Annotated in this window: 95 protein-coding genes (2 of these 95 running past the window's edge); 52 read left to right on the plus strand and 43 right to left on the minus strand. The window is 42.0% G+C overall.

Features of this window, described 5'->3' with window-relative positions; all coding sequences use genetic code 11:
• A protein-coding gene (locus ACP26M_RS10845) for a hypothetical protein (protein ID WP_426588736.1) crosses the window boundary here: on the minus strand, positions 1–73 show its start. It extends 320 nt beyond the left edge of the window; 73 of the gene's 393 nt are visible here — the first part of the coding sequence; its start codon is at positions 71–73; the stop codon falls past the left edge of the window.
• Positions 74–161: 88 nt separating this feature from the next.
• Positions 162–1,793 (minus strand): carboxylesterase/lipase family protein, encoded by a 1,632-nt coding sequence (locus tag ACP26M_RS10850; RefSeq protein ID WP_426588738.1) that lies wholly within the window; start codon positions 1,791–1,793, stop codon positions 162–164.
• Positions 1,794–1,936: 143 nt separating this feature from the next.
• On the opposite strand from ACP26M_RS10850, the gene ACP26M_RS10855 reads away from it, so the two are divergent.
• The 14 genes from ACP26M_RS10855 (at position 1,937) to ACP26M_RS10920 (ending at position 14,992) form a co-directional block, all read left to right on the plus strand.
• Positions 1,937–2,686 carry an NUDIX hydrolase gene (locus tag ACP26M_RS10855; RefSeq protein WP_426588740.1) on the plus strand — a complete coding sequence of 250 codons (750 nt, stop codon included), beginning with the start codon at positions 1,937–1,939 and terminating at the stop codon, positions 2,684–2,686.
• Between the two features lie 168 nt (positions 2,687–2,854).
• A complete protein-coding gene (locus ACP26M_RS10860; RefSeq protein ID WP_426588742.1) occupies positions 2,855–3,289 on the plus strand; it encodes a VOC family protein in 435 nt (144 codons plus the stop codon).
• Positions 3,290–3,393: 104 nt separating this feature from the next.
• Positions 3,394–3,615 carry a hypothetical protein gene (locus ACP26M_RS10865; protein ID WP_426588744.1) on the plus strand — a complete coding sequence of 74 codons (222 nt, stop codon included), beginning with the start codon at positions 3,394–3,396 and terminating at the stop codon, positions 3,613–3,615.
• 64 nt (positions 3,616–3,679) lie between these two features.
• The gene (locus ACP26M_RS10870; RefSeq protein WP_426588746.1) at positions 3,680–4,063 is read left to right on the plus strand and encodes a VOC family protein; all 384 of its coding nucleotides are present in this window, start codon (positions 3,680–3,682) and stop codon (positions 4,061–4,063) included.
• Positions 4,064–4,490: 427 nt separating this feature from the next.
• Positions 4,491–4,877, plus strand: a complete 387-nt coding sequence (locus tag ACP26M_RS10875) for a response regulator (protein WP_090525064.1) — start codon at positions 4,491–4,493, stop codon at positions 4,875–4,877.
• Positions 4,858–5,946, plus strand: a complete 1,089-nt coding sequence (locus ACP26M_RS10880) for a sugar transferase (RefSeq protein WP_426588748.1) — start codon at positions 4,858–4,860, stop codon at positions 5,944–5,946. Before ACP26M_RS10875 ends, ACP26M_RS10880 begins: the two co-directional genes overlap by 20 nt.
• Positions 5,947–5,950: 4 nt before the next feature.
• A complete protein-coding gene (locus ACP26M_RS10885) occupies positions 5,951–6,634 on the plus strand; it encodes a TolC family protein (protein WP_426588750.1) in 684 nt (227 codons plus the stop codon).
• Positions 6,635–6,637: 3 nt separating this feature from the next.
• Complete coding sequence (locus ACP26M_RS10890; protein ID WP_426588752.1) at positions 6,638–8,803, plus strand: exopolysaccharide transport family protein; 2,166 nt, start codon at positions 6,638–6,640, stop codon at positions 8,801–8,803.
• Positions 8,804–8,850: 47 nt separating this feature from the next.
• Positions 8,851–8,988 (plus strand): hypothetical protein, encoded by a 138-nt coding sequence (locus ACP26M_RS10895; RefSeq protein WP_175489921.1) that lies wholly within the window; start codon positions 8,851–8,853, stop codon positions 8,986–8,988.
• A 24-nt stretch (positions 8,989–9,012) separates the two neighbouring features.
• Positions 9,013–10,521 carry an O-antigen ligase family protein gene (locus tag ACP26M_RS10900; protein WP_426588755.1) on the plus strand — a complete coding sequence of 503 codons (1,509 nt, stop codon included), beginning with the start codon at positions 9,013–9,015 and terminating at the stop codon, positions 10,519–10,521.
• A gap of 4 nt (positions 10,522–10,525) precedes the next feature.
• On the plus strand, positions 10,526–11,140 hold the full coding sequence (locus tag ACP26M_RS10905; RefSeq protein ID WP_426588757.1) for an acyltransferase: 615 nt from the start codon (positions 10,526–10,528) through the stop codon (positions 11,138–11,140).
• 10 nt (positions 11,141–11,150) lie between these two features.
• Positions 11,151–12,488 (plus strand): lipopolysaccharide biosynthesis protein, encoded by a 1,338-nt coding sequence (locus ACP26M_RS10910; RefSeq protein ID WP_426588759.1) that lies wholly within the window; start codon positions 11,151–11,153, stop codon positions 12,486–12,488.
• Positions 12,489–12,501: 13 nt separating this feature from the next.
• Positions 12,502–13,719, plus strand: coding sequence for a glycosyltransferase family protein (locus ACP26M_RS10915; protein ID WP_426588761.1), 1,218 nt, complete (start codon positions 12,502–12,504; stop codon positions 13,717–13,719).
• A 58-nt stretch (positions 13,720–13,777) separates the two neighbouring features.
• Entirely contained in the window at positions 13,778–14,992 is a 1,215-nt protein-coding gene (locus ACP26M_RS10920; protein ID WP_426588763.1) for a glycosyltransferase, read from the plus strand.
• Positions 14,993–15,131: 139 nt separating this feature from the next.
• Here ACP26M_RS10920 and ACP26M_RS10925 read toward each other — a convergent pair whose 3' ends face one another.
• From ACP26M_RS10925 to ACP26M_RS10940, 4 genes are read right to left on the minus strand one after another with little or no spacing between them, the layout of a single operon-like run.
• The gene (locus tag ACP26M_RS10925) at positions 15,132–15,683 is read right to left on the minus strand and encodes a hypothetical protein (protein ID WP_426588765.1); all 552 of its coding nucleotides are present in this window, start codon (positions 15,681–15,683) and stop codon (positions 15,132–15,134) included.
• A gap of 14 nt (positions 15,684–15,697) precedes the next feature.
• Positions 15,698–16,033 (minus strand): STAS domain-containing protein, encoded by a 336-nt coding sequence (locus ACP26M_RS10930; protein ID WP_091167740.1) that lies wholly within the window; start codon positions 16,031–16,033, stop codon positions 15,698–15,700.
• Positions 16,008–17,174 carry a PP2C family protein-serine/threonine phosphatase gene (locus ACP26M_RS10935; RefSeq protein ID WP_426588767.1) on the minus strand — a complete coding sequence of 389 codons (1,167 nt, stop codon included), beginning with the start codon at positions 17,172–17,174 and terminating at the stop codon, positions 16,008–16,010. The genes ACP26M_RS10930 and ACP26M_RS10935 overlap by 26 nt, the downstream gene beginning before the upstream one ends.
• 10 nt (positions 17,175–17,184) lie before the next feature.
• The gene (locus tag ACP26M_RS10940) at positions 17,185–17,685 is read right to left on the minus strand and encodes a hypothetical protein (protein WP_426588769.1); all 501 of its coding nucleotides are present in this window, start codon (positions 17,683–17,685) and stop codon (positions 17,185–17,187) included.
• A gap of 77 nt (positions 17,686–17,762) precedes the next feature.
• Here ACP26M_RS10940 and ACP26M_RS10945 point away from each other — a divergent pair, with 77 nt between their 5' ends.
• Together ACP26M_RS10945 and ACP26M_RS10950 are read left to right on the plus strand one after the other, a co-directional pair.
• On the plus strand, positions 17,763–18,686 hold the full coding sequence (locus ACP26M_RS10945; protein WP_426588771.1) for a glycosyltransferase family 2 protein: 924 nt from the start codon (positions 17,763–17,765) through the stop codon (positions 18,684–18,686).
• Entirely contained in the window at positions 18,683–19,858 is a 1,176-nt protein-coding gene (locus ACP26M_RS10950) for a glycosyltransferase family 2 protein (RefSeq protein ID WP_426588773.1), read from the plus strand. Before ACP26M_RS10945 ends, ACP26M_RS10950 begins: the two co-directional genes overlap by 4 nt.
• 116 nt (positions 19,859–19,974) lie before the next feature.
• On the opposite strand, the gene ACP26M_RS10955 is transcribed toward ACP26M_RS10950, so the two are convergent.
• On the minus strand, positions 19,975–20,700 hold the full coding sequence (locus ACP26M_RS10955; RefSeq protein WP_426588775.1) for a glycosyltransferase family 2 protein: 726 nt from the start codon (positions 20,698–20,700) through the stop codon (positions 19,975–19,977).
• Between the two features lie 184 nt (positions 20,701–20,884).
• Between ACP26M_RS10955 and pbpC the strand changes: the two genes are divergently transcribed.
• From pbpC to ACP26M_RS11000, 9 genes are all read left to right on the plus strand, one after another.
• Complete coding sequence (pbpC, locus tag ACP26M_RS10960; protein WP_426588777.1) at positions 20,885–23,173, plus strand: penicillin-binding protein 1C; 2,289 nt, start codon at positions 20,885–20,887, stop codon at positions 23,171–23,173.
• Positions 23,174–23,271: 98 nt separating this feature from the next.
• Positions 23,272–23,979: a 3'-5' exonuclease gene (locus tag ACP26M_RS10965; RefSeq protein WP_426588779.1), complete on the plus strand. Its 708-nt coding sequence runs from the start codon at positions 23,272–23,274 to the stop codon at positions 23,977–23,979.
• 2 nt (positions 23,980–23,981) lie between these two features.
• Positions 23,982–25,679: an ABC transporter ATP-binding protein gene (locus ACP26M_RS10970; protein WP_426588781.1), complete on the plus strand. Its 1,698-nt coding sequence runs from the start codon at positions 23,982–23,984 to the stop codon at positions 25,677–25,679.
• A 78-nt stretch (positions 25,680–25,757) separates the two neighbouring features.
• Positions 25,758–27,896, plus strand: a complete 2,139-nt coding sequence (rnr, locus tag ACP26M_RS10975) for a ribonuclease R (protein ID WP_426588783.1) — start codon at positions 25,758–25,760, stop codon at positions 27,894–27,896.
• Between the two features lie 183 nt (positions 27,897–28,079).
• Positions 28,080–29,054 (plus strand): polyprenyl synthetase family protein, encoded by a 975-nt coding sequence (locus ACP26M_RS10980; RefSeq protein ID WP_426588785.1) that lies wholly within the window; start codon positions 28,080–28,082, stop codon positions 29,052–29,054.
• A 13-nt stretch (positions 29,055–29,067) separates the two neighbouring features.
• The gene (locus ACP26M_RS10985; protein WP_426588787.1) at positions 29,068–29,457 is read left to right on the plus strand and encodes an energy transducer TonB; all 390 of its coding nucleotides are present in this window, start codon (positions 29,068–29,070) and stop codon (positions 29,455–29,457) included.
• Positions 29,458–29,492: 35 nt separating this feature from the next.
• Positions 29,493–29,885, plus strand: a complete 393-nt coding sequence (locus ACP26M_RS10990; protein ID WP_426588789.1) for an energy transducer TonB — start codon at positions 29,493–29,495, stop codon at positions 29,883–29,885.
• A 4-nt stretch (positions 29,886–29,889) separates the two neighbouring features.
• Positions 29,890–31,485, plus strand: a complete 1,596-nt coding sequence (locus tag ACP26M_RS10995) for a M1 family metallopeptidase (protein WP_426588791.1) — start codon at positions 29,890–29,892, stop codon at positions 31,483–31,485.
• A 21-nt stretch (positions 31,486–31,506) separates the two neighbouring features.
• Positions 31,507–31,935: an energy transducer TonB gene (locus tag ACP26M_RS11000; protein ID WP_426588793.1), complete on the plus strand. Its 429-nt coding sequence runs from the start codon at positions 31,507–31,509 to the stop codon at positions 31,933–31,935.
• 76 nt (positions 31,936–32,011) lie between these two features.
• Here the strand turns inward: ACP26M_RS11000 and rpmA are convergent, their stop codons facing one another.
• The 4 genes from rpmA to ACP26M_RS11020 form a co-directional block, all read right to left on the minus strand.
• Positions 32,012–32,434: a 50S ribosomal protein L27 gene (gene rpmA / locus ACP26M_RS11005; RefSeq protein ID WP_110583361.1), complete on the minus strand. Its 423-nt coding sequence runs from the start codon at positions 32,432–32,434 to the stop codon at positions 32,012–32,014.
• 49 nt (positions 32,435–32,483) lie between these two features.
• Positions 32,484–32,792 carry a 50S ribosomal protein L21 gene (gene rplU / locus ACP26M_RS11010; RefSeq protein WP_090467954.1) on the minus strand — a complete coding sequence of 103 codons (309 nt, stop codon included), beginning with the start codon at positions 32,790–32,792 and terminating at the stop codon, positions 32,484–32,486.
• A 75-nt stretch (positions 32,793–32,867) separates the two neighbouring features.
• Positions 32,868–33,374, minus strand: coding sequence for a hypothetical protein (locus tag ACP26M_RS11015; RefSeq protein ID WP_176624186.1), 507 nt, complete (start codon positions 33,372–33,374; stop codon positions 32,868–32,870).
• 426 nt (positions 33,375–33,800) lie between these two features.
• On the minus strand, positions 33,801–35,192 hold the full coding sequence (locus tag ACP26M_RS11020; RefSeq protein WP_426588797.1) for a dicarboxylate/amino acid:cation symporter: 1,392 nt from the start codon (positions 35,190–35,192) through the stop codon (positions 33,801–33,803).
• A 249-nt stretch (positions 35,193–35,441) separates the two neighbouring features.
• On the opposite strand from ACP26M_RS11020, the gene ACP26M_RS11025 reads away from it, so the two are divergent.
• From ACP26M_RS11025 to ACP26M_RS11040, 4 genes are read left to right on the plus strand one after another with little or no spacing between them, the layout of a single operon-like run.
• Positions 35,442–35,987, plus strand: a complete 546-nt coding sequence (locus tag ACP26M_RS11025) for a hypothetical protein (protein WP_426588799.1) — start codon at positions 35,442–35,444, stop codon at positions 35,985–35,987.
• A gap of 41 nt (positions 35,988–36,028) precedes the next feature.
• The gene (locus tag ACP26M_RS11030) at positions 36,029–36,526 is read left to right on the plus strand and encodes an RNA polymerase sigma factor (protein WP_090525007.1); all 498 of its coding nucleotides are present in this window, start codon (positions 36,029–36,031) and stop codon (positions 36,524–36,526) included.
• Complete coding sequence (locus tag ACP26M_RS11035) at positions 36,513–37,103, plus strand: hypothetical protein (protein ID WP_090525003.1); 591 nt, start codon at positions 36,513–36,515, stop codon at positions 37,101–37,103. The genes ACP26M_RS11030 and ACP26M_RS11035 overlap by 14 nt, the downstream gene beginning before the upstream one ends.
• Before the next feature lie 26 nt (positions 37,104–37,129).
• Complete coding sequence (locus ACP26M_RS11040; RefSeq protein WP_426588802.1) at positions 37,130–37,678, plus strand: GNAT family N-acetyltransferase; 549 nt, start codon at positions 37,130–37,132, stop codon at positions 37,676–37,678.
• A gap of 60 nt (positions 37,679–37,738) precedes the next feature.
• On the opposite strand, the gene ACP26M_RS11045 is transcribed toward ACP26M_RS11040, so the two are convergent.
• From ACP26M_RS11045 to ACP26M_RS11070, 6 genes are all read right to left on the minus strand, one after another.
• Positions 37,739–40,096: a GAF domain-containing protein gene (locus ACP26M_RS11045; RefSeq protein ID WP_426588804.1), complete on the minus strand. Its 2,358-nt coding sequence runs from the start codon at positions 40,094–40,096 to the stop codon at positions 37,739–37,741.
• 25 nt (positions 40,097–40,121) lie between these two features.
• Positions 40,122–43,727: a BamA/TamA family outer membrane protein gene (locus ACP26M_RS11050; RefSeq protein WP_426588806.1), complete on the minus strand. Its 3,606-nt coding sequence runs from the start codon at positions 43,725–43,727 to the stop codon at positions 40,122–40,124.
• A 51-nt stretch (positions 43,728–43,778) separates the two neighbouring features.
• Positions 43,779–44,675, minus strand: coding sequence for an SdiA-regulated domain-containing protein (locus tag ACP26M_RS11055; RefSeq protein WP_426588808.1), 897 nt, complete (start codon positions 44,673–44,675; stop codon positions 43,779–43,781).
• Complete coding sequence (gene ppk1 / locus ACP26M_RS11060; RefSeq protein ID WP_426588810.1) at positions 44,662–46,707, minus strand: polyphosphate kinase 1; 2,046 nt, start codon at positions 46,705–46,707, stop codon at positions 44,662–44,664. The genes ACP26M_RS11055 and ppk1 overlap by 14 nt, the downstream gene beginning before the upstream one ends.
• A 36-nt stretch (positions 46,708–46,743) precedes the next feature.
• On the minus strand, positions 46,744–47,985 hold the full coding sequence (locus ACP26M_RS11065; protein ID WP_426588812.1) for a Pycsar system effector family protein: 1,242 nt from the start codon (positions 47,983–47,985) through the stop codon (positions 46,744–46,746).
• 485 nt (positions 47,986–48,470) lie between these two features.
• On the minus strand, positions 48,471–51,494 hold the full coding sequence (locus ACP26M_RS11070) for a protein O-mannosyl-transferase family (RefSeq protein WP_426588814.1): 3,024 nt from the start codon (positions 51,492–51,494) through the stop codon (positions 48,471–48,473).
• 359 nt (positions 51,495–51,853) lie between these two features.
• Between ACP26M_RS11070 and ACP26M_RS11075 the strand changes: the two genes are divergently transcribed.
• Positions 51,854–53,482 carry a gliding motility protein RemB gene (locus ACP26M_RS11075; protein WP_426588816.1) on the plus strand — a complete coding sequence of 543 codons (1,629 nt, stop codon included), beginning with the start codon at positions 51,854–51,856 and terminating at the stop codon, positions 53,480–53,482.
• A gap of 64 nt (positions 53,483–53,546) precedes the next feature.
• Here ACP26M_RS11075 and ACP26M_RS11080 read toward each other — a convergent pair whose 3' ends face one another.
• A complete protein-coding gene (locus ACP26M_RS11080) occupies positions 53,547–53,690 on the minus strand; it encodes a hypothetical protein (RefSeq protein ID WP_426588818.1) in 144 nt (47 codons plus the stop codon).
• 101 nt (positions 53,691–53,791) lie between these two features.
• Here ACP26M_RS11080 and ACP26M_RS11085 point away from each other — a divergent pair, with 101 nt between their 5' ends.
• Positions 53,792–54,847 (plus strand): winged helix DNA-binding domain-containing protein, encoded by a 1,056-nt coding sequence (locus tag ACP26M_RS11085; protein WP_426588820.1) that lies wholly within the window; start codon positions 53,792–53,794, stop codon positions 54,845–54,847.
• 45 nt (positions 54,848–54,892) lie between these two features.
• On the plus strand, positions 54,893–55,663 hold the full coding sequence (locus tag ACP26M_RS11090; protein WP_426588822.1) for a DNA-formamidopyrimidine glycosylase family protein: 771 nt from the start codon (positions 54,893–54,895) through the stop codon (positions 55,661–55,663).
• A 105-nt stretch (positions 55,664–55,768) separates the two neighbouring features.
• Here the strand turns inward: ACP26M_RS11090 and ACP26M_RS11095 are convergent, their stop codons facing one another.
• From ACP26M_RS11095 to ACP26M_RS11105, 3 genes are all read right to left on the minus strand, one after another.
• Complete coding sequence (locus ACP26M_RS11095) at positions 55,769–56,350, minus strand: hypothetical protein (RefSeq protein WP_426588824.1); 582 nt, start codon at positions 56,348–56,350, stop codon at positions 55,769–55,771.
• 127 nt (positions 56,351–56,477) lie between these two features.
• Positions 56,478–58,019: an MFS transporter gene (locus ACP26M_RS11100; RefSeq protein ID WP_426588826.1), complete on the minus strand. Its 1,542-nt coding sequence runs from the start codon at positions 58,017–58,019 to the stop codon at positions 56,478–56,480.
• A gap of 104 nt (positions 58,020–58,123) precedes the next feature.
• Positions 58,124–58,816, minus strand: coding sequence for a hypothetical protein (locus ACP26M_RS11105; RefSeq protein ID WP_426588828.1), 693 nt, complete (start codon positions 58,814–58,816; stop codon positions 58,124–58,126).
• A gap of 182 nt (positions 58,817–58,998) precedes the next feature.
• Between ACP26M_RS11105 and ACP26M_RS11110 the strand changes: the two genes are divergently transcribed.
• On the plus strand, positions 58,999–60,231 hold the full coding sequence (locus ACP26M_RS11110; protein ID WP_188831736.1) for an alpha/beta hydrolase-fold protein: 1,233 nt from the start codon (positions 58,999–59,001) through the stop codon (positions 60,229–60,231).
• A gap of 15 nt (positions 60,232–60,246) precedes the next feature.
• On the opposite strand, the gene ACP26M_RS11115 is transcribed toward ACP26M_RS11110, so the two are convergent.
• Both ACP26M_RS11115 and ACP26M_RS11120 read right to left on the minus strand, forming a co-directional pair.
• Positions 60,247–60,618, minus strand: coding sequence for a DUF779 domain-containing protein (locus ACP26M_RS11115; protein ID WP_176624147.1), 372 nt, complete (start codon positions 60,616–60,618; stop codon positions 60,247–60,249).
• Positions 60,619–60,732: 114 nt separating this feature from the next.
• Positions 60,733–62,235, minus strand: coding sequence for an aldehyde dehydrogenase family protein (locus ACP26M_RS11120; protein WP_426588831.1), 1,503 nt, complete (start codon positions 62,233–62,235; stop codon positions 60,733–60,735).
• A gap of 154 nt (positions 62,236–62,389) precedes the next feature.
• On the opposite strand from ACP26M_RS11120, the gene ACP26M_RS11125 reads away from it, so the two are divergent.
• On the plus strand, positions 62,390–63,322 hold the full coding sequence (locus ACP26M_RS11125; protein ID WP_426588833.1) for an AraC family transcriptional regulator: 933 nt from the start codon (positions 62,390–62,392) through the stop codon (positions 63,320–63,322).
• 105 nt (positions 63,323–63,427) lie between these two features.
• Here the strand turns inward: ACP26M_RS11125 and ACP26M_RS11130 are convergent, their stop codons facing one another.
• Entirely contained in the window at positions 63,428–64,072 is a 645-nt protein-coding gene (locus tag ACP26M_RS11130) for a redoxin domain-containing protein (RefSeq protein WP_426588835.1), read from the minus strand.
• Positions 64,073–64,586: 514 nt separating this feature from the next.
• Between ACP26M_RS11130 and ACP26M_RS11135 the strand changes: the two genes are divergently transcribed.
• From ACP26M_RS11135 to ACP26M_RS11155, 5 genes are all read left to right on the plus strand, one after another.
• Positions 64,587–66,242 carry a L,D-transpeptidase family protein gene (locus ACP26M_RS11135; protein ID WP_426588837.1) on the plus strand — a complete coding sequence of 552 codons (1,656 nt, stop codon included), beginning with the start codon at positions 64,587–64,589 and terminating at the stop codon, positions 66,240–66,242.
• Positions 66,243–66,707: 465 nt separating this feature from the next.
• Positions 66,708–69,881 carry a SusC/RagA family TonB-linked outer membrane protein gene (locus tag ACP26M_RS11140; protein ID WP_426588839.1) on the plus strand — a complete coding sequence of 1,058 codons (3,174 nt, stop codon included), beginning with the start codon at positions 66,708–66,710 and terminating at the stop codon, positions 69,879–69,881.
• A gap of 5 nt (positions 69,882–69,886) precedes the next feature.
• The gene (locus ACP26M_RS11145; RefSeq protein WP_426588841.1) at positions 69,887–71,512 is read left to right on the plus strand and encodes a SusD/RagB family nutrient-binding outer membrane lipoprotein; all 1,626 of its coding nucleotides are present in this window, start codon (positions 69,887–69,889) and stop codon (positions 71,510–71,512) included.
• Between the two features lie 248 nt (positions 71,513–71,760).
• On the plus strand, positions 71,761–74,988 hold the full coding sequence (locus ACP26M_RS11150) for a VCBS repeat-containing protein (protein WP_426588843.1): 3,228 nt from the start codon (positions 71,761–71,763) through the stop codon (positions 74,986–74,988).
• Positions 74,989–75,040: 52 nt separating this feature from the next.
• Positions 75,041–76,378 carry a vanadium-dependent haloperoxidase gene (locus ACP26M_RS11155; protein ID WP_426588845.1) on the plus strand — a complete coding sequence of 446 codons (1,338 nt, stop codon included), beginning with the start codon at positions 75,041–75,043 and terminating at the stop codon, positions 76,376–76,378.
• A gap of 26 nt (positions 76,379–76,404) precedes the next feature.
• Here the strand turns inward: ACP26M_RS11155 and ACP26M_RS11160 are convergent, their stop codons facing one another.
• A complete protein-coding gene (locus tag ACP26M_RS11160) occupies positions 76,405–78,387 on the minus strand; it encodes a phosphatidylinositol-specific phospholipase C domain-containing protein (protein WP_426588847.1) in 1,983 nt (660 codons plus the stop codon).
• Positions 78,388–78,499: 112 nt separating this feature from the next.
• On the opposite strand from ACP26M_RS11160, the gene ACP26M_RS11165 reads away from it, so the two are divergent.
• Positions 78,500–79,942: a hypothetical protein gene (locus ACP26M_RS11165; RefSeq protein WP_426588849.1), complete on the plus strand. Its 1,443-nt coding sequence runs from the start codon at positions 78,500–78,502 to the stop codon at positions 79,940–79,942.
• A gap of 4 nt (positions 79,943–79,946) precedes the next feature.
• Here ACP26M_RS11165 and ACP26M_RS11170 read toward each other — a convergent pair whose 3' ends face one another.
• From ACP26M_RS11170 to ACP26M_RS11185, 4 genes are all read right to left on the minus strand, one after another.
• Positions 79,947–80,531 (minus strand): TMEM175 family protein, encoded by a 585-nt coding sequence (locus ACP26M_RS11170; protein ID WP_426588851.1) that lies wholly within the window; start codon positions 80,529–80,531, stop codon positions 79,947–79,949.
• 15 nt (positions 80,532–80,546) lie between these two features.
• Entirely contained in the window at positions 80,547–81,755 is a 1,209-nt protein-coding gene (locus tag ACP26M_RS11175; RefSeq protein WP_426588853.1) for a glycoside hydrolase family 88 protein, read from the minus strand.
• A 219-nt stretch (positions 81,756–81,974) separates the two neighbouring features.
• Positions 81,975–82,622: a hypothetical protein gene (locus ACP26M_RS11180; RefSeq protein ID WP_426588855.1), complete on the minus strand. Its 648-nt coding sequence runs from the start codon at positions 82,620–82,622 to the stop codon at positions 81,975–81,977.
• Between the two features lie 19 nt (positions 82,623–82,641).
• Positions 82,642–83,292, minus strand: a complete 651-nt coding sequence (locus ACP26M_RS11185) for a hypothetical protein (protein ID WP_426588857.1) — start codon at positions 83,290–83,292, stop codon at positions 82,642–82,644.
• Positions 83,293–83,426: 134 nt separating this feature from the next.
• Here ACP26M_RS11185 and ACP26M_RS11190 point away from each other — a divergent pair, with 134 nt between their 5' ends.
• Positions 83,427–84,707 carry a hypothetical protein gene (locus ACP26M_RS11190; protein ID WP_426588859.1) on the plus strand — a complete coding sequence of 427 codons (1,281 nt, stop codon included), beginning with the start codon at positions 83,427–83,429 and terminating at the stop codon, positions 84,705–84,707.
• 57 nt (positions 84,708–84,764) lie between these two features.
• Here the strand turns inward: ACP26M_RS11190 and ACP26M_RS11195 are convergent, their stop codons facing one another.
• The 6 genes from ACP26M_RS11195 to ACP26M_RS11220 all read right to left on the minus strand — a co-directional run bounded on the left by ACP26M_RS11195 (position 84,765) and on the right by ACP26M_RS11220 (position 91,707).
• Entirely contained in the window at positions 84,765–85,430 is a 666-nt protein-coding gene (locus ACP26M_RS11195) for an FISUMP domain-containing protein (protein WP_426588861.1), read from the minus strand.
• Between the two features lie 53 nt (positions 85,431–85,483).
• A complete protein-coding gene (locus ACP26M_RS11200) occupies positions 85,484–85,930 on the minus strand; it encodes a hypothetical protein (RefSeq protein WP_426588863.1) in 447 nt (148 codons plus the stop codon).
• Between the two features lie 9 nt (positions 85,931–85,939).
• Positions 85,940–88,150: a PQQ-binding-like beta-propeller repeat protein gene (locus ACP26M_RS11205; protein WP_426588865.1), complete on the minus strand. Its 2,211-nt coding sequence runs from the start codon at positions 88,148–88,150 to the stop codon at positions 85,940–85,942.
• Between the two features lie 208 nt (positions 88,151–88,358).
• Entirely contained in the window at positions 88,359–89,669 is a 1,311-nt protein-coding gene (locus ACP26M_RS11210) for a hypothetical protein (protein ID WP_426588867.1), read from the minus strand.
• Between the two features lie 98 nt (positions 89,670–89,767).
• A complete protein-coding gene (locus ACP26M_RS11215) occupies positions 89,768–91,063 on the minus strand; it encodes a hypothetical protein (protein WP_426588869.1) in 1,296 nt (431 codons plus the stop codon).
• A complete protein-coding gene (locus ACP26M_RS11220; protein WP_426588871.1) occupies positions 91,060–91,707 on the minus strand; it encodes an RNA polymerase sigma factor in 648 nt (215 codons plus the stop codon). Before ACP26M_RS11220 ends, ACP26M_RS11215 begins: the two co-directional genes overlap by 4 nt.
• Positions 91,708–92,289: 582 nt before the next feature.
• Between ACP26M_RS11220 and ACP26M_RS11225 the strand changes: the two genes are divergently transcribed.
• Complete coding sequence (locus ACP26M_RS11225; RefSeq protein ID WP_426588873.1) at positions 92,290–93,093, plus strand: glycosyltransferase family 2 protein; 804 nt, start codon at positions 92,290–92,292, stop codon at positions 93,091–93,093.
• A gap of 93 nt (positions 93,094–93,186) precedes the next feature.
• Here ACP26M_RS11225 and ACP26M_RS11230 read toward each other — a convergent pair whose 3' ends face one another.
• On the minus strand, positions 93,187–94,392 hold the full coding sequence (locus ACP26M_RS11230) for a glycosyltransferase family 4 protein (RefSeq protein WP_426588875.1): 1,206 nt from the start codon (positions 94,390–94,392) through the stop codon (positions 93,187–93,189).
• Positions 94,389–95,801 carry an oligosaccharide flippase family protein gene (locus tag ACP26M_RS11235; RefSeq protein ID WP_426588877.1) on the minus strand — a complete coding sequence of 471 codons (1,413 nt, stop codon included), beginning with the start codon at positions 95,799–95,801 and terminating at the stop codon, positions 94,389–94,391. Before ACP26M_RS11235 ends, ACP26M_RS11230 begins: the two co-directional genes overlap by 4 nt.
• A 203-nt stretch (positions 95,802–96,004) precedes the next feature.
• On the opposite strand from ACP26M_RS11235, the gene ACP26M_RS11240 reads away from it, so the two are divergent.
• From ACP26M_RS11240 to ACP26M_RS11265, 6 genes are all read left to right on the plus strand, one after another.
• Positions 96,005–97,693: a hypothetical protein gene (locus tag ACP26M_RS11240; protein ID WP_426588879.1), complete on the plus strand. Its 1,689-nt coding sequence runs from the start codon at positions 96,005–96,007 to the stop codon at positions 97,691–97,693.
• Complete coding sequence (locus ACP26M_RS11245) at positions 97,686–98,705, plus strand: glycosyltransferase (protein WP_426588881.1); 1,020 nt, start codon at positions 97,686–97,688, stop codon at positions 98,703–98,705. Before ACP26M_RS11240 ends, ACP26M_RS11245 begins: the two co-directional genes overlap by 8 nt.
• Positions 98,695–99,897 (plus strand): glycosyltransferase family 4 protein, encoded by a 1,203-nt coding sequence (locus tag ACP26M_RS11250; protein WP_426588883.1) that lies wholly within the window; start codon positions 98,695–98,697, stop codon positions 99,895–99,897. The genes ACP26M_RS11245 and ACP26M_RS11250 overlap by 11 nt, the downstream gene beginning before the upstream one ends.
• Entirely contained in the window at positions 99,836–100,960 is a 1,125-nt protein-coding gene (locus ACP26M_RS11255; protein ID WP_426588885.1) for a DUF1972 domain-containing protein, read from the plus strand. Before ACP26M_RS11250 ends, ACP26M_RS11255 begins: the two co-directional genes overlap by 62 nt.
• A complete protein-coding gene (locus ACP26M_RS11260; protein ID WP_426588887.1) occupies positions 100,938–102,203 on the plus strand; it encodes an O-antigen ligase family protein in 1,266 nt (421 codons plus the stop codon). Before ACP26M_RS11255 ends, ACP26M_RS11260 begins: the two co-directional genes overlap by 23 nt.
• 61 nt (positions 102,204–102,264) lie before the next feature.
• Positions 102,265–103,227: a hypothetical protein gene (locus tag ACP26M_RS11265; RefSeq protein WP_426588889.1), complete on the plus strand. Its 963-nt coding sequence runs from the start codon at positions 102,265–102,267 to the stop codon at positions 103,225–103,227.
• A 113-nt stretch (positions 103,228–103,340) separates the two neighbouring features.
• Here the strand turns inward: ACP26M_RS11265 and ACP26M_RS11270 are convergent, their stop codons facing one another.
• The 4 genes from ACP26M_RS11270 to ACP26M_RS11285 form a co-directional block, all read right to left on the minus strand.
• Positions 103,341–104,162, minus strand: a complete 822-nt coding sequence (locus tag ACP26M_RS11270; RefSeq protein ID WP_426588891.1) for a class I SAM-dependent methyltransferase — start codon at positions 104,160–104,162, stop codon at positions 103,341–103,343.
• Complete coding sequence (locus ACP26M_RS11275; RefSeq protein ID WP_426588893.1) at positions 104,159–105,622, minus strand: B12-binding domain-containing radical SAM protein; 1,464 nt, start codon at positions 105,620–105,622, stop codon at positions 104,159–104,161. The genes ACP26M_RS11270 and ACP26M_RS11275 overlap by 4 nt, the downstream gene beginning before the upstream one ends.
• Positions 105,623–105,715: 93 nt before the next feature.
• Positions 105,716–106,768 (minus strand): SPASM domain-containing protein, encoded by a 1,053-nt coding sequence (locus ACP26M_RS11280; RefSeq protein ID WP_426588895.1) that lies wholly within the window; start codon positions 106,766–106,768, stop codon positions 105,716–105,718.
• 3 nt (positions 106,769–106,771) lie between these two features.
• Positions 106,772–108,274, minus strand: a complete 1,503-nt coding sequence (locus ACP26M_RS11285) for a B12-binding domain-containing radical SAM protein (RefSeq protein ID WP_426588897.1) — start codon at positions 108,272–108,274, stop codon at positions 106,772–106,774.
• A gap of 312 nt (positions 108,275–108,586) precedes the next feature.
• Between ACP26M_RS11285 and ACP26M_RS11290 the strand changes: the two genes are divergently transcribed.
• The 3 genes from ACP26M_RS11290 (at position 108,587) to ACP26M_RS11300 (ending at position 111,729) form a co-directional block, all read left to right on the plus strand.
• Positions 108,587–109,339, plus strand: coding sequence for a class I SAM-dependent methyltransferase (locus tag ACP26M_RS11290; protein ID WP_426588899.1), 753 nt, complete (start codon positions 108,587–108,589; stop codon positions 109,337–109,339).
• Complete coding sequence (locus tag ACP26M_RS11295; RefSeq protein WP_426588901.1) at positions 109,326–110,483, plus strand: amidohydrolase family protein; 1,158 nt, start codon at positions 109,326–109,328, stop codon at positions 110,481–110,483. Before ACP26M_RS11290 ends, ACP26M_RS11295 begins: the two co-directional genes overlap by 14 nt.
• Before the next feature lie 145 nt (positions 110,484–110,628).
• A complete protein-coding gene (locus tag ACP26M_RS11300; protein ID WP_426588903.1) occupies positions 110,629–111,729 on the plus strand; it encodes a glycosyltransferase family 4 protein in 1,101 nt (366 codons plus the stop codon).
• Between the two features lie 33 nt (positions 111,730–111,762).
• Here ACP26M_RS11300 and ACP26M_RS11305 read toward each other — a convergent pair whose 3' ends face one another.
• Positions 111,763–112,821 (minus strand): glycosyltransferase, encoded by a 1,059-nt coding sequence (locus tag ACP26M_RS11305; RefSeq protein ID WP_426588905.1) that lies wholly within the window; start codon positions 112,819–112,821, stop codon positions 111,763–111,765.
• Positions 112,814–114,403 (minus strand): ATP-binding cassette domain-containing protein, encoded by a 1,590-nt coding sequence (locus tag ACP26M_RS11310; protein ID WP_426588907.1) that lies wholly within the window; start codon positions 114,401–114,403, stop codon positions 112,814–112,816. The genes ACP26M_RS11305 and ACP26M_RS11310 overlap by 8 nt, the downstream gene beginning before the upstream one ends.
• Before the next feature lie 297 nt (positions 114,404–114,700).
• On the opposite strand from ACP26M_RS11310, the gene ACP26M_RS11315 reads away from it, so the two are divergent.
• Positions 114,701–115,343, plus strand: the start of a protein-coding gene (locus ACP26M_RS11315; RefSeq protein WP_426588909.1) for a sensor histidine kinase. It continues 749 nt past the right edge of the window; only the first 643 of its 1,392 coding nucleotides appear in the window; it begins with the start codon at positions 114,701–114,703; the stop codon falls past the right edge of the window.

Here is a 115,343-nt window from a genome sequence, read left to right on the forward strand (position 1 = left end):
TAAAAAAGCCAAGCATTATAATGGCTGTTAACAACCATTTGGATAACACGCTTTTTACCGGGCTAAATTTCATTATATAAATGTAATGATATTGATCTACAAAAAAGGCCCATGCGCAAATTCACAGGAGCCAGCCCATTTGTCTGAAAAAATCTTATTTCTTATTTCATGTAATCTTTATCCAAAAACAGGTAACGCGCACGGTTAACCTCCGGCATTTCCTCGCTTTTAACATCGATATTCATGAACTTAACATTATTGTTATCCTTAATTGCCGACCATTTTGGCAAGCCTGCACCGTTAGGGTTGGCTGTTTTTATGAAGTTGGCAAAGTAGTTTTCCATGGTTTCAGATACTTTAAAGTCATCGGGTGTCCAGGCGTAGGTTTTATTCCCGGCCAGGTTTCCCATGGCATATTCAATTTCTGAAGCATGTGCAGCACCCACCGGCGGTGGCATTTTCGGGGCGGGTTTTGCGGCGTCGCCCTTAACCACACCACCGGCAAGCCCCGGGGTGGCATTCCCCATAGAAGCTACCATGGCCGGGCGCACCCGTGAAAACAGGTACCGGTAAACCGGCTTCCCTCCTGTTTGTACCTGCAGGTCGGCCCATTTCCAGGTGCTGTATACAATGAACCTGTCGCTTGATAGGTCCGTTGCAACTTTGATCACTTCCCCGTCATTGGCAGCCGGGTATAGTTTCAATGCTTCCTCTGCCCTGTCGCCATATAATTGTTTCAGCGTTTTGGTATAATTTTCAAGCGTTGGCGCATCGCCGCGCATCATGAACTGGAATGGCACTTCGGCCGAGTTCCAGCCCACTAACAAAGGAACTTTAGCCTGTTCGCCCGCCATAAAGATCTCAGGCAACGATTTTGGCAACAGGTAATTATCAATAGTGGCCGACATTGGCGGCGTACCGGGTTTAAAAGCATCGTTCAGCAATTGTTCGGCGGGTATGGCCCTCAAATCAGCCAGGGTGTTGGCTTTCTCGTTAGCGGCAAACTTAACGCCGTTTTGTTCGGCATCAGCCAATGGTATAGGGAACAGTGTTGGCTTGATCCCCGCGCCACTCTCGCCGATAGCACCTGCAATCAGGTCTTTTGATAAAGGTGAAGCCATTTGCACCGATACCGAGATAGCCCCCGCCGATTCACCCGCAATGGTAACCCGTTTGGGATCTCCGCCAAAAGCAGCTATATTTTTTTGTACCCAAAGCAAGGCCAGGTGCTGATCAAGGTACCCGTAGTTACCCGACGAATGGTTAGGTGATTCTTTAGTTAATTCGGGATGCGAAAAAAAGCCAAATACACCAAGTCTGTAATTAACAGTTAAAGCAACAATGCCTTTTTTTGCCATGCTTTCACCATCATAGCGCGACTCAGAACCATCACCGGCCATCAAACCCCCGCCGTAAAAATAAACCAGTACAGGCAGTTTCTCTTTGGCTGATTTCGCTGGTGTCCATACGTTAAGGTATAAACAATCTTCGCTCATACCTGACGAACGAAAACCCATATCACCAAAAATGGGCTTCTGCATGGGGTTATGGCAAAAATGATCGGCCTTTAATGTACCCTCCCAGTTTTTGGCGGGCTGAGGCTCCTTCCAGCGCAAATCGCCCACGGGCGGCTGCGCAAACGGAATACCTTTAAAACTTAATACGTTTGATGCTTCGCGAGTGCCCTCAAGCGCACCGTTCTCAACGGTGGTTTTGTTTGCCGATAGCTGCGCCATTACCTTTACCGAGGCAACTTGTGCAAGCAACAGCATTACTAAAATTGGTTTCTTCATTACTGGTATTTGGTTAGTCTGGTTTAATTGATGGATATTTTTGAGGTCCGACCCTTATTGTATCAATTTGTTACAATAATAAATTATTTTTCGATGGCTGTCAATTTTTTTTATTTACTTGTGCCTTTGTTTTATTACGATACATGAATAAAGAGTTTCACCAACTGGAAAATAACATCGCGGGCGACGGTTTTCTACCAGGCCTTGCTATAGATACAGTTATTTTTGGTTTTCATGACAACCAATTAAAAGTATTGCTGCTGGCTTATAAAAATACCGGGCTATATGCGCTTCCCGGCGGCTTTATTCATGATAATGAGGATGTGAACGAAGCGGCGCGGCGGGTACTTCAAAGCCGAACGGCTTTAACCAACATATACCTGGAACAGTTTTATGTTTTTGGCAATTACAGCCGGTATGAGCCCGGGCCGCTTAAAGCCATCATGCAGGCCCGTGGCTATAGCCCGCCGGCTGATCACTGGTTATTAAAGCGTTTTATTTCGGTAGGATACTATGCGCTGGTTGATTTTACCAGGGCAATCCCAACACCCGATGAAATATCTGATAGCTGCGACTGGTACAGTCTGAATGAACTGCCTGTGCTGATGCAGGACCATCAGCAAATTATTAATAAAGCACTGAAAACCCTGCAGAACGAGCTTGACCAAAAGCTGATAGGTTTTAACCTCATGACCGAGGAATTTACCATGGGCGACCTGCAATCGCTCTACGAAACTATTCTTAACAAAAAACTGATCCGCGCTGCTTTTCAGCGTAAAATGCTGGGGCTGGGTATTTTGGAGCGAGTGGCAAAAAAATGGACCGGTGGCGCGCATAAGGCGCCATACCTATATAGGTTTGTTTCGAACAGGCTGCCGGCGGATAATAGTTAAAACCGTCAATACTCTATTTATTGATCTATTTGTGTGTGTGTTTGTGAGGAAACAATGTCGCAATTAACCCCTTAACATGTCTTGATAGCCCCCTCCTATGTTAAGGTACAAGACTTAATTTTACTTTCATAAAATCACACAATTATAAATCTATAAAAACATCACATCATGTTAGCTATCAATCCTTATTTAAATTTTAACGGTAATACCGAAGAAGCTTTTAATCACTACAAGTCAGTATTCGGCGGTGAGTTTGCAATGATTATGCGCTTTAAAGATTCGCCTGCGGCTGCCAATACGCCCGAAAAGGATCAGGATAAGCTTATGCATATTGCACTCCCCCTTGCAAATGGCAGCATGCTGATGGGCACAGATGCAATTGGCGAAGGAGGCATGCCATTCGTAACCATGGGTAATAACTTTTCGCTTACCATCAGTGCCGAATCAAGAGAGGAAGCAGACAAATTGTATAGTGGTTTAGCCGAAGGCGGTAATGCTGTTTCGCCTATGCATGATGAGTTCTGGGGCGATTATTTTGGCTGGCTTACCGACAGGTTTGGCATAAACTGGATGATCACACACAATCCTAACGCCACCAAATAATTTATTGATTTTTCAGGGGAGCGGATGAACCAATCACCGTTCCCTAAAAATCAAACATTTCTATTGTTCAATCAAAGGTTTTAGGCACAAACCAAAACAGGCTTATGATAGTAGAAGTTTTTAAAACCAATGTAAATAAACGCCGCCAGGCTAATATGCTTTTAAATGCCATCCACACCACGTTTGGCAACCATAAAGCCAATTTCGATCTTGATGATTGTGACCGGATTTTGCGGGTACAGTGCGACAGCGGTACATTATGCGCCTATTCGCTCATTAATTTTTTAAAGGAATTAGGTTGCCGTGCCGAGGTTTTGGAAGACTAAACTCACTTTTACAAAACAAATTATTAAAAAGCAAGGTAGTATCAGTAACATAAAGCCAATTATCATGTTAAAAGACAGCAAAGCATTCAGCGGATTTTCGGTAGATGATACAGCTAAAGCCAGGGCGTTTTATGCTGATGTACTTGGTTTAGATGTAAGTAATGTACCCGAAATGCAAGGTTTACTTAACCTTAATATTACAGGCAGTACCCCAATATTAATATACACTAAGCCCAACCATACCCCGGCTACCTTCACCATTTTGAATTTCCCGGTTGATGATGTGGAAAAAACAATTGACGAACTCAGCGCGCGCGGCGTTAAATTTGAGATTTATAACCAGGAGAATTTTAAGACAAACGAAAAAGGCCTTTTTCTTGACGGCGGCCCCAAAATAGCCTGGTTTAAAGACCCTGCCGGAAATTTTTTATCCGTAATAGAAAAGTAGCGCTATAAATACCTATACCCGGTATAAAATTAAATCCCATTTTGGGGAATTACAGCTACCCGCCGTGGGAATAAATTCCTCGACGGTTGTTAACTTTCCGTTAATATCGCAATTTTTCACAACCATTTTATATATTAACCGTATAAAAGCCTACTAAGCCTTTGATTTCGGCTGTTTTTTTATTTGAGGAATGTTTTTTGCATACCATTACAATGAAAAACAAAACGTGTTAATTGTCAGGCTATTTATTTTATACTTAGCTGTTAGTTAAAAACGGCTAATAAACCATTTCCTTTTCATTAATAACATTTATTAAATTTATATTTTTTTTGACATATCAGCATTTACAATAAATAATAATAACATACAACAAACTGATTAATAAAATACTTGCTTCTCTTTTATAAACAACCCCAATTAATTAAGTATGAAAAGAACGCTACTTATAGTTGATGACGACTTGAGTATCCTAAAACTGCTCAACTTCATTCTATCAAAAGAATATGATATTGTAGTTAAAAATAACGGCATCGAAGCTTTTAGCTGGCTCGAAGATGGCAACATGCCCGAATTGATTATATCCGACCTCCAGATGCCTTATTTTGACGGCCAATCTTTTATTAAGAACGTAAAGATCAGTGGCTTTTATCGTGAAATTCCTGTTATATTGCTATCGGCCGCCCATGATCTTGATGCCCAGGTAAGTAACATGCCCTTTAAGGTTGATGCCTACATTCACAAGCCGTTTAACCCAACTGCATTAAAAACAGCCATTAATCAAGTTTTACAAGTTTATGAATCACCAAACATCTGATTGGAACGAAAGTTCAGGTTCTAATATCAGGGTAGCCTACGCCGGCACCGAGTTTAAGGAAATAATTTCTGCTGGGCTAAATGAAGGCTTTAAAATTGCGTACAACAACTCTATTGACCAACTGAATGATTATTTAGGCGAGCAATCTATTTTATCCGTTCCTGATATTATTTTGGTTGAAGTTGATGCTGAAGGTAAATGGATTAAAATGGTTGAAGAAGTTAAGCAAAGCTTTCTTCTCAATGGTTTAATTATTGTGCTCCTTTCATCACAAAATGATAAAACTTTAAGGCAAAAAGCCATTAAATTAAAGGTGCATGACTTTTATGGCGAACCGTTTGCCATAAGTGACCTGCGCGAAAGGCTTAACTTTTTAGTACGCTTTAAACTGATAAAGCCAAAATTGCTTGAGCTTTCAAAAGTAGTTGATACGACTTATAAAATGCCGGCAGGTAAGCGCCTCATCGACCTGGTAATTTCGGGCGGTATGATGTTTGTATTATCCCCTATTATGCTAATAGTTGCTATTTTGATTAAGCTGGACTCAAAAGGTCCTGTATTTTACAAAAGCAAACGCGTAGGTACAGGTTATAAAGTATTTGATTTTTATAAGTTCAGGTCGATGCGTACAGATGCAGACCAACTGCTGGCCAAGTTATCTGCCGAAAATAATCAATATGCCGCCGAAGGCGGTGACAATAAAGTTGCCTTTGTTAAAATCAAGAATGATCCACGTATTACTAAGCTGGGTAATTTCTTACGCAATTCAAGTCTTGATGAATTACCGCAATTATTCAATATACTACGGGGCGATATGTCGGTAGTTGGTAACAGGCCGTTGCCTTTATATGAGGCCGAGATGCTTACCTCTAACGAGTGGTCGATGCGTTTTCTTGGCCCTGCCGGTTTAACGGGCTTATGGCAGATCAGCAAGCGCGGTAAGGAAGACATGTCTGAACGTGAAAGGAAAAAATTAGATAATTTTTATGCCCAGAAATATTCTATTTGGTTAGATTTAAAAATTATTGCCGGTACAGTACCCGCATTATTCCAAAAAGAAAAAGTATAACTATATGCCCCTGAAACTGACGCTCATTTATATTTTTATAATTACTCTTTTATTTACCACCCGCGTACATGCGCAGCAAACTTCATTTATAAGTGACATTAACTATCCTTTTCTTGAAAAACTGGTAGCAACTGCAAAAAAAAATTACCCTGAAGTAAAATCCCGTCAAAGTCAGGTAAATGCAGCCAAAGCCGTTTATAACTCAGCTGTGTTTTCATGGCTCGATGGTTTAACTGCATCTTACATTTATAGTCCGCAAACATCTATCAACATTTCGCAGCCAACCATATTTAAAGGTTATCAAATAAGCCTGTCGCTAAACATAGGACACCTGTTTTCGAGGCCGGGAGTTATCAGGCAAACGAAAGAAATTTACAAAGCAGCAGAGTTTCAACAGGCCGAGTATATGTTAAGCCTTGAAGCTCAGGTTAAACGCTATTACTTTGCTTATCTGGCAGCACAGGCCGAACTAAGGCTGCGGGCAAATGCCGTAATTGATGCCGAAAGTGCTGTTAAGCAATTAAAATACGCATTTCAAAAAGGCGAAACAACTTTTCAGATCTATAATGAACAGCTTACCACCTTATACAGCCAAAACGCCTTTAAAGTACAAGCTGAATTATCGACATTTACAGCCAAAACCAATCTTGAAGAATTATTGGGTACTAAATTAGAAGACGTTAAGTAAAAGATGGAGATAGGCAATTTTTTCAATCTGCTAAAGAAATACAGAACTGTACTGATAATAATACCGCTTGTAGCAGTAATCACTTCTTTTTTCCTGGTAAAAAACTTACCTGATAATTACCAGTCGCATGCGGAAATAGCCACCGGCATAGTTGACGCCTCCAGCCATCTTCTTGATCAGGATCCGACAACGAACGTACAAGAGCAACAGGTTTATCGCGAATTCAGTAACCTCATGGCGATCATGAAGCTAAAGAAACTTATTGACCAGGTTTCTTATTCGCTCATGATCCATGACCTGAGCGATCCTTATCCCTTTCGTAAACAAAGTAAGGAATTACTTGAATTGCGGCCTTATGAAAAGGATAACGTATTAGCGATTTTTAAAAAGAAATTTGCCACCCTTCAACCGTTATCTGTTTATGATAAAACCGAGAACTCACTTATTGGTTTGCTCAGGTCAATGAAATACGATGAGCGTAACATCGTAAAAGACCTGCTAATTTACCGTGAAGAAAGCAGTGATTTTATTTCTGTAAGTTTTAATTCAGAAAACCCTCAGCTTTCGGCGTTTGTAGTGAATACATTATGCAAACAGTTTATCGACTATTATACCCAAAGCGTAAAGCAAAATGAATCAAATGCAGTAAATTTTTTATCAAATCTGTTAGATACCAAACGTAAGGCGCTGAGTGAAAAAACCAGCGAATTACAGCAATATAAAATTCAAAACGGTGTATTGAACCTGGATGAGCAGTCCAAAGCGATTTTTAGCCAGATCATGACTTACAATGACAGAAAATTGCAGGCCGAAAAGGATGTAATATCCAATCAGGGCGCCATTGATGCTATCGTCCGAAAGTTCTCACCCGATGAAAGGAAATATGTTGAGTCGATAACCAACAAATACAACCAGGCTATCATTTCCACTCAGGACCAATTGCATATACTCGAAGATCAGTATGTACGCAGCGGGTTTAATAATAAATATAAAGAATCTCTTGATTCGTTACAGAAACAGCTCTCAAATCAGGTAAATTTAACATCTGATAAATACATTACCAATCCGCTTGTGGCCAAAGAGGATCAGGTTAAACAAAAGCTTGGTCTTGAGATTTCCCGCGATCTGGCTAAATACAGCGTTAAATCAATAAATGACGAGCTCACAAACCTTAATGCTAAATTCTCCCGCCTGGTTCCGTTTGATGCGAAAGTAAAAACCCTTTATTTTGATATTGATATTGCAGGTAAAGAATACCTTGATGTATTGAACAAATACAATGAAACTAACCTGCGTTCAAGCATTTCAATAAAACTGGTCCAGATTGAGATGGCCCAGCCGGACGTGGCCCAACCTTCAAAAAAAATGCTGCTTATTATATTAAGCGGCATGGGCAGTTTATTTGCCTGTCTCTTCTGGCTGTTCGTATTATTTTACATTGATGATACCATTAAAAGCCCTACCGAACTGGTTAATAAAACCCAGCTACCGTTATTAGGCTATCTGAATAAGATCAGCGGTGAGAATCTCGATCTGCGCAAGCTGTGGGATGTGGAGCACCGTGAAAAAATGAAAACCTTTAAAGAGCTGTTGCGCTCTATACGGTTTGAGATTGACCAGGAATTAAAAGGTGAAAAAATTTTAGCCATAACAAGCATTGAGCCTGGCGAAGGTAAAACACTGCTGGCGATAAGCTTGGCGTACTCTTACTCCATGATTAACAAAAGAGTGTTGTTAATTGATGGCAACTTCAATAACGCCACGATAAGTAATACCGCTCAGCCGCAGGTATACCTTGAAGATTATTTTAAAAACAGCCAATTTGGCCAACCCGAGCTCAGCAGTTCAAACACTACCGTTTTAGGCAACCGCGGAGGTGATGTAACCCTGCTTGAAATTGGCAGCGAAGGCTTTGTTAAGAGCAAATTTGACGAGCTGCGGACTAAATACGATATTGTGATTATTGATACTGCCCCACTTACCGCGCTTAATAAATCCAAAGAATGGTTATTGTTTGCAAACAAAACAATAGCTGTATTTGAAGCCAACAGGAAAATAAACAATATTCAGAAACAGCACATAACCTATTTAAAAGGGTTCGAAAACAAGTTTGCCGGCTGGGTACTCAATAAAACCGAATACAATCAGAACAAAGAAAAACGCTCCTAATTGAACGAAGCGCGCAACACCGGTTCATATACTTAACGTTACTTAAAATGAGAATTGACCCTCCCAAACCTAAAAAGGATCCGTTTGGAGATTTAAGTCCGCTTCAAAAAAAAACACGCAAAGCGGCTATAGTATTTGCGTTTATCAGTGTATTTGTATGGGCTGTGAAGATCTTGTTCCTGTAAATTTATAAAAAGAGTTACTACTTCATGCGCAATGAACCAACAGGTAATACTGAAATTAAACAAAACTTTTGGAAAGCGCTTCTGATTCAAAAGTTTTCGCATCCGTTTGCCCTGTTTTTTCTGCTGATTATCTCACTTGTGATAAGTTTTTTAACCTATAAGCTTGGATTTATAGGCGTAGGTGCTGTTTTAGCGATAACTATAGGTTTACCCATTGTATTTGCCATTACCGTTTATCCTGAATTCGGAATTTGCGCGCTGATCATAGGTGCATTTTTCATCAGTTACATTGCTGAATTATTACCAAGCGGAGTACCCATCGGTACATTGATGGATGTAACCACCTATCTGCTTATCCTTGGTTTTTTTATAAAACAGCGCACCGAACAAAACTGGACCTATTTTAAAAATCCTATCAGCTACATGATATTGGTATGGCTGGCTTACAATATGTTTGAGTTTGTAAACCCTGCAGCCGCATCGCGGCTTGCCTGGATTTATACCGTTCGGACTGTGGGTTTCATTATGCTGATGTACTTTGTTTTTGTTTACCAGATCCGCACGGTAAAGTTTATAAAAACGCTTTTAAAGCTTTGGTTATTGCTGGATATACTGGCGGGAATTTCTGCTTTTCAACAAGAAAATATAGGTTTTTTTTCATTCGAGCGCCGATACCTGTATTCTGACCCTACCCGTGTAAGCTTGTTGTTCATCAACGGTCATATGCGTAAATTTGCCATCTTCTCTGACCCTGTTACATTTTCATACAACATGGTTATAGGCGCATTGCTCTGTGTTGTGCTTATCATGGGCAAATTACCTGTCAAACGCAAAATATTACTGGGCTTTATCGCCGCTTTCTTCTTATATGTTATGCTCTATTCCGGTACAAGAGCTGCCTATGTATTGGTACCGGGAGCGCTTTCCATGCTGGCCGTTTTAAACTTCAACAAACGGGTTTTATTTTTCACCCTTGTGGCAGGAGGCATGCTCGGCATTTTGATAGTAATGCCGACCTCCAACCCATTGATCAAGCGGTTTCAAACAGCTTTTAACCCATCCGATGACGCATCTTACAACGTCCGTGCTGAAAATCAAAGGAGGATCAAGCCTTATATCCTTTCCCACCCTATTGGTGGCGGCTTAGGTTCTGTAGGCGTTTGGGGCCGTAAGTTCTCACCAAATTCCATGTTAGCCAAATTCCCGCCCGACAGTGGTTATGTGCGCGTAGCTGTTGAAATGGGCTGGCTCGGGCTCATCTTATTTTGTACACTGTTTTTTGTGGTGCTTAAAACGGGGATAAACTTTTACTTCAGTATCAAAAACCCTGAACTTAAAAACTACTGCCTGGCTATGTTGCTGATCTTGTTCGCATTCAATATTGGTAACTTTCCGCAGCAGGCTATCGTTCAATACCCATCAAACATCCTGTTCTACCTGGCCATATCCATCCTTGTAGTATGCAAGCGCCTTGACAACCAGGAGCAGGAGCGATTAAAAAAAAATAGTACAGGGACAATACTAATTAATTAAGCAGATGTCATTTGTATCCTCCATAAAAGCAAATCCCAAATTAAAAAAATTAGTCCACTGGATGCTTATTCCGCCCGGACAGTCGAGGCCAAGGCTTTGGGTTAGGCTGATACTTAACCGCTTTTTCCATCACCGGGGTAAAAACAGTGTAGTAAGATTTAATGCACGGATGGACCTTTTTCCGTTTAACAAGTTTTCCCTTGGCGCAAAAAGTATTGTGGAAGACTTCGCTGTGATCAATAACGGCGTTGGCGATGTATTTATCGGCGAAGGATCAGGCGTTGGCATCAGTACGGTAATAATTGGCCCGGTTAAAATAGGCAATTTCAGCATGACAGCGCAGCATGTTGTAATATCCGGCCTTAATCATGGCTATCAGGACGTAAGTATACCGCCACGCCATCAAAAAGTAACCACCCAACAAATTACTATTGATGATAATGTTTGGATAGGTGCTAATTGTGTGGTAACCGCCGGTGTAACTATAGGTAAACATTCGGTTATTGGGGCTGGCAGTGTGGTTACAAGGGATATCCCGCCTTATTCGGTAGCAGTTGGCAATCCCGCCAAAGTAATAAAACAATATAATTTTACAACACAATTGTGGGAGAAAGCGTAAAACATGATACATGAGTTTATTTAAAAAATTAATAAACAAACACACGCTTTCACTGGCAACCAACGCCGTATTACCGGTTTTGGGAATGGTAATATTATCACTGCTGGCCCGCCGCTTAAGTAAACCCGCCTTTGGCAACTATGTGTTTTTCCAGATTGTATTTACACTGGCCGATACCTTTCGTACGGGTTTTCTGCAAACATCGGTCATAAAATTTTATTCGGGCTCTACACCCGAAAAAATGAAAAACATATCAGGCTCTGCCTGGTACCTGGGTTTTATGGTCACCTGCGCATTTGCCGTCGTAAATCTCCTGATCTATCTTATTTACACAAATCCGGATGCTGATATAGGTGTTACGCTTAAATGGTTTAGCTTCATTTATTTCTGCACACTCCCCTCGGCAGTGAGCCTTTGGACCCTCCAGGCCGAAGAGCGCTTTGATAAAATGTTCACCTTGCAATTAATGAACCAGGGAGGTTTTCTGGCGCTGGTGGTTGCCGTTGCCGTTGCAGGCAAATCAAACTTTGAAACAACTATATATTGTTACTTTACAGCTAACCTGTTAAGCAGCGTTATTTGCATTATTACAGGCTGGGCTAAGGTAAAAACCATAGCATACAAAAACTGGGCTACAATAAAACAAATGGCCCATTTTGGTAAATACAGTGTAGGCACATCTATAAGTTCGTACCTGCTCAGGAGCTCCGATACGTTTATCGTAAAGCCTATGTTCAGCCCCGATCTGTTGGCTGTTTACTACATTCCGCAACGACTTATGGAGATTTTTGAAATCCCGCTAAGGGCTTTCATTTCTACCGCATTGCCGGTAATGTCGGCAGCTGTACAGCGCGGCGATCAAAAATATGTCACCTACATCATGAAAAAATATGCGGGCATGCTTACCATAGCGCTTACCCCTATCGCTGTTATCTGTTTCGTTGCTGCTGACCTTATTATTGGACTCCTCTTCGGTGCAAAATACCAGCATTCTGATGCAGGCAATATCTTCAGGATTTTTATGTGTTATGTAATGCTGTTGCCTATCGACAGGTTTTTCGGGATCACCCTTGACATCATTAACAAACCACATCTTAACATGATCAAAGTGTTCCTGATGCTAACAGTTAACGTAATAGGCGATTTTACGGGGATTCTCATATTCCACAACCTGTATGCGGTAGCAGTTGCTTCTATCTTTACCTTTGCTACCGGCGCTATATTTGGGTACTGGGCATTAAAAAAACATCTTCAGTTTAAAATATCCGACATCTTTGTCTTAGGCTACATCGAACTAAAAGAGCTTATAGGTGTTGTGATGGGCAAAATAAGTAAAACGACTAACTGAATAATTAAGTTATATGGAGCTAAAAAATCGGCATATCGTAATATTTTCGCAAATGCAGTTTGATAGCCGCCTCGAATCAACAAACTATACTATGGCCAAACATTTGGCCAAAGATAACTACGTGTATTATGTTGACAGGCCGTACACCTGGAAAGATTATATCCAGTTTAAAAATACGCCGGGCTATAAGGCCCGCAAGCCGCACTTCTTTTCTCCCAAAAATAGTTTTATCCAAACAGAAATCCCTAATTTAAAGATCATCATTACGCCTCCGGTCCCGTCGATTAATTCGTTACCCGAAGGAGCTGTCTATCGGCTGGCCGTGAAGGTGAACGAACGAATTGTAGCGGCGAGGCTCAATGAAATTATTAAGAGCCTTAACATAAAGGACTACATCTTTATCAACTCCTATGCGTTTTACTACCCAACCATGCACCGGTTGTTGAAATTGAAACCATTATTGAAAGTTTATCATTGCGTTGATCCCCTTATTGAGGAATACCAGATCCGTCATGGGCTCATATCCGAAGATATATTGGTGAAAGATATGGACCTGGTGATCAGCACCAGTAAAGAGTTGCGCAATGCAAAAGCAAAACTTAACCCTAACTCGTACTTCGTACCAAATGCAGCCGACATCGGCCATAGTCAAAAAGCGCTGGATCCGGCGTTGCCTGTGGCAGATATCCTTTTTGATATCCCTAAACCGATAATCGGTTATTTCGGCAATATTGAACGACGTATTGATTATAATTTATTAACACAGCTACTCGAACAAAACCCCGATAAAAACTTTGTATTTGTAGGGCCGGTTGGTAAAGATTATGAGAATAATCCTGCTTTTAACGCGCCTAATATTTTCAAAAAAGGAGCAGTACCCTATGAGCAGTTGCCTGCTGTGCTTAAGGGATTTGATGTTGCTATTATCCCCTTCAAAAAAGATGATGTAAGCAGTTCCATTTTCCCGCTTAAGTTATTTGAATACCTGGGATCGGGCCGGCCGGTAGTGATCACTGATTTTAACGAAGATTTAGAAGAGTTTACCGGCGACAGCGTATATATCTGCAAAAATGTTGATGAATTTTCTGCTGCCCTTAATTTATCGTTAAACGACACTCCTTTTTTACAACAAAAAAGATTAAAAATAGCCGCACAAAATACATGGGAGCACCGTATAACAGAGATCAAAAGTTTGCTGGCAACAAATTTGAACAATAAACGGAAAAGTTAATTTTTAATAATACAAACCTGCTGCTAATTAATACAAACAGGGTTTAGCAATAAAACACATGGAAATCATTAAATTCATAGCATCCCTAATCGCCATTTTGCTGTTTATATACCTTGGTGTATATAGCCTGTACCTGTTTGTATTTTCGGTACTCGGAAAATTAATCCCTATCAAACCGCCTGCTACAGCCACCGCACTCAGTAAATTCATAGTTTATATCTGCGCTTATAAAGAAGATGAAATTATTTTAAACTCGGCGGCGGCGGCACTAACTATCGATTACCCTAAAGAAATGTTCACGGTTTGTGTGATAGCCGACTCCATGAAGCCTGAGACTATTGTTAAATTAAAGCAGATGCCTTTGCAGGTAGTAGAGGTGGTTTTTGAAACCAGCACCAAATCAAAGGCGCTGAACAAAGCCATTGAAAATACAGCAGCCGGTTTTGATGCCGCGGTTGTTTTTGACATTGATAACATTGCCGCGCCCGATTACCTATACCAGATCAACAACTATTTACAAGCAGGTCACCGGGTGGTGCAGGGCCATAGGGTAGCAAAAAACTCAAACACACAGGTAGCAATACTTGATGCTGTGAGCGAAGAAGTTAACAATCATATTTTCAGAAAATCGCAGCAGTTGTTTAATTTTTCGGCAGCCATTATAGGTTCGGGGATGGCCTTGGAGTACAGCCTGTTTGTAAATGTAATGTCGCGTATTGATGCCGTGGGCGGGTTTGACAAGGAAATGGGCTTATTATTGACCCGTGATAAGATCTATGTTGCTTATGCAGAAAAAGCGTATATCTACGATGAAAAAGTGAGTAACCCCGCAGTGTTTGAAAAGCAGCGTAAGCGCTGGCTTTCAGCTCAGTTTAACTTGCTTAAAAAGTATGGAGCTACCGCGCCGGCCCAATTTTTCCGCGGCAATTTTGATTACGTGAATGAGATTTATCAGATGGCCATTCTGCCGCGCGTATTAATGCTTGGCCTGATGCCTTTTATGCTATTGATCTCTTTTTTTACTCCGGGCATAGGCCCGCATTGGCATTTGTGGCTTGGGGCAACAGTGGCTTGTTACCTTGGTATCTTAGTTGCCATACCAACATCGTTTTATAATAGAAAACTTTTAGAAGCCATGCTTAAACTGCCGCTTATATTTTTTACCATGTTTTTACTGCTGTTTAAGTTAAAAGGAGCAAACAAAAAGTTTATTCATACACCGCACGATAATGCTCCTGCAGAACCGGTAAACGAAGAGACAGCTGTGAAATAGCGAAAACGAGTGTGATAATTAATTGCCCAATAATATAATTACTTTGCCGAAAGTCGTTCTCCCGGTCGCTGTAGTTCGCCACCCATGTAAAATTTTTCTTACCCCATCAAGAAACACTTCAGAAATTACGCAGAAATGCCTAACGCTGTTTAAGTTCAATTATCGAGGTAAAAGTATTTACGCCTGTATCAGGTTTATGTTTGTAGTTAAACGCATCGCTGGCACGTGCAATGATCATCAGGCCATAATGTTCATTTAATCCCATAATGGTTTCCTTGTTAATATACCTTACATCAAGGTCTTCGGTAAAAAACTCTAATTGGTTACTGTTTTTCACCCGCCCTTTTAATGTACCGAAGTCATCGCCATAAATAGCAATTTCATTTTGGGCAAATTTGCTGTGCGTTAACGGCCATGTTAACAATGCCTGCCTGGTATTAATTTGCAGCGGCCTTCCCTTATCCTGTTTACTTATATATAATTTGTTGTTTTTTAGATCGATCCCGATCCTGGTAACATCATCTCCCATGTGCTTGAGCGAATTGGTAAGCAGTTCAATCAGGATGGTTTTTATCCTGAAGCCGGCATCGTCATCAACTATATCTTTTGCTATGTTTTGGATATAGTTAATGATCTGGACGGTTAAAGGATAAATACCTTCGGTTTCATTGTTAAAAACAAATTTTTTCAAGGTAGTAAATTCGTTTATGCCCCAGTTAAAGCCTCCTGTGTATTTGTATAGATCCTGAACACCTTATCAAGCCGCACCAATTGAAACAAGGACCTGATGTCATTATTTAAGCCAACTACGGCAATGTCTCCCCCGCTGTTCATGGCCAGTTTAAGAGCCGATACCAATGCGCCTAAAAAAGAACTGTCAACATATATTACCTGTTCAAAGTTTACAATAACATACTTATTTCCTTTATTGATCAGGCTCATCAGTTCCGACTTAAATTGTTCAGCATTTCCCAAATTCGCCTCTTTAAGCAGGATATCCGCAATTAATGCATTATTAAGCAGATGTGTTTGTAATATCATTTAGCTGTTTTTTTTGAATAAATATTAAACTGCAGTCATCAATTTGTTCTCTCGCTTTTTCGTTCAAAAAGCCATCGTGTTTTAAGGTTGCAAATGAATTGGTTTTACCAAGATATTTTTCAATCTCATCAATAAAACTGTTCAGATCGGTTTTCTTTCCTGCCGGTGTCTCTTTATCTATCAATCCATCTGTTATCATGATCAACTGATCACCAGGCAGCATGGTAAATAAATGTTCATCAAAGCCGCCCTCTTTACTAATCCCCAGCAACAAGCCTGATGAGCTAATCCTGTTAAGTTTATTTTCCCTGGAGCTAAAATACAACAGCGGCAAGTCGCCTGCGCCGGTATAACTTAGCGTTTCATTCTCCGGATCGATTCTGACAAGTGAAAGTGTCGACAACACGTCGCTCACAATCGGGTCATGATAAATTACAGAGTTTATTTTTTGCATGATACTTTTGGTTGATATGTCCCCTTCCGAAACACATATCCTTACAGCGGCCCTTATATAGCTCAGATAGCCGAATGAAAAAAACCATGCTCCCCATTTTTTGCCCATCACATCGCCCAGGATAATAAAAGTATACCTGTTATTTATAGTTAACACATCAATAAAATCTCCGCCCGGGTAATTCTCAAACGATTTATGCCAGAAATCTATTTCAAAGCCATTAATACGGGGTATTTCCTGCGGAACGGAATACAAATTTAAGGCTATTGCGGCGCTGCTCAGCTCCCTGATCGTGTGTTCGTGGCGTTCGCGGATGCTGTTCAAAAAATTATTGATCTTTGAGATAATGACCACAATGGGTGTATCCTTATCAATGTAGTCAATAGCATCAAGACTGATCCCCGCTATCATGTGAGCGTGATCGGTAACTGATGTTAAAAACATAAAGGGGATATTTTTATACTCAGGTATAGTCATTAAATGCTGCCTGAATGCAAAACCATCTGTACCGGGCATTTGATAATCAGACAAAATCAAATCGGGGATCTCATTTTCAAGCGCCGTCATAGCTTCCTCTACATTACCTGCCTTGCGGCTAATAAAACCCTCTTTTTCCAAAGCCTGCCCTATAACCATCAAAATCAGCGGGCTATCATCAACCAGGAGTATTTTTGGACGTTTCGGCATATTAGTGAGTTCAGGCGTTAATTTTTCGGAGTAGGGCATTTATAAACAAATATACACCCGATAATACTATTAACACCGATATAACATCCATTAAAGTTATACCGTCGTCTTTTGAAAAATAAAAAATGGTAAACATTTCAAAATATGGCGGTGCAGGCATGATGATCATGGCTAAACCAAGTATGATCATGGTAACCGCAATTGCTACCAAAACCATACGTTTTATTCTTTCATGCAGCAAGTATTTCTTCGATTCTCGGCTATCAACCTGATGTTGGGTAAGTAAAAATTCCAGGTTTGTTACCATATCGAGCCGGCTTTGCTCCTGGTCTAACCCACTAAAAGCATCAAATTTTTGCGGGTTAGAATTACTTTCGACGGCATTATTTATTTTTTGCTGTATGGCTTTAACAAGTTCTTTATCAATATTCCCCTTTTTCAGCAATTGTATAAGCTCATCTGCTTTTATGGTAAGCAGTGACTCATCATTATTGGGTTGGTTATTATTCAAAGGAATATAGTGATATAATTGGTTAACTTTTACTCATATTAGCCGTAAAAAGCAATATTGATAATAACCCCTTTTAGATGAAAAAAGTTTCTGTTGTTACTGTAAGTTTTAATCAGCCATCCGTTACCGAGGAAATGTTATTATCAATTAAAAATACAAGTACTTATAGTAATATAGAAATAATTGTTGTTGATAATGCAAGTAAAGTAGATCCGGTTCCCGGTTGGAGAATAAAATATCCCGAAATAATATTCATCCGCTCGGATGTTAACCTTGGTTTTGCCGGTGGAAATAACCTCGGGCTTACGGTAGCAACCGGTGATTATATTTTTATGGTGAACAATGATACCGAGTTTACCGCCGGTTTAGTTGAAAAACTGGTTGAGGTAATGGATAGTAACACCGCTGTAGGAATGCTGTCGCCCAAGATCAAGTATTTCAGTGATAAACAATTAATCCAATATGCGGGCTACACGCCTATGAACTATTACACCTGTCGAAATAGCGTGATAGGCTTAAAGCAAAAGGACGAAGGTCAGTTTGATCATATCACCGCGCCTACAGCCTACTGCCACGGAGCAGCCATGATGATCAGGAAAAAAGCTATTGAAAAGGCGGGCATGATGAGCGAAAACTTTTTCTTATACTATGAAGAGGTTGACTGGTGCGAGCACATCATAAGAGCAGGTTTTAAAGCCTGGGTTTGTACCGATGCGCTCATTTACCACAAAGAGTCTGTATCAGTAGGCAAAAAAAGCAAACTCAAGGAATACTTCATGAACCGGAACCGGATCCTTTTTATCCGCCGGAATGCCCCGCCGCTTAAAAAAGTATTATTTTATTTTTATTTTCTGCTGATTGTGGTACCCCGTAACCTGGTTAATTACGTCAAAGAAAAACAATACGACTTTATTCCGATGCTTTTTAAAGCAGTATGGTGGAATTTTACCCACTCAAAAAACAGCAGCAATTTAGGATACCCTATTAACACCATAGCATGAAAATAATTTTAGCCATAAGCCTTTTTATTGTTTTTTACACTTTTGCAGGATATGGAATTTTTCTGTACCTAATCATCAGGATCAAAAGGGCTTTTAAAGGCCGGAGAACTCTTCCTTCAGAAAACCTGGATGAACTTCCTACTTGCACTTTGGTGATAGCCGCTTACAACGAAGAATATTTTATTGAGCAAAAGATCAGCAACAGCCTCCTGCTTAACTATCCCGAAGGAAAACTAAAACTGCTTTTTGTGACCGACGGGTCATCAGACAAAACACCTGATATCATTGCCCGGTACCCGCAAATACAATTGTTGCACCAGCCACAGCGCGCCGGCAAAATAGCCGCGGTACACCGTGCCATGGAATATGTTGACACCGATGCTGTAGTATTTACCGATGCCAATACTTTTTTAAATAAAGACGCATTGATCAAGATCTGCAGGCATTACAGCGATGCAACAGTTGGCGCCGTTGCGGGCGAAAAACGGGTACATATTGACGAGAACGCAGATGCCAGCGCGGCTGGTGAAGGGTTCTACTGGAAATATGAATCGGCCCTGAAAAAATGGGATTCGGAGCTATATTCGGTTGTTGGCGCGGCAGGCGAACTGTTTAGTGTGCGCCGCTCGCTATATCAGCCTGTTGAAGCGGATACTGTGCTTGACGATTTTATGATCTCGATGCTGATAGCTGCTAAAGGCTACCGCATTGTTTATGAACCTGAAGCATATGCTACTGAAACGGCGTCGGAAAATGTGTCGGAAGAGTTAAAACGAAAAGTGAGGATAGCTGCCGGTGGGATGCAATCTATTTTAAGGCTAAAAAAATTATTCAATCCTTTCCCCTATCCAATTTTATCGTTTCAGTATATCAGTCACCGGGTTTTAAGATGGACCATTACACCGTTCCTGCTTATATTATCGTTTATTTTAAACGTTGTGCTGGCGTTTAAACCTGGAGAAACAGCGATGCAAGGGCTGTTATTAGCGCAGGTATTGTTTTATTTGCTGGCTTTGCTCGGGCTGATAATGGAAAAGCGGCAGCTCCGTATAAAAATTCTTTTCATTCCTTATTATTTTTGTGTTATGAACTATGCTGTACTGGCCGGCATTATCCGCTATTTCAGTACTAAACAAAGCGCAGTTTGGGAAAAAGTACAACGGAAGCAGTAAAATATTGATTATAAAGCTTTAACGTCAACATTTTTTAACATCTCAGAAGCTGTTCTTGCTGATAATTTCAGTGAAGAATAAATCCGGTTTATGAAAGCTACTACTATAGGAAACTCTTACTTTGATTTAAACAAACCATATTTAAGGATACAGTAAATAGCCCTAACCCCATCCTTCCATCCTATCTTTTTGCCTTCCTCATAAGTACGGCCATAATAAGAAATGCCTACCTCATAGATCCTGATGCGGTGTACCCTCGAGATTTTTTGGGTAACCTCGGGCTCAAAGCCAAAGCGCTTTTCAGTAAGCTTTATGGATTGAATAACTTTGGTATTGAACAATTTATAGCATGTTTCCATATCAGTAAGATTAAGATTTGAAAACATGTTTGAAGCAAAGGTAAGCCACCTGTTGCCAATAGTATGCCAAAAAAAGAGGATGCGGTGAGGGTTGCTCCCCATAAACCGTGAACCATAAACCACATCCGCAAAGCCCGCTACCACGGGCTTTAACAGGTCGTTGTATTCAGCCGGATCATATTCAAGGTCGGCGTCCTGGATGATCAGGTAATCGCCTGTAGCTTTTGCGATACCTGTATGTAAAGCTGCTCCCTTACCTTTGTTTACTTCGTGCTTAAAGTATTGAATGTTAACTTCGGGGTTGGCAAGTTTATATTTATAAATGGCTGCTTCAGTATCATCCTTTGAGCAATCATTTACAATGATCACTTCTTTTTCAATATTGTTGATGAGGTTTACCTCTTTAATTTTATCCAAAATTAAATGTATGGTATTACCTTCGTTGTAAGCCGGAATAATAATTGATAATTTTTGTATCGTCATTTATTGTATTATTGCCTGGTAGATTTTTGCCACAATTATAGTTGTATAAACCTGAACTGGCTTAATATTTTTATATTTAGTAATGCAATTTGTGCTAAAACGAGCTAAAAGTTATTTAAAAAAGCCTAAAGTTATAGTCTCGCTTTTCTTTTTGTTTGTTTTAACCCTGATATTTTGGTTTTGTTTGCCCAATCCTTTATTTAATAGTCCCACCTCTTACGTAATTGACGATGATCAGGGCCAGTTACTCGGTGCTTCCATAGCAAATGATGGCCAATGGCGCTTTCCTTATAATCCCACAGTACCCGAAAAATTCAAACAGTGCATTATCACTTTTGAGGATAAACGGTTTGAGCACCACCCCGGCTTTGATATTGTTGCTTTTAGCCGGGCCATCAAGCAAAACCTGAGCTCAAAAAAGGTAAGCAGCGGCGGCAGTACCCTTACCATGCAGGTAATCAGGCTGGCTACCCGGCATAAACGCAACATCTGGAATAAACTGAAAGAGATTTTCATGGCCATGCGCCTCGAGGTAACATGCAGTAAAAGTAAAATCTTAGCTTTATATACCAGCAATGCCCCTTTCGGCACCAATGTTATTGGCCTGGATGCTGCCTCCTGGCGATATTTTGGCCGCAGCCCGGATAAACTTTCCTGGGGCGAAATGGCGGCTATGGCTGTTTTGCCTAACTCGCCATCCCTGGTACATCCCGGCAGGAACAGGTCCATACTGCTCCGCAAACGGAATTCATTGTTGGATAAATTGCATAAGGCTGGTATCATTGATAGTACTACTGCAGCCCTCGCCCGGTTAGAGCCTGTGCCCGACAGACCGATGGCCCTTCCTCAGCTTGCTCCGCACCTGCTGCAACGTTTTAAAGCCGATCATCAGGCTAAGCCCGACGGAGATACCCGCATTACAAGCAGCGTCAAATCGTCGCTTCAGCAACAGGTAAACGATATCCTGGAGCAGCACCATAGTTTATTAAAGGCTAACGATATCAACAATATTGCCGCCATCGTACTTGATGTTGAAACAGGTGCAACACTTGCCTATGCCGGTAACATATCCCATCGGGAGGACCCGCAAATGGAGAGCGATGTCGATGTAATAGATGCTCCGCGAAGCCCCGGAAGCACACTGAAACCACTACTTTACGCGGCAATGTTGCACGACGGGTTGATATTACCCAATAGCCTGATGCCTGACGTACCTACCATGATCGCGGGTTATCATCCCGAAAACTTTGATTTGGGTTATGACGGCGCCGTACCTGCATCGCGGGCCTTATCCCGTTCGCTGAATGTACCGGCTGTCAAAATGCTGCAGCAATACAAATACGAACGCTTTTATGCTTTTTTGCATAAAGCAGGCATCACCACTTTAACCAAACCTGCCGATCATTATGGGCTGTCGTTAATATTGGGCGGGGGTGAAAACACGCTTTGGGAATTAAGCGGCGCTTATGCCGATATGGCGCGTGTGCTCAATCATTACAACAAAAACGGTGGCAAGTATAACCCTGCAGATTTTCATAATCCTGTTTATGAAAAGAAGCCCGCAGCCAAAACTGAACTTGACAAGTCCGGACTGTTGGATGCAGCATCTATTTATTACACCTTCCAGGCCATGGAGGAAGTGATGCGGCCGGGCGAGGAAATGCTATGGCAGCAATTCAGCTCGAGCCAACGCGTGGCCTGGAAAACCGGTACAAGTTTTGGCTCTCGCGACGGCTGGGCTATTGGCGTTACACCAAAATACGTAGTTGGTGTTTGGGTTGGCAATACCGATGGCGAGGGCCGACCGGGCTTAACAGGGATCAATACCGCCGCACCTGCCCTGTTTGAGATTTTCAGGCTGTTGCCCGTATCGCGTGATTGGTTTGAAATGCCGGTGGGAGAAATGGTGAAAATAAATGTGTGCAGGCAAAGCGGTTACCGTGCCGGACAATATTGCCAGGATGTAGATGAGCAATATGTACCCAAAAGCGGCCTGAAAGCCCCTGTTTGTCCTTACCATCAATTGGTGCATTTATCTGCCGATGCAAAATGGCAGGTAAACGGCAATTGTGAGCCGCCGTACAACATCCTCAATAAAAGTTGGTTTGTGTTGCCGCCATCTATGGAATATTATTACAAAGCCAGGAACTATCAATATCATGTGCTCCCGCCTTTCCGCCCGGATTGCGCCCAGGCAGAAAATGGAAATACAATGGAAATCATTTATCCTAAAAATGGCGCTAAAATATATGTGCCCCTTGAAGCAGACGGCACCCGCGGTCGCATGATTTGCAACGCAGCACACCGCCAGCCAGGTATGAAAGTCTTTTGGCACCTGGATGATCAATATGTTGGCGAGACCAAAGATTTTCACCAGGTGGCTTTAAACCCACCTCCGGGCAAACATATTCTTACGTTGGTTGATGGCAACGGCAATACTATCAGCATAGCGTTTGAAGTATTGAAGAAATAAAAAACACAACTTATCGATTTTAATTTTTCTGTAAACTAAATGTCCGCAGCAATCATCTACTAACTTTATCATTATATTGGCTCTATATTTTTAACCGGATGCTTGAACAGTACGATCTGCATAATTTATTGGTAATTGACATCGAAACTGTGCCGCAGTACAGCACCCACGAACAACTGCCCGAAAATCTACAGGTTTTATGGGAACTAAAAACCCGGCATCAACGCAAAGATGAACCTGCCGACATTCATTATGAGCGCGCCGGCATTTGGGCCGAGTTTGGTAAAATAGTTTGCATTTCGGCAGGGATCTTTACTGCCGGGAAAAACCTTGGCTTGAGGGTAAAATCTTTTGCATCACATGATGAAAAAGAGCTGCTTAGCAAGTTCTGCAACCTGTTGTTCAGTCAGCCGCCCAACCTTATTTTATGCGCTCATAATGGCAAGGAATTTGACTTCCCGTACCTCTGCCGCCGTTTACTGGTGAATGGCATGCCATTTCCGCCGCAACTGCAAATAGCTGGTAAGAAACCCTGGGAGATTGTTCATTTAGATACCATGGAATTATGGAAGTTTGGTGATCACAAACACTACACTTCCTTAAACCTGCTTACCACAATTTTTGATATCCCAACCCCTAAAGATGACATCGACGGCAGCGATGTTGGCCGCGTATACTGGCAGGAAAACCAGTTGGAGCGGATTTGCGCTTATTGCCAAAAGGATGTGATAGCTACGGCACAACTATTAAGACGTTACCGCGGCGAAGATCTGATAGCAGACGAATTTATAACCATAGTAGGCTAATAATGCTTAAAGTCAGTGATCTGTCGGTTAGTTTTAAGAATGGTAAAGACCAGTTCACAGCCGTAAAGGGAATTTCTTTTACACTTAACAAAGGCGAAACAATTGGCATTGTTGGCGAATCCGGCTCGGGCAAATCTGTTACCTCCCTTGCCCTGATGCGTTTGCTCAATGAAGATCAGGCCGTAATAGACGGCTCTGTGCTTTTAAATGGCGTATGCCTGTGTAAATTATCGGAAGATGAAATGCGGCATGTGCGCGGCAACCAGGTAGCCATGATTTTCCAGGAGCCCATGACCTCGCTTAACCCGGTACTTACCTGTGGTTTTCAACTTACGGAAGCTATCAGGTTGCATTTAGGATCAAGTAAAGCCGAGGCTAAACAAAAAACCATTGAGCTGTTTAAAGAAGTACAATTACCGCGGCCCGAAGCCATATTCAACAGCTATCCTCACCAGATTTCGGGCGGACAAAAACAACGGGTAATGATAGCGATGGCTTTGGCCTGCAACCCGGAGATTTTGATTGCCGATGAGCCCACCACCGCACTTGACGTTACCGTGCAAAAAACCATCATTGAACTGCTGCACAAGCTGAAAGCCGAACGGCACATGAGCCTGATCTTTATATCGCATGATTTGGGCGTGATCAAAGAAATTGCCGACCGGGTTTTGGTGATGTACAAAGGCGAGATTATAGAGGAAGCCGCGGTAAAAGATCTATTCGCAAATCCCCGGCACCCTTACACTAAAGGATTGCTGGCCTGCCGCCCTTCCCCGCAGCAGCATTTGAAAAAGCTCCCTGTTGTGGCCGATTTTCTGGATGGGGCCAGGCCCGCAGTAACTATAGAAAGCATCAGGGAATTATATCATTACCCGGACACTGAAATCGCCGACAGAAAGCGTAAACTATATGAACAGCAGCCTTTGTTAAAGGCAGATAAATTAAACACCTGGTTTCCAACTGATACAGGATTTTTCAAACGGAAAGATCATGTTGTAAAAGCAGTGAACAATGTAAGCTTTGATGTATATCCAGGCGAAACCTTAGGCCTCGTCGGCGAATCAGGCTGTGGAAAAACCACTTTGGGGCGAAGCATTTTAAGGTTGATAGAACCAACATCGGGCAAGGTTTCTTTTGACGGCACTGATCTTCGCGGGCTTAAAAAGGATGAGTTGAGACAGATCAGAAAAGATATCCAGATCATTTTTCAGGATCCATACTCATCATTAAATCCTAAGCTTACCGTTGGGCAATCACTTATGGAGCCATTGCAGGTACATCAGTTTTACGGCAATGATACAACCCGCAAACGAAAAGTGCTGGAACTGCTTGAACGGGTTAACATGCTGCCCGCGCACTTTGACCGTTATCCGCATGAGTTTTCGGGTGGGCAAAGGCAGCGGATTGTTATTGCCCGGGCTTTGGCGCTCCAGCCTAAATTTATCATTTGCGATGAATCAGTTTCGGCGCTTGATGTATCGGTTCAGGCCCAGGTATTAAACCTCATCCGCGAACTTCAGGACGAACTTAAATTGACCTATATCTTTATTTCGCATGATTTGGCCGTGATTAAACATATCTCCGACCGGATGATGGTGATGAACAAAGGCGAGATAGTGGAAACCGGCTATCCCGACGATATTTATTATCGCCCAAAAGAAGAATACACCAAAAGGCTGATCGCTTCAATACCGGGTTGATTAAAACTGCTTTATCCATCACTATTGCGTCAAGATGGGGTACCCAAAATTCTGTATCTTTGATGCAAATACTATTCTATGTCTAAACGCAAGAAAAACAACTCTTCTATACACCAGGTGCTTACTCAAATGGTACTTGATATATTTGAACAAAACGGCAATACGCCACTCAACTATAAACAGGTTTCTGCCAAATTAAACGTCCGTGACCCCGAATCGCGCGAGATCATCTACGACATCTTAAAAGACGAGGTTAAAAGATCGGTATTAAAAGAGATCTCTCCAGGTAAATTTCAACTACTTGAACTTAAAACCTTTATTGAAGGCGTGGTTGACCTTACCAATGATGGTTCTGCCTTTATAGTTACTGATGATGAATTTGAAAGTGACATTTTCATCGCTCCGCGTAAGCTTCGCACCGCCCTTAACGGCGACCGGGTAAAAGTTTACGTATATGCCAAAAGCAAGGGCAAACATAAAGAGGGTGAGGTTATTGAAATCCTGCAACGTGCCAAGATGGAGTTTACGGGTATCGTAAAACTCTCAGAACGCTACGCGTTTTTCATTCCTGATGACCGCAAGATGATGCATGATATTTTTATTCCCATCTCTGAGCTTAACGGGGCTAAAAATGGCATCAAGGCAGTAGCCGAAATTACCGACTGGCCAACGGAAGCTAAAAACCCTGTCGGCAGGATCAAACATATCTTAGGTGCGCAGGGCGAAAACGATACCGAAATGAACGCCATCCTGGCCGAATATGGTTTTCCGCTATCATTTCCTGCCGAGGTTGAGCATGATGCTGAAGAAATTCCGGCTGTGATCACGCCCGAAGAAATTGCCAAACGCCGTGATTTCCGCAACATCACCACCTTTACCATCGACCCATTTGATGCCAAAGACTTTGATGATGCCCTATCCTACCGTGTACTGGAAAACGGAAATTACGAAGTAGGTGTTCACATTGCCGACGTATCACACTACATCATTCCCGATTCGGCTTTAGACAAAGAAGCTTTGGACAGGGCCACATCAGTTTACCTTGTGGACAGGGTGATCCCAATGCTCCCGGAAAGATTATCAAACGGGCTTTGCTCTCTTCGTCCTAAAGAAGAAAAACTCTGCTTTTCGGCAGTGTTTGAGATGGATGAGAACGCCAATATCATTGCCGAATGGTATGGCAAAACCATCATTTACTCCGACAGGCGTTTTACCTACGAAGAGGTGCAGGAAGTAATAGAAACCGGCGAAGGCGATTTTAAGGAAGAAATATTCAGGCTCAACGCACTTGCTTATAAGCTTCGCGACCGTAAATTTAAAAACGGCGCTATCAGCTTTGAAACTACCGAGGTTAAATTTAAGCTGGATGAAACAGGCAAACCCATCGGTGTTTACGTAAAAGAGCGTAAAGACGCCCACAAGCTAATCGAAGATTTCATGCTGCTTGCTAACCGCAAAGTAGCCGAACGTGTAAGCAAAATGGGCAAGGGCAAGCACAAATACACTTTTGTTTATCGCGTGCATGATTCGCCCAAGCCCGATGCGCTGGCCAATTTTGCCCAATTTGCAGCCAGGTTTGGTTATAAAATCAATACTAAATCTGACAAGGAAACAGCAAAATCCCTCAATTACCTGATGGAGGATGTAGAGGGCAAAAAAGAGCAGAACGTGTTAACCCATCTGGCTATCCGCTCAATGGCCAAAGCTATTTATACTACTAAAAGCAGCAGTCATTACGGTTTGGCTTTTGATCATTATACGCATTTTACCTCACCAATTCGCCGTTATCCGGATGTAATGGTACACAGGCTCCTGTTCCATTACTTAAACGGCGGTCAATCTGCCAATGCCGAGTTCTATGAAAAACTATGCTCGCACAGTTCTTTAATGGAGAAAAAAGCAGCAGATGCCGAGCGTTCTTCAGTAAAATACAAACAGGCTGAATACCTTCGCGACCAGGTTGGTAATACCTTCATGGGCATCATATCGGGTGTTACCGAATGGGGCATGTATGTAGAGATCATCGAAAATAAATGCGAAGGAATGATCCGCCTGCGTGATATCTCGGACGATTTTTATACTTTGGACGAAAAAAACTATGCCATCATCGGTCAGCGTAAAAAGAAAATTTACCAACTGGGCGATGAAGTAAAGATTAAGGTAAAACAGGTTGATCTGACCAAAAAACAGATAGACTTTATATTGGTACAGGATTAGTGATTGGTGAAATGGTTGATTGAGTGAGTAGTTTTTTAGGTTAAAACCATACACAACTCGCCTGATCAATTCAATAAATCAGTTGCTTTTAAATTGGTTGACAAGGTTGGCTGAGGGTATTGTCGATTTACAAAATACGATGACCACTCAGCTAATCAACCCAATCAACCGCTCACTTTAAAAATGAAACAACTTACAGAGTTACAGTTACTAATAAATGATGCAGTAGGCAAACTAAGCTACCCGGCTTACCCCGCCGATCTGTATGAACCGATAAGCTATATTTTATCTATTGGCGGCAAACGAATGCGCCCCGCCCTGCTCCTGCTGGCTTGCGACCTTTTTGGTGGCGATGTTGTCAAGGCTATTGAGCCTGCATTGGCTATAGAGGTATTCCATAATTTCACGCTGATGCATGATGATATTATGGACAAAGCCCCTTTGCGCCGCGGCAAAGCAACCGTACATGAAAAATGGAACGCCAACGTTGCTATTCTTTCGGGCGATGCCATGATGGTGGAAGCCAACCGCCTGATGATGAAGGTTGATGACAGCATTTTACGTAAGGTACTTGATGTTTTTAACAATACTGCGACCGGCGTGTGCGAAGGCCAGCAAATTGATATGAGCTTTGAACAGCGTAACGACGTAAGTATCGATGAATACATCAACATGATCCGCCTTAAAACGGCGGTGCTGTTAGGGGGCACATTAAAGATCGGTTCTATCATTGGCGGTGCCGCTCTAACCGACGCTGATTTGATTGATTCCTTCGGGGTTAACCTTGGTATTGCCTTCCAGTTGCAGGATGATATTCTGGATGTTTACGGCGATCCGGAAAAGTTTGGCAAGCAGGTTGGCGGCGATATCATCTCCAATAAAAAAACCTTTTTGCTGATAAGGGCCCTTGAACTGACAAAAGGCAGCCTGGCACAAACGCTAAACCAATGGCTAAGTGCAGCTGAATTTGACACTGCAGAAAAGGTTAAAGCTATAACCAACATTTATAACGAACTTGATATCAGGCAGCATGCTGAAGAAGCAATGCAAACGTATGCCGATAAAGCTTTTGCAGCTCTTGATGCTATTAATTTGCCCGAAGATCATAAACAATATCTGCGAGATTTTGCAGATGGCTTGCTGGTGAGGGAGAATTGAGTTATATTTAAGGGTGAAGAAATTTTCAACCATCCTTATCATCGTTATTTGCTCAATAAGTGCGAAAGCTCAAAAACTTACGCCACCGCATTTTCGTGGTGGTGAAAAAGCATTTCATGAATTTTTAAACAAAAATTTGAAATGGCCAAACGATGTAAGCGGCGGAGAAGGCATTGTTACCATAAGCTTTTTTGTTGAAAGCGATGGCCGTTTAACCGATGTAAAAGTTGTTAAAGGCATGAGTGATCCATTTAACAAAGAGGCAATACGGGTAATTAAGTTGTCAGAAAAATGGATCCCGGCTACGCGCGATGGTCATTTTATTAAATCAAAATATTCCGTCCCGATACAGTTTTTCACCATGCAGGCAGTGCAGGTTTTGGATAGCACAAAAGTTAATTGATCAATATCATGAATTTCATTAAAGAGCAAAACTAAATGAAGAGAATTCTACTTGCAACTATTTTCGCTATGATGTCTTTAGTCGTTAGCGCGCAAACAGATACCACAAAAAAGATCGACACTACCTTTCACAGTGTTGAGAAAATACCCGAGTTTCCGGGTGGCCCTGAAAAACTTTTCAGGTTCATCGCTAAAAATTTAAAATATCCGACAGGCGAGACTGTTGAAGGAAGAGTAAATATTTCGTTTGTAATAGAAAAAGATGGAAGCCTCACCGATTTTAAAGTGGTTAAAAGTTTATCTGAAGCTACTGACGCCGAAGCTATCCGTGTTATGAGCATATCTCCCAAATGGCAACCAGGCTTACAAAATGGCCATCCTGTAAGGGTTCGATATTCTATTCCAATCTCATTCAGTAGCAGCAATTAATATGATGACAAAAAAGTTTTTTTTCGTTTTGATATTCCTTGCATTCGCATGTAACTCGTATGCCCAAACCCTCACCTCAGGCGGCAAACTCAAACCAGAGCAAGCTATCATGGATGTGCGGCATTACACCATTTCTCTAACTGTTGACCCGGCTCAAAAAAATATTAATGGCTTTACTACCATTGATGTAATCATGGCAAAGCCCACCAAAGTTTTATTGTTTGACCTGTTAGATTCATTAAGCATCAGCAAGGTTTTGGTAAATGGTAAACAGGAACCTTTTGAATATAAAAACAATCTCATTACTATTAATACCGGCAAAGAATTGCCCGCAGGTAAAGCAAGCGTAAAAGTGATTTATGGTGGCAAACCGCATGTTGCCCGTCGCCCACCATGGGATGACGGTTTTATCTGGACACGCGACTCAACCGGGCACCAGTGGATGGCTATCACGGCCGAAGGTACAGGCGGCAAATTGTATTTCCCTTGTAAGGATCATCCCTCTGACGAACCCAATGAGGGTGTAGATATGTTTATCACCGTTCCTAAAGACCTGATGGTTGCCGGGCCGGGACTATTAAAAGGAGTAAGCAAGCAAAAAGGAACAGCAACTTTCCATTGGCAAACCAAATACACTATCAACAATTACAGCATCTTATTTAACGCCGGTGATTATACGGTGGTAGCTCGTCCATATACTACTGTAGATGGGCATAATGTGCCAATCCAGTTTTATGTATTAAAAGAGCATGCCTCTAAGGCCGAGCACCATCTTGATATCTTTGTAAAAACAATTAAGGAGCAGGAGAAATATTTTGGTGAATATCCCTGGGTAAAAGAAAAGATAGGCATAGTCGAAACACCTCACCTGGGCATGGAACATCAAACCATGAATGCTTACGGCGCCAAATTCAAATACGCCAAAGTGGGCGGCGAAGATTACGACGGCCTGATGCACCACGAGTTCGGCCACGAATGGTGGGGAAACAAAGTTACCGCCAAAGACTGGGCCGATTACTGGATCCATGAAGGCATCTGTACCTATGGCGATGCACTTTATGTTAGGGAATTTGAAGGTGAGAAAGCTTACATCAAATTCTTCCAAAACTCGGCACTCTCATTCGGCAATAAAATCCCTATTGTTATCGGGAAAGATATTGATGAAGAATCAGCTTATAATGGTGATATTTATGGAAAAGGTGCATTCTTTATGCATACGCTCAGGTATATTATGGGCGATAGTACCTTCTTCCCCACCCTTAAAGGTTTTGTTACCGACCCCCGCTACACCTATAGCAATTTAGCAAGCACTGATGATGTGATCCAATATTTCAGCAAAGCTGCCGGTCAGGATCTCAAGCCGCTGTTTGATTTGTACATCTATTCCATCAATAAACTGGAAGTACACGTAAAAGCCCAGCGGGGCGATAAATACCAGGTTCAGTTGTTAAATATAGATATGCCTTTACCTGTTGATATTACTACTGATGGTGTTACCAAACGGTATACACTTGATAAAAAAGGCATCACCGTAACCAGCAAAACTATGCCGGTTATCGATCCTGATACTTACTATTTAAAGAAACTGATTGTCGAATAAATAAAGTACTACTATCTTAAGATGAAACATGTCCTACTTATCGCATTTCTATTTGTAATGTTATTACCCGCCGTTAAAGCGCAGACAACGAAGATAGACACCTCAGTTTATACCGAGGTTGAGCAACTTCCGGAATTTCCTGGTGGTGTTGAAAAACTTAAAGAGTATATATCGAATACTATAAAAAAATCCCCACTTAAAGACCTGCATTCAGGATTGGTCATTATTACCTTCATTATAGAAAATAATGGCAGTATTACCAATACCCATGTAACCAAAGGGTTAACTTCTGAAACTGATTCGCTTGCCATCGACATAATAAAAAGAGGCCCTAAATGGAAACCGGCTCAGCAAAGGAGCAAAACAGTACGTTGCCTATACTCTGTACCTGTATTGTTTGGAAAAGGTAACGATATACCAGCTGTTGTAAAAAAGATAAAAGAGCGATAATCGGAAATATCTGCAAAACAAAAAATCCCGATCAAAACTGACCGGGATTTTTTATATCCTAATATTTGTTAACTGATTACTCAGCTACAGTTTCTTCAGCAGCATCAGCAGCTTCTTCTTTTTTAGCTTTTGGTGCAGCAGCTTTCTTTGCTTTTGGAGCTTCTTCAGCAGCAGGAGCTTCAACAGCTACAGCTTCTTTTTTTGCTTTTGGTGCAGGTGCAGCTACTTCTTCAACTTCAGCAGCTTCAAATGGAACTACTGATACGTATGAACGATTATCAGCTTTCTTTTTGAAAACTACGATACCTTCAGCCAGTGCAAATAAAGTATGATCTTTACCAAGACCAACGTTTAAGCCTGGGTTGTGTTTAGTACCACGCTGACGTACGATGATGTTACCTGCGATTGCTGGCTGACCACCGAAAATTTTGATACCTAAACGCTTGCTATGTGACTCACGACCGTTTCTGGAACTACCGGCCCCTTTTTTATGTGCCATTTCTTATATCTTTTATGGAATTGCAGAACAACTCCGGTTCAACCTTTAATTATAATGTAATACCGGTGATCTCAATCTTGGTAAATTGCTGACGGTGACCGTTTTTCTTTTTGTAACCTTTTCTTCTTTTCTTTTTGAAGATAATTACTTTATCACCTTTTAAATGTGACACGATCTTAGCCGATACTTTAGCGCCTTTCAAATCAGAACCTAATTTGAATTTACCTTCGTTTTCTGCTAACAATACACTGTCAAATTCAATACTAGCGCCTTCATCGCCTTGTAACCTGTGTACAAAGATCTGCTGGTCTTTGGCAACTTTAAATTGCTGTCCTGCTATACTTACTATTGCGTACATGTTTGTTAAATATTGTTTTAAATTTCGAGGTGCAAATATAGGGATTGATTATTTAATAAACAACATCCCGATATTTTATTTTTTACCACGATTCTCTACATCAGTTAGTTTTTTTTGAATCTCGGCTATCAACCTTTGATTAGCGTCAATCAGTTTAGGATTGCCAAAATAATCGGTATCAAAGATCACACGCTTGGTTTTTTCCTTGTATTTGAACTCAATGATGTACCGAACGGCTTTGCCATCAGCAACTTTCGACGTATCACCCGTTTCCTTCGACGGAAAATCCCAGAAACCCAGGTCGGCCGCTTTACGGTGCAGGTATAGAAGGTCATCTTTAGTCAAGCGTAAATGCTCTTTCACCAGCGAATCGCGTTTGTCGAGATATTGAAACATGCCTGTATGTGAATCGTATTTATTTACAAGGCTGTCCTTATGGCCATATTGGAAACTGATCGATTCAAAATCAACAAAACGGTATGGTGCATTCTTGATCATCATACCATAATAATAAACGCAGTACAGTATAAACGGTACCACAACGGTCATGATCAGGAATACTTTTTTTAAACGGGGAGACATATGTAATTAATTAGTGAATTATTGAGTTTTTAGTTATTGGATTAATTTCTTCAAGCCGTCATGGCGAGATACGAAGCAATCGCGAACTTTACAGAGCGGCTATGCTTTCCAGAGATCATTAATAGCTATGACTGATTTTACAGGCATTAATGAGTTCCCTTTTTGTTGACTGTCTTCGTTCTTTAGAATGGCTGACTTCTAAGCTATCGATTATTATTTTTCTATTTGTTTATAAACTTGGGCGTTGCCTGCGGCCCGGGCGTTCCGTTACAAGTCCTCGCCTTTCCTGCCCGCAATTCCAGCCCGCGCTGTGGGCTTTTCACTACAATCCCTAACGCGACCATACGCACCTGCTCTAAAATATATTTTCCCATCATCACTGTTTTTTGGGATTTGCCCTATAGTTCTTCGCAATGACGGCATACTTTATTCTCTTATTATTTGAGTACCTACCTCTTCTCCTTCCCACTTGCTCACAACGGCTGTTGCCATTGCATTGCCTAATACGTTTGTGGCCGAACGTCCCATATCCAACAACGGATCGATACCTATTAGCAAAAACAAGCCGGCTTCGGGGATATTAAACATAGCCAACGTACCCGCTATAACCACCAATGAAGCCCTTGGCACACCAGCCACTCCTTTACTGGTAAGCATCAGCACCAATAACATAGACAACTGGTGCCCGAATGACAGATGAATATCATATGATTGTGCCAAAAACAACGACGCGAAGGTCATATACATCATAGAGCCATCCAAATTAAATGAATAACCCAATGGCAATACAAAGCTTACTATTTTATTACTGCAGCCAAACCTCTCCAATTCTTCCAATACTTTTGGATAAGCGGCCTCACTTGTCGAGGTACTGAATGCTATCAGCATAGCGTCCTTAATACTGTTAAGCAGCCTGAACACAGGCTTTCTTAATACAATGTATCCAGCCAATATAATTACCGACCATAACACAATCAACGAAAAATAAAACTCGCTGATAAAAATACCATAGGTTGAAAGTACGCTTAGGCCCTGCTTGGCCACTACTGCAGTTATGGCACCAAATACGGCTAAAGGAGCCATTTTCATTACATAACCGGTGATCTTCATAATCACATGGGCAAAGGCATCCATTGCCTTGATCACTATTTTGCCCTGCTCGCCTATAGCAGCTGTAGCTACGCCAAAAAATAAGGAGAACACCACAATCTGCAGAATCTCGTTATTGGCCATCGCCTCAATAAAACTCTTAGGAAAAACGTGACCAACAAATTCGGTTAACGACAGTGCCGTTTTTTTGATACCGGTACTTAAATGACTATCCGGAAGCGGCAGGTGCATGGTTTTGCCTGGTTCAAACAGGTTAACCAATAGCATCCCTAATAATAGGGATACCAGCGTAGCGCTAATAAACCAAAGCATGGTTTTACCGCCAATCCTGCCAACGGCTTTGATATCCCCTACCTTGGCAACGCCTACCACCAACGTGGTAAACACCAATGGGGCTACAATCATTTTTATAAGATTGAGGAAGATCTTACTCAGGATATTATAAAGTTCAAGTTTATCTTCCCGTGCATCGGTAGCCTGGCCTTGCAGTTTAACCTGGGCAATTCTTTGTAACTTAAGATCTTTGTAGGCTGCAACCGTAGTATCGGGTAATGCTTCAATATTTTTATCAATAGCTTTAATTGCAGTCCCGGCGGTACTGAGCTGTTTATTCAAATCGGCAAAAACATAGGTGTTATAAATATAACCGGCTACCACACCCAATACCAGTGCGATAAAAATGAAGAGCGTCAGTCTGCTTTTTTTCATTTAATTTAATAAGCCTGCAAAACTACAAAATTTACGCGCTGTTTAAACAGGTGTGGGAATATTCTATTTTACGATCACGTTAAAAGAGAAAATTAAATGATTACGCCGTAGAAACGGGTTTAACTTCTACAGCAATTTTCTCGAATTAAAACGAATTACACGAATTTAAATACTCCTTCATTCGTATAATTCCATCTAATTGTGTCCGGCATAAGGCAATTCGTAAAAAATAATTAAACAATTAGTATTTTGCCTGCTTATTACAACATGACTACCACAGCCTACGGATTACAGCATATAAAAAAAGAAATTCAGCACCTGCCTAATGAGCAGCTGGCCGAATTAATGCTGCGCCTGGCACGGTACAAAAAAGAAAACAAGGAGCTGTTGGCCTACCTGCTTTTTGAAGCCCATGATGAAGCCGCTTTTATTGAAAAAGTAAAAGCCGAAGCCGGGTTCATGTTCAGTCAGCTATCATCGCTGAGTTACAACGCGGCCAAGGGCATGCGCAAAATATTAAGGTTATTGAGCAAGTACACCAAGTTTATGGCATCAAAAGGTGCTGAGATCGAATTACTGATCAATTTTTGCGAAAATTACCTTGAATATGCCGACCGGCGCACCTCATACAAGCCTTTAAGGCTGATATTAATTAGGCAGGTTGAAAAGATCCGCGGGTTAATTAATAAACTCCATGAAGACTTACAGTTTGACTACCAGGATAGTTACAATAAATTAATAAACGATGCCGAAAGCAAGTTGGGCTGGTTTAAAAAGAATGATCATTTGTTGTAACATATAAAGTTTAACATCGTCTAAATATAAAATTAACTGAAGTGGCCAACAAAGAAGCAGCATTCAAGCAGATATATGAAGCTAATTCTAAAAAGATATTCCATCTGTGCTATGGTTATACCGGCGATGACGATGCCGCCAACGACCTGTTACAGGAAACCTTTTTAAAGGTTTGGCAAAATTTAGAGAAATTCCGTAACCAGGCCATGATATCAACCTGGATTTACCGCATTGCTGTAAATACCTGTTTAACCTATTTGCGCTCGGAAAAACGCCAGGCCAAAGACGAACTAACCCCACAATTAGCGGAAACAAAACGAGAAGAACTATCGGATAAAAACGAGCAGGTAGCTTTGCTCTATAAATGTATTTCAAAACTGGAAGAATCAGAAAGGATTATTATAACTATGGTACTTGATGAGGTGCCATACCCCGAAATTGCTGAAATTTCGGGCATATCAGAAGGGAACCTGAGGGTGAAAATTTATCGTATAAAACAAAAATTAACGGAGTTATATAACCAGTATGAAAGACTTTGATCATTTGATGTCGGTTTGGCAGGGACAGCCAAAACCAGATCAGCTTTCGGTGGATGAGGTGCTGAAGCAGGTAAAGAAGGGAATAAGGAGTATAACCCAAAAGTTATACTGGAGTATTGTGGCCATGGTTGTAACCGTTGCGTTCGCTTTTGTCGTCACTTTTTTCCTGGCATTTAAATCTGCAGTTACTACTATCGGGATCCTCATCGTACTGGTAACCATGTTGATGTATCTTTCGTTAATGGTACGTCATTATCACATTTTGAGTAAGCGCGATGCAACCCTCAATCCTGCCGAATATCTTGACAGCCTCAAAGCATATCAAAAAAACCGGAGCAAAGTTATAGGCTGGTTTTATTATACCTATATATTGTTGCTAAGCGCCGGTTTAGCCATGTATTTTATCGAGGTACTTGAACATTCATCACTCACCTTTAAAATAGTCACCTATACATCAATCGGGATCTGGTTTTTGTTCACCACGTTTTACCTTAAACCCCGAATGTTTAAAAATGAGGAAGAAAAATTAAATCTCATGATTGACAGGTTAGTAAGGTTGAAAGAGCAATTTGATTGAAAAGGTAGTTTGTTTAGATTTGCTTCATGACTACCGGAACTATAACGATTCAAAAACTGGCATTGACCGATGCCGATGTATTGCTGGCTTTAAGCAAAAAAACCTTTTTCGATTTTTTTGGCCATTTAAATAAACCGGAAGATATTGAGGCTTATGCATCTGTTGCTTTTACGCCGCAAAAAATACAAGCAGAACTCAGCAACCCAAACTCACACTTTTACTTTGCAATATCTAACGGCGAGATAACCGGTTATCTCAAGCTAAATTACGGCCCGGCCCAAACAGAATTTCAGGACCTTAATGCTGTCGAAATAGAACGGATCTATGTTTTGGCCGAGCATCACGGCAAAAAGATAGGCCACCAATTTATTGATTTCACCTTAAAAGAAGCCGCCGATAAAAACCTGCAATACATTTGGCTTGGCGTTTGGGAACACAACCAGAAAGCAATTGCCTTTTATGAAAAACATGGCTTTGAAGTATTCAGCAGTCATGAATTTGTCCTGGGAAGCGACAAGCAAACCGATTTATTAATGAAGAAAGCGATCTTATCAAGCTCAAAGCCGAAAGCCTAAGGCCGAAAGCTTTTTTGCTTTATTGATTTCTTTTCGCTTTAAGCTTTCAGCCTTAGGCTTTTAGCTATTTAATAACGGCAATTGATAATTAACTCCAACCCTTAATGCTTTTAAGCCTGTAACGCCCTGTAACTCTTCCAGTTCAAGGTATTCCAGGTCATCCAGCAAATAGCCTTGTACTTGCAGGTACCTGATGTACTCGTCATATTCAGCAGCTTCTGTTGGGTTAAAATATACCATGGCTATTTTGCCGGGTTGGGTAAGGCGCTCAAAGGTGCCTGCTATCAAAACCTTGTCGATACGCTTTTTGATCACCTCGTAACGGATATTATAGGCCCCCTCAACGTCAAAACGCCTTTCATCGTTTCTGAAACTGATATCTATAGCGTTTGAGTGGATAAATATCATGTGCGTAGTTTGTAAAGGACGTGAAAGCTGATCGCCAAGGTCGTTTGTCATCCGGGCTATTTCGGCCATTGACCGTAACTGCCACAAACGGATATTTTTAAGGTACAGCATATCAAAAACGCGCTGCGGCGCTATAGATTGCCCTATGTAAATATCATATTCCACCCCATCTGTACGGAATTTTTCAAAATAACAGGGGAATGACTCCTGCACTTCTGTCTGGGCCTGTTCAAGGTACTGATTGATGGAGGTGTTGATGAGCTGCATGGAGGTTTCGAGGTTGCGCCTATGCTCAAATGAAGCACCGGTTTCCTCGTTCATGGCATCGAAATACCTGTCAATGATCTCCTTCTCGGCTGGGTAATTATTTCTGAAATGCTCCAGGAAAGGATTAACCTCATTATGGAGGAAAGTATCCAGCATCAACTCATCGTTGGTGGTGATATAGCCGCTGATGCGTTCAAGCCAATCCTCGCATTTAGATACAAGATTGCCTGTAAGGCTTAAATGAATATGTTCATTTAAAGCCCGCAAGGTTTCGATAAGTATAGTAAGCAGGCTTTTCAAATCTTCCTGCAGGGCGCTGTTGCGCTCAACTGTGGAATTGCGGATATCGACAGCCCCGAACAAAGGGTAAACATGGCTGAATGATACTGTTTCAATTTCGGGGCTCTTTTTCTTCTTTCTTTTTTCCTTAAGATAATTCCAGGCCACTTCATTAAACTTCCATTGAACGGATGGCTGTAACGAGGTGAATTTATTTTTGATAACACCCGAAATCCGGGCCTCGAACTGATCGATGCTGTTTTGCAGCAATTGGGCAATCAGCGGGATAGTAGCCTGTAATTTCGAGAGCAGCTTTTCGTAAAAAACAATCTCTTTATATGAAAATACTTCCATGATGCCTACATTTTTCTTATTGTAGTACACCGGGAAAATTCCGTAAGATTTAATGCCGGCTTGTTTCAAAACCTGCAAAAAGGGAAATTTACCTATCTTTTCGTCGGTAATAGAATTGAAAAAGATAGGTCTCGGGTTTTGGTTGTAATCATCAATGATCGCGTCAAAAGTTTCCTCGGCAAGATTAAAATCTTTAGCGGCCTTAAGCAGGATACTTCTGGAGCATTCGTCGTTATCAAAAATAGGCTCATTATTGATAGTTAAAAAAGGCATCAACCCAAACTCAATGCCTGGGCTTTCGGCAAGGGATTTTAGCGAGCTGATGATGTGCGCATATTGCTCCTCCTCATTTGCCGAATGGTTAACCAGCTCGGTACGAATATTTTCAAGTGCATGCGTTAACGTTACATCTGTTAACGTAATTATTGTGAACCCCTTGAATTTAAAAATATTAAGTGGTATTACCTTTTCAATTAACTCAAGGCTGGTATGTGAATGTAAATAGGGTTCAATAGTATCAAAGCTAAGTTCGGGCAGTTCGCCATTCAATTCAATTTCCACGAAACGGGCATCAGTCTGGATATTAAAATACCGTGAAAGACCAGTTTCCGGATCTTCGTACGAAAACAGCAATTCATTCTTAATCGCCGACGAAAAGCCATACATCCGTTCAAGGATCAGGTTATAAATAAACCGCTTTTGCCTGTCGCTAAACATTTCATTCTTGGATACATTCAACGCATATAAATTAGAATGATGACTTGAATGGAAATCATAAAAAGCCTCAGTACTGAAAAATATTTTATCAGGTACCGGTGTGCTTAGCGCCCAGTGAAATTCCTTTTCGTTAGCTATTGGCGGTGTCAGTATGGAGTAAATAAGCTCCAGCATTTCCCGGTATTTTTCGGCATCTGTTGGCCGCATATCCAGATCAATACATATATCATGCTCAAAACGTTCCAAAACATAGCGATAGAACTCGCTTTTGAGCGTTTTTTCAGTAGCAATCCGTTCTTTTAAATGCGTCACGAACGGGTTAAATGTCAGGCATGTTTCAACCTGGCAAATGGTGCATTCGTTTTTACTTATATTGAGTACTTCTGTGTGCATTTTTTTATTACAATTTTACCCTTCTTTAAAATCTGAAACTTGTTGAAAGATAAGGGTACCATCCTTCTTCAGAGTAACCGGCAATTATTTTAATAACTGCCAATCGTGCAGGTGCAACATAAAAACCTGCACCGGTGCCGTTGTGCCATTTATCCGAGCCTTGCCCGTTTTCCCAAACACGGCCTATATCATAAAATCCTATAACACCTATTTGTCCGGGAACTATATAACTGGCAAAATCAGTCAATTTTATCCTCAACTCCAGGTTATTATAAAAACTATGCTGGCCGGCAAACCTATAAAGCCTGTAGCCTAATAAGTTATCCTGCCCGCCTAAAAACAACGACTGATAAAAAGCGGTTTTTCCGATGGTAATGCCGCCGCCCATCCTATCCGCCAAAACAATAGTGCTTTTGGCATTCAGGCTTTTGTACAAAGCAACCTGGGGCATAAGCTGGGCAAAACTTGTGGAGTTATTATTTAAGCCATTAAACTCCTGAAGTTTAATATTTACAAAACTTCCCCAGGCCGGAAGTATCTTGTCATTGCGTTTATCACTGGTAAAGTTAACAACTATACCGGCATGCATTTTTGTTTTATCAAAGGTATAACTGTCGGGCGCATTTGTGAGTAACGGATATGTAATAAATCGGCCGATATTGTCATCAACATCTAATTTATAGTACTGAAACGCAGGCCCTAACGTAACGGAAGTACCCGATTCATTGCGCCACCTGAAGGCGGGGCTGAAAGTAAAATTATCAAAACGGGTACGGTAGTATTTGCGATAATCGCCCACTTTAATAAATGGCGTTTCGTTCCCCCGGCCAAAAAAATTGATATTATCCGGAAAATCAAGCTGGGCATCCATCAAAAAGTCGGCTTTGCCGAAGGCATGGATCCATTCACCACTGTATTTAACCTTGAAAGCCTTTGTACTGAATGAGTGACTGGCAAATACAGTTTGAACATCATTATAAGGCAACTTTTGAAAGCCTTCCTGGTGAGTGTATTTAAAACCGGCACCAAGCAGTACGCCCTCATCCGGATTGTAAGAAATATTGGCCAGAGGCGCTATCACATTCATCAGGTTAACGCGCAGGTATGATGTATTGGCGCTATCCTTACTGATATGCTTGTTAACTTTTGATTCATCGCCGGTTATGCTCAATTTTTTGCCGCGGTCATAAAGCTGAACCGTGTTAAGCGATTTTACAATATTGTAGGTTTTGGTACCGGTACTATCAATAAACCTCAGTTTTATTGGCGATGTGGCATTATCAAGCACAACCCTATCATCACCGCCGCTCACATAAATACGAAGCTCTTTGGTAATATCGGGATGATAATTCTGGTTCATAAGTGTGTCCTTAACCTCTCCATCCTTATTGATCTTATTGATAACCACATTAAGACTGCCGTTAGGCTCATCCTTTACCGTTACCAGCTCATTTTTATTTGAAGTATGGATATCAACTATTTTATTGATGAACTTGTAGTAGTACTCCATTTCGGCCGGGATATTGGCGCGTCGTTCCCTCAGTTGCTTTAGCAATACATCATGCCTTAATTTGTACGATGATTCGGGCAAACGCCTTAAACCGGCTTCCAGTACTTCATCAGTTTCTGCTGCAACAAAATCATTCACAATCTTTGTCCATTGTTCATGACTGTATTGTACCGATGGCCATCGTTGCATGAACATGGTTTTCCATAGAGAATATTTTACGCTGTAGATCTCTCCGCTAAAGCCTTGCAGGTTCGGGGCCACCCACGGCTGCGCTGCTATGGTTGGTAATACTCCCTGGTTAGTGTAAAACACCTGATCGCGGTCGCGCGGAACGGCAGTATAAAATTTACCTTTCCCTTTATTCTCATCACGCCAGCGCCACTGATCGCCGTGCCTGTCCCAATCACCAATCAACAGATCGAGCAAACGGGCGCGTAGAAACTCCTCGCCGTCTACGGTATTATCATTGTCCTCAAGCATTTTACCAATCATCTTCACGGTATTATCTGATTTGCCGCCTGGTTCGCGTTCTTCAAGCAAACAAACTTTATTGGCAAAAATATTAGCATATTGCCCTAAAACCGGATCAGCCGATACCACACCGATTATCGGGTTGGCATGCGGCACACGGGCGGCATCAGCAAGCGGCGGTACTATCAGCGCCGAAAACGGGTGCTGGGCACTCATGGCATCATTAACCCAATCTTTGGCAAAGGTTTCCTGGAATTCATCGGGCAGGATCTTTTCCGGTTGTTTCTCCACACTGCGCAACACCCATTCCTTGCCATCCTTATCAATTAAACGAAGTGAGTGTGTTTGGAACCCACCGCCAATACTTTCGGCCTTTAAACCGCCATGAATTTGTGACAGCCTGATCACAGGCAGCTTAGTTTCAGCAGCCCAATCCTTGCGGTAGTTTTCACCAAACCAGCGGCGGTGAAAATTGCTTAAGCTATCATATTTAGGATGAACCCTAACCATGATACTATCTGCTTTGATAGGCGTATGCAGCGTATCAGGAACATTTTTTACCGATGTGTAAGGTTGTGTATAGGTAAACGCCTGCTTAACACCTTTATCACTGTCGATATAATACGTAAAGCGCATCCGTTTATCAATCAGTAAGTCAGCCGTTACATAGCCCTGAGTGGCATCGGCAAAAAGAGAGTATTTACCTTTAATAGCATAGGTTTGCTTGGCACCTGCGCCGCTCACCACCTGCAACTGTTTGCTTTTGATAAACTGTAAGCCATGCTCATGCCCGGCCACATGGATCAAATTCGGAAAACTGCCAAAAACTGCATCCACTTTTTTAATCATATCCTTATACAAGGGATGTCCCAAATCTTCGGGATTTGAAAATGTAGAGCGTAGAAAAGGATAAAGGGAACCGACGACAGGCAAGGGTATCCAAAGATCTTTATTGGCAACGGTAAGCGGGAAAATATGATCTTTAAGTGAAAAATATCCGCCATGTGTACCATAACTCTGGAATGGATGATGCGATGCCAAGATGATAACCTTATCTTTGTTCCGCTCAAAGATCAGCTTGATCTTATCGGCAATGTCATCTTTGTTTTTACAATCGCACTCGGCGCCGGGGTTACTTTTATTGAATGGATATAACCACCATTCGCTGTCAAAAGCTATTACAGTAAGATCATTGGTAAGATTGATCTCGACCGGATCGGGGCAGCCGTTTTCGGGCACCATTTTAAGCAGCTTATCGCCCTGCTGATCCAAAAACGCCCACTGGCGTTTTATTTTAGCCAAACCGAGCGGACCCATCTTATCCCAGTCATGGTTACCCGGTATAAAGTAAACAGGCGCACCGGTGGCACGCATAGGCTGGTATTGTGATTGCAGGATTTTTTGGGTTCCGGCTTCTTCAGGACTACCCGGCAGCCCCATTCCCCGCGGATAGATATTATCGCCCAGATAAAATACCGAAGTTTTGTTTTTGAGCACATTGGCAGCCGCATGTTTTAAAACGGCACTTTGCTGCAGATCTATTTCGCCTGCATCGCCAATAAAGATCATCCTATACTGAACTGAATCCTGGGCCTGTACATTGAGTATGCCCAATAGTAAAACAAATAATAAGGGTAGTTTTTTAATCATGAGGTCCGGTTGGGATGTATATAGTATTGGATTATCTGTACTTCAATAGCACTATTTCTTATAGCTGAATTTCAAAATATTACCTGCGCTTAACTGGTCGCCCTCGTTGGAGATGTACAGGTTACGCTGGTTGTCAAATGCCATACCTTCGGGCTGGCCAAATATGGTAACACTTAAAGGATAGACGTTTTTCACTTTCCAGTTAACATCGGCAACTACCAGCATTTTATTTACCGACGAAAGGATATACCATTCATTGGTAAATGTATTTTTCGCCATCGCCGAAGGGCGGAACGGCACACGTTTTTTATTGGCAAGGCGCTCAATTTCCTTAACATCTATTACAAAAATACCGGTCTGTTTCAGGGTGCCGTCTGCCTGGAGTTTCAAAATATAGCCGCTACTGCTTTTGGATGTTTTTTCATCAGCACAATGTTTGCAAAGTACGTAAACCAGGCCGGTCTTTTCATCGGCACATATAGCTTCAAACTCCCCCTCGGGTAGTTCGCCTTTAATCTTTTGTACGTTGGCTGCTTCTTTACTCCTAACCTGGCTAAAAGGAAAAGTAAACAACGTGCCATCGCTCTTAAGCATGATTACCTGTTCGCGGCAAATGGCCACATCCTCATAATCACCACTTTTGCCAAACTTGGTATAGTTAGCATTTTTATCGCCCAGTTTCAGGTTAAACAAAAAGCCTTCTTCGTCCTGCTCGGCATAAACCGAATCATTTTTACCATTGTGAAAGGCAAAACCTGAGATTTCGGTGAGATCTTCGGGCATTTTATATTTAACAGGATTATTAAGGTCGTACCCCGTCGGACTGGCAGGGATCGCCTTTTCTTTATTTTTACAAGAGATGATCAAAAAAACTACCGCCACGGCAAGCATGCCGGCTACATAAAGGGTCATTGCTCGTTTAGCACCTTGTTTTTTAAACCCCGTCATATTTTTTTTGCTGTAAAAGTTCATAAATGGCCCGCTGCGATTGTACCTGCGGTTCAGTTTTATCAACCCTTATGTTTTGCAATTGTTCATTTAATTTTACAGCCTGCACATTATCGGCCAGTTGAATATCAAGCATCGCAATTACCTCGTTCCTGATGCGCTCATCATAAACCGGAAAACACACCTCGATACGGCGGTAAATATTACGGTTCATCCAATCGGCCGAGCCCATGAAAACCTGCTGGTCACCGCTGTTATGAAATATAAAAATGCGTCCATGTTCCAGGTATCGGTCAACTATACGCCTTATGGTAATGTTTTCGCTCATTCCCGGCACTCCGGGTATCAGGCAGCAAATGCTACGTACAATCATCCTGATCTTCACCCCTGCCTGCGACGCTTCGTAGAGTTTGCCAATCAGCACCCGCTCTTCCAGGTTATTGAGTTTTATGGTAATCCCTGCCGGGTTCCCTTTACGTGCCTGCTCAATTTCCCTATCAATAAGCTCAATAAATTTTGATTGCAGATTAAATTGAGCCACCAGCAGGTGTTTAAAATCAATATCATAGCCCTCAGCCGATTTTGCTTTTTTTGCAAGGTAGATGAACAGCAGGTCCATTTCGCGCAGCAACTGCGGATTGGCCGTCATCATGATATGATCGGTATAAAAAGCAGCCGTACTTTCGTTAAAATTACCTGTAGCTAAAAGTCCCGCATATTTTATCCTCCCGTCGACAAGGCGCTTAACCAGGCCTACTTTTGCATGCACTTTTATAGCCTTATCGCTGTAAATAATATTGGCTCCGGCTGCTTTTAATTTTTTAGCCCATTTGATATTATTGGCTTCATCAAAACGGGCTTTTAACTCAACAAGCACCCTTACTTTTTTACCGCTTTCGGCAGCGCTGATGAGGGCATTTACAATCCTCGAATCGCTGGCTACACGATAAAGTGTTACCGAAATCTCTTCTACATTTTCGTCGATTGCTGCCTCATTAAAAAAACGGAGGATAGCGTTGTATGACTGGTAAGGCGCATGAAAAATACAATCGCCATTATCTATATAATCAAATATGGATTCGTCTGCGCTGATCTGCCGATTTACCAACGGCTGCCATTTAGTATATTTAAATGATGGAATACCTACCGGCAAACCCATTAAATCTTTAAGGTTATGGTAAAAACCACCTTCTACAACGCTCGATCCCTGTACGCCAAGCTTATCTTCAATTAAATGCAATATACGCAGCGGGATACCCGGCTGGTGCAAAAAGCGCGTTGCCAAGCCATGATCACGTTTTAGCAATTGTTTTTCAATCTGCTCCTGAACATCTCCGTCATAATCATCTTTAAGCTCAAGCTCGGCGTCTCGGGTTATTTTGAAGCTGTAACAGCCTTTTATTTCTTCGGTTTTAAAGATCTTGTCAAGATTGTACCGCACAATATCATCAAGAAAAATGATATATTGTTTACCATCTTCATTAACACTAAAAAACCGCGGTAACTGGTTTGAGGGAATGTTGAGGATCACTGACCTTTCCTTCTTCTTCTCCAAACCAAGGTTCACCAAAAAGTATAAGCGGTTATTTTCGGGGAAGAATTGCTTTTTACCGCCTACCAGGTCAATAGGTTGCAGAAAGGCAAGTACCTGACTGTAAAAGTAATTACTCACCCTATCGATTATAGAAACTGGGATAGGCTCATTGAACAACAGGTTTACATTATTCTCCTTCAGGAGCGGAATAAGCCTGTCTGTAAAAACCTTCCCAAAGCGATTTTGCTGAGCTTCTACCAGTTGCTGGGCTTTATATAGTACATCCTCGCTTTCATCGGTTTTATTAAGCAGATTAAGCTTGTGCAGTGCCATTACCACTGGCATCCGCACACGGTAAAATTCATCAAGATTTGATGAAAATATAGCAAGAAAATTTACCCTTTCCATTACGGGGAGTTCTTCGCTTTCGGCCTCCATCAATATGCGTTCATTGAAAAGTAACCAGCTCAGGTCCCTGTCGAAAAATGAGTATTCCATAGGTTCAGATTTTGTTTTTGGCAGTACCCCGACCGCCTACAATAACGAAGATATAATGAATGCTACTACCGATACAATAAGGCCAAACATGAATATATTGTACGATGCCCTGAGCAGCCTGTATTTTTTGCCAAGTACAACACCCTGCGAATAGTTATCGCGGATCAAGCTACCATACAGAAACTCCCGGTCTTCCATCATTTTCTCCATACCATCGCTGTAATCCTGGTATGACATGCGGTAGAAGTTACCGAAGAACAATAGGTTAACTGTTTTCTTATTGATATCCTCGGGGGTAAACAAACCCGGTGGGATAGACGGACGGGTTGAAAGTATGGAGAAGATCATAGTAGCCAAACTAACCGACAAGAGCATAAACGTTGGGATCAACAAATTAGAATGCTCATCAAGTTTACGCAGCACCAAACTGATAATTGCCGAAAGAATGATAGAGTTAACCGTGATCATGATATGGGCCTTATTATCGGCCATATCGCTCAGGCGCTGATGATTGCTGGAACTGATCCTGAACATGGTTTCGATACCGCGGTCGGGCCTGTCATTCTTATGTTTCTTACCAGCGTGATCATCGTCATGGTCCTTGTCCTTTTCCTTTTCTTGTGTAATAACAGAGGCCACATCTGTATCAGCTGTAAGCAGTTCAGGTGTTTCTTTTACTTCAACATCAGCTTGTTTTTCAATTAGTTTTTGAAGATTTCTTTGTTTCTGATCGTTAAGCAGTAGGCGACAATAATCTGTATAATACTCATGCCCCTGCAAAAACTCGATGTTATAGCCGCGCCATTCGTCCTTATCAATATCATGTTTTTTGATGGCTTCCATCTCTTTGCGCAGCAGCTTATTTTTATCGCGGAAATCATCTGTACCTAAATGAAACAAATCTGCATCGCAAAGAATTTGTTGCAATAAACCGGTGGGGTTTTGCGGCATTTTAGTAGCTAAAATACAGCCGGATACTTTATCAATAACAGGCTGCTCAACTTTATGCTGTTTAAGGAAATGTGTAGCCAGCGCAACACTTTTTGATTCGTGATCCTTTTTATCAGTAAAATATCCGGTATCGTGAAACCAGGATGCAGAGATCACCACAAAAAAATCTTCATCACTTAACTGGTAGTGGTTAGCTATCTGGGTAGCCGCTGCAACAACGTCTTTAGTATGCCTCAGGTTATGATAAATTAAGTCGGGATCATGATGTACGTCAAAATAGGATATAGCGTACTGTTTTACCTGTTCTAACAGCGGTTGAAATTTCATCGTAGTTTTTGTTGTTAAAAGTAAATCAATTTTTTTAAAATGCCTATTTGCAGCTATGCACCCGGGAGAAACGTCAATTTTTCGGGCATTGTTTATGCAAAAGGCAAGAAAATGGTTGCTCTTACATTAACAAACCGTATACCACGCAAACATATCATTGATTTTCAACAGCTTGAATTCAATCAACAACAATTACGTGGCGATATTTCGTGAGATGTCGATTTTTTTGTCGATTAAAGGCTAAAGACCATGACAATTGAGCCACGGCTTACATTGTGAAACAAAGCAGTTGGTACCCTAATTATCATACTACCGATAATTGTATTATATGTATGCTATGATCGGGCCAGATTCGTTTAATTCAATCAAAAAGATTATAGAAAATTCAACCGTAGATACGAGCAAATCCATTAACTGCAGTTATAAACCACCAACAAAGCCACCCCAACCGGGATGGCTTTGCCAATAAATATTATCAAGGATTACTATTGACCTCCGCCTAATACAGCACGGAATTTTGATTCGTAACCCTTTAACTGGTTTTCAAATTTGGTAGCAAGAGCGGTTTGATGGTTGTCTTTGGTAAACTGCACCAGTCCGTTCAACACTTGCATGCCTATTTGTACATCGCGCCCGTTAATGCTATTAACATCCTGGCTTAGCAGGTAGGCATTATAATCCAACTGATCGGTAAGGTAATTGTCGATATTGCCTGCCAATTTGTTACCCAACACCACGTCATGAAGCTGATAAGCCAATTGGGTTAAATACAATTTGCGACCGGCAACATCTACATACGGGTAAATATCAGGCAGCTCAGCATCATATTTCTGAACAACTTTTAATGCTTTATCGTTTTTGCCTTCCTGAACAAGGTTTTGAGCCAGGTCAAGGAATGTAGTTACCATAACGGGGTAAAACATGGAGGTCGACTCATGATCAAGGTATTTAGCAGTTTTAAACTTGCCAAATTTAAACTTGTTCATCACGTTATCATACATTACATCAGTATTGGTTTTGCTCAACTGATCATGTAAAGCTGTATCCGGTTTAAACGGTATCAGGTGATAAGTAAAGCCCTCTTTATAAAGGTAAGGCTGTAAACCTATCAGGTTTTCGTTACCAATGGTGGTGGTAAAGCAGATAGGGCGTTTCCAATGGTTATGCGCCAAAATATCAAACATGGCCAAATTCTCTTTGGTTACATAGTTTGATGTATATTTCCACTCCATGGCGGTTGCAAGCTTATCTTTCTGATCGGCTTTTATTACACCATTTGCAATTACCTCATCAGGGTTAACCGTAACTTTCAGATTTTTGGTCGGCAGGTAGTTGCCATAGTCGCCGCTTTGATATTGTACCTGCGTAGCCTTATCATCAGAAGTAATAAAATCGAACACTTCTTTAATATCCTGGTAACCGGGTAGTTTCTGATCGTTAAAATAAATAACGTCCCTCACCCCTTCTTTATATTTATCAAAAGGCATAGTGATAGGGAGCGGCTCAGAACTGTTCATCTTTTTCTGCATCTGGCGGATATACCAGTCGCCGGTAAACAAACTTAGGTTTACAATCCGCACATCCGGGCGGATACCTTCAACCTCCTGGTCGTACCATAACGAGTAGGTATCGTTATCACCATAAGTAAATAAAATAGCATTCGGCGGGCATGAAATAAGGTAATTGTAAGCCATATCATGCGGCGTCATTTTGGTTGAGCGGTCATGATCTTTCCACTCTTTGGCTGCTAAAAGTACCGGGCAAACCAAAAGGCCTATAACGGTTGAACCGATAGCGGCCATTTTAGCGTCGATATATTTGCGGCCAAATTCAGCAATAGCAATTACGCCGAGCCCTATCCATATGGCAAAGGCATAAAACGAGCCTACGTATGAGTAATCACGCTCGCGCGGCTGCACTGATGCCTGGTTTACATATAACACAATGGCCAAACCAGTGAAGAAAAATAGCAAGCCAACAATCAACGCATCTTTACTGCGGCGGTTAACGTGGAAAAACAAACCTATTAAACCAATTATTAATGGCAGGGCGTATAGCGGAGTATAAGTAGTAGCCGCAGTTACTGATTTTGGTAAATGTTTGCCACCGTCAAATAAACCGGTCGTCCAGTTACCGTCAATACCTTCTGTACTGGTTTGTCCGTCGGCATCGTTATAACGGCCAACAAAGTTCCAGAAAAAGTAACGCCAGTACATTTGGTACATTTGCCAGCTGAACATCCATTTCAGGTTATCGCCCATGGTTGGAGCCTGCCCCTCGGGAATCCTCAGCCATTGCTTGTAAAACTGTACATCGTTAGGATCGGTGCTGTACATACGTGGCAAGGCTGTAGTATGGTCATATACATAATCAGTTTTACGACCTGCATTTTCATATTTGGTTTTGCCTTTGCGATAAATGATACTCCCCTGTTTTTGATCAGTAACCTGCGAATCATACATAGGGCCGGTTAGCAAAGGTACTTCGCCATATTGAATACGATTTAAATAACCGTAAAGCGTAAAAGCGTTATCAGGATGTGAGTTATTTAAATTAGTATTAGCAGTTGCACGAATAGGGATATAAGCGAATGAGCCATATCCAAAGTATATAAATGCAACGCAAAGTAAAGCCAGGTTTAATACAGGTTTCTTTTTGCGGATGCTGTACAGGATCCCCAATACCAGGGCAACAATTATCATCAGGATGAAAAAGAAAGCTCCGGTCCCAAAGCCCATTCCTAAGGAATTGACGAAGAAAAGGTCGAAATAAGCCGCAAACTTAATGGTATATCCCCTGATGCCGTATTGTACCAGGCCAAGAATCACTACCCCTGCCAAAAAAGTCAGGATGCTATTGCCAACGGTAATATTTTTGGCTCGGCGGAAATAGTAAACCATTGCGATGGCCGGTATAGTCAACAGGTTTAACAGGTGGATCCCTATGGATAAACCGATAACATAAGCTATAAAAACAATCCATTTATCGGCGCCTGGCTCATCGGCATGTTCGTCCCACTTAAGGATCGCCCAAAACACAATAGCAGTACATAGTGATGACAGGGCAAATACAATGGTTTCGACAGCCGAAAACCAAAACGTATCGGTATATGTGAAGGCCAGGGCACCAACAAGGCCGGCCCCCATAATTACATATAATTTATAACCGTCAATAGCCTCATCACGTTTTTCGACCATCAGTTTTTTGGCAAAAGCAGTAATTGTCCAAAATAAAAACATGATGGTTGCACCGCTGGCCAGCGCCGACCCCATATTAGTAAAGAAAGGCACTTTAGTATTATCACCAAATGACAATAACGACAAAACCTTGCCTATCATGGCAAAAACGGGGTAACCGGGCTGGTGGGCTACCTGTAAACGGTAAGCACATGAAATAAATTCGCCGCAATCCCAAAAGCTTACAGATGGCTCTAATGTTAAAATATAGGTTATTGAGGCTATAACAAAACAAAGCCAGCCTAACAGGTTATTGATTTTTTTGTACTGCATTTAATAATATCAATTGATTTAATAGCGCGGCAAATATCATGATTTTTATAACTTATTTAAAAAAAACACCTGCACGTGACAAAATTTAACATTAATTAACTTTTTGAAGTACCGGGATTAAAGAAATTTTATTTACCAATCTCCACGAACAGGCATATTTCAATCTATTTATTAATAAGTATAAACCTGCTTTATTGAATAATTAATTCCATGATTATGAATGGTTAACCAGGTATCAATGTCCAAATCAATTTGCATAATTTTAATATATCAGAAACAACCTGCGGGGCATTTATGTATATATCCTTATTTACCAATGAAATTTTTAACTTAGAATAATTAATACTTATTTTGTTATAATGCAAAAACTCTACTCCTTAACCTTTCGGAAAACATTTATAATAGCCATAATTGCCTTATTCACATCGCAGTTAAGCAAGGCACAATCAGTTTATTTACCTCATTCATACCAGTTGTATCAGAAGTTCAATTCGGATATTTATTCTGTAAAAAACTCGGTTCATACTTCATTGCGCCCTTTTTTAATTGACAGCGCTATTTTGCACACCTATGATTCGGTAATGAATGTAGGGGTTAAAGATCGCAAAACCTGGGGCGGGCGTAAATTATTTAATGAACACCTTTTTGACGTAAAAGCAAAAGAATATACCTTTTATGCCGACTATATTACTGATCTGCAGGCCGGCAGGGATTTCACGAACAGTAATTCGACCAACTTAAATGTACGCGGATATCAAATTGGGGGAACAGTGGGCGGTAAATTTTCATTTTACACAAGCGGTTTTGAAAATTCGGCCAAGTTTGTATCGTATTATAACAACTATGTCAATACAAATGGTTTTATACCCGGCCAGGCATATGCCAGGAAGTATACAGGCCAACCACGCAACTCACAAGACTGGTCGTACGTAACTGCAATACTCTCTTATTCAATAACAAAAAAACTGAATATTACTTTAGGCGAGGATAAAATGTTTATTGGTGACGGATACCGGTCGGTGCTCTTATCTGACTTTGCCGCCAATATGCCGCTTCTCAGGCTTACAGCCGACCTTGGCCCCGTACGCTATATGGTAGCGTGGGCTTATATTGAAGACCTCAATAATGTCGCATCAAAATTTGACAATTTTGGAAGTAACCGCCGCAAATGGGCTTTATTCCATTATATTGACTGGAATATAACCAAACGTGCGTCGCTCGGTATGTTTAACGCCCTGATAACTCCCGAAGCAGACAACAAAGGCAACCGGGCAGGCTTTGACGCCAATTTTGTGAACCCCATTTTATTTGCAAGCTCGCTGGGTCCGGGTGGTTATCAAAAAGACAATGTATTTTTAGGTTTTAATGCCAAATACAAGATCTTTGATAAAGCTGCGCTGTATGGACAGATCATGTTCGACAGGTTCAAGGGCAGCGATTTCTTTTCGGGCAACAGTACCGATAACACCAACGGTTGGCAACTGGGTATCCGTGGCGCAGATATTTTTAAAGTTAAAAGGTTAAACTATCTATTTGAATATAACACTGTTAAGCCATACACTTACAGTAACCAGCAACCAATAAGCAGTTATTCATTTTACGGCGATCCTCTGGCCCACCCTTACGGAGCAAACTTCAGGGAGCTTTTGGGCATTTTGAATTATTCGGTTGGCCGGTTTGATTTCCAGGGGCAACTTAATTATGCCAAATATGGACTTGATGCCACAAAGGCTGAAAATAACGGCAAAATAATTATCAAGCCTTTTATACCTTCGGCAAATACTACAACTACCATAGGCCAGGGTATAAGCACACAGCTTTATTATGGTGAAGGAACTGTTGCTTACATACTTAACCCAAAGTACAATTTACGCCTGGAACTCGGCGCATTATACCGCCAGGAAAAAAATGACCAGAAAGATTCAAAAAACACCATGATCACCTTCGGAATAAGAAGCTCGTTCAGAAATTTATATCACGATTTTTAATTACCAAATTACAGCCTCACCGATTTTTTCAAACTTCGTGAGGCTGTAATTTGGAGAATCTTTCCTACCCTTTCTTCTTTCTTAAGCCCACAGACAAACCAACGGCAACACCAATTGCTATACCTATACCAACGCTGTGCAAGGCTAAGCCAATAGCAATACCGACAATTAGCCCGCCTGCAAAATAATTAGGATCTATCCTGTTCATCCGTCCATCAAAATAAGCCTCTCAAATTAAATCATTTTTCCTGCTGACAAACAGTTGTCATTAATATATATTTATTTTGAATAGTATCAAAGCAGACAGACATGACCATACGTGATATAGCTAATCTCCGGGTTTATAACCAACATCTTAACCACAATAAATTCAAAAAGCCCGAAGAGGTGGTTGGCTATATGTGCGCCATGCAGGCGCAGGAATATGCCCATGCCAAATGGGCAATTGGGTTACGTATGTCATCTCCATCGGACAGGGCCGTGGAAAAAGCGATGACCACCGGTGCTATTTTACGAACCCATGTATTAAGACCAACCTGGCATTTTATTCTACCTCAGGACATCCGCTGGATGCTTAGCCTTACGGCGCCAAGGATCAACGCGGGCAATGCTGCGATGTATAAAAAGCAGGAGGTAACCGATGCAATTTTTAACAAAAGCTTTGATGTATTTATAAAAACCATGCAGGGCGGCAAACAATTAACCCGTGCCGAAATTGTTTCGGCCCTGCATGAGGCAGATATAGCTACCGACGATCTCAGGCTTACGATACTGTTAATGAAAGCCGAACTGGAGCAATTAATTTGCAGTGGCGCAAGACAGGGTAAACAATTTACTTACGCACTGCTCGATGAACGTGCACCAATGGCACCGGCCATAGATCGTGACGAGGCGGTAGCTCGTTTGGTTTTGCGGTATTTTACAAGCCATGGCCCGGCTACAATAAATGATTTTGTACATTGGAGCGGCCTTACTGTCGCCGATGCCAAAACCGGGATCGAAATAAATAAAGGCCGGCTAAGTAATATCATCATTGAAGGGATAAGCTATTGGATGGATACTGATGTCGATTTCAATACAGCAAAACAAAAAGGAGCTTACCTTCTGCCTGTTTACGATGAGTTGATTATAGCGTATAAAAATCGCGATGCCATGGTACCGGCCAGGTTTCGGGATAAAATGGGGGCTATTACCTTTTTCCCAACTATAATGGTCAATAACCAGGTGGTTGGCAACTGGAGCCGGAATATGGGCAAAAAGAATATTGATATTGAGCTTAAACTATTTAACAAACTCAATAAGACTCAAAACCAGTCTGTTGAAAGCGCCATACAACGTTTTAAAAAGTTTAATGGTCTCGGATAACAAACATTAATTACAACAACAAGTTACTTATAAAAACAACATATTATGCCCGAACTACCCGATCTGCAGGCTTTTAGCCATAACCTGCAAAAAATACTTGCCGGTAAAACCGTTAAAAAAATAGAAGTACCTAACGCTAAAAAACTAAATGTTAGCGTACATGAACTGAACGAGGTATTAAGCGGACAAAAGCTCGAAAAAGTATATCGCGAAGGGAAGGAACTGCACATTAAATTTAGCAAAGGCGATGTACTGGGTCTGCACCTGATGCTGCACGGTAAACTGTTTTTGTTCGATACCAAGAACGACAACAAGTACAGCATCATCGAGCTGCACTTTGATGATGGCAGCGGATTAGTACTGACCGATTTCCAGGGGATAGCGACGCCAACCCTCAACCCCGAAAAAAAGGACGTACCCGACGCGCTTGATGCCGATGCCGAATATTTGAAAAAGCGCCTGGCAAAAACAAAAACAAATATTAAAACTGTTCTGCTTGATCAAAAGATCATGAGAGGCATCGGCAACGCTTATGCCGATGAAATTTTGTGGCATGCCCGCATTTCACCGTTCTCCGTAAGCAGTAAAATACCGGAAGCCAAACTAAAAAACCTGACTCAGTCAATAAAAAAAGTACTGGAAAATGCCGAAAAAAGCATTTTGAAATCAAACCCCGACATCATTAACGGTGAAGTTCGTGATTTCATGTATATTCACAATTCAAAGAAAAAGCATAGCCCAACAGGCGCCGCAATCATAATTAACGAAGCATCGCGGAAAACATATTATACTGATGAACAGGAATTGTTTGAGTAAGCCTCGCAGGGTTTAAAGAAGACAATTTAGCGTATTTTGCTGCGCTCGTTTGCAATGAACGCATTCTTAAAAGTCTCTCCTTTTAGGGGAGATTTAGAAGAACATCTACTTCAACTTTTTCACCAGTACATTAAAATCAACACCTACAATCGGAATCTTCTTCCAAGGTTGGGTTTCACCATCCTTATGAAAAGTACCACCGTTAAATAAGCCGCAGGCAAATCCAACGTTGGAGTTGGTTTTAGTTGTCAAAAATTCAATAGAAACCACGATATCACCGGCCACTTTAACATTGTATGGCGATAAGTCGACAGTGGTTAATTGATGGTTTTCCACATTGTCGTATTTTTTAATGTAGCCTTTTATTTCATCTTTAACCAAATTAGCTTCATTTGGAAACTTCCCGGCCATTTGGTAAACATTTACTTTAAAAGGGATGCTATCGTTTGACCGGTTTTGAGTATGAAAGTTCAGCGTAAGTAATTGTACCTGCTTTTTACCAGCATTCATTTCAATACCAACCTGCGCACCTTTAACAGCATCGAAGGTATTATTGGATGAGCCGCTTCGGGGTTTGTTGCCTATCGTTTTGGTTTTATCCTGGGCAGATACGCTAACGGCAACAAAGCATAAAAAACATAAGGCAACGAGTTTTGCAAAATTTCTGGAGAATATCGATTTGAACATAACAATAAGCTTTAGATGGATTTGTAAGGTAGACGACGGTGATAAACAAATGGTTGCAACCCCGATCTGATTTTTTTAGGCTCTGCGTAGAGGCATCCTAACTCTATATACGTCTTTTCAAAAACAATCACTCCTTCTTAACAGCACTATTCCTGATAAAAATAACCGACATCAGTGCACCCAGGAAACCAAGGCCGGCGCAGATCCGCATAATATTGCCATAGGCTGAAATAAATCCGTTGTGATAGGCAATCTCGACTGCCTTTTTATTGGTTCCGTCGATGCCGGCGGGCACTTTAGCATTGCCCAAGTTGGCCGATTGTTCCATAACCGTCTTTTTATCTTTTTCATTAAGGGATAACTTTTTCAACTCCCCCTGCATCGCTCCCGAAAAAAACAAAACTGCCAGGGCACCAAAAATGGCATTGGCAAAAACATTCGAAATGCGGGTCATAGCATTATTAATACCCGACGCTGTACCCGAAAAATGATCACTTACCGATCCCATTACCGTTGCCGTAAGCGGCGCTACCGTTAATGACATGCCGAAGCCAAAAACAAGTACGCCGGGGAAAAAGCTTGTCCAATAATCGGAAGGGCCTGTAGTTTGCTTAATGAACGACAACATTAGTAACCCTGCTCCCGCCAAAGCCGGACCGATGATGAGCAATAAACGCGGGCCTTTTTTATCGGCAATAGCTCCTGCATAACGTGCGATTGAGATCATGAGCACAGTAAAAGGCAAAAATGTTAACCCAGATTGCAGCTGGCTATACCCCTGCACCTGCACCATGTTTAGCGATATGAACAGCATACCGCCGCCCAAACCCGCATACAGAAAAAATGTAAGCAGGTTTATCCCGCTAAAGGTTTTATTGCTAAACAGGTTTAGCGGCATCATGGGATGTTTGCTTGTACCTTCTATGTAAATAAAAGCAATGAGCAATAATAAACCCAGGGCTAATGATCCATAAACCTGCCAGCTATTAAAACCTACCGCCGGCATCCTCAGAAAACCAAATGTTAGCAAAGCAAGCCCTGATGCAATAGAAATAGCCCCGGGAAAATCAATGGTTTGATCGGTATTATCATCCTTACTTTCGGCAACCTTGCGCCACAGGATGAGTAAAGCTACTATCCCTATGGGTATATTAATAAAGAATATGTACCGCCATAAACCGGCATCAGCTAAGGCGCCACCCAATACCGGGCCGCCCATTGTAACTACCGTGGTAATGGCCGACCATGTTCCGATAGCCTTGCCCCTTTCTTTAGCATCAATGGATGATGAAATAAGCGAAAGGCTCCCCGGAATCATTAGTGCGCCTCCAATACCTTGTATGATCCGGAAAACGATGAGATAAAAAACGCCCGGTGAAAGCCCGCAAAGGGCCGATCCGGTTATAAAAATAAAGATCCCGATCATGAATACCTTCTTCCGCCCCAGTTTATCGCCAAGCGAGCCGCCTATTAAAATAAGCGAAGCAAGCATCAACAGGTAAGCGTTCAGGATCCAAAAGAGATCAGCTCCCTTGGCATCAAGGCTTTGTTGTAATGCCGGCAGCACCACATTAAGCGCTGTTCCATCAATAAATGCCATGGCCGAAGCCAGTATAGCCGAAACCATGATCCATTTGCCTGCCGGGCTGCCCAATGAAACTGTAGCCATATTTTTATAAGGTTGTAACTGAAAGGTTTATTACAAAGTTGCAGTAAATGATCGGATTAAACGGAGCCTAAAAAAACAATTTAAAGTGTTACAAAAAAATATGACTATCGCCTGAAAACACCGATATTTTCCGGGCAAAGCAGTATCAGCAAAAATATTGCAGCAAAATCAAATGGTAAAACTTCCGACTCGTTTACTGCCGAAAATAGCATTATCAAAATAGTTAATATAATTATTGCGATAACGTGGTTGCGGTGAGGGATAGGAATTCCGATTCTATCAATAAAGCGTTTAGCCCTAAAATTACTCCGATATATAAACGGCAATATCAAAAAGTAAAAAGCACTTGCAGCTATCAAAGTCCAATAGAGCACAATTTTTCCGGTCTCATTAATTTTAATTATTCCATTTGCATTTGCCCCCAATATTGCGGTGTTGGCTTTAAAAAGCGAATGGGTTGACAGATGAAAAAGGTCGGGTAAACTGCTCATTTTTTCGGTGATGAAAAACAGGCTTGCTATCCCGGTTAAAATTAAAACCACACAAAACTGGATGCTGCGATAGCGCGAAAGCCTTACAATATATGCTGCCGACACTACAAAAATTACAAGTAACAACAATACCGTGAAGTATCCTATAAAACCGCCATAGCGATTGTATATCATCTCAAAATATCCTTTATCAATGAAGAAGAGTATGATAGCCCCTATAGTGAACACGATCATTAATCCGAATATCAACGTCTCAAACTTTGTTAAGCTGTTCTTTTTACGGGCAGTATTATAAGTATTGAGCACGGCGATAATTTTATGAATGATTGTAATAACTAACAAAAACTTACCAAAACATGTTTTCGGTCCTTTTTTTAAACGAAAACAAGCTCCAAATTATTTCCGTCACGCCAACGACAACATTCGTCACATTTAATTCTGAAGGTCATATTGTTGCTGTACCATTGAATCAGAAAATCAACAGCCACATGAAAAAGCTTATCCTGATACTGATTCATCTCACCATTGCATACCTGTTGAAGGCGCAGCCACCGCAGCAACCTATAGTTTTGGGGAGGGTGGATACCATTTATTCCAACATCCTGAAAGAAAAACGACCACTTTGGGTTTATACGCCAGGATATGATACTAACTACTTTTCAAAACCGGAATTTCCGGTTTTGTACGTTTTAGATGCCGATGATCATTTCATGTCGCTGGTTACTATGATCAAAGAACTTAGCGCAACTGCAGGCAATACGGTGCTGCCGCAAATGATCATAGTTGGTATTTTGAATACACCCGGAAATCGTACCCGGGACCTTACGCCTACCAGCAGCGCTATGGACAAGTCATCAGGCGGAGGGGAAAACTTTGCCGCCTTTATGGAAAAAGAACTAATCCCATATATCGACAAAACAAATCCAACTGCGCCCTATCGCACTATGATCGGTCATTCGTTGGGAGGATTAACGGTAATCAATTTATTATCAAAACATACACAGGTTTTTAATGCCTACGTGGCTATAGATCCCAGCATGTTTTATGATAACGACAATTTGCTTAAACAAGCAACAATTATCCTTAAGCAAAAGAATTTTGGCGGTAAAAAGCTTTTCCTCGGTTTTGCTAATACGATGAATGCAGGTATGGATACTATACAAGTAAAAAAGGACACGGCCGAAATATCACATCATATTCGGTCTATCATGAAACTAGCTGATGATCTTTCTGTCAATAAAACAAACAATCTGCAATGGGCTAAAAAGTATTATCCCGATGACGATCATAATTCAGTTTCGTTCAATGCTGAGTATGATGCCTTACGGTTTATTTTCAAAAACAACCGCTTTCCTCGAAACCAGCCTTATAACCAATATTTTGATAAACAGTATAATGCCGTGCAGCTAAGACAAATGATAACTGCCCATTACAAAATGATGTCCGCTGAAATGGGTTACACCGTACGCCCCCCCGAGCCGGAGATGAATAGCATAGGCTACGCGTTTTTGCAACAAAAAGATTATGAAAAAGCGGCCATGTTTTTCCAGGTGAACATAGATAATTACCCGAAAAACTTCAACGTTTATGACAGTATGGGCGATTGCTTTTTAGCCCGTGGGGATAAAGCAAATGCCGAAAAGTATTTTAAGAAAGCTTTATCAATAAAGTATACAAAAGAGATCATGGATAAGCTGGATAAGGTGCAGGCAGAGCAGTAAGAGATTTGGAGAAGGCTAATCTATAAAACTCACCGGTTCTAAATCTTTCAACTCGTCTTCGGTAAACAATCTTGAATGGATCATAAACCTAAAACCCGTCGGTATTTCTATTGAAAAACTTGAACCACGGCCTTTGGTAATATCGAGCTGGAGCTGGGTATGCTGCCAGTATTCAAACTGGTCCCTACTCATCCAAAATTCACAGTCATCCACCTCTCCTATTTTCACATCGCTGCCGCCGAGTTTAAACTCGCCCTTTTCAAAGCACATAGGCGATGAGCCATCGCAGCAACCACCGCTTTGATGAAACATCAGGTCGCCAAAGCGGGATTTGAGTTCGGCTATCAGCTGTGAAGCTTCGGGGGTTATGGTTACTCTTTTGATCATGTCTTCAAATTTCGCGCGAAGAAGCAGATAAGTAAAGAAATATTCAAACACATAAAGACTTACGAAGTTTCAGAAACTTCGCAAGTCTGGGGAACGGGGGGATTAAAGCCGGGATTAAAAAAATCCCAGCTTGTTCTTATTATATGAGATCAGCATGTTTTTTGTTTGACGGTAGTGACCAAGCATCATTTTATGATTTTCGCGACCAAAACCTGATTTTTTATAGCCGCCAAACGGCGCATGTGCCGGGTAAGCATGGTAATTATTTACCCAAACCCTGCCGGCCAGTATAGCACGCGGCACCTGGTAAAGCTCGTGCGCATCGCGGGTCCACACACCGGCACCCAACCCGTACAGTGTGTCATTGGCTATCGCGATGGCTTCTTCAGTAGTTTTGAATGTGGTTACACAAGCCACCGGACCAAAGATCTCCTCCTGAAAAATGCGCATTTTGTTATTGCCTTTAAATAACGTAGGCTGGATATAATAGCCGCCTTCCAGCTCACCATCAAGCTTTTTAACCTCGCCGCCGCAAAGTACCTCTGCTCCCTCTTCTTTACCAATTTTCAGGTACGACTGGATTTTTTCGTATTGATCGTTAGATGCCTGCGCACCCATCATGGTATTCCCGTCAAGCGGGTTGCCCATAATGATAGCATTAGTGCGTTCTATCACCTTCGACATAAATTTATCGTAGATGTTTTCGTGTACCAGGATCCTCGACGGACAGGTACAAACCTCGCCCTGGTTAAGGGCAAATAATACGGCGCCTTCAACGGCTTTGTCAAAAAACTCATCGTCGGCATCGGCCACCGATTCAAAAAAGATATTTGGCGATTTTCCGCCCAACTCCATCGTAACCGGGATGAGGTTTTCAGATGCGTACTGCATAATCAAGCGGCCGGTTGTGGTTTCGCCCGTAAAAGAAACTTTGGCAACCCTTGGCGATGAAGCCAGCGGCTTACCTGCCTCCGGACCAAAACCGGTGATAATGTTCAAAACACCCGGCGGCAAAATATCCTGGATCAATTCCATCAATACCATGATGGATGTCGGGGTTTGTTCGGCCGGTTTTACAACACAGCAATTACCTGCAGCCAGCGCAGGGGCAATTTTCCAGGTAGCCATCAACAGCGGAAAATTCCAGGGAATGATTTGTCCTACCACACCCAACGGCTCATTTAAACAAATACTTACGGTATATTCATCATGCTCGGAAATCCCGCCTTCTTCGGCACGAATTACACCAGCGAAATAACGAAAATGATCAATCACCAGCGGCAAGTCGGCAGCGCGACATTCACGAATGGCTTTTCCGTTATCAATGCATTCTACAGCAGCCAAAAACTCCAGGTTGGCTTCAATAACATCGGCTATTTTATTTAATAGCAATGCCCTGTGCGCTGCTGAAGTTTTGCCCCATGCCGGGAATGCGGCATGAGCGGCGTCCAGAGCCAGTTCAACATCTTCCTTTCCTGATCGTGCAGCTTTGGTGAATACTTTACCGTCGATAGGCGAAACATTATCAAAATATTCGCCTTTAACGGGCGGAACAAATTTGCCGCCGATAAAATTGTCGTACTTATCCTTGAAGGATGGCTTAGAAACAGCGCTCATAATTTTTATGGTTTTTTGGTAACACTAATGTAGAACTACCTCGCTATAGGGCATTTGCATTATGCTCTCAAATGATAGCACAATGGTCGCATTTTTTGCACCCGCTTGTTAATCAGGATAAGTATGCCTAATTTGGTATAAATTATAAACGGCTATGAATAACAAAAGCCTGTTATCTCCACTAAGCCTCTCACACGGAAAAGAACTGAATACCCTGGTTGAAAACCGCAGGGCTTACACCATGAACCATTGCGAGCTCAACGTTTTTGAAACTTTTGAGCGCAGCGAACTGGTGCCCTTAACTTTTAGCGACCTGGTAATAACAAGCATGCTGCGCGGCAAAAAAGTGATGCACCTGTTTGATAAACCCGGTTTCGATTATCTGCCTGGTGAAACAGTTATCGTTCCGCCAAATATTACAATGAAAATCGATTTCCCGGAGGCTACCATCAACCAGCCGTCACAGTGCACCGCTTTGGCCATCAACCACCAAGAAATTACCAATACACTTGATTTTTTAAATGAGAATTACCCAAGGGAAGATAAGCGGGTATGGCAGCTGAATTATAATCAGTTCCATTTTTTTAATAATTATGAGCTGGCCCAGCTCATTAATAAACTCATCCGCATCAGTACCGGCGATGCACTAACTAAAGATGTACTGGCCAACCTCACTTTAAAAGAGTTGCTGATCCGCATTATGCAGATGCAAAACATTAACGAGATCAGCGATAACCTGCATGAGTTATCAAGCAGCAGCCGATTTGCCTATGTACTGGAATACATTAGGGTGCATTTAAGCGATAAGCTTAATATTGATGCATTGAGCCAGATGGCCTTTATGAGCAAAGCCAGCTTTTTCCGGGCGTTTAGGCACGAGCTGGGAATTTCGCCGGTTGACTATATCATTAAAGAGCGCCTGCAATTAGCCAAGCAGCTCATGAACAATCCGCATAACAGTATCTCTGAAGCTTGTTTTAAAGCCGGGTTCAATAACCTTAACTACTTTAGCCGGGCATTTAAAAAGATAGAGGGCATTACGCCAAGTTATTATAAGGCCAGGCTACGGGATGGGCACCTGAATTAATAGACTAATAAAAATATTATTCGGAAAGTAAGAAGCAATCTTATAAGTGCGCTTAGCAAACACTTATAAGATTGCCGTTATGTAAGACGTTTAACCTCCTGGTGCTTATGCCGATCTGCGGCTATTGCTGATCAATGCTGATTCATAAACAGTGCTGATGATGTCTTCGGCAGAAAAAGTGCCCAGGAAATCCCAATCGATATGGCTGTAGATGACCTGTTTTGATGGTTCAATAATATAGGTGGCCAATAACGGCGCATTTTCGTCGATGCCCGAAAACCTGTCCCACACCGGGTAATCGTCAGAATAAACCCTGAACTGCTGTGCTAATTCTTTATCGGCATCGTGATAAAAATTAAGGGTGAGGCTTTGCTCCCAGGCCCATTTTTCAAGCTCTTCGGTGCGCTCATCACTAATAATAAGCAGGTTGCCGCCGCTTGCCTTAACCTCATGCTGCAAATTATTCAGTTGTTTAAGTTGCGCCAGACCTTGCTGCCCCCAATGACGCGAATAAAAAGAAATAACCAGCGGTTTATTTAATAAATTTCTTTGCGAAACAGGCCCATGTGTTTCGGCGCCATTGTAAAATTGCTGCCAGCGGCTATAATCGTTACTTAACTTAAATTCAGGGACCAAATTGCCCGCTTTTACAGGATGTAATGATTTCAGCTTACGAAACTTAAGATCGGGTTCGGCAACAACTTCAAGCAGGTCAAAAAAAGGATATTTATTATTATTTGTGGTTTGCATTTTAAAATAGATTTATGATGTTATGGATAATGTTTTTAGGTAATCGTAGTTGAGTTGTATTGTTCAACAACAACGGCATAATCCATAAATTATCCGGTAACGCATGAGCAAGCCCGGCGGGATGGCGTTGCTTAATTGTTTATTGCGGGATGTATTCATAAAAATATATTAATTGAGGTCAGTAAATTTAAAGGTGCGTAACAGCTTATCTTGTATTGGAGAGAATTTCAACAACAGCAACACATGGGCATGTACAGCCCCCGGTTTTCGGCTGGTGCATATTTGTTGCTGCTGATTAAACTGTTGCCTGTCATCTGTTTTTGAATGTCACACAACAAATATACTATAATATCCATAAACCTAGTAGTGTTTATTTAAAAAATATTCATCCTTTTTTTCAATATCGGTATTTCCTGTGCTCTACGGGTATTTTATATCGGTTAACATTCAGTACCCTTTCCTTTTCCAAAACAAAATCTTTTCATTTACGTTCCGTATAACTAATAAATTAACTATGCAGAACAGGCTGAAACCACAATATATTATCGTACTTGCTTTAAGTGTTTTAGTCCTTTCTAACTGTAAAAACAACACCAAAAAACATCTCCTTTCTAAAGCCGATTCCCTAAAAAAGAAAATGGCCAAGGAATGGACAAAAACCATTCCGGGTAACTTTAGTGATCAAACGGAACTTGTATTTGACAGCACGCGCATTGCCGTTTTTCTGCAAAGCCATCCCGCTTTGGCTCCCTATGAGCAGGATCTGCGGAGTTTTTACCGTAAGCGTAAATTTGCCTATGCGTGGTATGAAAAAGGCATCTTAATTGAACAGGCCGGTAACCTGAACGACAGGCTTATGAACCTGCAAAATGAAGGCATATATAAAGGTATCCCCTATCAAAAAAATTTAGACTCCCTGATATTTGACAATCATTCAAAAACAAGGGTCAAAAAACCTGATATCGGCACCGAGTTAATGCTCACTGCCCAATATTTCGCGTTTTCAAAACTGGCTTTCCGGGGCATGAGCGATTCGGTTAGCCGTTCGGTAAACTGGTTCCTGCCGCGTAAGAAGATAGCATATGATGATTACCTGGATACGCTCTTAAAAAGACCTTCGAAAACCCCTGCTATAAGCGAGCCGGTATACCGTCAGTACGATCTGCTAAAAAGCTTTCTGGCCAAATACCGCCGGCTTGATGCCCATGAGAGCTGGGAACCAATTATTATCAGCAAAAAACTCAAACCCGGCGACTCGTCGGCTGTAGTTGCCTGCATAAAAGCCCGCCTATATAAACTGGAAGATTTTAAAGGCGATACGCTCAACAATAAGTTTGATGACGGGTTCAAAGCAGCCATAACCCAATTCCAGCTCAGGCACGGCCTTAGCGCCGATGGCTTGCCCGGTCCCGGAACTATGGCCGAAATGAATGTACCGCTCAAATCACGGATCAAACAGATCATTGTAAACATGGAGCGCTGCCGCTGGCTGCCTGTAAGTTTAACTACCGACTACCTCGCTGTGAATATCCCCGAATTTAAACTGCACGTTTACCATGCCGATAGCTTATTATGGAGCTGCAATGTGGTGGTGGGGGAAAAAGTACATCAAACAGTAATATTTTACGGCGAAATGCAGTACGTGGTATTCAGTCCTTACTGGAACCTGCCCGAAAGTATTGTGCGCAATGAAGTGTTGCCGGCCATGAGCAGCAACCCAAATTATCTTAACGAGCATAATATGGTCATTACCGGCCGGGAAAACGGACTTCCGGTAATTCAGCAAAAACCCGGACCGGCAAACTCTTTGGGGCTGGTAAAATTCCTGTTCCCCAATAGTTACAGTATCTATTTGCACGATACGCCTTCAAGGTCGTTATTTGGCGAATCGTCCCGGGCGTTTAGCCACGGCTGTATCCGCGTTGGCGAACCGGTAAAACTGGCTTCATTTCTTTTGAAATACGACAGCACCTGGACAACTGCCCGCATTAATAAAGCCATGCATTTAGGTAAACAACAGCAGGTTACACTCAAACAAAAGATGCCTGTATTTATAGCCTATTTTACCGCCTTTACCGACAGGAATAACCGGCTCAATTTCCGCAAAGATATTTATGACCGCGACGAACAGCTTGCATCCATGATCATGTCAGGCAGCGGGCAATATTAGTGTTAAGTTAATAGTACTAAGTCTCAAGTAAAAAGTTAAGTTTAGTCTTTTTTGACTTAGAAGTTAAGACTAACGACTATCCGTCATTACATGATTAATATCACGCCGCCCCCTATCTCCCTGTTTACTCCTTATGCAGTTTAAAATACCGGTAATTAATAATTGCAAAATATTTTTCATGGGTTTGTAGGCAATCACTGAAATTTAATTGTCCTCACTTTAAATCACCATAGTGCTCCCTACAAAGGATAGATTTCCTTTAGCACAGTGATCATTAACCAAACTATATGACATTATTAATAAACCCAGGAAAACTGATGCCTATGTAAAAAAAGCTTACTCTCCCCGCTACAGGCGATAATTACCCGGAGGGAATTACTGCCCCGAAAAAGATTTTTGAATGTTTATAACTGCGTTGTGCTTCCAGGGCGCTTCGCTATTAACTCCCTTTAAATTCAATAAAATATGAAATTTTTCAAACACCCGGTGGGTGTACACAGGCCATGGGTATCACAATCCCTCAACCTGTGTAAATTTGCCCTTGCAGGTATGGTGCTCTTGAACGTGCAGGCTTCGGCTGCTGAAGCGCCAAAAGCAAAAGCCAAATCAAACTATAATTTTAACTTAAACTTCGCTAAACTTACCGGTAAGGTAGTTGACGAAAAAGGCGAACCCCTTGTAGGCGTAAGCATCAGGATCAAAGGCACCACTACAGGTACACAAACCGATGCCAACGGTAACTTTACGCTTGATGTTCAGCCAAACACTGTGTTAACGTTAAGTTACATAGGCTACGCAACTGTAGATGTAGCGGTAGGCGGTAAATCAACTATTACCATTACCCTAAAATCAAACACCAACCTTAATGAGGTAGTTGTAACGGCTTTGGGTATTAAAAAGGAAGAGAAAAAATTAGGTTATGCTGTAACGACTGTAAAAGGCGATCTGCTTGATAAAGCTAAAGAAACCAACGTTGCCTATTCATTAGAAGGCCGCGTTGCCGGTGTAAGCATCAGCGGTGTTAGCGGTGGCCCGGGTTCATCAGCTCGTATTTTATTACGTGGCGTTACCAGCGGCGGTGCGGGCTCTCCATTATTTGTAATTAACGGCGTACCAATGGATAATACTCAACGTGGTTCATCGGGCGAATGGGGCGGTGCCGACTACGGTGACGGTATCAGCAACATCAACCCAGATGACGTTGAAACCATTACGGTATTAAAAGGTCAATCGGCATCTGCGCTGTATGGTAGCCGTGCATCAAATGGTGTAATTTTGATTACCACCAAGGGCGGCAAAAAAAATTCGGGCTTCGGTGTTGAATTTAATACCAACTACCAGGCCGATAAAGTTAATAACACAACTGATTTTCAAACCACCTATGGCCAGGGACAACATGGCGTAAAACCTGCCTCCGTCGATGGTGCGCAGCAATCAAGCCGTTTAGCATGGGGTTCAAAACTGGATGGCTCTAATACCATACAATTTGATGGTAAATCATATCCTTACTCTGCCGCAGGTACTAACAACCTGCAAAACTTTTACCGTACAGGTAACACTTATACTAATACCGTATCATTTGACGGCGGCGGCGAAAACGGAGCCTTCCGTTTGTCAGTTTCTGATTTGAATGCAGGTTCAATTATACGCAACAGCAGTTTAGGCAGGAAAACATTCAACTTAAACGTAAACCAAAATGTTACACCGAAGTTGAACATAGCTGTGGTTGCCAACTATTTGATCGAAAATTCAAAAAACAGGCCAAGTTTGAGCGACGGTCCGGGTAACCCTAACAACATCTGGTTCCTTGCGCCAAACATCAATCAATCTATCTTAAGCCCGGGCATAGCGGCTAATGGCTATGAACAGGTATGGACAGATGACCCTTATGTTACCAACCCTTACTTCGCGGCTAACAACTTTATAAACAATACTGGTCGTAAACGTTTAATTTCGTCATTAACCGCCCGTTACAACTTTACCGACTGGATTTACGCGCAGGCCCGTTTAGGTTATGATAACATTAATGATAGCCGCTTTAAAGTTACCCCTACCGGTACCGCTTATTACACCGGTTTAATGGGTGGTTTGGATGAACAATCAACAGCACAGAGCTTTGAGTTTAATGCCGACGGTTTGGTTGGTGTAAAACATACTATTGTAAAGGATTTACTCGCTTTTGACTTTTCGGCGGGTGCCAACATTCGCAAAAACCAGTACGAATACACAAGCTTAAGTGGAGGTCCGTTTACACTACCATTCTTCTACAGCTATAGTAACGTAAGTGTTAAAAACGCCGCAAACTACCAATTCAACAAATCGGAAGTTCACTCAGCATATTATACGGCCGATTTCAACATTAAAAGCTTCCTTACTTTGAGCACAACCGGCAGGTATGATGCTTATTCAAAGCTTCCGGCTAATAACCTGAGCATCTTTACGCCTTCGGTTTCAGCAAGCTTCCTATTCTCAGATCTGTTGAAGCTTCCTACACTTGATTTTGGCAAACTACGCGTATCATATGCTAAAACCAGCGGTGAGCCTGACAAAGCGTACAGCACATCGGCTTACTATAACTTAGGCAATCAAATCAACGGTACTACCATTGGAAATTACTCGCTGGATTTGTATAACCTTAATTTAAAACCATACACGCTTGACGAGTTGGAAATTGGTACAGAGTTGAAATTCTTTAACGGTCGTTTAAGTGTCGACGCTGATTACTTTAGCCGAAAAACACATAACGAACTGTTGCGCAGCCAGCTTGACCCGGCAGCAGGGTTCAACACCCGCCTTATAGGTACACAATCATTCCAAAACCGCGGTGTGGAAGTTGAGATTAAAGGTACCCCTGTACAAACTTCAACTTTTTCGTGGTCGCCGTCAATTAACTTTACCTATGTTAAAAACAAAGTGTTAAAAACAGACGACTTCGGTACTACACAAACTTTAGGTACTTACAGGCCATTAAATGCCAACCTTGCTTATGTTGTTGGCTTGCCTGGCCCTCAAATTATGGCTAACGATTACAAACGCGATTCGGGTGGCAACATTATTTTTGATGCAAACGGTTATCCTGAAACCACGGCCCGTATCCCAATGGGTTCAACCGTACCCAAAATATATGGTGGTTTAAACAACGACTTCAGCTACAAACACTTCAACCTGTCATTCCTTGTTGATTACCGTTTCGGTGGCAAAATTCTGTCTGCAACCAATGCTTACAGTATCTTCCGCGGTTTAAACAAAATCACTCTGGACGGACGTGAAGGCGGCGTGGTTGGTAAAGGTGTTACCGAAGCAGGTACTCCAAATACAAAAAGTGTTGACGCGCAGGACTACTACCAAAAAGGTTTATACAATGTTTCAGCACTTAACGTGTTAAACGGCGATTTTATCAAATTACGCCAGGTTACTTTTGGCTACACCTTTACCAGCAGTTTCCTGAATGGATCACCATTCAACGCCATCACGGTTTCTGCAGTAGGTCGTAACCTTTGGACTATCATGAAACATTCTGATAACATCGATCCAGAATCAGGCTTCTCAAACAATATCAACTATGCAGGCATTGAAGGTACCAGCTTACCCGCAACCCGCACATTCGGTATTAATGTTAACTTTAAATTTAGAAAATAACGGAGATGAAAAAGAGACTTATATATAGTGGCCTTTGCCTGGCAGCAACGTTGTTTACAACAGGTTGCACCAAGGACTTCACTAAGATAAATACCGACCCTAACGCTACGACAGCCGATCAGTTTAATCCAAACTTTTTGCTGGCCCAGGCACAATTGAATTATTCGCAAACGGGTTACTCGCAACTGCTGTTTCAAAGTATGTGGACACAGTCATTAGCGTCAACATTCAGCTACTATGGCAACGGAGATAAATACCAGCAAAGCGGATCGTTTAACGATTACATAGGTCGCGTTTACAGCGAAGGTTATGGTGCTGAAACCTACGTAGAGGAAATAAAAAATCTAACTAAAGGCAAAACCGGATATGACAATCTGAACAACATTGCTACCATTATGAAAGTATTGATTGTACAACGTATAACAGATACTTATGGTGATGTGCCTTACTCAGAAGCAGGCCAGGCTAAACAAGGCGTTTTCTTCCCTAAGTTCGATAAACAGCAGGCTATTTATACAGCTATGTTAACCGATCTCGATGCGGCCCTAACCGCTTTGAATCCAGCCAAAGACAAGCCAAGTTCTGATTTATTTTATGGCGGCGATATTGACAAGTGGAAAAGATTTGGTTACTCGTTAATGGTACGCGTAGCTATGAGACTAACTAAAGTTGACCCGGCGACAGCTCAAAAATATGTTGAAAAGGCCGCTGCGGCAGGTACTATGACCAGCATCGATGATAATGCGAAAGTAAAAACCGATAATACTAACAATTATGCAAACGCTATAGTTAACGCTTTATTAACTGTGGATGATTTTCGCGAAGTACGCTGGTCAAAAACCCTGATCAGTTTTATGAAATCAACAACAGATCCTCGTGTTAGCGCGATTGCCGAAATTGCTACAGGTAATGGTAAAAAAGCAAATGAAACCGAAAACGTAGCAGGTGATAACAGCTATTCAAAACAAATTGGTTTACCAAACGGGCTGGACTTAAACGGCGGCTCTACCGATGTAACTACCGATCCGAATTATCCAGGAGCAACTCCTGCTGATCCAGCTGTTGAAAAAGATGCTCCCGCTCCGTTGGGTAAATATTCACGTCCGCGTTTACAGGTTTATTACACATCATCAAGTAATATTAACCCGGTTGATAGAAGCACTATCAATATGCTTTTAACTTACGGCGAAACTGAATTATTATTGGCCGAAGCAGCGACAAGAGGCTGGAGCGTAGGCGGCAGCGCGGCTACACACTACGCTAACGCCTTAGCTGCCGATATGAAGTCGATAGCGCAGATTAATACAGCCGCCACTATCAGCGACGCTGCGATAACTGCGTATGTTGCTACCCACCCGCTTGGCGCATCAGCTTTGCAGCAAATTAATACCGAATATTGGGTTGAAACTTCAACACTATTTATGTTCAACGAAAATTGGACAAACTGGAGAAGATCAGGTTTCCCTGTCTTAACCCCGGTTAAATATCCATCTCAGTTTGATACTGAGATCCCGCGTCGTGTAATTTATCCAATTACGCTCCAATCAACAAACCCTAATGGTTTGGCAAGCGGCGTTCAATCATTATCAGGTGGCGATAAATTTTCGTCACGCGTATGGTGGGATAAATAATACCTCTATATAATTCTCTTTAAAAACAAGGCTATGGCTTCATAGCCTTGTTTTTTAGTTTTTACAATAAAAAGGATTAATAATCCGGTGGCAATTATCAATTCAAATAAGTAAATTTAAATCCCCCTGCGATCCGGAAAAAATAAAATCTGTTGATAATGTGTTGTTCTTCTCCCCTGGTTAATTTTAAACTTAAAAGGTTAAACACTTTTACATTTTGTACTGTCGCCCTGTTTACATTACAAAGTATGTACAGTAATGCGCAGCAGACGCTTTTTAAGCTGCGTACACCCGAGGAAACCAGTGTTAAATTCCGCAATGACCTGGTTGAGGACGAAAAGCTCAATGTGCTCTCCTATGAGTACCTGTACAATGGCGGCGGTGTTGCCGTTGGCGATATCAACAATGACGGCCTCGAAGACCTATTTTTTACCAGCAACCTTGGTCAAAATAAACTGTACCTCAACTTAGGGAATCTGAAATTTAAAGATATTACCCAGCAAGCCGGCAGCGGCCTCGCGGGCAGGCCCGGCGACTGGAAAACCGGCGTTACCATGGCCGATGTTAACGGCGACGGTCTCCTGGATATTTATGTGTGTTACTCCGGCCTCGGTGATAATGCCAAACGCCGCAACCAGCTTTTCATCAACAAAGGCAACAGCAAATTTGTTGAAATGGCTAAACAATACGGCCTTGATGATCCCGGCTATAGTACCCAGGCTGTATTTTTTGACTATAATAATGATGGCAAGCTGGATATGTTCCTGCTTGACCATAACGTTAAAAAAATCAGCAACCTTGAATTTGCACAGGCCAAAGCCGAAACCGACGAACTGGCCAGCAATAAACTTTTTGAAAACCAGGGTGGTCATTTTGTTGATGTATCCAAAAAAGCGGGCATCATTCAAAATCCCCTCACCTTTGGCCTTGGGGTTGCCATAGCTGATATGAACAAAGATGGATTACAGGATATTTATGTAACCAACGATTACAACGAACCCGACTACCTTTACATAAACAACGGAAACGGCACTTTTACCGAGGATAGTAAAAAGTGCTTCAAACATTTGTCACAATTTTCAATGGGGGTTGATATAGCTGATATCAATAATGACGGCCTTCCTGATATGATGACGCTTGACATGCTGCCTCCTGATAACCGGCGTCAAAAGCTGTTGCAACTACAGGAAAACTACGAATCGTTTGAGCTGATGCTGAACCAGAACCTGTACAAACAATATATGCGCAACATGCTGCAGGTTAATAATGGTGATGGTACTTTCAGCGAAATCGGTCAGTTGGCGGGTGTTTCCAATACTGATTGGAGCTGGTGCCCGCTTATTGCCGATTTTGACAACGACGGCTACAAGGATATCTTCATCTCCAATGGTTACTTCCGCGATTATACCAACAAGGACTTTTTACGGTACTGGGGCGATTATAAGCTAAAAAAAGCTATGAACCGCGAACCATTCCTGCTCATGGACCTGGTTAAAGCTATGCCCTCTACTACCCTGTCAAACTATATTTTCCAAAATAATCATAACCTTACCTTCACCGATAAAAAACAAGATTGGGGGATCAATAAAGGTGGCATTTCCAGCGGCTCTGTTTATGCCGACCTTGATAACGATGGCGATCTTGACCTGGTTACCAATAATATCAACAGCGAGGCTTCCATATTACAAAACATGACCATGGAAACCGGTAAAAAGAACTACCTGGCTGTAAACCTTAAACAACCGGAAGGAAATACCAATGCCATAGGTTCAAAAGTATTTGTATATAGCGGTAAGCAAGTACAGTACCAGGAGGTTAACCCTAACAGGGGATATCTTTCGTGCGTATCCACAGTTTTAAATTTTGGATTAGGCAATCAGCAGCAGGCAGATTCAGTACGGATCATCTGGCCCGATCAAACATCACAATTGCTTAGCAATGTTAAAGCAAATCAACGCTTGAACATTACCTATAAAATAGGCAATCCTGTATTTAAAACCAATGGAAAAGCCATTACCAAATCTGTTTTTAGTTTAGCTAAACCGACTATTGATTATACTCATACTGAAAATAGCATCAACGATTTTAAACGCCAGCCTTTGATGCTGTTCATGAGCTCAAAAACAGGACCGGTAATAGCCAAAGCTGATGTAAACAAAGATGGTCTTGACGACCTATTTATTGCCGGTGATCAGAATACACCGAGCAAAATATTTATTCAAAAAGCAGGCGGCAATTATGCCGTTCAGGAGATATCGGACGTTAACAAAGAAAACACATCAGCAGCGGCGTTTTTTGACGCCAATGGCGATGGTTTCCCCGATCTGTATATAGCCAAAGGCGGCTATTCACTATTAGAACCCGGCGCTAATGAGCTGCAGGACAAGCTTTATCTAAACGATGGTAAAGGCAATTTCAGTTTTTCAAGCACCTCCCTCCCGATATTAACAGCCAGCAGTAAATCATGTGTGCGCCCTTGTGATTATAACAACGACGGAAAAATTGACCTGTTTGTCGGATCAAACGTTACACCGGGTTCTTATCCATCTGCACCAAAAAGCTACCTGCTTACCAATACGGGCGGTGGTCATTTTGAAATTACCGATGCACCATTTACAGGCATAGGTATGATCAAAGATGCGCAATGGGCCGACTTGAATGGCGATGGCCGTAAAGACCTGGTAGTATGCGGCGAATTTATGCCTATCATGGTTTTTACTAACACCAAAGCCGGTTTTGTTGATGAAACAGCCAAATACTTTGATCATCCCGTTAGCGGTTTCTGGAACACGCTAACCATTACTGATGTGGATGACGACGGCAAACCGGATATCATAGCAGGGAACCTTGGCGAAAACACGCAGATCCATGCCAGCCAAACAGAGCCCGCCGAAATGTATTTTGCTGATTTTGACGGCAACGGCTCAATAGATCCGTTCTTTAACTTTTATATACAGGGCGTAAGCTACCCTTTTGTAAGTCGGGACGAACTGAACGACCAGATTTACCCCATGCGTAAAAGGTTTGCTTCATACAAAGCTTATTGCGATGCTACTATGAAGGATATTTTTACACCCGAAGAGCTTGCTAAAGCCACTAAGCTTACAGCTAATGAGGTTGAAACATGCCTGTTCATGAACCGTGGTGGTAAGTTTGTAAAAGGTGGGTTGCCATTGCAGGCCCAATATTCGTCGGTATCAGAGATCCTGACCAGCGATTTTAATCATGACGGCAAAACGGACCTGCTGCTGCTGGGCAACCATTCAGATAACCGCCTGAAACTGGGGAGCTTTGACGCAAATTATGGCTGCCTGCTTACCGGCGACGGTAAAGGCAATTTCACATACCAAAGCCAACAGGTTGCCGGACTATCGGTAAACGGTGACGTAAAATCGGCCGCAGAAATAAAAATAAACGGTGCAAATTATGTAATGATAGGTGCATCGGGCCAGGCGCTGCAGTTTTACAAGTACTAAATCTTAAGTACCTATTGACTTAAGGCTTGGCACTGAAACAAAATTAAAACAAATGATCAAACAAATATCCATATTGTTTTTAACGCTGATAAGCACAGTAGCTTACGCGCAAAAGAGTAAGAAAAACATTCTTCCGTACCTGCATATCGATCAGGCTGTAAACGCTATTTCGGCGGTTATGATCCATGATGTTGTAAACCCGCCCGCAGCCTCCCGCTATTATGCTTATGTAACCCTGGGGGCTTATAATTTGGTTAGTCTCAACAATAAACAGGTAATACCGGTTGGCAATTTCATCAAAAGCTACACACTGGATAACCAGATCAGCATCCCGGCCGATAAGTACGATTATCGCATAGCCGCTATGTATTGTATACTGGAAACAGGAAAGCAGATGCTCCCATCGGGCTTTATGCTGCAGGATGATGAGGATAAATATGTAGCCCTTCTTAAAGAGAACGGAATCAGCGAAGATGTGATCAAGCAATCGATAGCCGCTGCCACCGAAATGACGGCTAAGGTTATTAAATATTCTAAATCAGATAATTACAACAAACTGAGCGGCCGACTCAGGTACTCACCTATAAAAGGTGGTAAAAACTGGTTCCCTACCCCTCCAATGTATATGGAGGCCGTTGAACCCAACTGGAAAACCATTCGCCCGATGTTTATTGACTCAGCCGATCAGTTTGTGCCGGTTAGACCCGCAGTGTTCAGCACAGATAGCACCAGCGAGTTTTATAAAGAGGCCTATGCAGTTTACACGGTATCCAAAAACATGTCGGCAGAGCAGATCATGATTGCCAACTTTTGGGATTGCAACCCTTTTGCTGTCACCACATCGGGGCACATGATGATCGGTTTTAAAAAAATCAGTCCGGGTGGGCACTGGATGAATATTGTCGGTATCGCCGTAAAAAAGGCCGGGCTTAGTTTTGATAAATCGATACAAGTAGCGACGCTGGTAGCCATGACCGAAATGGATGCGTTTATCAGTTGCTGGGACGAAAAATATCGCAGTAACGGCATCCGCCCCGAAACCTATATTAACAAATACATTGATATTAAATGGGTGCCCATGTTGCAAACCCCGCCATTCCCGGAATATCCAAGCGGCCATGCCGTATTGTCAAATTCGTCGGCTGGAGTATTAAGTTATCTGTTGGGTGATAATTTTGCTTACACAGATGATTCAGAAATCCCCTATGGTGTTGGCCCCCGCGACTTCAAATCATTTAAGCAGGCGGCTGAGGAGGCTTCTTTGTCCCGTTTTTATGGTGGTATTCATTTTAATGATGCTATTGTTAACGGCAATCAACAAGGGCGCGATATAGCAACGGCAGTTATAAAGAAATTAAAAGCAGCCGGAGTAAACTATTTGGGTAATTAGAACTTTAGTTAAAAGTGAACAGCCTTTTAATTATAAAGTGGCGTACCGTTCAATTCAATACAGTAATCAGTTATCCAGGAACCGGCTGAATCAACGTATAATATATTAGGCTTGTTATTTTTATTGATGGTACTATTGGCTATCCACTCATTAATTTTAGATGGTAGGTATTTGTTGCCAAATTGGGCGAGGTCGGTTATACTTTGATTTTTTTTCACAACGTTGGTCAGCAGCATTATGCCGTTTACAATCGGGCTTACCTTTTCATCCTCAAAATCATTACATATCAAAGCTGCCTCATCACTGCTTTGGGTTAACTGCCAGTCCAGCCGCACCAGATCGTTTTTATTGATTCCGTCTTTCATCGATGAAAAAAACAGCTCCTCTTTTGCCAGCAGTTTATTTATTTGATTAGTAGCCGCGTAAGCGCGGCGAAAATTCAGAAAAGTTTTAGCCTTATCGGCCATGGAATTAGAGTCGACCAGCTTTTCCCGGTTAGCATATTGTTCAAAAGTGATGATCACTTTGCCGGCCAGGTCATTCAGTTTAATATTATCGATACTTTTCGACTGGTTATTATAGATCAGGTCTTTCCCAAGTATGCTGAAAATGGTATCGGCCACATGATCGGCCGGGGCCTCTTTCGGGCAAAAATGGCTAAAGGTTATAATTATAAATTCTTTTTTATGCCTGTTAAGAAACGTTTTAACCGAGTCAAGAATATCCTTAAACTGCTCGCCATATCCGCCGCCCATGGCATCGGCCATACAATCGGATGAGCTATGCTTGGTATAAATAGCATTTTTAAATGCCCCTACCCGCAAATCAAACATCCTGATGCCCGCATTTAACTGCTTCCCGATGTTTAGTTTTTGGGTAAGTGTATTGCAGGGATTAATGGAGCTTCCGTGCATGCCTCCTGTACCATTCAATGCCGACATACCAGCATCATGCGCACCCGGAATAACTATGTCCTTTAGCGTAAAGTTCCCTTTTGCCGGGAACAGGGTATCCTCCATCCAGCTCGCCGGGTTATAGCTGGTAAAATAGCTCAGGTAAAGTTTTTGATCTTCCCCAACAAAAGCCATGATAAACTTTTTAGTATCAACACTACATATCGATACCGGGTACGGGGTTTTAAAATAGTCGGGCAATTTATAGCCGTTTACCGGCCGGTTTTGTTCATGTTCTGAAGCGTAGTAAATGAAATTGTCTTTGCTATATCCTTTCCACAAATAAAACAAACGGGAAGTACTAAAGGCATGATAAACTGCCGGGGCTACTTTCGTTTTTGATTTTTCCACTGCAGTTCTTTTTGTCCAGGTTTTATCCGCGGGATTGTAATCAGCATAAAACATACCATCATCATTTGTATAACAAATACGGGCGTGGTTGTCAGATAAAGTAACAATAAAAGGATAGTCGGTACTTCGTTTATCCATCACGGTTTCCAAAACAGCGGGTTTAAATACACCATCTTCGCCGGCATCAAGCATGGCAACAACCATATCATTTTTATTATCGGCGTGCGATGCGATCATGACTTTGCCATTGATTACCGTAGCGGTAACTCCCAGCTTTAACTTAGGCGAACCATTAAAGCTCACCGTTTTAATAGCTTGTGTATTAAAAGTGGTATCGCTGCTATTGATGATATACTTCAATGAGCCATCGGTACTTATCCAAAAAGCATAGATGTGTTTATCAGTTACTCTCAGCACGGGTGCAAACGCGCTGACTTCGGTACCGGCGCTAGCATCAAGCTGTGAAAACCTGGTATCATATTGTTTACCAAGATAGCAAACATGAATAATGCCTGTAGCCCCGGCTTCTTTCCAGGCAATAAAGTAGCGCCCTTTAAAATTGGTGATATCAATGGCTCTATCCGTGGTGGCAGCAGGCAAAAAGTTTAGCGGAGGGCTAAGGCTCAAATTTTGGGCTCTCACCGAAGCCAGACTCATAACGATCAGAATAAACGCGAATAACGAAACAGTCCCGAAAAATTTCATAAGCATAGGTTTAAGTTAATACGCAACAGAATTTTTACTTAAAATAAAAAAACAGACATTAATTATTAACTACTTAAATAAATTTATAATATTTTTATATAAAAACGAACCTATGACAAAAACCCTTACCACTTTTCTGTGCGTTTTCCTGTTTGCACAAGCCATTAAAGCCCAGGATGCAAATTATTGGTCGTCAAGTTACAACCCGGCAGGCTTTTTAACTCCGGGCGCTGTGATAGCCTTTAACCGCGATAGCGGGGTAATGTTCCTGAACCCGGCATTGCTGGCCTACAGTACAAAAAGCACGGCTTCTATCAATGCATCTGTTTACCAATACGGCCGCATCAATATCAAGAACGGAGCGGGTACCGGGCTCGATCTTAAATCAACATCCACCAATATTATCCCGCAAATGATCTCGGCAACAATATCATTAAAAGGCAGTCACCCTTTTACTATCGGGTATGCGCTAACCCACAACCCCGTGATTACCTACCGGGTTAACCAACAGCGCGACGCGACGTTTAATGTACTTGACGACTCCTACAGCCCCGGCAATGAGTACTTTTTGGGTCAATATAGAAATGTAAACAGTATTAATGAAACCGCGGGTATAATAAGCGGCGGCTTTAAGGCGTCTGACCATTTTGCCATTGGCATCTCTGCCGAGGGGCAGATCCGAAAACAGGATTATGATTACAATGTAAGTTCAAGGGCGTTATATAACACCGTGGGGCTTGGGTTCCCGCAGTTTTCAAACGTACAGGAATCATACACCGCGGGTTATTATAATGTGGGGCTAAGGTTTAAAGGAGGGTTTGCTTACGACAATGGCGTACACCATTTGGGCTTAACTATATCATCACCATTGCTACATGTGGCAGGTAGTGGAAATTTGTTAAGTGACAACCAGATCAGCGATCTGATAACACCACATGAAGCCGATACCACCAATTTATTGGCGAACTCAAGACAGCGCAGTCTTAAAGTAAATTACAAAACGCCTGTTAGCGTAGCACTGGGCTATGCCTGTGACTATAAAGGAGGTCAGTTTTATGTTGTTGCAGAATATTTTGCCAAAGTTGGCGAATACAACATTATAACACCCAAAAAACAAAGCTTTATAAAAGGTGCGGAGAGTAACGAGGATTTCTTTACTTCCGAATTTTTAAAGTTTAATGACGCCCGTAAATCGATAACTAACTTTGGTGTAGGTGCAAGCTATCTGCTCAAGCCCGATTTGATGGGGTACCTATCGTTTCATACTGACTTTAATAATATAAGTAAGGCCCTGTATAATCCAGACGACTCGGGTTACCGGTCAAATACAGGCAATTACAATATTTATCACTCCCAGGTAGGGATAAACGTAAAGAAACGCAAGTTCAACCTGCGTACCGGCCTGCTGCTATCATACGGTACAACCAACAAGTATTTGCAAACGATAAATTTTGATAACCCTAATGAAACGAACTTCTTAAGCGGCGATCCGGGATATACCAAAGCTTCGCAGTTTTCTGTGGGGCTGATGCTGTCATACATCCACAACCTGTAAGTAATTATTCCGATTCGAGAAGGCGTTCAAAACGTTTATCGGGTATAAACCAGCTACCGGCTACCACCACATAAATTACAACGCTTATAGCAGGATTTAACCAGGTACATAAAATAGCTACTGCGTATAGCACCACAGAAATTTTCCCTTTAAAATCATTGCCGAAGGCTTGTGCTATCAATGAGTTTTCGCCATGATGTTTTATCAGGCTAAGGGCTAAAATCCGATAGGCGATTCCGTTCATGATCAATACTACGCCGTAAAAAAATACCGGCCATTGGGTTAAGCGGTTCTCCCCCATCCAACCTGTTACAAATGGAATCAGCGAAAGCCAAAACAACAGGTGCAAATTGGCCCACAATATTTTACCATTTACCGACCGCACAGCCTGCATGGTATGGTGATGATTGTTCCAGTAAATGCCTACATATACGAAGCTGAGCAGATAGCTTAAAAAAACCGGGATAAGCGGCTTTAAAGCTTCCAGGCTTTCGCCATGCGGAACCTTTAACTCTAACACCATAATGGTAATAATGATGGCAATTACACCATCACTAAATGCTTCAAGTCTGCCTTTACCTAATGCCATGGGCCAAATATAGCGTTATTTGGCAAAAGCCTTATAACGCTGCATAGCCTCAACAAAGTAATAATCGGCATAAGTTAAAGGTACATCAACTTCGGTACCTGCCGGGAAATGGCCCACGCTGTGTTTCAAAATAAAACCTCCGTTGGTGTTCAAATCAGCTTTATATGCCGGTGCAGATAAGTTTTTGATAATAGTTTGAGCTGTATTAAAATACGCCAGGCCATCCTTTTTATCAACATAACGGCAAAGTTCAAGCAAGGCCGAGGCCATAACTGATGCTGCAGAAGCATCGCGCAACGCATTAGGGATGTTTGGTGCGTTATAATCCCAGTAAGGTATTTTATCGGCAGGCAAGTTTGGATTGGTCAATATAAAATGCGCTATATTTTTTGCCTGCTCAAGGTATTTTTTGTCTTTAGTTTCGCGGTACATAACTGTATAGCCGTATAGCCCCCAGGATTGTCCCCTTGCCCATGCCGACTCATTAGCAAAACCCTGCGCGGTTTTCTTTTCTTTTACCGCTCCTGTTTGTTCATCATAGTTAATTACGTGATACGAGCTAAAATCCGGGCGGAAGTGGTTTTTCATAGTGGTGTTAGCATGGGTAACCGCTATTTTATAAAAACTTGAATCGCCGGTTGCCTTGGTAGCGTAAAACAACAGTTCCAGGTTCATCATATTATCAATGATCACCAGAAAATCATTAGCCTTTGAATTCCAGGAACGGATACAGCCAACCGTTGGGTTAAACCTGGTTGAAAGTGATTTGGCACTATTAATCAGAATTTCTTTATACTGAGGTTTCGGCTCGAGATGGTTTGCTGTGCCGAAACTGCAGTACATCATAAAACCAAGGTCATGTGTCCCTTTGTTATATTGTTCTTTTTCAAGGCCTTTTAAATTATTATTAGCCTCGTTAAGCAGTGCGGCATCTTTAGTTTGCTGATATAGATTTAGTAATGTGCCTGAATAAAAACCACTGCACCACCAGCTGCTGTTGCTTGTTTCAAACTTATCGGTATTAGGGTGATACGTTTTAGGAAATTGCTCCGGCCCAAACTGTTTGGCCATATATTTATATTGTACATCCGCATCAGCAAAGTTTTTTTTGATGGTGGCCAATACATCCTTTTGGGGTTTAAAACTATTTTGCGAAAAAGAATTGAGGCTTAGCGCTAATAAACATGCAGTAATTGTTGATTTGTACAGGTGTTTAAATTTCATAGACTATAAATAACTGGTTAAAGTGCTTATGCAGGGCACATTTCAAGTTATAAAAGTGCAGATTTTGGTTCAATAAAAACAAGCACCGGACAGCCATTTGACTATATATTTCTACTACATCGATGTAGTTAGGGCGATTTTTTGCAGTTGAAGACTTACGAAGTTTAAAAACCTCGTAAGTCCGGACAGAGAGCGCACAGATCCCGTCAGTATCATTTCTTAGTTAAAAGCCGTTACAACAAGATTTTTATATGCACCCTGTGGGCAGTTGCCGTGCCAGTAACCTACCGCACCGCTTTTCAATGATGGATCAAGCGGGGTGTAAACCATGGCCGGTTTCGGGCCATTATCTACATAAACCTCCATTTTGCTACCCTGAACCACCACCTTAATGTGAAACCATTTATTTTGCGGAATTATAGCTTTAGCCTGGTATTTTGTTGCCTCATAATCCCACCAGTTAAACTCGGCCTTTTTTTCGGGCATGTACTGGATAGCATTGATGGTACCGGATGACCCGGGCCTGAAATAAACTGTTTCGTAATGATGGGCATCCCGGATATGAAAAGCCAAACCAACAAAGCCTCCTTTGGGGTTTATACAAGCTACATCCATTTCAATAATACCGTCCTTAAAATTTAAACCCGGTTTATACGCTAAACTGGCCGATTTGTAATCGCCAATTTTCCGTTTGACGAGCAGCGCTTTTCGTCCCTGGAAAGCGCCCAGCTCATAGTCAAGTGTATCGTTTTTTGGAATGATCCATTGTTTAGGGTATACAACCGAAAGGTTGTATACCTGATGCTTTTGTTGTGCCCGTATTTCCACGGCAGCAAACAGCATTAACATTAAGACTAATTTTTTCATGATGATGGTTGGTTTATACTTATTGAGTAATAACAAGGTTGGCAAAATCGCCCGGCAGCCCGGACGACCAAAGGCCAACGAGCCCGCTCTGCCGGTTATTTAGTTTTTTTACAGTAAGCGATGGTTGATGGGAATGGTCAACATACACAACAATATTATCGGCATTAACTACAATACGCGCATGAAACCAAGCATCGGCCAGTGGAAAAGGATTTACGGCATTTTCATAAACCAGCGGATGTTCCTTGCGGAGTTTATCCCAGGGAAAATCCGGCTCGCTGATGTATTGTACCGTATGTTTGCGGCGAAGCGTATCTGTGGTTTGAAAATTAAAAGGGCGAAAATAAATAACGTCATTGGTTGTAGTATCAACACCATGAAAAGCGATGCCTAAAAAACTCTGCTGAAAAACATCCCTGCCGCGCAAGTCTACATCTATGATACCTGTTTTAAAGTTTACGTTTTTAAGCCACAATATACCAGCCGTAGTCAGGCCCTGCTTACTGCCGTAGGTAACTTCGGCAACAGTTTGACGGGGATAGGCTTTAACCAGCTTATTTTCTTTCAGAAGGCGGTTGATATCATATGTAACTTTTTTCTGCTGGCTGTAACAAAAACTGCCGCCGAGCGTCATGCTTAGTATGGCAATGAATAAAATCTTGTTGTTCATGGGTTTTGATTTTAACTTTAATCAAAGCTTGCATATTTGTCATTACAATAAAGCACGGGTGGCATTTCAAGTTAAGTTCAAGTTTGTTCAAAGCATTTTAGGAATTTTTAAACCACATTATTACCTGTAGATCAATGGAAAAGGAAAAACAATTGCTTTTGTTATGCCGGCAGCTTATTGAGCGAACATTAAACTGGGGTGATAGTGATATTTGGGGTAATGATGATTTTGAGCAGCTAAGCCAGCAGATCTTTGATAAAACACGGGTGCAGCTCAGTATATCAACCCTGAAAAGGATCTGGGGTAAGGTGCGCTACGAAAGCTTTCCCAATGCAGCAACGCTGAACGCCCTTGTCCGTTTCCTTGACTACACCAGTTGGCGCGATTTCAGGCAGCACCACCAGGTTAACGGCGTAATTGAGCAACCGTTTAAAATAAATGATTCGGATACCGCAGTTGTGAGTCCGTTTTCAAAACCCGGTTTACGCTATATATGGTTTGGCACCGCATTGCTGCTGGTATTGGGCACATTGTTTTTTATGAGCAGCAAGCGCAATAAACCTATTGATCCCGGCTTAATAAAATTCACCAGCAAGAAAGTTTCTGACGATTTGCCTAACTCGGTTGTATTTAATTATGATGCTTCGGCATTTCATTCTGATAGTGTTTTTATCCAGCAATCATGGGACCCTAATCGCCGCGAACAAGTGCCCGGCGACGGCAAACAGTATACCTCTATTTATTATGACCCGGGCTATTTTATAGCTAAGCTAATTGTAGACAAACATGTGCGAAAGGAAACATCGGTATTTATCAAAACCAAAGGCTGGAAAGGCATCATTGATCACCAGCCCATACCTGTTTATCTTTCGCGGGAGGAAATTAAAGGGCAGGGTTTTATGGGAATTACCGCTGATGTCATGGAGAAAAAATCCGGAACACCTGTTTTTAACAATACCAGGGTAAAGTTTGCCAACATCCGCGAATTTCCGGGAATTAATGCAGATGATTTCACCATGGATTGCACCTTGCGCAATACCTCAACACCCAGCCAATCGGCCTGCGCCAAAGCCGACCTTACCATTTTAGGTAACGGCACCGCTATTGTGATCCCCATAGTAAACAAAGGATGCATCGCTGATATAGGCATTCTAACCGGTGAAGAATGGGTTGATGGAAAAAACCATGACCTGAGTGCCTTTGGCACAGACATGTCGCAATTTCAAAACCTGAGATGCAGCGTTAAAGACCATTACCTGAAAATATATCTTAATAACAAACAGATCTTTGAATTTAAACAGGCTCACACCATGGGCCGTATTGTAGGCATCCGTTTTGAATTTGAAGGGCCGGGGCAGGTAAAATATTATAAGCTGCAAACGCCCGGAGGAGCGGTTTATGAAGAGCAGTTTTGAGTTTCCAGATACTTCCCTGTACAACTGTAATATAGCATTAAATACATTTGGCAAAGCCTATTTGTCTTTAACCAACCTCAAAAGTGCGTATCCAATACTATCCCTATCATTAATTGTAACTATCCCGGCATAATCCGGACTTAAGCAGTAAAATTTTTTATTATTATTTTTATCAGATGTTTTATCATCAATAACATAGTAGCCCCTATCTGTGTTGTGAAGATAAAACCCGCTTGGCCCAAAATGAAGATAATAACCAGATGGTTCTCCATTGAAATGCAGTGTGTTTGTACCGTCAGTTCCTTTCCATAAAAATGGAGAAGTAAGCTTTCTTGCGCTATCGCTTTTTAGGGCTAAATAATTCCCATTACCATCTTTGGTTTGGGTTACGTTACTACTCAGTTTGTTATAATCATTTATGGTAGGAACACGCCATCCGGCAGGTAATTTATAGTCCTCGGTCATATATAAACCGTAGTATAAATTGGTATTATGCCCCTGAACAACTGCTATAGCCAACGGACTTCCAAAACCTCGGTAACTTTCTGCCATCCAAATCTGGCTACCTATTTCAATGGTTTTATATGTAGTATCACCGACAACTACACTTCCATAATTAACCTTAACAGGAGGGACAATTTCGTTGGGTGTTTTTATTTTTTCTTTAGTACAGCCAAACAATCCGACAGCAACAATAAAAAGTATCAAAAGTTTAGGTTGCATATAAATGGCTGTTTTGTTTAGCCAAAATAACAATATTTTCTAAGCATTCGAAACTAATTAGTTGCGTTATCAACCAATTTCAGATCATACCCCTGTACAAGCAAATCACTCACACCAGAGGTAAAGGGTTTAACAAATTGCTCAATCTTAGCATACGCCTCCTGAACTGCATCTTCATTTTGTGGGTCAAAAACAAGCTCATCCAAATTACTGATCGTCTTATTATCGCCATGATGTACATCGGCGATTAAAAAGATGCCATTTGTATCGCTCTCATGACCAGGGTGATTTGGTTCTGTTTGAGCGTTGATGGAAAACACAAGCCCATAATCATCATCAGAGATATTTTTTAAAACAGTGACCTCCAATACAAGGCAAAAAGCGCCATTATCGCTGTAACATTGCTGCGTGTACTGGCATTTGATCAGACCCTGAAAATCATTTTCGGCCTTTAACCGTATCTGCTCGTACAAATCAAAAACTGCTTCAAATAAATCCATAAAGAGGTGTTAGTCGGTTAATCCAAAACAAACATAACTATCTCCCGACTTACTTCCAATTTTTCCACCGCCACAGGCAATAACTACGTACTGTTTACCATCAATTGAATAAGTTGCAGGGGTAGCATAACCCGCCGCCGGCAAATTAGCTTCCCAAACCACTTTGCCTGTACGTTTATCAAACGCACGGATCTTTTCATCTTTGGTTGCCGCAATAAATACCAGGCCACCTTTGGTAACCACCGGCCCGCCATAATTTTCGGTGCCGGTTACGGGGATGCCTTTTTTAGTTAGCTCCGGATACTCACCCAGCGGCACTTTCCAAAGCAACTTGCCCGATGTAAGGTCGACGGCGTTGAGCGTGCCCCAGGGTGGTTTTATGCCGGGATAACCGTCTTTATCTAAGAAGCGGTTATAACCATTCATGGCATAAGGGACTTCATCAATCATTTTCTTTTCCGCCTCCGAGCTGGCGGCGCGAGTACCGGTTGGCTCTTTGGCTACTTCTTTCGCCGCCTTAGTTTCAGGGATCTTGAGAAGGAAAGCAAGCAGGTTCTTTTTATCTGCGGGCGAAATCTGTTTAAAAGAAGGCATCATGTTGCGGCCGGCAGCAACAATACCGCTCACCTGATCGGCAGTATACTTTTTGCCGATGTTTACCAACGATGGATAGGACGCTCCATTACCCTTCAGTTCGGCGCCGTGACAGCCAATGCAATTCGTATTATACACTACATGTCCTAATGCCTGCGGTGAATGATCGTTAGTGTTGGTTTTAGGTACATCGATCATTACCTGCGCCCATGGCATTTCAGAGCAGTTTACGTATAGTACCTTACTTTCAGGATCAACAGCAGCTCCACCCCACTCGCCCCCACCATCAAAACCGGGGAAGATCCAACTTCCCTCCTTGCTTGGCGGGGTGAACATGATTCGGTTTTTAACCTGGTTATATTTTGACAGCATTTCCCTGTGCACTTCGGGCGTACGGTCGGTAACATCTTCGGGATTAAACATTTGCCGGGCGAAAGGTTGCGGCATAGTTGGGACGGGTTGCGTAGGCCAAACTTCTTCGCCGGGCAGGGCTTTAGTTGGCACAGGTTTTTCCACTATCGGGAATATAGGTTTTCCATTTGTTCTGTCGAACATAAATACATAACCATGCTTGGTGATTTGTGTTACGGCATCTATCTTTTTACCGTCTTTAACAATGGTTACCAGGTTTGGATTGGCGGGCAGGTCGCGGTCCCACAGGTCGTGATGCACAAACTGGTAATACCATTTCAGCTTACCCGTAGCTGCATCAAGTGCCAGCAACGAATTGGCAAACAGGTTTTGCCCTTTCCTGAACCCGCCATAAAAGTCGCCACCTACCGAGCCGGTTGGAATGTAAACGATCCCCCGCTTTTCATCCAAAGCCATACCTGCCCAATTATTAGCTCCGCCAAATTTTTTGTATGCTGTTGTATCTTTCCAGGTATTGTAACCCACTTCGCCGGGATGCGGTATGGTGTGGAAGATCCATTTTAACTTTCCTGTACGGGCATCGTAAGCACGCACATGCCCAGGGGCTGCATCGGCTGATTCGGATACACGGTCACCAACAATCAATACATCTTTATAAACCACGCCGGGAGTGGTTCCTGCGACAAATGATTTGGTATCCCTGTCTAAATTCTTAGTAAGGTCGAGATATCCACCCTTGCCAAATGAGCGCACCGGAGTGCCGTTTTCGGCATCAATAGCCCAGGTTTTGGCACCCACGCTGTAGAAAATCCTCTTTTCGCCGCCATCATCATTTTGCCAGTATATCACCCCCCGGCTCACCTTATAATAAGCCATAGGATCGCCGTTATTGGTGGTATCATCCTTTGCGGGGTCAAACAGCCATTTTTGCAGGCCTGTAGCAGCATTTACCGCAAACAGCTTCAATTTAGGACTGGTGCCATACAAAATGCCATCAACCATAATGGGGTTGCATTGATTTTGGCTAAGATTAGCAGTGTCCTTATCGCCTGTGCTAAAAGTCCACATCACTTTTAGCTTGTTTACATTATTTAAAGTAATTTCATCATTGGATGAATACCGTAACCCTTCTTTTGAACCCGCATAGGCAGGCCAGCCGCTATAGTTATTGTTTTGATTGCCTTGCTGATTTTTACAGGACGTGTAAATGCTTGTGGCAAAGCACAGGGCTATCAAATACCGGGTGTTAATCATTTATAATGTAAATTTTGGTGTTAAATTGGGGGCCGACGCATTTCAGCATACATGATGCGCCTGTTTGCAACGGTTCTCTCTAAATGTATGAATAAAAATTATTTTACAATTATTCATCCGTTACCGCGCATACCATTTCGCCAATAAAAAATGCCATAGCTAATAAAGCCATGACATTACAGGATTCCTCTGCAGGGAACTCATACTTTTATTTCTTCACTAAGCTAACCGGCGCAACCTCCTGGCTCAATAGCTTACCGAACAGCTCCCAGCGTTTTGCGGGAGCCCTGGCAGTACCTCCATTTGATTCAATGTAGTTTTTTACCAAATCCTGGCCGTAATTATAATTGATAACATAACTACGATATTTTTTGATAAAGCTGATCGATTTTTGAGCTGTCTCATCGTTCATGAGGCAATACTTTCTAAGATACGACAATGCCTTATCCTGGCTCATGGTATTATTGATCAACCCTCTGGCTGCCTCGTTGCGGGCATAGTTTAAAGTGCCTTTTATAGCGAGGGCTTTGAAATACAGATCGGCACCGGCGGTATCTAAACCGGCCAGCGGCAGCAATACATTTTTCGCAAACTTTATTTTATCATCACCTGGGAAAGCTACTTCAATACCATAATTGGCACTGCCCTCGGCAATCAACGATTGCGGACTAAACAACGGGTACAGAGAAATTTCAACCCAGCCTTTATCATGGTAAAGGTTTTTCTCCAGCAGCATGTTGTATACATGGTGCCCGGGATAGCTTTCATGACTGCCGACATCGATGGCACGGTCAATAAAAATCTTCAGATCGGTATTGATCTGTACGGTACTCTTATACCCCCCTTTATACCAGTTATAGCCCGACCATGGCTTATTAGTTACATACTCCAGCGTAAATGTTTCGCCGGCAGGTAGTTGGTAATGGGCAATTGTGCGCTTGCGGGCTTCGGCAATAGCCGCTTTTATAACAGGGTCTAATTTATCTTTTGGGATAATGAACTTATTAGCCAGTTTTTGAAACCTGTCGTTCACGTTACCTTTACCCGGTAAAATGCTGTCGAGCAAGGCTATCTGCCCCTTAAAAAAATCATCGGTATAAACCGGGGCAGCTACACCAAATAACTCGCGCGATTCTTCATCAAAAGGTCTTTCCTCTCCCGAAAAAATACGGATCCGGCGACTGAAAGCAATCAACTGATCGGCCATCCAATTAGCGCGGATCTTATTAGTATCAATTTTCGAAGTATTGGCGATGGTACGCAGGTCATTCATCAGGCTGTTTGCCGATGCCAGCAGGCTATCCTTAGGGAAAGTTTTCAGTGCTTCCTGTTTGGGTTTCAATGAGTCCGGGCCATAGTAGGCATCTACAAAATCACCATCATACTGTCCTATGGTTAAACCAAGTTTTACATATTCGACAGCGAGGTGGTTGAGTTTTTTATTTTCGAGCTGCTGCGCCGGGCCCTGCCCGCATGAAAACAATAACAACAGAGGTGCAAAAAACAGTAGTTTTTTCATGGCGAATTATCTTGTGCGCGTAAATGTGGCGCAAGATAATAATTCCATTTAGTATAAAGTGAATGCAAACCTCACAGAAGCAAACGCACGGGAAACCATTAAGGCTTTCTAAACGAATTGATGTTATAAGTTACACCTACTGCTACACCTGTCGATTGCAATTTGATATCAGAATATCCAACTCCGGAGATGGGAACTTTCATATATGGCTGAACACTTACACCAAACTTTGAGTTTATTTTATGCTCATATGTAGCGTTAATATTGATAATGCTTAATAGATATCCTTTACTGTTAGGTACGGTGTAGGTTTGAGGCCATGCGGCACTATTGGCACCATCGCCATAATTATAAGTATACTTTTCATGCAGCATCAGGTATGAGGATAAACCAGTGCCCACTGATAATTTATTGCGAAAATTACCATACACCTGGTAAGCTATATTGACTGGGATATCAAGCATTTTACAATCGGCAGTTACATCAATTGGATCATGCTTAAAGTTATATGTAGTATTATAATTAGCAAAGCTTGTACTGTAAGGCTTTGACGAATACACAACACCGCTGGTAATAGTTAACTTTTTAGTGGCACCAAATGAAAGGAGCAAGCCATAGTTGCTGCCAACCTTACCCTGAAAAGAGCTTGTTCCATTAACATCAGATGATGCCAGCGCCGTAATGGCCCATTGCGGCCGGTAACCAAAGCTTTGTTTAGTTATTTTTTTATTAGATTTTGTTGTAGGCGCTTGAATAGGTTGCCTTTCAATATTTGTTTTAAAATCAGGAACAGATAAAGGAGAAGATTCTATATCAAGTGATAACGCCCTATTTGCCAGCAAATTTGAAATAGTACCATTATTACCAGCCGGATCAGCACCTGCCATCAGGGCGGGATCACGCAGCATAATGGTATCACGTCCATTAATTCCCTTTTTGTTTGCACCCGGAACATTACGATGGGATCCGGCGACAGACGGTGTTAAGCTTATTTGACCTGTATGGGCATAATTGCCTGTATTGCTGTTGGCAGCTATGCTACTGTTCCCGGCCGGCCGGGTTGTTAATAAAGTGTCTGTTTGTGGTTTTTGTGTAACCCCGCCGTTAGTTCCGGGAATTGTTTTAGGCACAGTAGGCTTAACCTTAACCTGTTGTTGTCCCGTTGTATTATCATCCTTTACATTAGGTTTAAAAAACCACCATCCTAAAAACAGCAGCAGCATCGCCGCTATTCCGCTTGCAATTGGCAACCAGTAAACAATTCCACGGCGTTTTTTGCCCTTGTCAAGCATTTGCTCAAGCGCATCCCAGTCATCCTCGTTAAACGATCGATGATTTGCCGGGTCTTCCAGCCTCTTCTTAAAAATGTTATCTAAATCTTCTTCGCTTCTCATCCTCTGATACCATTATTAAAAAAAGTTGTCCTTACATCTATACCTATGCCATTATAGGCCACAATCGGGTTAAAATCCATACCCCTGTTGTAATTGGTTTTATTAGCAGTTTCCTCTGCTTTTAATATCATTTGTTTTAGTTTTTGACGTGCTTTATGCAGGTTTGACTTTGATGTGCCCGGATTGATATTTAACATTTCCCCTATCTCTTCATGAGAATACCCGTCAATCGCAAAAAGGTTAAAAACAGTACGATAAGCCTGTGGCAACTGCTGTACCATAGCCAGCAGGTCTTCATAATTTAAATTTTTATCTGTCAGGTCCCCCTCGCTCACATTTTCTGCCCTCTCCAAATCCTCGGTATAAGCCATTTTTAAATTGGCCCGGTAATAATCAATAGAAACATTCATCATAATGCGGCCAATCCATGCTTTAAACGGCCTTGAAGTATCAAACCTGTCTATATGGGTAAATACCTTCATAAAACCCTGATTCATAACTTCTGCAGCCTCATCACGGTTACCTGCATAACGAAGGCAAATGCCCATAGAAAAGCCATAAAACGCCTTATAGAGCATTTTCTGACTTTTCCTGTCCTGCTTTACGCAGCCATTAATTAGTTGATGTAACTCTTCTTCGCCCATATGGGGGTTATAAACTCAGAATCAAACACATAAATTTAACCTTATCTACGCACATCACGGCAACTATTATTAAAAGGTTGCCTGTTGTGCAAAATAATTTAAATTTTTCACACTGTTGGATAAAATCATGCACACTTTTCTCAGCTACGGAAATCATTTATACAAAATATGCACAAGTTAATACAGCCTCAATAAATCCCTACAAATAATTATATTTTTGATAATGAGGCAACCGGTACGTGTGTTTATAGCGTAATACCATGTAAATCCCGCCTGTTTGAAAGGCCTTTTATGAGAATCGACATAAACCCAAACTTCCCCGTAAAAAATTGTAAAACCTGCGGGACCCGTCCGGTAATTGAACAAACTAAAGATCGCTGGATTATCCTGTGTCCCAATCCGAATTGTCGAAACGCCATTTCTGATAAGCTGATTAATGTAACAGAATGGAATAAGCAAAATCCATAATGTTTTTTCGCCGGTTTATTTATCTTAAGGCAACCATCCCCGGAACATGCACGATATATATTATAAAAGGGCAAAACAAGCTCTTTATAATTTATATACTAATACTACTGCTGCATGGTACCGGTGTCTGTTGTGATCATTACTAAAAACGAAGCTGCCTTAATTGAAGATTGTATAAAAATGGCTTCTTTAATTACGGATGATATTGTTGTGATTGACAATGACAGTACCGATGGCACGCCGCTTATTGCCTCCCGTTATGGCTGCAGGGTGTTTCAAAAAAGCTGGAGCGGATATGGAGCAAACAAAAATAAAGGGGTAGCTCAGGCCCGCTACAACTGGATCTTAAGTATTGATGCTGATGAGGTACCTGATTTGGAGCTTATTAAATCGCTCCATAATTTAACCTTTGACAAACCGAATGTTGTTTACGATATCAAATTCAAATCATACTTTGGCAAAAAGCTGATCCGTTTTGGTAATTGGGGAAATGATCATCACCTGCGTTTGTTTAACCGTTCATTGGTAAAATGGAGTGAAACCGAAGTACACGAAACCTTGCTTTTGCCTTCCGATGCCGAGATCAAAAGCATAGCGGGTTATATCCAACACCACTCTGTAACCGATATTGACGACTTTGAGCGTAAAGCTATTCTTTATGCGCAGCTAAGCGCAGCCAAATATTACAAAGCCGGTAAAAAGGCAACATTTATCAAGCTACATTTTTCAGCCGCTTTTGGTTTTTTCCGCAATTACATTATCAGGCTCGGTTTTTTAGATGGAGCCGAGGGACTGGCTATAGCGTGTGTTATTTATAAAAACACACGCCTTAAATACGCTTACCTGAAACAATATAAAGACCTGTCTCAAACGCGAAATACCTATCGTAACGAGTTGGTTATAGAACAGATTAACTAACCAAAGTATGGGATCGTATAGTTGGCAATCTTAAGTCTGAAGTCAAAATTAAACAGGACTTTTGACATGAGGCTAAGTATTATCGACTTAAAACTATTTGTCCAGCACCTGTTGGTAAAACTGTAGGGTTTGCCTCGCCACTATATCGATATCAAAACATTGTTTTACCTTTTCATTACCAGCTAAAGCAAGTCGCAACCGTTTTTCAGGCTCATTGAGCAATGTAACTATTGCTGATGCTAATTCCTCAATATTGTCTGGATCTACCAGCAACCCATTAACGCCATCATCAATAAGTTCGGGGCCGGATGTTCGGTTTGAATTAATCACCGCTGTTCCACATGCCATGGCCTCTAACGGCGCAAGTGCAAAAGCTTCGGCATACGATGGGAATACCGCCACCGCCGAATTACTTAAACAGGCATAAAGTTCATCCCTCCCCACATGCCCTTTAAACACAACACTGCTTTTTGCATCCTTCTGCAAGCAGGTGATTACTTTATTTACCAGGCCTTTCCCCAGTATTAGTAACCGGGCATCAGGGACCTGTTTTATAACTATATTCCAGGCCTCCGCTAACTGAAAAATCCCTTTCTTTTGAACAAGGCTCCCCGTAAATACCACCTGTTTGGTATCGACCGGTGTACTGTTTCCTACAGCTAAGTTTGTATCTATGCCATTATACAACACCGTGATGGGCTTGCTGTACGACAGGTAATCAGCGCTTTTTTTTGCAGTGTAAGCGCTTGCACTGCTAACGGCTGCTGCACGGTTTAAAATATCCCGTTCCATTTTCAAAACATGCGGTGCAATCGGTATCCCTGCCTCAGCATTAAAGTAGGTAATGAAACCATTCAATTTAACAACTACAGGAACAGGTAATGTGGGGAACGGCACATATGATTTACAAAACCTGACATAGTCATTATAATCGGGCATTTCAATAATATTGATCTGCTCATCAGCTATAATGTGCTTCAGTTTTTTTTGATAAGCCACAAGGCTTCTTTTTATATCCCGTTGTGTAATACCTGTATCCAGTAATATCCTGTTAAGCATCCGTACCCCGGCAGACCGGTGATTTTCAAACCACTTATCATCAATGCTCCAGCGATATCTCAAAACTTTTACACCTTCATCCTCAAATTCATCCGCACCTCCGTATCCGCGGCTATACAACCCGGCAACAATTACCTTATGTCCCAGCTTCACCATTTGCCGGGCAATGAGCCGCACATAGGTTCCAATACCGCCATGCGGTCCGGGAGGATATTCATCGCACAGGTATAAAATGTTCATTGCGCTAAAAACTGTTTACTATTTTGAATATTGCGGCTACTCAATTGCTTTGACACTAAAGCTATTAAAAGATAAAAAACCATCCCCAATAAAAGCCTGAACAAGAAATGTATGTTTATTGAAGCTGTGATAAACCAGCCGGCCAAAGCAGCAGGGAGCAGTATCACAAATGGCCGTAAGCTGATATGCATGATATTTTTATTCACTAACCTGTAATAGAGCACCGCCTGTAACATATTGGTTATTAAAAATGCCACAGCCGAACCAATGCCATCCTGTAGCGGGATCAATATCAGGTTAAGCGCAATATTTGTTGTAGCACAAATTACGGTAACAGATGATACAGCCTTGTACTTTTTAACGCTAAAACTTAATGACCAAAGTAGGTTTATGAAAAACTGCAGGGGTATACACAACGACAGGATCAAAAATTCGGTAGCATTGGCAGCTCCATATTTTCCGCCGGTTATCATTCCCACTACAGGTGTCCAAAGTATATTAAGGACAAGAGGTAAGAGCATAGCCAGCAGCAACTCTGCAGTATTAAAGGAATTTACCTGCTCCTGCAATTGGTTAGATGGCTTTAAGGCCATCAGCCTTGACAGGCGCGGTAAAATAACAGGAGCTATAATAAGCATGGGCAACCGCGAAAGCTCATAAGCCCGGTATGCGAAGCTGTAATCGGCCAGCACGGTTTTGCTTGCCATAAAACCCAGCAACAACCAGTCCATCCGCGACAAGCTCATATCAAATATTACTGATATATACTGCGCCGTGGCCTCTTTAAGCAACTTTTTATAAGCCCGAAATTGAAATTTAAAACTGAAATCTGTTTTCGTGATAACATACATGAGCAGGGCCAACAATTCGGCCCCGGCTGTGTCTATCATTACCATCACTACAGAGTGAACTTGTAATTGATGTATCGTAATAAGATAAAATGCGCCACAAACCCTTAAGCTGTTACTTATAACGGCGATTATACCATAGGGTGTAAATTTTTCCTTTGCATTTAAAAACTGCTTTAACGGAACACCCAGGAAAAGCAGGCCCTGGGCTATAAAAAACCATGGAAGCGCCTGAGAAATATTGTCGTGCAATACTAAGCTTAATAATAACAGTACGCCCAGGGTTACAAAAAAAGTAGCGAGCGAATGGAACAAAAATGCCGCCGCCGCCCAATCCGACCGTTGTGAGGCTGCTATACGCCTGATCACTACCTGCTCCAGTCCGAACCCCAGGATGGTAGTAACAAATATCGATAAGGCATTCATCCAGCTAATGGCCCCAAAACTGTCTTTACTCAGGTAAACAGAAACAATATAAAAAAAGATACTGCCAAGCACCTGCAAGGCAAGTGCCTGCAAACCTGACGAAAAAAACCTGATGAACGCTTTACTCCTGAGCAACGACGTATATGTTTATACTCTTATACTATTGTTTTTATCGGCCGGTTGCCTGTAACATTTTAATATCCCGGTTAAATATCTGCATATATCAGCACATTAACGAGGCAACCATTCCATTTTTTGGCACGTAACCTATTTAAACAAAACAATTGCGACAAGGCCGGCAAAACCGGGAAATGAACATCAATAAATACAAGGGAATAATGACAATCAGTTTGCCGGGTTTTGATATTAAGAGGTGGAAAACTTATGCCGATTGGCGGCTGCTGATCTTCCTGCTGCTGTTTATCAACGTGCGGATCCCATTTAAGATAGTGGCGTTGCTTTTTGTTTACATAAGCCAGTTTAACTTTCAATTTGGCTTTAAGCTGCGCAATTCAAGGATCCCGTTATTCTATCTGCTGGTTTTCCCGATAGCTATTGCTGCAGCCATTATCAACCAAAATTTTGCCAACCTGTATTATATGCCCGTTTTTGGCTGGGCTTTGATATGCTGGGCGCTGGCCCTGCTGGCGGTTCATCAGGTTAAGCTGATGGTTGATAAAACAGATGCCGAAACCATTTACCGTACACTGATCATTTTTTTTATCATAAACGCAGCTTTCTCGGCAGGTAACCTAATGCATATTATGTGGATCACTAAAAGCATTAACCCCTATGCTTTTATGGGAATGCACCAGCGCTATTATATCAATACCGGCGATGATGTAATGGGTATAAGCTTTGACATTTCATCAACCAATGCCATTATCTGCGCTTTCGGTGTGTTTTACTTCATTTATAAGAATAATTTGCCCATGATGATCGTGTGCATGAGCACGCTGGCACTTACCTACAGTAACCTCATCAGCATTTTGGTACTGCTGATCCTCGCTTTCATTTTTGTTTTTAAAACCACACGCAATCAAAAAAGTATGATAGTAGTGGCATTGCTGCTTTATGTGATCTCCCTGGTCAAAATATCTCCGCAAAATGAAAAGTATATTAACGAAGTGACTAAAAGTACGCTGCGGGAAAACCGTATTGAAAAACAGGATCAGGCGAAGGCGCAGCCAACAACTGCCAATCCCGGCGGGCGATTCATGACCAGGGATGAACAAAGAAGGAGATTTGCACAAAACTACCTGGACAGCCTGAGCAGGATAAAGGCTCAACAGGAAAAACCAAACGCACTTGATAAAAAAATCAAAGGCTTGCCGCTTACCGATGACGGCAGGCTATACATCCCGGAACCCAACACACATTTTGCCGAATTTTATAACACCGGCGAAATGACTCCCGACAGGCAACAGCTTGTCGACTGTATCGCTGCTCACAGGGCTCAGCTACCACTTTGCCGGCTTGAGCCCTTCAATCCTGCATTGCCTGGAAAGATTTCCGGTGCAATACAAACCTTTAATTATCTTACCAGCCATCCTTTACAAAGTATAGCGGGCTTAGCTCCCGGAAATTTTTCATCCAAAATAGCTTTCAGGGCGGTTGGTGCCGGTATAAGGGGCAATTATCCCCCAAAATACATCTATATCAACCCGGCATTTATGCACAATCATTTAGACCTGTACCTGAGCTTTTTCAGCAAGGATGCTGGTTTCCGTTCGGTACGCAATAACCCCTACTCCACTTACGATCAAATGCTGAGTGAATACGGTATCCTCGGATTGCTTGCCCTGTTTATATTTTACATTGGCTTTTTTGCCCGGCATTATAAAAAGCTTAGTTATGGTTTGCCCATACTAATGATGGTAATGGGCATATTCTTTCTCGATTACTGGTTCGAGCAGCTCTCGGTACTGGTAATTTTCGAATTGATGTTACTCCTCAATATAAAAGAAAGTACTACACCCCATTTGAAAACAAAAACTACAGTGCAGGAGGAACTTGCGTATGCATAGCCCTCAAATTACTGTTTTAATGCCTGCTTATAATGCCGGTAAATATATTCGCGAAGCCATTACATCGGTACTTGAACAATCGTTTGCTGATTTTGAACTGCTGATTGTAAACGATGGCTCAACTGATGACACGGCAGATATTATTAACTCATTTAACGATGAGCGTATAGTGGCTTTGAGCCAGGAAAACAAAGGTGTAGCTGCGGCCCTCAATAACGGTTTACGCCACGCGCGGGCGCCTTATATAGCCCGTTTCGATGCCGACGATGTATGCTATCCTTACCGCCTGCAGGTTCAGTATGATTTCATCACATCTCATCCCTATTATAGCATTATCGGTTCGGGAGTTGACTATACTGATGTTAACGGCGATTTGATATTTACCTGGCAACCCGACGCCCTAAGCCATAACCAGATAAGGCAGCTCAGTTACAGGATTTGTCCCTTCATTCACTCCAGTGTATTTTATAAGCGTGATACCGTTTTAAATGCCGGTGGCTACAATGAGTTGGCTTACACTTTTGAAGATCATTTTTTGTGGGCAGGTATCCTTAAACACGAAAAAGCTTTTAATCTTAATCAACCGCTCATTAAGGTGAGGCTCAATGCCGAATCTGTTACCATTGATGAAAAATGGCGTACAGTTAAATTCAGGAAGATCAAGTACAATACCCTGCGCAAAGGGAGCATTACTGAGGCCGAAGGAAAGCAGTTATCCGAGATCGGTGTTAAACAATTATCTCCACGCATCAAAAAGGGAGCTTATTATGCCCTGCTCGGCAAAAAATACCTGTGGAATAATTATCAGCCGGAAAAGGCGAGGGAAAACCTGCTGAAAACACTTTCTATCAGCCCGCTGCATCTCAAAAATTATTTTTTGCTGCTGATGTCATTTCTGCCCGAGCGTATGCTGATGAGTTTATATCAATTAGGTAAACGCAATTTCCGTTTAGCCGAAGCCGAGCTGCCAACCGCTGTTTTAAATCAAAACGAATTGAATTATGGCAGCTAAAAAGATAAAACTGTTTGTTGATGCCCACTCCTTTGATAAAGAATTTCAAGGGGCGCAAACTTTTATACGCGAATTATATAACCACCTGCTGACCCACCGCCCGGACATAGATATTTACATCGGCGCCCACGATACCGATAATATCCGCAGATTGTTCCCGCTGCTGCCACCGCAAAACATATTGCTTTATAAAAACAGGGGAATCAACATCCTGCGCTTTGTATTTGATATACCGGCCTACATCAAAAAATACAGATTTGACTTTGCACATTTTCAATACATCAGCCCTAAAAAAATAGCCGGCTGCAGGTACATAGTTACCATGCATGATATGCTGTTTAACGATTTCAGGAAGGATTTCCCCATCCTGTTCAGCTTAACGCGCAATTACCTTTTTGGCCGCAGTATTAAAAATGCCGACATCAAAACCACTGTATCCGACTACTCGAAAGAACGGATCTGTGATTATTACCACATTCCCGCTGACGAGGTGCATATTATCCAAAACGGAGTAAATAACTCATTGCTACAATATCAGTCATCAAAAAAAGAGGCAGAAGATTGGGTAGCAGAAAAATTCGGCATAAGAAATTTCATCCTGTATACCAGCCGCGTTGAACCCCGCAAAAACCACCTTTTGTTGCTGCAAAAATATTTGAAACTGAAGCTGTACGAAAAAGGCATTGGCCTGGTGTTCATTGGTAAAGCATCCATAAAAACGCAGGGTTTAGCCAGGCTCATCAAGAGCCTTACGCCTGAGCAAGAGCGGTTTTTCAGGTGGATACCGCAGGCAGAACAGGCCGATCTGGCAGCTTTTTACCGGGCCTGCAGGTTGTTTGTATATCCCTCAAAAGCCGAAGGCTTTGGGATCCCGCCGCTTGAAGCAGCCATTTGTGATGCACCTGTATTATGCTCGGCAGAAACGGCTATGAAAAATTTCCACTTTTTTGAACCATATACTTTTAACCCGGCCAATCATGCCGATTTTGAGCAAAAGCTATTACTTGCCGCACAGCAACCACCCGGCGATGCCTTCACCAGCCAGGTAGCGCGGCATGTTGAACAGCAATACCACTGGCAAAAAAGCAGCACCATATTTTACAACTTGTTACAAGCAAATTTTCATTGTCATGAAACTAAAAATAGCGATCTTAGGCACGAGGGGCATCCCGAACTACTATGGCGGGTTTGAGCATATTTCCGAATATGTATCGGCCGGTTTGGTAAAAAAAGGGCATTCAGTTACCGTTTATAACTCTCACAACCACCCTTATGAAGCCGATACCTGGAACGGCGTTAACATTGTACATTGTTACGATCCGGAGTATCTGATAGGCACTGCCGGGCAGTTTGCCTATGATTTTAACTGCCTTATGGATGCCCGTAAACGGAAGTTTGATGTAGTACTGCTTATGGGCTACACCAGCAGCTCGGTTTGGGGGCATCTTTACCCGCCCAACAGCGTTATCATTACCAATATGGATGGACTGGAGTGGAAACGCTCCAAGTACTCAAAGCCTGTACAACAATTTTTGAAGTACGCGGAAAAGCTGGCCGTGAAACATAGCCAGTATTATATTTCCGACTCAAGGGTAATCAGGTCATACCTTAAGGATAAGTACGAGGTTGACAGTCGGTATATCCCCTATGGTGCCGATCTGTTTTCAGACCAGGAGCGTGAGCAGTTTGACAAAAGCGAACTGCTTAAAGAGGATTATTTTTTGCTGATGGCCCGCATGGAGCCCGAAAACAACATCGAAACTATTTTAGCAGGCTTTAACAACAGTTCATCAAAAAAAAGCTTTATGGTTTTGGGCGATACCAGTAACCGCTTTGGCAAATTCATAACCCACAGATTTAAAAACGATGACCGCATCCAGTTTAAGGGCGCCAATTTTGACAATTCGGTTGTGCGTGCCCTACAGAACAACAGCTACCTGTATTTCCACGGGCATAGCGTGGGTGGTACTAATCCGTCCCTGCTTGAAGCCATGGCCAGCGAAGCCCTGATTGCCGCCCATAATAACCCTTTCAATAAATCGGTACTCAATTCAGATGCTTTTTATTTTGATAATGCTAATGAGGTACGCCATTTGGTTGAGAATGTACAGCGCAAGGATACCGAACGCGAAATGGTGAAAAATAACCTTCATAAGATACAATACCAGTTTAACTGGGAGGTAGTGATCAACGATTACGAAGATTTTATATTGGAATGCTATCAGCAACAACATGGAAAAGTTATTAAGGCCTGATGATACGCTAAACAACAGGATAAGCTATTACCTGCTGATGCTGTTATTGCTAAGCCTGCCTTTCAACCTGTTTTACAGCCACCTGTTTTTAATAGGCCTGGCCCTGCATACTATTATCCAAATTCGCAAAACAACTATAAAGCCGCTATTAACAAGGGCTAACTTCGCTTTGGCTGCTGTTTTTTTTGTAACGCTTTTGAGCATTATTTACACCACCAATAAACCCCAGGCTTTTACAGAGTTAGGCAGGCAGGTTACTATTTTGCTTACCCCGTTAATCTTTTGTTTTAACCCGCTCGATCTAAAAAAATACCGGCATAATTTTTTACTCGTATTTTCATTCGGGTGTACCATCACTATCACTTATCTTTTTTTACAGGCCCTTTTTACCATAAAATATTATCATCTGCCTTTAAAAGCATTAGCGTCCCCAGCGTTCACAAACCACAATTTTTCGGAACCGATAGAGATCCATGCTACATTTTTTTCCATGCAGATAGCCATAGCACTGGTTTATCTGCTGTATGTTTTAGTAACGGAAACAGTAAAGACCCGCAAATTTTTCTGGCTCATTTGCAGTGGTATTTTAGCTATGGGAATTCTGCAGCTTAGTTCAAAATCGATATTTATAGCTTTGCTGCTTATTATAAATATCGCCCTTCCCTGGTTCATATTAAAAGGGCGAAACCGTTTCAGGTTTATGGCCATTAGCACAGCATTATTTATTGTGGTGATGGCAGGCATTTATACCCGGGATACTTTTAAGGAACGTTATGTAACCGAGCTAAAAAAAGACCTGAGCCAATCAACCGACGCCGAACTCACCGATCCGCGATTAGCGCGCTGGAACGTGGCCATTAGTGTGGGAGCACAATCGCCTGTTATAGGTCATGGCGCAGGCACTGAAATTGGTTTGCTCAAAGACCCATTTTTCGACCATAAATTTTACCGGTCGTACCTGGCCGGGTTAAATGCACATAACCAGTTTATTAGCTTTTTTATTAAATCGGGGATCGTTGGGCTGATGGTTTACCTGTGTGTGCTGGCATTTGGTATCAGGGCAGCTGTTGCAAAACGCGACCTATTGCTCATGGCTTTTATGGTTATTATAATCGCCGTTTCCTTTTCAGAAAACTTTTTAGATGTGGATAAAGGCATCTTTTTTTACAGTGTATTTTTCTCATTACTAATGTTTTCTGAAAGCTCAGAAACAACAGGGACCCGCGCTAAAAATATTGTGTAATTAGTTTATTCAAAGGCAACCAAAGCTGCAAGGGGTACGTCATCATTATATATACAAAGGCGTGAAAAGTACAGTCATCTTAGTTGAACAAAACAATAAACGATTGTTAAATACCAGGAATAATATTTTAGCTACCCTTGCCTACTTTGACATGTGGGACTACCCGTTAACCTACGGCGAGATATTCCTGTTTTTGGAAAACAAGTATGGCCGGCATGATTTTACTGAAGCGCTTGATCAACTTATCGTCAATAAACTGGTATTTCATTTCGACAGGTTTTATTCGCTCAAAAACGATTATATGATAGCGGTGAGGCGTAATAAAGGAAACAAAAAAGCTTCCGGGCTAATCAATAAAGCTAAAGAAGTAGGTGCCTTCCTGATCCGGTTTCCTTACGTTCGCGGTATTGGCATTTCAGGTTCTTTGTCTAAGAACTTCGCCGATGACAATTCGGACATTGATTTTTTTATCATTACCGAACGCAACAGGCTTTGGCTTGCACGTACGTTTATGCATATGTTCAAAAAACTTACCTTTTTGGTTGGTAAACATCACAACTACTGCATGAACTACTATATTGATGAGGCCCAACTGCAGATAGTTGAAAAGAACATTTATACAGCAATTGAAATAGCAACTATTATCCCATTAGAGGGTGACCTTACTTTTGAAAGCTTTTATAAATCTAATGCCTGGACCTCCGGTTTCTTGCCTAACAAATGTATGCGTCTCGCTACTGCTAAACCATTAAAAAAGCGGTGGTATAAAACATTTACAGAAAGCCTGTTCAATAATCCATTCGGCGATTGGCTGGATAATGTATTGATGAAAATCACTTCCGCGCGATGGAACAAGAAAACTGAAATGAAGAAATTGAATATGCGGGGTACGGTAATGAGCATGGCCGCAAGCAAACATTTTGCCAAGCCCTCTCCCGAAAACTTTCAAATTAAACTGATAGAAAAATACCGGATTAAAGTCTCCATACTGTTACAGCAATTTGAAGAACGGATGGCGCAGTAAAACTACTCCTTATCGTCATACCGAATTTATTCTGCCCTAAAATGCTAAGTCTAAAATTTACATGAGACAGCTGTTCTATAGTTTCCGCAAAAAGTTCGGGGCAACTTTTTCAATTACATTTTCCTCAGCGAAATAATATAATAATCGCCCACGTACTTAAACGGCCAGGTCGCCTTCAACCTGTTCTCCCAACGGGCAAGTGTTTTATAGGCACGCGGATGTTTTTCGGCAAAGCCTTCAATATATGATGGCGGTACGATGGTACACAAGCCCTCAATACCCAATACCTCAAAATCGGATTTTAAACGTTTTTTAATGTAGGATGGGTTGTAATAGAAGCAATCAAAATAAACTCCTTCAACATGCGCCTTGTGGCCATTACCGCTAAAAAACCGGCGAAAAGCAGTTTTAAATTTCCCTTTAAATACCAGCAAAGTTTCCCAAAGGCAGAATTTGGGAAGCACCACCAGGGTCACTGTGCCGCCGGGGTTTAGCAGCCCGGCAAATGAGCTCAATACGGTTTCCAGTTCGCCGGTACAATTGAGTCCTGCAAAGTTGGAAAAGATCAGATCATAAGGGCCTTTGTTGTTTAGCTGTTCAAGCTGCGTATATGAGCAAAGCTCATTGCTCACCGCATGCTGCATATCATACTTTACCACCTTTTCGCGGAGTTGCTGCTGCATCCCTTTTGAAATATCGGTAGCATGTACCTTAAATCCTTTTTGTGCAAAAAACAGTGCATCTTCACCGGTACCACTATTCAGTTCAAGGATGTTACTTCCGGGCTTCAGGTATTGCAGGATATGATCACGCACGCGTTTACGCTTGTACGCAATTATCGTGTCGCCTGAGTACAGCTCATCAAAAACTGCCGACTGGTTGCTAAATGCAGCCTCGGCAAATTGTTCGTTTATACGTGATGCGGTGCCGGTCATATCGCCTTTTCAAATTTTTTCAGCTTCAGCTTTTCAAGATAAGTAAGCGGCGCGTAATAAAACACCGATAATGCTTTCCTGATATTTTTTACCGAGCTCCCAAACGGATCTTTCAGCAATTTTTGGAAGCTGTTTTTAGCCAGGTGCTTGTGATAGTTGCGGTGTACGTATTTATGCAATTGCTTGTAGTAAAAAGGCGGATAAGTGTTTTTAAACATCAGCGCCATCTCATCGGAGTCCGTCCAGTTGGTTTTCTTTTTCAACTCGGTTTTAACGCGCTCGTAAAAACCGGTACCCGGCAGCGGATACGATACCGAAATACCAATCTCAAATGGCAGCAACCGGTTAATCATATCTATGGTAAGCGTAATATCATCTCGCGTTTCTTCGGGGTAGCCAAATTGGATAAAGAACGATGGCTTAATGCCATGCGCTTTCATGAGGTGCGTAGCCGTATGAATCTGATCGATAGTGATACCCTTATCCATGGCGTCCAGTACCTTCTGCGATCCGCTTTCGGCCCCTATCCACACGTTTTCACAACCGGCGGCGGCCAGGGCTGCTACTGCTTCTTCCTCTGCCAATAAATCGGCCCGCGACTGGATCTTGAAACGGATCTTAATTCCCTCCTGTGCCAGCAGTTTGGCGAATTCCTGTACCCAACCGGGTTTCAACCCAAAAATATCATCACAAAACCAGATATGATCCATCTGGTACCGCTCCTTAAGCATTTTAAGCTCATTAACAATATACTGCGGACTGTGAGAATTATACCGGTTGCCATAAATAGGCTTGGCACACCAGTTACACTTGAACGGACAGCCGCGGGTGGTTACTACATTAATTGAAAAATACCCTGCGTTCTTCATCCACATATCCCGGTAGGTATCCATGTTGACCAAATCCCAGGCGGGCATGGGCAAACTATCCAGTTCCTTCATTACCGCGCGGCCAGGTGTTTTAATGATTTCGCTGCCGTTCGTGTAAGCTAATCCTTTTATCTCAAAATGATCAGTATTACCACTTCGGATATGTTCAGTAAGTTCTGTCAGCGTTTGTTCGGCTTCACCCAATATCACAAAATCGGCTCCCTCGGCAAGATATGCTGCATACCGATCGGTTGAATCTGAGCTGGAAACGATAACTGTACAGCCACGTTCCTTAGCCAGTTTGCACATTTTAAATGCAGCCTCGCGCATATTGGTGAGGCACATTTTGGTTAGATAGTTGAACCCATCGTCATAAACCACAAAAAAATCGGGTTTATTTAACTCAATAGCGGCTATCACCTCATCAGGATTGCTCACAAACATGGTATCAAACAGACTTACCCGGTAACCCTGCTCCCGCATCAGCGCAGCAGCGTATATAGTACCCAGCGGCGCATAAGGTTGCCCTATGCCCCATTGCTTTGGGTCGAACCGTAAAAAGTAAGAATGTGTAAACAGTATATTGTTCATCGTGTTTTAGCCTGTTTCTAAATCCAGGAAAATTTCCTATATCCTCCCAGGGGAAGAAATTGCACATTCCCGCGCTTCATTGCTTTTTTATTATCAATCCAACCTCGCCAGCGGCGATAAATTAAGCGAGCATACACATTTAACACAGGTAGGGTCATTAGCCATATCCAGTGTTTTGCGAAAATTGATCGCCTCTTTGCTGTTCAAAATATCATTTAACGAATTATCCCTGATGTTACCTATCGCTTCATGAAAAAAGCACGGCCGTACCGCGCCGTCAGCCTCAATCACTGCCGACACCCATGGTGCATTACACTTTTTAAACGGGAATGCATTATGGCCATAAAAAGCAGCATAATAACCATAAATATCCCGGATCTTAGCAGGAGATTCGGCAATGAACCTGTTGGCAAAATCATCTTTGTTGGCAAGTACTTGGTTTGTTATCTCCTGAAAATCGGCAAGTTCGCTTTCGGTCGGCAGTATTTCGTGTTGCCGTGGCTCCGCCCATGCAGTTTGGCGGTTAAAGGCATGGCTGCTCACATCGGCAGGTAAAAAGCTCACCTGGTCAATGCCCATTTGCTTTGCAGCCTCAATAATGGCCGGCCAGTTCCTGAAATTTAAACGGTGAATTACGGTACGGGCTGTAATGCGATATTGGGGTTCGAGAGATTTGATGTACTCCACTCCCTCCTGCAATTTATTGAATGCCCCTGGAACATTTCGGATGGCATCATGTAAAAGTTCATCGCCATCTAAAGAAACAATCAAATCGTCAACCCATTTTAAAATATTGAACGCGTTTTTCCTGATAGACAAACCTGTCGACAGCAGCGTAACTTTGATCTTTTCAGCACGCAAAATCTCGCATAACCTGAAAAAATTGGTATTCAGCAACGCTTCCCCGCCCGACATCAATACCTGCTTTGTACCGAATTTTCGTAAAGCACTTAACAGATCGGTCACGTCGGCTTCGGTAAGCTGCTTCAGGTTTTTATTATCCTTCCAGATATCGCACATTACGCAACGGCAGTTGCAGGCACTGTGCGGCATCAAAATCACGATGGGCAACGCAGCGATGCGGTGCGTTTGCAATGTACGGAAACGCTGAAAGGTATGATATAACGATTGGCCTGTCATCTGCATAAATTAAAATCCCTGTATTTCGGGCTGTCTGTAACGCCAAACCTTTTGTAGCAACTTTATTTCATAAGGATAATGGTACATGCTCGCCTTATAGCGCATGGTAGCTACCAGTTTGATGGCCATACGTTTAATCATATTTAGCCTGATATCCGTTACCGTTGGATACACCCCGTTCAGCACCGTTTCAAAATTCCTGATCTTATCGATCATTTCCGGTGTAAGCCATGGCGTGAGCGGATTTTTACGAAGATCAAAGGCTTCCCATGCCGGGCTTATCCAGTCCTCCAGGGTTTCGGGAAAACGGAAGCCGCTTTTCATTACCTGCTTAAACAATTCTGACCCTTCCGTAGGCACAGGACTGTAGGTATAAATCACGATCTCGGTTTTAGGGTTAACAGCCTTTACCTTTTTTATAAAGTCTATTTCAAAATCAATTTGCGACTGAACCTGTTCCTGGGTTGGCGCCGGAGTGCCTAATACAAAAGAATATTCGGGTATGATGTCAAACTTTTTAAGACGTTCGGCAAACTCAATGATCTGGTCGCCTGTTTGCGTACCGCCCTTATCCATCTGTTCTAAAATGGCGTTGTTACCGCTTTCGGCCCCGAAAAAGATGATCTTACATCCTGATTCGCGGATTGCGGCAAGGGATGAATCTTTAAATTTCGACATAGTATCGATGCGGGCCATACCCCACCAGGTCATGTTTTCGGGTTTTATTAAACGGGCAAACTCAACCGCGCGCTTTTCTGATACAAAAAAGTTGTTATCATGAAACTCAATGGCATCTGCACCCCATTTATCTTTAATATATTTTACATCCTTGTAAACATTCTGAGCTGATTTTGCCTTCCACCTTGCCTCATATATCGGCACTACAGCACAAAAGGAGCAGGTGAAGGGGCAGCCGATGCTGGAGTGATAAGCCATCGTTTTTTCGCCCAGATAGGTTTTACCCAAAAACTTGGTAATGGGATAAAAAGTGTTCAGCTTATCATATGGCAAAGGCGGCAGATTATCCTGGTCTAAAAGGTCTTCCTTAGCGGTTTTGATGATCTTGCCATCCGTTGCTTTATAGATGAGGTTGCGGATAAACTCATAAGGTTCGTTTTTCTCCAGAGCATCAATCAAGGCGGGGAAAGCGTGATCACCAGGCCCGTTGATAATAAAATCGACATAACCGGAATATAAAACCGCGTTAGGCTGATTTGATGGAAAATACCCGCCCCAGATCATTTTGGTATTGGGATATCTCTGCTTTATAGTTTTTGCCGCAGCAATAGCCTGCTTTAACTGCGGACCGGGCATAACTGTAAACCCAAAGTATTTAAACTCGCCGTTACTTAAATAGCTATCTATCTTAACCATCGGGTCATGCTCGCAATTGCCGTCAACAATTACCCAGTCATATTTTCCATCAACTGAAGCCGCTATATTTAGTATCGAATTAGGTATGCGATACTTGTTATTTGCACTGCGCGGGTTAAATAATAATATCTTGTTCATCTGTTAGTATCAATACTTTGCTTTCAATCCCCCCGGCAATGGGTTTATCTTTTAGTTTAAGCAGCCTGTAAAGCACCCCTGCCATTACAAAGTCTGCCCACAAAAAAAACCCACTGCCATACCCAATCACAAATGAGGGGGATTGCCCATTCAACAATTAATCTGAGCTTCTACACTATCGCTTTCACAATAATAAATACGCCCTGGCTTTCACACAGGTTGCCTGCCTCTATAAATAAAATAGCTGGCAACCATTGTTATTTAACAGCCGTATTTGCTGATATAAGGTTTAATTAAATACCCCTCGGAACTGTGATCCAAACTGTAAAGAATTATATTAAGCAACGTTTTTTTCCGCCCAACATCCTGGAAAAAAACTCGGTTGATGCCTATAACATCTGGGCCGAAAACTATGATAAGCAGCCCGGCAACCTGATGCTTGACCTGGATGAGATCTTATTTCTGCGATTAGTGAACAGCACAAGCATCACCGGTAAAAACGTGGCCGATATTGGCTGCGGTACCGGCAGGCATTGGGAAAAATTATTTGCCTTAAATCCACAGGCCTTAACAGGCTTTGACACATCGGGCGGGATGCTGGCCCGTTTACAGCAAAAGTTTCCATCGGCAAATATTTACCGCATTACCGACGACCTGTTCGGTGACATGCCATCGGGGAGTTTTGACACCATAGTTTCAACCCTTACCGTTGCGCACATCAAAAATATTGAAACTGCCCTGCAGGCCTGGATGCGCATCCTGAAACCAACCGGCGACATCATCATTACCGATTTCCATCCGCAGACACTTGCAAACGGCGGCAAGCGGACATTTAAACATGGCAGCAGTTTTATAGCGGTCGAAAACTATGTGCACCCCGTAAATACCATTAAAGATCTGTTGCTGAACAGCGGCTTTAAGCTAATTGCCGAAGAAGAAATTAAAATAGATGAAACCATGAAGCATTATTATGCCAATAAAAACGCGCTTCATGTTTATGATAAGTATAAAGGCTTCCCCATTATTTACGGGTTGCACTTGAGGAGAACTGATGGTACTGAATAATGTGATGATACCGGGAAATGATGCCGTGGTGAGCATAAGTATAAGTGAGGGTAAAATAAAACAGGTTTCCCCTTCACATACTGATGACCGCGAACAGCTGACCTTTGTGGATGCCATTGCCTTTCCGGGCCTGATCAACTCGCATGACCATCTTGATTTCAATCTTTTTCCGCAGCTTGGCAATAAAACCTATGAAAGTTATACCGAATGGGGAAAACACATTCACCGCGTTTACGCTGATGAGATTGCATCTGTGCTAAAAATCCCTATTGCCCTGCGCGAGCGCTGGGGTGTTTATAAAAACCTGCTTTGCGGCATTACTACAGTAGTAAACCATGGCGAAAAAGCTACCATAAATGATCCTCTCATCACCATATTTGATAATTGCCAGAGTATCCATTCTGTCCGCTTTGAAAAAAGCTGGAAGAAACGGCTCAATAACCCGCTTAAAATAAATATACCGGCCGTTATCCATACAGGTGAGGGCACAAACGATACCGCCCATACCGAAATAGATGAACTAATTAAATGGAATATCCTTAAGCGTAAACTCATCGGGATTCATGGAATAGCTATGGATCCTCAACAAGCCAAACATTTCGAAGCCTTGGTTTGGTGTCCCGAATCAAACTACTTCCTGCTTAATAAAACAGCGGCCATTGATGAGCTGAGAAGCAAAACAACGATTTTATTTGGCACTGATAGTACGCTTACCGGGCATTGGGACATCTGGCATCACATTCGCCTTGCGCGTAAAACCCAAATGCTTAATGATGATGAATTGTACAGCTCTCTTACCTCATCCCCTGCCCAAACCTGGAAACTGAATGGTGGCAGCATTACCAGCGGATTTGATGCCGATATTGTAATAGCTAAAGCAAAAGGCAAAGTTGGTTTGCAGGCTTTTTATGATATAACACCCAATGATATTTTACTGGTGATGCATAAGGGCGTGATTTTGCTGTTCGATGAATCGCTTTATCACCAGCTTACGGATATCATTACACAAAATTACAGTAAGGTCTTTACCGGCAATCATTTCAAATACGTGATGGGCGATATACCCGGTTTGATAGCCGAAATAAAACGATACAAGCCGGATGCCGGTTTTCCTATGCCCTACTCAGCCCTGCCTGCCGCATGAATATCATCAAAAAAATATGGTCAAAATCGAAACTCAAAGCGATTTATTTAAGCGGTGGTGGATGCCACGTTTTGGGCTTGGATAAAGACCTTGATACCGCTAAATAAAAATAGCATTTGCTTTTGCCACCATTGATACTTTTTAAATGAGATACGTTTTAGCCAGTTATGTGTACACCAAAGAGTTTAACCAGCCACAGGCCTGGCTAAAGCGCATTAATATGTATACCGGCATATTAGAAGCCCTGGCCAGAAGCAACGAGGTGATCAGCATTGAACAAATCAATTACGAAGGTGAACTGACACAAAACGGGGTTAACTACCATTTCAGAAGATACCCAAAAGCGGCGCTCAAATATTTTCCGTGGGCTTTGCATTTGTATATTAAAAGCCTTAAACCCGATGTGGTAATAGTACATGGTTTGCATTTCCCCTTGCAAGTTATCCAGCTACGCCTTGTGCTTGGCCGCAAAGTAAAGATCATTGTGCAAAATCATGCTGAAAAACCTTTCACCGGTTTAAAAAAACTACTTCAGCGGGCAGCCGACAGGTTGGTTGACGCCAACTTGTTTGCATCGCATGATATGGGTATGGAATGGATTGCCGCCGGCAACCTCAAATCGCCTGGTAAAATACATGAGGTAATGGAAGTTTCTTCGGTTTTTTACCTTATAGACCGTCTGGAAGCCACCTCCCAAACGGGTGCAAAAGGCAACCCGGTGTTTTTATGGGTAGGCCGTTTAAACGAAAATAAAGATCCGTTAAATGTAGTGAGAGCCTTTTTGAAATTCGCCGAAAGTTCGCCCGGGGCAAAGCTCTTTATGATCTACCATACCGAAGAGTTACTGCCGAAGATCAACGACTTATTAAACTCATCACCAATTATAGAAGCTATTGAATTAATTGGTAAAGTTCCTCACGCCGATTTATTATACTGGTACAACAGTGCCGACTTCATTCTCTCTGGCTCACATTATGAAGGTAGCGGTACCGCTATTTGCGAGGCCATGTCATGCGGATGCGTGCCGTTGGTTACAGACATCCTTTCGTTCAGGATGATCACTAACAATGGGGAATGCGGCGTATTGTATGAACCGGGAAATGAAGCTGCATTGCTTGCTGCGCTCCTGCAAACTACACAAATGAATGTTGCAAAAAAGCGGAGATTATCCATTGAATATTACAAGCAAAACTTATCGTTTGAGGCTATTGCCGAGAGGGTTGAGGGGATAGTGCAAAGTCTTTAAGCACTGCTTGCCTTTAGCAGTCGCAAATCCAATCTACTGTTCAAACACCTCCATCATCTTCCTTACATTATCCCTGATCTCATAAACCAATACATTTTTCGTCCCCGAATCCGGTTTATCCAAAACCCAACGGATAGTTTGCCCGGCTTCTTCCATATCATTTACAATATACCAGTTGGTAATACTATTATCCATCGGTTTAACAAAACTCACTACTTCAGCTCCCGCATACAGGGCTTCAAGGCAAACAGCGCCGAAGCCTTCATATTCCGAAGGGTGAAATAACACTCTTGAGCGCTGCATCATTTTAAGCACTTCATGATGCGGCAGTTCGCCTGCAAGGGTTATGTTATTTTCAAGTTGCTTTGATTTGATCTGTTTTAATAATTTTTCCTTTTCCGGGCCATCGCCGCATATCACCGTTTTTATATCCGGGTAATATTGCTTCAGCATGGCAACAGCTTCAATAAACAGGTGAAACCGTTTCAAGGGAATAAGCGACCCTACCCCTGAAATATGAATGTCTTTTCCGGCAGATAAATCAGCAAATAATGAAGTATCTATTCCCACCGGGATAACATTCAGTGGTTTTACCTGGTAATTTTTGGTGAACTCACGTACAATAAAATCCGACAGCGCTATCAGCTCATCTCCTTTTGGCTTTATCCACTTAGCATATTTGTTCCCGCCTTTTGCATCCTGCCCCAGCATCCAGCAACGGTGCTTAATATTTTTTATCCGGGCAAAATAATGACCAACGAAGGCACATTCGCCAAGCCAAAAGCTTAACAAGCCCAATATTTGGTATTGCTTGTTTAAAAGCCCTAAAGCTCGCCATACTTTTAGCCAGGTATTCAGTCTGAGTAATTTACCACGGCTTCTTCCTCCAAAACTGATTACCCGTATACCATGCCAATCATACTCGGCCGCGAAAAAAGGATATTGAAAACTTAGCACAATGATATGCAATTCCGGATTTTCGGCTTTTAATGCCCGTACAAAAACCTGTTGAGGCGGTAAACAGGTAGTATCGGCTTCGCTTTCGGGGAAACCTGGGCTCAGGATGAGCAATGCTTTTTTACAGTTATCCATTGGGCGAGATCACTTTATTACAAATAGCCAGGCTGTCCTTGTTATGGGTGATCAGGATGATCATTTTTCCCTGCCGGGCCAGTTGCTGCAATTTGGTTAACAATTCATTTTCCGCATCCGCATCCATTTCCCTGAAAGGCTCATCTAAAATTAACAGATCATGATTATGATAAAGCGCCCGGGCCAGCATGATCCTTTGGCGCTGACCGCCGCTGATGTTTTTACCGTTTTCGGTAATGACTTTAGCAGTACCTTCGGGATACTCCGCAACCAGCTTATCTAAGCCGCAAAACTCCAGTACACTGGTCAACTTTTGCTCATCGGCGATTTTATCATCAAGTATGATGTTCTTTAGGATAGTATCATATATAAAAAACGGTTGTTGTTTAACCAGGGAGATGTTTTTACAATAAAGCCGGCGCATTGGCGCGGCAGCAATTTTATTGTTGATATAAATGCCCCCTTTGGCCGGCTCCAAAAAACCGGTTAACAGGTTAATGATGGTAGTTTTCCCCCTCCCAGAGTTCCCCGAAATGCCCACAATATCACCGGGAGCAATCTCAAAGTAAAGTTCATCCAAAACAGTTTTGTTCGGGTAACTGAAACTTACTTTTTCAAATTTCAATGACCAAATCTGTTCGCCAACAACTTCCTTAACCTGTAGTTTATTATTTTGTTCAACGATGAGGTCGGCCAGGATAAATTCATAGGTCTTCATTTGCCCGCTGCTGTTCAGGATCTTTACAATACCAGGGATGATCTTATATGCTGCCGCTACAAAAATGCCTATAGTAAGGATGCTAATCACGGTAGTATCGCCCATTAATTTATTTACAGCAATGAGAATAAAAAAACCCAGAACGGCAAATACCTCCATCAAACGCGATGGCAGGTTTTGCCAGGTTTGCTGCGACGCTATATTATGGTTAAGCTGCTGTTGATAGCTGAAAAAACGGCGGCTGAAGAAATCGTTTTTCTGATAGATATTGCTTTCTACATAGCCAGATAATGATTCATTTAAGTGCTGAAGCGTTTTTTCACTCACGGTTTTGATCTGCCCCCTGATAAATTTTAGCCTGGTTTTAATGAACCAACCCAAAGCCGCGACAGGCGGCAGCAGCAACACAAACAACAAAACAAACAAGGCCGGGTGATAGAACATAATAGCCCCAATAGTAAAAAGGATCAATACAGTTTGAGATATTATTTGCTGAAAATTGGTGAGGATGTAATGACTAAATTCAATCGGCTGCTGGCTGATTCGCCGGGTATGTACTGATGAATCGATGTGAATGAACTGATCAAAACCTGCATCAAGGTATTTTCGGATATTACGTTCGGATAACCTCGAAGCTACCTGGTAAAAAAAATGATGCTGCGCGTTTTGGGCAAAGAACCCGATGCAATTTTTTATCGCGAAAAGCACAAGGAAGATCCCGATAAGCCACAGCGATTTATTATCGACAAAACTGGCCGATAAAAAATTATAGTTAGTCCTTGTGCCTTGCTGTGTATAAAAATTAACCATTAGCAACAGCATTGCTAAAAAAGCAACATCCAAAAGGGCGACAATAATGTCCACAATGATTAACCTGGCAAGCCTCCGCTTTTCAGATTGACTAAGGATGAGCAGAATACTTTTTAAAACTTGCTTCAAGAGGATGATAAAACAATTAAAACCAGGTTCATCACTGGTTTCATTATTAACTACGTTTTATACAGCTTTAAGGTTGCTTTATAAATGCGGGATAAAACACCAAAGCAATTAAAATAGATTGTTTAATCTGTTACTCTTGATAAATTACAGGCATAGTTTAATAATCTCTATAAAATTGTTAAATTTCGGCTTCGCATTTATAAAAGAAGTAAAACAACCTTCATGAGTTTAGAACCTTTCCTTGCCGTATTTGTGATCACTCAATTCAGGAGGCACCTGAAGAATGACGGGCTGCTAACCAAGTGGAACAAATACCTTAACATAGGCTATTATATTGCTATAGCAATCTTCATATTCGGTGTAAGTTTTGATCATGGAGAAAGGCTGACCACGATAATATCACATCTGTTCTTTTTAGGGGTTGTCATATCACCCTATTATATCGAAGATTTGAAATCGGGCAAACAACTTGCCTTCGCATTGATCCCTTATGCAATTGCCGGCTTGATACAAGATGTATTAGAAAAATGGTTCCCTAATTTTTACGAAAACCACGATAACCTGATACAAAGCCTGGTAATGTTCTCGCTTATCTGGGCATTTTCGCTTTGGCTTATCAGTCGCAAACAAACCAAGGCCCTTGAAAATGAACGGAAACAACGTTTTGCCGAGCAGGAGCAGAACCGCATGATGGCAGCCATGAAGGTAAACCTTGAAAGCGAAGTTCGTGAGCGCACAGCCGAACTTACCCGCCAAACAGAAGAATTGCAACAGGCATTATCCGAACTTAAAAGCACTCAGGCACAGCTTATCCAATCGGAAAAAATGGCCTCACTGGGTGAACTCACAGCCGGTATTGCCCATG

The sequence above is a fragment of the Mucilaginibacter sp. R-33 genome (genome assembly GCF_049949235.1).
Taxonomy (GTDB): domain Bacteria; phylum Bacteroidota; class Bacteroidia; order Sphingobacteriales; family Sphingobacteriaceae; genus Mucilaginibacter.

Bases quoted from the DNA above. Each gene is read 5' to 3' on its own strand.
- ACP26M_RS11160 (WP_426588847.1), bottom strand. From the start codon at position 78,387: ATGAAATTTTTCGGGACTGTTTCGTTATTCGCGTTTATTCTGATCGTT.
- ACP26M_RS11165 (WP_426588849.1), top strand. From the start codon at position 78,500: ATGACAAAAACCCTTACCACTTTTCTGTGCGTTTTCCTGTTTGCACAA.
- ACP26M_RS10995 (WP_426588791.1), top strand. From the start codon at position 29,890: ATGACAAAAAAGTTTTTTTTCGTTTTGATATTCCTTGCATTCGCATGT.
- ACP26M_RS11145 (WP_426588841.1), top strand. From the start codon at position 69,887: ATGAAAAAGAGACTTATATATAGTGGCCTTTGCCTGGCAGCAACGTTG.
- ACP26M_RS11255 (WP_426588885.1), top strand. From the start codon at position 99,836: ATGAAACTAAAAATAGCGATCTTAGGCACGAGGGGCATCCCGAACTAC.
- ACP26M_RS11090 (WP_426588822.1), top strand. From the start codon at position 54,893: ATGCCCGAACTACCCGATCTGCAGGCTTTTAGCCATAACCTGCAAAAA.
- ACP26M_RS10950 (WP_426588773.1), top strand. From the start codon at position 18,683: ATGAAAATAATTTTAGCCATAAGCCTTTTTATTGTTTTTTACACTTTT.
- ACP26M_RS10895 (WP_175489921.1), top strand. From the start codon at position 8,851: ATGAGAATTGACCCTCCCAAACCTAAAAAGGATCCGTTTGGAGATTTA.
- ACP26M_RS10970 (WP_426588781.1), top strand. From the start codon at position 23,982: ATGCTTAAAGTCAGTGATCTGTCGGTTAGTTTTAAGAATGGTAAAGAC.
- ACP26M_RS11250 (WP_426588883.1), top strand. From the start codon at position 98,695: ATGGCAGCTAAAAAGATAAAACTGTTTGTTGATGCCCACTCCTTTGAT.
- ACP26M_RS10850 (WP_426588738.1), bottom strand. From the start codon at position 1,793: ATGAAGAAACCAATTTTAGTAATGCTGTTGCTTGCACAAGTTGCCTCG.
- rplU (WP_090467954.1), bottom strand. From the start codon at position 32,792: ATGTACGCAATAGTAAGTATAGCAGGACAGCAATTTAAAGTTGCCAAA.
- ACP26M_RS11035 (WP_090525003.1), top strand. From the start codon at position 36,513: ATGAAAGACTTTGATCATTTGATGTCGGTTTGGCAGGGACAGCCAAAA.
- ACP26M_RS11055 (WP_426588808.1), bottom strand. From the start codon at position 44,675: ATGACGGGGTTTAAAAAACAAGGTGCTAAACGAGCAATGACCCTTTAT.
- ACP26M_RS11260 (WP_426588887.1), top strand. From the start codon at position 100,938: ATGGAAAAGTTATTAAGGCCTGATGATACGCTAAACAACAGGATAAGC.
- ACP26M_RS11280 (WP_426588895.1), bottom strand. From the start codon at position 106,768: ATGCAGATGACAGGCCAATCGTTATATCATACCTTTCAGCGTTTCCGT.
- ACP26M_RS11305 (WP_426588905.1), bottom strand. From the start codon at position 112,821: ATGGATAACTGTAAAAAAGCATTGCTCATCCTGAGCCCAGGTTTCCCC.
- ACP26M_RS11075 (WP_426588816.1), top strand. From the start codon at position 51,854: ATGCAAAAACTCTACTCCTTAACCTTTCGGAAAACATTTATAATAGCC.
- ACP26M_RS10990 (WP_426588789.1), top strand. From the start codon at position 29,493: ATGAAGAGAATTCTACTTGCAACTATTTTCGCTATGATGTCTTTAGTC.
- ACP26M_RS11300 (WP_426588903.1), top strand. From the start codon at position 110,629: ATGAGATACGTTTTAGCCAGTTATGTGTACACCAAAGAGTTTAACCAG.
- ACP26M_RS10890 (WP_426588752.1), top strand. From the start codon at position 6,638: ATGGAGATAGGCAATTTTTTCAATCTGCTAAAGAAATACAGAACTGTA.
- rnr (WP_426588783.1), top strand. From the start codon at position 25,758: ATGTCTAAACGCAAGAAAAACAACTCTTCTATACACCAGGTGCTTACT.
- ACP26M_RS10955 (WP_426588775.1), bottom strand. From the start codon at position 20,700: ATGACGATACAAAAATTATCAATTATTATTCCGGCTTACAACGAAGGT.
- ACP26M_RS11185 (WP_426588857.1), bottom strand. From the start codon at position 83,292: ATGAACAACAAGATTTTATTCATTGCCATACTAAGCATGACGCTCGGC.
- ACP26M_RS11045 (WP_426588804.1), bottom strand. From the start codon at position 40,096: ATGCACACAGAAGTACTCAATATAAGTAAAAACGAATGCACCATTTGC.
- ACP26M_RS11065 (WP_426588812.1), bottom strand. From the start codon at position 47,985: ATGAAATTTCAACCGCTGTTAGAACAGGTAAAACAGTACGCTATATCC.
- ACP26M_RS11240 (WP_426588879.1), top strand. From the start codon at position 96,005: ATGACAATCAGTTTGCCGGGTTTTGATATTAAGAGGTGGAAAACTTAT.
- ACP26M_RS10870 (WP_426588746.1), top strand. From the start codon at position 3,680: ATGTTAAAAGACAGCAAAGCATTCAGCGGATTTTCGGTAGATGATACA.
- ACP26M_RS11040 (WP_426588802.1), top strand. From the start codon at position 37,130: ATGACTACCGGAACTATAACGATTCAAAAACTGGCATTGACCGATGCC.
- ACP26M_RS11195 (WP_426588861.1), bottom strand. From the start codon at position 85,430: ATGCAACCTAAACTTTTGATACTTTTTATTGTTGCTGTCGGATTGTTT.
- ACP26M_RS10905 (WP_426588757.1), top strand. From the start codon at position 10,526: ATGTCATTTGTATCCTCCATAAAAGCAAATCCCAAATTAAAAAAATTA.
- ACP26M_RS11170 (WP_426588851.1), bottom strand. From the start codon at position 80,531: ATGGCATTAGGTAAAGGCAGACTTGAAGCATTTAGTGATGGTGTAATT.
- ACP26M_RS10875 (WP_090525064.1), top strand. From the start codon at position 4,491: ATGAAAAGAACGCTACTTATAGTTGATGACGACTTGAGTATCCTAAAA.
- ACP26M_RS11180 (WP_426588855.1), bottom strand. From the start codon at position 82,622: ATGAAAAAATTAGTCTTAATGTTAATGCTGTTTGCTGCCGTGGAAATA.
- ACP26M_RS11270 (WP_426588891.1), bottom strand. From the start codon at position 104,162: ATGACCGGCACCGCATCACGTATAAACGAACAATTTGCCGAGGCTGCA.
- ACP26M_RS11175 (WP_426588853.1), bottom strand. From the start codon at position 81,755: ATGAAATTTAAACACCTGTACAAATCAACAATTACTGCATGTTTATTA.
- ACP26M_RS11130 (WP_426588835.1), bottom strand. From the start codon at position 64,072: ATGCAAACCACAAATAATAATAAATATCCTTTTTTTGACCTGCTTGAA.
- ppk1 (WP_426588810.1), bottom strand. From the start codon at position 46,707: ATGGAATACTCATTTTTCGACAGGGACCTGAGCTGGTTACTTTTCAAT.
- ACP26M_RS11295 (WP_426588901.1), top strand. From the start codon at position 109,326: ATGGTACTGAATAATGTGATGATACCGGGAAATGATGCCGTGGTGAGC.
- rpmA (WP_110583361.1), bottom strand. From the start codon at position 32,434: ATGGCACATAAAAAAGGGGCCGGTAGTTCCAGAAACGGTCGTGAGTCA.
- ACP26M_RS11275 (WP_426588893.1), bottom strand. From the start codon at position 105,622: ATGAACAATATACTGTTTACACATTCTTACTTTTTACGGTTCGACCCA.
- ACP26M_RS11225 (WP_426588873.1), top strand. From the start codon at position 92,290: ATGGTACCGGTGTCTGTTGTGATCATTACTAAAAACGAAGCTGCCTTA.
- ACP26M_RS10855 (WP_426588740.1), top strand. From the start codon at position 1,937: ATGAATAAAGAGTTTCACCAACTGGAAAATAACATCGCGGGCGACGGT.
- ACP26M_RS11215 (WP_426588869.1), bottom strand. From the start codon at position 91,063: ATGAGAAGCGAAGAAGATTTAGATAACATTTTTAAGAAGAGGCTGGAA.
- ACP26M_RS11135 (WP_426588837.1), top strand. From the start codon at position 64,587: ATGCAGAACAGGCTGAAACCACAATATATTATCGTACTTGCTTTAAGT.
- ACP26M_RS11020 (WP_426588797.1), bottom strand. From the start codon at position 35,192: ATGAAAAAAAGCAGACTGACGCTCTTCATTTTTATCGCACTGGTATTG.
- ACP26M_RS11095 (WP_426588824.1), bottom strand. From the start codon at position 56,350: ATGTTCAAATCGATATTCTCCAGAAATTTTGCAAAACTCGTTGCCTTA.
- ACP26M_RS10920 (WP_426588763.1), top strand. From the start codon at position 13,778: ATGGAAATCATTAAATTCATAGCATCCCTAATCGCCATTTTGCTGTTT.
- ACP26M_RS11200 (WP_426588863.1), bottom strand. From the start codon at position 85,930: ATGGATTTATTTGAAGCAGTTTTTGATTTGTACGAGCAGATACGGTTA.
- ACP26M_RS11085 (WP_426588820.1), top strand. From the start codon at position 53,792: ATGACCATACGTGATATAGCTAATCTCCGGGTTTATAACCAACATCTT.
- ACP26M_RS11155 (WP_426588845.1), top strand. From the start codon at position 75,041: ATGATCAAACAAATATCCATATTGTTTTTAACGCTGATAAGCACAGTA.
- ACP26M_RS11245 (WP_426588881.1), top strand. From the start codon at position 97,686: ATGCATAGCCCTCAAATTACTGTTTTAATGCCTGCTTATAATGCCGGT.
- ACP26M_RS11050 (WP_426588806.1), bottom strand. From the start codon at position 43,727: ATGATTAAAAAACTACCCTTATTATTTGTTTTACTATTGGGCATACTC.
- ACP26M_RS11140 (WP_426588839.1), top strand. From the start codon at position 66,708: ATGAAATTTTTCAAACACCCGGTGGGTGTACACAGGCCATGGGTATCA.
- ACP26M_RS11120 (WP_426588831.1), bottom strand. From the start codon at position 62,235: ATGAGCGCTGTTTCTAAGCCATCCTTCAAGGATAAGTACGACAATTTT.
- ACP26M_RS10865 (WP_426588744.1), top strand. From the start codon at position 3,394: ATGATAGTAGAAGTTTTTAAAACCAATGTAAATAAACGCCGCCAGGCT.
- ACP26M_RS11115 (WP_176624147.1), bottom strand. From the start codon at position 60,618: ATGATCAAAAGAGTAACCATAACCCCCGAAGCTTCACAGCTGATAGCC.
- ACP26M_RS11285 (WP_426588897.1), bottom strand. From the start codon at position 108,274: ATGAACAAGATATTATTATTTAACCCGCGCAGTGCAAATAACAAGTAT.
- ACP26M_RS11190 (WP_426588859.1), top strand. From the start codon at position 83,427: ATGGAAAAGGAAAAACAATTGCTTTTGTTATGCCGGCAGCTTATTGAG.
- ACP26M_RS10915 (WP_426588761.1), top strand. From the start codon at position 12,502: ATGGAGCTAAAAAATCGGCATATCGTAATATTTTCGCAAATGCAGTTT.
- ACP26M_RS10945 (WP_426588771.1), top strand. From the start codon at position 17,763: ATGAAAAAAGTTTCTGTTGTTACTGTAAGTTTTAATCAGCCATCCGTT.
- ACP26M_RS11080 (WP_426588818.1), bottom strand. From the start codon at position 53,690: ATGAACAGGATAGATCCTAATTATTTTGCAGGCGGGCTAATTGTCGGT.
- ACP26M_RS11070 (WP_426588814.1), bottom strand. From the start codon at position 51,494: ATGCAGTACAAAAAAATCAATAACCTGTTAGGCTGGCTTTGTTTTGTT.
- ACP26M_RS11205 (WP_426588865.1), bottom strand. From the start codon at position 88,150: ATGATTAACACCCGGTATTTGATAGCCCTGTGCTTTGCCACAAGCATT.
- ACP26M_RS11015 (WP_176624186.1), bottom strand. From the start codon at position 33,374: ATGTCTCCCCGTTTAAAAAAAGTATTCCTGATCATGACCGTTGTGGTA.
- ACP26M_RS11000 (WP_426588793.1), top strand. From the start codon at position 31,507: ATGAAACATGTCCTACTTATCGCATTTCTATTTGTAATGTTATTACCC.
- ACP26M_RS11110 (WP_188831736.1), top strand. From the start codon at position 58,999: ATGAAAAAGCTTATCCTGATACTGATTCATCTCACCATTGCATACCTG.
- ACP26M_RS10885 (WP_426588750.1), top strand. From the start codon at position 5,951: ATGCCCCTGAAACTGACGCTCATTTATATTTTTATAATTACTCTTTTA.
- ACP26M_RS10880 (WP_426588748.1), top strand. From the start codon at position 4,858: ATGAATCACCAAACATCTGATTGGAACGAAAGTTCAGGTTCTAATATC.
- ACP26M_RS10980 (WP_426588785.1), top strand. From the start codon at position 28,080: ATGAAACAACTTACAGAGTTACAGTTACTAATAAATGATGCAGTAGGC.
- ACP26M_RS10900 (WP_426588755.1), top strand. From the start codon at position 9,013: ATGCGCAATGAACCAACAGGTAATACTGAAATTAAACAAAACTTTTGG.
- ACP26M_RS11100 (WP_426588826.1), bottom strand. From the start codon at position 58,019: ATGGCTACAGTTTCATTGGGCAGCCCGGCAGGCAAATGGATCATGGTT.
- ACP26M_RS10965 (WP_426588779.1), top strand. From the start codon at position 23,272: ATGCTTGAACAGTACGATCTGCATAATTTATTGGTAATTGACATCGAA.
- ACP26M_RS11220 (WP_426588871.1), bottom strand. From the start codon at position 91,707: ATGGGCGAAGAAGAGTTACATCAACTAATTAATGGCTGCGTAAAGCAG.
- ACP26M_RS10860 (WP_426588742.1), top strand. From the start codon at position 2,855: ATGTTAGCTATCAATCCTTATTTAAATTTTAACGGTAATACCGAAGAA.
- ACP26M_RS10930 (WP_091167740.1), bottom strand. From the start codon at position 16,033: ATGATATTACAAACACATCTGCTTAATAATGCATTAATTGCGGATATC.
- ACP26M_RS10935 (WP_426588767.1), bottom strand. From the start codon at position 17,174: ATGCCGAAACGTCCAAAAATACTCCTGGTTGATGATAGCCCGCTGATT.
- ACP26M_RS11230 (WP_426588875.1), bottom strand. From the start codon at position 94,392: ATGAACATTTTATACCTGTGCGATGAATATCCTCCCGGACCGCATGGC.
- ACP26M_RS11150 (WP_426588843.1), top strand. From the start codon at position 71,761: ATGTACAGTAATGCGCAGCAGACGCTTTTTAAGCTGCGTACACCCGAG.
- ACP26M_RS11210 (WP_426588867.1), bottom strand. From the start codon at position 89,669: ATGAAAAAACTACTGTTTTTTGCACCTCTGTTGTTATTGTTTTCATGC.
- ACP26M_RS11125 (WP_426588833.1), top strand. From the start codon at position 62,390: ATGAATAACAAAAGCCTGTTATCTCCACTAAGCCTCTCACACGGAAAA.
- ACP26M_RS10910 (WP_426588759.1), top strand. From the start codon at position 11,151: ATGAGTTTATTTAAAAAATTAATAAACAAACACACGCTTTCACTGGCA.